Annotated in this window: 107 protein-coding genes and 1 pseudogene (2 of these 108 only partly in view); 60 read left to right on the top strand and 48 right to left on the bottom strand. The window is 57.4% G+C overall.

Annotated features, from left to right (window positions below):
* A protein-coding gene (locus A1WC_RS01950; protein WP_008806893.1) for an N-acetyltransferase crosses the window boundary here: on the top strand, positions 1-207 show its 3' end. The gene continues 234 nt to the left of window position 1, outside the view; 207 of the gene's 441 nt are visible here — the last part of the coding sequence; its start codon lies beyond the left edge, outside the window; the stop codon is at positions 205-207.
* On the opposite strand, the gene A1WC_RS01945 is transcribed toward A1WC_RS01950, so the two are convergent.
* Entirely contained in the window at positions 176-2,506 is a 2,331-nt protein-coding gene (locus A1WC_RS01945; protein ID WP_008806892.1) for a molybdopterin guanine dinucleotide-containing S/N-oxide reductase, read from the bottom strand. The genes A1WC_RS01950 and A1WC_RS01945 overlap by 32 nt on opposite strands.
* A gap of 167 nt (positions 2,507-2,673) precedes the next feature.
* On the opposite strand from A1WC_RS01945, the gene A1WC_RS01940 reads away from it, so the two are divergent.
* From A1WC_RS01940 to ghrB, 6 genes are all read left to right on the top strand, one after another.
* Positions 2,674-3,336 carry an OmpA family lipoprotein gene (locus tag A1WC_RS01940; protein ID WP_002921917.1) on the top strand — a complete coding sequence of 221 codons (663 nt, stop codon included), beginning with the start codon at positions 2,674-2,676 and terminating at the stop codon, positions 3,334-3,336.
* Positions 3,337-3,439: 103 nt separating this feature from the next.
* Complete coding sequence (locus A1WC_RS01935) at positions 3,440-4,456, top strand: LacI family DNA-binding transcriptional regulator (RefSeq protein ID WP_008806891.1); 1,017 nt, start codon at positions 3,440-3,442, stop codon at positions 4,454-4,456.
* 111 nt (positions 4,457-4,567) lie between these two features.
* Positions 4,568-5,317, top strand: coding sequence for a sugar phosphate isomerase/epimerase family protein (locus A1WC_RS01930; protein WP_008806890.1), 750 nt, complete (start codon positions 4,568-4,570; stop codon positions 5,315-5,317).
* Positions 5,318-5,320: 3 nt separating this feature from the next.
* A complete protein-coding gene (locus A1WC_RS01925) occupies positions 5,321-6,256 on the top strand; it encodes a sugar kinase (protein WP_012540339.1) in 936 nt (311 codons plus the stop codon).
* Positions 6,257-6,360: 104 nt separating this feature from the next.
* The gene (locus tag A1WC_RS01920; RefSeq protein WP_008806888.1) at positions 6,361-7,641 is read left to right on the top strand and encodes an MFS transporter; all 1,281 of its coding nucleotides are present in this window, start codon (positions 6,361-6,363) and stop codon (positions 7,639-7,641) included.
* A gap of 24 nt (positions 7,642-7,665) precedes the next feature.
* Positions 7,666-8,637 (top strand): glyoxylate/hydroxypyruvate reductase GhrB, encoded by a 972-nt coding sequence (gene ghrB, locus A1WC_RS01915; RefSeq protein WP_012540338.1) that lies wholly within the window; start codon positions 7,666-7,668, stop codon positions 8,635-8,637.
* Positions 8,638-8,745: 108 nt separating this feature from the next.
* On the opposite strand, the gene A1WC_RS01910 is transcribed toward ghrB, so the two are convergent.
* On the bottom strand, positions 8,746-9,456 hold the full coding sequence (locus A1WC_RS01910) for a DUF3053 domain-containing protein (protein ID WP_012540337.1): 711 nt from the start codon (positions 9,454-9,456) through the stop codon (positions 8,746-8,748).
* A gap of 441 nt (positions 9,457-9,897) precedes the next feature.
* Between A1WC_RS01910 and A1WC_RS01905 the strand changes: the two genes are divergently transcribed.
* The 3 genes from A1WC_RS01905 (at position 9,898) to cspA (ending at position 12,254) form a co-directional block, all read left to right on the top strand.
* Complete coding sequence (locus A1WC_RS01905; protein WP_008806885.1) at positions 9,898-11,253, top strand: MFS transporter; 1,356 nt, start codon at positions 9,898-9,900, stop codon at positions 11,251-11,253.
* 245 nt (positions 11,254-11,498) lie between these two features.
* Positions 11,499-11,789, top strand: a complete 291-nt coding sequence (locus A1WC_RS01900; RefSeq protein ID WP_002921931.1) for an HTH-type transcriptional regulator — start codon at positions 11,499-11,501, stop codon at positions 11,787-11,789.
* A 252-nt stretch (positions 11,790-12,041) separates the two neighbouring features.
* Positions 12,042-12,254 carry an RNA chaperone/antiterminator CspA gene (gene cspA, locus A1WC_RS01895; RefSeq protein ID WP_000014594.1) on the top strand — a complete coding sequence of 71 codons (213 nt, stop codon included), beginning with the start codon at positions 12,042-12,044 and terminating at the stop codon, positions 12,252-12,254.
* Between the two features lie 98 nt (positions 12,255-12,352).
* On the opposite strand, the gene A1WC_RS01890 is transcribed toward cspA, so the two are convergent.
* From A1WC_RS01890 to A1WC_RS01875, 5 genes are all read right to left on the bottom strand, one after another.
* Positions 12,353-13,972, bottom strand: a complete 1,620-nt coding sequence (locus A1WC_RS01890; RefSeq protein WP_016161942.1) for an ATP-binding cassette domain-containing protein — start codon at positions 13,970-13,972, stop codon at positions 12,353-12,355.
* A gap of 301 nt (positions 13,973-14,273) precedes the next feature.
* Positions 14,274-14,426 (bottom strand): type I toxin-antitoxin system toxin HokA, encoded by a 153-nt coding sequence (gene hokA / locus A1WC_RS0125405; RefSeq protein ID WP_012967075.1) that lies wholly within the window; start codon positions 14,424-14,426, stop codon positions 14,274-14,276.
* A gap of 326 nt (positions 14,427-14,752) precedes the next feature.
* A complete protein-coding gene (gene glyS / locus A1WC_RS01885) occupies positions 14,753-16,822 on the bottom strand; it encodes a glycine--tRNA ligase subunit beta (RefSeq protein ID WP_012967074.1) in 2,070 nt (689 codons plus the stop codon).
* 9 nt (positions 16,823-16,831) lie between these two features.
* Positions 16,832-17,743 (bottom strand): glycine--tRNA ligase subunit alpha, encoded by a 912-nt coding sequence (glyQ, locus tag A1WC_RS01880; RefSeq protein WP_004205014.1) that lies wholly within the window; start codon positions 17,741-17,743, stop codon positions 16,832-16,834.
* Positions 17,744-17,870: 127 nt separating this feature from the next.
* A complete protein-coding gene (locus A1WC_RS01875; protein ID WP_077598881.1) occupies positions 17,871-18,170 on the bottom strand; it encodes a YsaB family lipoprotein in 300 nt (99 codons plus the stop codon).
* Positions 18,171-18,349: 179 nt separating this feature from the next.
* On the opposite strand from A1WC_RS01875, the gene A1WC_RS01870 reads away from it, so the two are divergent.
* Positions 18,350-19,345: an acyltransferase gene (locus A1WC_RS01870; RefSeq protein ID WP_012540332.1), complete on the top strand. Its 996-nt coding sequence runs from the start codon at positions 18,350-18,352 to the stop codon at positions 19,343-19,345.
* Positions 19,346-19,371: 26 nt separating this feature from the next.
* Here A1WC_RS01870 and yiaA read toward each other — a convergent pair whose 3' ends face one another.
* The 4 genes from yiaA to xylA all read right to left on the bottom strand — a co-directional run bounded on the left by yiaA (position 19,372) and on the right by xylA (position 23,259).
* The gene (gene yiaA, locus A1WC_RS01865) at positions 19,372-19,818 is read right to left on the bottom strand and encodes an inner membrane protein YiaA (RefSeq protein ID WP_008806879.1); all 447 of its coding nucleotides are present in this window, start codon (positions 19,816-19,818) and stop codon (positions 19,372-19,374) included.
* 31 nt (positions 19,819-19,849) lie between these two features.
* On the bottom strand, positions 19,850-20,221 hold the full coding sequence (gene yiaB, locus A1WC_RS01860; RefSeq protein ID WP_008806878.1) for an inner membrane protein YiaB: 372 nt from the start codon (positions 20,219-20,221) through the stop codon (positions 19,850-19,852).
* A gap of 168 nt (positions 20,222-20,389) precedes the next feature.
* The gene (gene xylB / locus A1WC_RS01855) at positions 20,390-21,844 is read right to left on the bottom strand and encodes a xylulokinase (protein ID WP_012967071.1); all 1,455 of its coding nucleotides are present in this window, start codon (positions 21,842-21,844) and stop codon (positions 20,390-20,392) included.
* Positions 21,845-21,936: 92 nt separating this feature from the next.
* Positions 21,937-23,259: a xylose isomerase gene (gene xylA, locus A1WC_RS01850; RefSeq protein WP_008806876.1), complete on the bottom strand. Its 1,323-nt coding sequence runs from the start codon at positions 23,257-23,259 to the stop codon at positions 21,937-21,939.
* Positions 23,260-23,765: 506 nt separating this feature from the next.
* Between xylA and xylF the strand changes: the two genes are divergently transcribed.
* The 4 genes from xylF (at position 23,766) to xylR (ending at position 28,939) form a co-directional block, all read left to right on the top strand.
* Complete coding sequence (gene xylF / locus A1WC_RS01845; RefSeq protein WP_004210164.1) at positions 23,766-24,761, top strand: D-xylose ABC transporter substrate-binding protein; 996 nt, start codon at positions 23,766-23,768, stop codon at positions 24,759-24,761.
* A 64-nt stretch (positions 24,762-24,825) separates the two neighbouring features.
* Positions 24,826-26,367: a xylose ABC transporter ATP-binding protein gene (locus tag A1WC_RS01840; RefSeq protein ID WP_012540329.1), complete on the top strand. Its 1,542-nt coding sequence runs from the start codon at positions 24,826-24,828 to the stop codon at positions 26,365-26,367.
* A complete protein-coding gene (xylH, locus tag A1WC_RS01835; protein ID WP_008806873.1) occupies positions 26,345-27,526 on the top strand; it encodes a xylose ABC transporter permease XylH in 1,182 nt (393 codons plus the stop codon). Before A1WC_RS01840 ends, xylH begins: the two co-directional genes overlap by 23 nt.
* 234 nt (positions 27,527-27,760) lie before the next feature.
* Positions 27,761-28,939, top strand: coding sequence for a D-xylose utilization transcriptional activator XylR (gene xylR / locus A1WC_RS01830; RefSeq protein ID WP_008806872.1), 1,179 nt, complete (start codon positions 27,761-27,763; stop codon positions 28,937-28,939).
* A 38-nt stretch (positions 28,940-28,977) separates the two neighbouring features.
* On the opposite strand, the gene A1WC_RS01825 is transcribed toward xylR, so the two are convergent.
* Positions 28,978-29,796, bottom strand: coding sequence for a protein bax (locus A1WC_RS01825; protein ID WP_008806871.1), 819 nt, complete (start codon positions 29,794-29,796; stop codon positions 28,978-28,980).
* Positions 29,797-30,109: 313 nt separating this feature from the next.
* Between A1WC_RS01825 and A1WC_RS01820 the strand changes: the two genes are divergently transcribed.
* Positions 30,110-32,143 carry an alpha-amylase gene (locus A1WC_RS01820; RefSeq protein ID WP_016161945.1) on the top strand — a complete coding sequence of 678 codons (2,034 nt, stop codon included), beginning with the start codon at positions 30,110-30,112 and terminating at the stop codon, positions 32,141-32,143.
* Between the two features lie 168 nt (positions 32,144-32,311).
* Entirely contained in the window at positions 32,312-33,568 is a 1,257-nt protein-coding gene (avtA, locus tag A1WC_RS01815; RefSeq protein ID WP_008806869.1) for a valine--pyruvate transaminase, read from the top strand.
* Between the two features lie 42 nt (positions 33,569-33,610).
* On the opposite strand, the gene A1WC_RS01810 is transcribed toward avtA, so the two are convergent.
* The 7 genes and pseudogenes from A1WC_RS01810 to A1WC_RS01785 form a co-directional block, all read right to left on the bottom strand.
* Entirely contained in the window at positions 33,611-34,096 is a 486-nt protein-coding gene (locus A1WC_RS01810) for a 4Fe-4S dicluster domain-containing protein (protein ID WP_016161946.1), read from the bottom strand.
* 109 nt (positions 34,097-34,205) lie between these two features.
* A pseudogene (locus A1WC_RS27330) lies at positions 34,206-34,298 on the bottom strand (IclR family transcriptional regulator); the annotation flags it as partial.
* A 42-nt stretch (positions 34,299-34,340) separates the two neighbouring features.
* On the bottom strand, positions 34,341-36,182 hold the full coding sequence (gene selB, locus A1WC_RS01805) for a selenocysteine-specific translation elongation factor (RefSeq protein ID WP_016161947.1): 1,842 nt from the start codon (positions 36,180-36,182) through the stop codon (positions 34,341-34,343).
* A complete protein-coding gene (gene selA / locus A1WC_RS01800; RefSeq protein WP_016161948.1) occupies positions 36,179-37,567 on the bottom strand; it encodes an L-seryl-tRNA(Sec) selenium transferase in 1,389 nt (462 codons plus the stop codon). Before selA ends, selB begins: the two co-directional genes overlap by 4 nt.
* A 105-nt stretch (positions 37,568-37,672) precedes the next feature.
* Positions 37,673-38,281, bottom strand: a complete 609-nt coding sequence (locus tag A1WC_RS01795) for a glutathione S-transferase (protein ID WP_016161949.1) — start codon at positions 38,279-38,281, stop codon at positions 37,673-37,675.
* Positions 38,282-38,387: 106 nt separating this feature from the next.
* Entirely contained in the window at positions 38,388-39,524 is a 1,137-nt protein-coding gene (locus tag A1WC_RS01790; RefSeq protein ID WP_009484617.1) for an HlyD family secretion protein, read from the bottom strand.
* A gap of 3 nt (positions 39,525-39,527) precedes the next feature.
* Positions 39,528-39,896 carry a DUF3302 domain-containing protein gene (locus A1WC_RS01785; protein ID WP_004152044.1) on the bottom strand — a complete coding sequence of 123 codons (369 nt, stop codon included), beginning with the start codon at positions 39,894-39,896 and terminating at the stop codon, positions 39,528-39,530.
* Between the two features lie 538 nt (positions 39,897-40,434).
* Between A1WC_RS01785 and mtlA the strand changes: the two genes are divergently transcribed.
* The 3 genes from mtlA to mtlR all read left to right on the top strand — a co-directional run bounded on the left by mtlA (position 40,435) and on the right by mtlR (position 44,189).
* The gene (mtlA, locus tag A1WC_RS01780; protein WP_004173919.1) at positions 40,435-42,342 is read left to right on the top strand and encodes a PTS mannitol transporter subunit IICBA; all 1,908 of its coding nucleotides are present in this window, start codon (positions 40,435-40,437) and stop codon (positions 42,340-42,342) included.
* 102 nt (positions 42,343-42,444) lie between these two features.
* Positions 42,445-43,593, top strand: a complete 1,149-nt coding sequence (mtlD, locus tag A1WC_RS01775) for a mannitol-1-phosphate 5-dehydrogenase (RefSeq protein WP_008806863.1) — start codon at positions 42,445-42,447, stop codon at positions 43,591-43,593.
* Positions 43,593-44,189, top strand: coding sequence for a mannitol operon repressor MtlR (gene mtlR / locus A1WC_RS01770; protein WP_002922401.1), 597 nt, complete (start codon positions 43,593-43,595; stop codon positions 44,187-44,189). The genes mtlD and mtlR overlap by 1 nt, the downstream gene beginning before the upstream one ends.
* On the opposite strand, the gene A1WC_RS01765 is transcribed toward mtlR, so the two are convergent.
* Positions 44,178-44,402, bottom strand: a complete 225-nt coding sequence (locus tag A1WC_RS01765; protein ID WP_012540317.1) for a hypothetical protein — start codon at positions 44,400-44,402, stop codon at positions 44,178-44,180. The two genes, mtlR and A1WC_RS01765, sit on opposite strands and share 12 nt — an antisense overlap.
* 272 nt (positions 44,403-44,674) lie before the next feature.
* Here A1WC_RS01765 and A1WC_RS01760 point away from each other — a divergent pair, with 272 nt between their 5' ends.
* From A1WC_RS01760 to trmL, 5 genes are all read left to right on the top strand, one after another.
* Positions 44,675-45,037, top strand: coding sequence for a YibL family ribosome-associated protein (locus tag A1WC_RS01760; RefSeq protein ID WP_008806861.1), 363 nt, complete (start codon positions 44,675-44,677; stop codon positions 45,035-45,037).
* A 284-nt stretch (positions 45,038-45,321) separates the two neighbouring features.
* Positions 45,322-46,977: an L-lactate permease gene (gene lldP, locus A1WC_RS01755; protein ID WP_008806860.1), complete on the top strand. Its 1,656-nt coding sequence runs from the start codon at positions 45,322-45,324 to the stop codon at positions 46,975-46,977.
* Positions 46,974-47,747, top strand: a complete 774-nt coding sequence (lldR, locus tag A1WC_RS01750) for a transcriptional regulator LldR (RefSeq protein ID WP_008806859.1) — start codon at positions 46,974-46,976, stop codon at positions 47,745-47,747. Before lldP ends, lldR begins: the two co-directional genes overlap by 4 nt.
* Positions 47,747-48,931 carry an FMN-dependent L-lactate dehydrogenase LldD gene (gene lldD / locus A1WC_RS01745; RefSeq protein WP_016161950.1) on the top strand — a complete coding sequence of 395 codons (1,185 nt, stop codon included), beginning with the start codon at positions 47,747-47,749 and terminating at the stop codon, positions 48,929-48,931. Before lldR ends, lldD begins: the two co-directional genes overlap by 1 nt.
* Positions 48,932-49,179: 248 nt before the next feature.
* On the top strand, positions 49,180-49,653 hold the full coding sequence (gene trmL / locus A1WC_RS01740) for a tRNA (uridine(34)/cytosine(34)/5-carboxymethylaminomethyluridine(34)-2'-O)-methyltransferase TrmL (RefSeq protein ID WP_016161951.1): 474 nt from the start codon (positions 49,180-49,182) through the stop codon (positions 49,651-49,653).
* 81 nt (positions 49,654-49,734) lie between these two features.
* On the opposite strand, the gene cysE is transcribed toward trmL, so the two are convergent.
* The 5 genes from cysE to A1WC_RS01715 all read right to left on the bottom strand — a co-directional run bounded on the left by cysE (position 49,735) and on the right by A1WC_RS01715 (position 52,964).
* Positions 49,735-50,556, bottom strand: a complete 822-nt coding sequence (gene cysE / locus A1WC_RS01735) for a serine O-acetyltransferase (RefSeq protein WP_002922426.1) — start codon at positions 50,554-50,556, stop codon at positions 49,735-49,737.
* A 73-nt stretch (positions 50,557-50,629) separates the two neighbouring features.
* Positions 50,630-51,649: an NAD(P)H-dependent glycerol-3-phosphate dehydrogenase gene (gpsA, locus tag A1WC_RS01730; protein ID WP_008806857.1), complete on the bottom strand. Its 1,020-nt coding sequence runs from the start codon at positions 51,647-51,649 to the stop codon at positions 50,630-50,632.
* Complete coding sequence (gene secB / locus A1WC_RS01725; RefSeq protein WP_002922428.1) at positions 51,649-52,116, bottom strand: protein-export chaperone SecB; 468 nt, start codon at positions 52,114-52,116, stop codon at positions 51,649-51,651. Before secB ends, gpsA begins: the two co-directional genes overlap by 1 nt.
* 60 nt (positions 52,117-52,176) lie before the next feature.
* Positions 52,177-52,428: a glutaredoxin 3 gene (gene grxC, locus A1WC_RS01720; protein WP_008806856.1), complete on the bottom strand. Its 252-nt coding sequence runs from the start codon at positions 52,426-52,428 to the stop codon at positions 52,177-52,179.
* 104 nt (positions 52,429-52,532) lie between these two features.
* Positions 52,533-52,964 carry a rhodanese-like domain-containing protein gene (locus A1WC_RS01715; RefSeq protein WP_008806855.1) on the bottom strand — a complete coding sequence of 144 codons (432 nt, stop codon included), beginning with the start codon at positions 52,962-52,964 and terminating at the stop codon, positions 52,533-52,535.
* Between the two features lie 245 nt (positions 52,965-53,209).
* On the opposite strand from A1WC_RS01715, the gene gpmM reads away from it, so the two are divergent.
* Genes gpmM through A1WC_RS01700 form a run of 3 tightly spaced genes read left to right on the top strand, consistent with a single transcriptional unit; the run spans position 53,210 to position 56,995 of the window.
* Positions 53,210-54,754: a 2,3-bisphosphoglycerate-independent phosphoglycerate mutase gene (gene gpmM, locus A1WC_RS01710; RefSeq protein ID WP_008806854.1), complete on the top strand. Its 1,545-nt coding sequence runs from the start codon at positions 53,210-53,212 to the stop codon at positions 54,752-54,754.
* Positions 54,755-54,763: 9 nt separating this feature from the next.
* On the top strand, positions 54,764-56,035 hold the full coding sequence (envC, locus tag A1WC_RS01705; protein ID WP_008806853.1) for a murein hydrolase activator EnvC: 1,272 nt from the start codon (positions 54,764-54,766) through the stop codon (positions 56,033-56,035).
* Positions 56,036-56,038: 3 nt separating this feature from the next.
* Complete coding sequence (locus A1WC_RS01700; RefSeq protein WP_016161952.1) at positions 56,039-56,995, top strand: divergent polysaccharide deacetylase family protein; 957 nt, start codon at positions 56,039-56,041, stop codon at positions 56,993-56,995.
* 5 nt (positions 56,996-57,000) lie between these two features.
* Here A1WC_RS01700 and A1WC_RS01695 read toward each other — a convergent pair whose 3' ends face one another.
* From A1WC_RS01695 to kbl, 3 genes are all read right to left on the bottom strand, one after another.
* Complete coding sequence (locus tag A1WC_RS01695) at positions 57,001-57,789, bottom strand: glycosyltransferase family 2 protein (protein ID WP_012540315.1); 789 nt, start codon at positions 57,787-57,789, stop codon at positions 57,001-57,003.
* Between the two features lie 169 nt (positions 57,790-57,958).
* Positions 57,959-58,984, bottom strand: coding sequence for an L-threonine 3-dehydrogenase (gene tdh, locus A1WC_RS01690; RefSeq protein ID WP_004205051.1), 1,026 nt, complete (start codon positions 58,982-58,984; stop codon positions 57,959-57,961).
* Between the two features lie 12 nt (positions 58,985-58,996).
* Complete coding sequence (gene kbl, locus A1WC_RS01685) at positions 58,997-60,190, bottom strand: glycine C-acetyltransferase (protein WP_012967063.1); 1,194 nt, start codon at positions 60,188-60,190, stop codon at positions 58,997-58,999.
* A gap of 213 nt (positions 60,191-60,403) precedes the next feature.
* Here kbl and rfaD point away from each other — a divergent pair, with 213 nt between their 5' ends.
* The 5 genes from rfaD to A1WC_RS01660 are packed head-to-tail and all read left to right on the top strand — an operon-like array spanning position 60,404 to position 65,433.
* The gene (rfaD, locus tag A1WC_RS01680; protein WP_008806849.1) at positions 60,404-61,336 is read left to right on the top strand and encodes an ADP-glyceromanno-heptose 6-epimerase; all 933 of its coding nucleotides are present in this window, start codon (positions 60,404-60,406) and stop codon (positions 61,334-61,336) included.
* 8 nt (positions 61,337-61,344) lie between these two features.
* The gene (rfaF, locus tag A1WC_RS01675; protein WP_008806848.1) at positions 61,345-62,403 is read left to right on the top strand and encodes an ADP-heptose--LPS heptosyltransferase RfaF; all 1,059 of its coding nucleotides are present in this window, start codon (positions 61,345-61,347) and stop codon (positions 62,401-62,403) included.
* Positions 62,404-62,406: 3 nt separating this feature from the next.
* Entirely contained in the window at positions 62,407-63,378 is a 972-nt protein-coding gene (gene rfaC, locus A1WC_RS01670; protein WP_016161953.1) for a lipopolysaccharide heptosyltransferase RfaC, read from the top strand.
* Entirely contained in the window at positions 63,378-64,286 is a 909-nt protein-coding gene (locus A1WC_RS01665) for a sugar glycosyltransferase (RefSeq protein WP_012540313.1), read from the top strand. The genes rfaC and A1WC_RS01665 overlap by 1 nt, the downstream gene beginning before the upstream one ends.
* The gene (locus tag A1WC_RS01660; RefSeq protein WP_016161954.1) at positions 64,264-65,433 is read left to right on the top strand and encodes an O-antigen ligase family protein; all 1,170 of its coding nucleotides are present in this window, start codon (positions 64,264-64,266) and stop codon (positions 65,431-65,433) included. Before A1WC_RS01665 ends, A1WC_RS01660 begins: the two co-directional genes overlap by 23 nt.
* Before the next feature lie 43 nt (positions 65,434-65,476).
* On the opposite strand, the gene A1WC_RS01655 is transcribed toward A1WC_RS01660, so the two are convergent.
* Together A1WC_RS01655 and A1WC_RS01650 are read right to left on the bottom strand one after the other, a co-directional pair.
* Complete coding sequence (locus tag A1WC_RS01655) at positions 65,477-66,556, bottom strand: glycosyltransferase family 9 protein (protein ID WP_008806844.1); 1,080 nt, start codon at positions 66,554-66,556, stop codon at positions 65,477-65,479.
* A gap of 18 nt (positions 66,557-66,574) precedes the next feature.
* Complete coding sequence (locus A1WC_RS01650; RefSeq protein ID WP_012540311.1) at positions 66,575-67,537, bottom strand: polysaccharide deacetylase family protein; 963 nt, start codon at positions 67,535-67,537, stop codon at positions 66,575-66,577.
* A gap of 111 nt (positions 67,538-67,648) precedes the next feature.
* Here A1WC_RS01650 and rfaQ point away from each other — a divergent pair, with 111 nt between their 5' ends.
* The 7 genes from rfaQ (at position 67,649) to coaD (ending at position 74,583) form a co-directional block, all read left to right on the top strand.
* Entirely contained in the window at positions 67,649-68,725 is a 1,077-nt protein-coding gene (rfaQ, locus tag A1WC_RS01645) for a putative lipopolysaccharide heptosyltransferase III (protein ID WP_016161955.1), read from the top strand.
* On the top strand, positions 68,722-69,849 hold the full coding sequence (locus A1WC_RS01640) for a glycosyltransferase family 4 protein (protein WP_016161956.1): 1,128 nt from the start codon (positions 68,722-68,724) through the stop codon (positions 69,847-69,849). Before rfaQ ends, A1WC_RS01640 begins: the two co-directional genes overlap by 4 nt.
* Positions 69,850-69,851: 2 nt before the next feature.
* Positions 69,852-70,946 carry a glycosyltransferase gene (locus tag A1WC_RS01635; RefSeq protein WP_008806840.1) on the top strand — a complete coding sequence of 365 codons (1,095 nt, stop codon included), beginning with the start codon at positions 69,852-69,854 and terminating at the stop codon, positions 70,944-70,946.
* Positions 70,947-70,975: 29 nt separating this feature from the next.
* Positions 70,976-71,965, top strand: a complete 990-nt coding sequence (locus A1WC_RS01630; protein ID WP_016161957.1) for a glycosyltransferase — start codon at positions 70,976-70,978, stop codon at positions 71,963-71,965.
* Between the two features lie 91 nt (positions 71,966-72,056).
* The gene (gene waaA / locus A1WC_RS01625; RefSeq protein ID WP_008806838.1) at positions 72,057-73,331 is read left to right on the top strand and encodes a lipid IV(A) 3-deoxy-D-manno-octulosonic acid transferase; all 1,275 of its coding nucleotides are present in this window, start codon (positions 72,057-72,059) and stop codon (positions 73,329-73,331) included.
* The gene (locus A1WC_RS01620) at positions 73,331-74,101 is read left to right on the top strand and encodes a glycosyltransferase family 2 protein (RefSeq protein WP_008806837.1); all 771 of its coding nucleotides are present in this window, start codon (positions 73,331-73,333) and stop codon (positions 74,099-74,101) included. Before waaA ends, A1WC_RS01620 begins: the two co-directional genes overlap by 1 nt.
* A 2-nt stretch (positions 74,102-74,103) precedes the next feature.
* Positions 74,104-74,583: a pantetheine-phosphate adenylyltransferase gene (coaD, locus tag A1WC_RS01615; protein ID WP_008806836.1), complete on the top strand. Its 480-nt coding sequence runs from the start codon at positions 74,104-74,106 to the stop codon at positions 74,581-74,583.
* A gap of 131 nt (positions 74,584-74,714) precedes the next feature.
* Here the strand turns inward: coaD and mutM are convergent, their stop codons facing one another.
* From mutM to radC, 4 genes are all read right to left on the bottom strand, one after another.
* Positions 74,715-75,524, bottom strand: a complete 810-nt coding sequence (gene mutM / locus A1WC_RS01610) for a bifunctional DNA-formamidopyrimidine glycosylase/DNA-(apurinic or apyrimidinic site) lyase (protein ID WP_016161958.1) — start codon at positions 75,522-75,524, stop codon at positions 74,715-74,717.
* Between the two features lie 135 nt (positions 75,525-75,659).
* Positions 75,660-75,827: a 50S ribosomal protein L33 gene (rpmG, locus tag A1WC_RS01605; protein ID WP_002922510.1), complete on the bottom strand. Its 168-nt coding sequence runs from the start codon at positions 75,825-75,827 to the stop codon at positions 75,660-75,662.
* A 20-nt stretch (positions 75,828-75,847) separates the two neighbouring features.
* Entirely contained in the window at positions 75,848-76,084 is a 237-nt protein-coding gene (gene rpmB / locus A1WC_RS01600; RefSeq protein ID WP_002436699.1) for a 50S ribosomal protein L28, read from the bottom strand.
* 216 nt (positions 76,085-76,300) lie between these two features.
* Positions 76,301-76,966 (bottom strand): RadC family protein, encoded by a 666-nt coding sequence (gene radC / locus A1WC_RS01595; protein ID WP_012540307.1) that lies wholly within the window; start codon positions 76,964-76,966, stop codon positions 76,301-76,303.
* A 172-nt stretch (positions 76,967-77,138) separates the two neighbouring features.
* Here radC and coaBC point away from each other — a divergent pair, with 172 nt between their 5' ends.
* From coaBC to A1WC_RS01575, 4 genes are all read left to right on the top strand, one after another.
* Positions 77,139-78,353 carry a bifunctional phosphopantothenoylcysteine decarboxylase/phosphopantothenate--cysteine ligase CoaBC gene (coaBC, locus tag A1WC_RS01590; protein WP_032691473.1) on the top strand — a complete coding sequence of 405 codons (1,215 nt, stop codon included), beginning with the start codon at positions 77,139-77,141 and terminating at the stop codon, positions 78,351-78,353.
* A complete protein-coding gene (dut, locus tag A1WC_RS01585) occupies positions 78,331-78,789 on the top strand; it encodes a dUTP diphosphatase (RefSeq protein WP_012540306.1) in 459 nt (152 codons plus the stop codon). The genes coaBC and dut overlap by 23 nt, the downstream gene beginning before the upstream one ends.
* Positions 78,790-78,913: 124 nt before the next feature.
* Positions 78,914-79,510: a nucleoid occlusion factor SlmA gene (gene slmA / locus A1WC_RS01580; protein WP_008806831.1), complete on the top strand. Its 597-nt coding sequence runs from the start codon at positions 78,914-78,916 to the stop codon at positions 79,508-79,510.
* A 175-nt stretch (positions 79,511-79,685) separates the two neighbouring features.
* Entirely contained in the window at positions 79,686-80,702 is a 1,017-nt protein-coding gene (locus A1WC_RS01575) for an SMP-30/gluconolactonase/LRE family protein (protein WP_016161960.1), read from the top strand.
* 37 nt (positions 80,703-80,739) lie between these two features.
* Here the strand turns inward: A1WC_RS01575 and pyrE are convergent, their stop codons facing one another.
* The 6 genes from pyrE to A1WC_RS01545 form a co-directional block, all read right to left on the bottom strand.
* Positions 80,740-81,381, bottom strand: coding sequence for an orotate phosphoribosyltransferase (gene pyrE / locus A1WC_RS01570; protein ID WP_008806829.1), 642 nt, complete (start codon positions 81,379-81,381; stop codon positions 80,740-80,742).
* A gap of 111 nt (positions 81,382-81,492) precedes the next feature.
* Positions 81,493-82,209, bottom strand: coding sequence for a ribonuclease PH (gene rph / locus A1WC_RS01565; RefSeq protein WP_002922602.1), 717 nt, complete (start codon positions 82,207-82,209; stop codon positions 81,493-81,495).
* Positions 82,210-82,304: 95 nt separating this feature from the next.
* Positions 82,305-83,444, bottom strand: coding sequence for an ABC transporter permease (locus tag A1WC_RS01560; protein WP_016161961.1), 1,140 nt, complete (start codon positions 83,442-83,444; stop codon positions 82,305-82,307).
* Positions 83,431-84,348: an ABC transporter ATP-binding protein gene (locus A1WC_RS01555; protein ID WP_016161962.1), complete on the bottom strand. Its 918-nt coding sequence runs from the start codon at positions 84,346-84,348 to the stop codon at positions 83,431-83,433. Before A1WC_RS01555 ends, A1WC_RS01560 begins: the two co-directional genes overlap by 14 nt.
* A complete protein-coding gene (locus A1WC_RS01550; protein ID WP_012967055.1) occupies positions 84,341-85,306 on the bottom strand; it encodes an HlyD family secretion protein in 966 nt (321 codons plus the stop codon). The genes A1WC_RS01555 and A1WC_RS01550 overlap by 8 nt, the downstream gene beginning before the upstream one ends.
* A gap of 85 nt (positions 85,307-85,391) precedes the next feature.
* Entirely contained in the window at positions 85,392-87,092 is a 1,701-nt protein-coding gene (locus A1WC_RS01545) for a lysophospholipid acyltransferase family protein (protein ID WP_016161963.1), read from the bottom strand.
* A gap of 642 nt (positions 87,093-87,734) precedes the next feature.
* On the opposite strand from A1WC_RS01545, the gene A1WC_RS01540 reads away from it, so the two are divergent.
* The 3 genes from A1WC_RS01540 to A1WC_RS01530 all read left to right on the top strand — a co-directional run bounded on the left by A1WC_RS01540 (position 87,735) and on the right by A1WC_RS01530 (position 90,588).
* Positions 87,735-88,598 (top strand): YicC/YloC family endoribonuclease, encoded by an 864-nt coding sequence (locus A1WC_RS01540; protein WP_008806823.1) that lies wholly within the window; start codon positions 87,735-87,737, stop codon positions 88,596-88,598.
* Positions 88,599-88,780: 182 nt separating this feature from the next.
* Positions 88,781-89,527, top strand: coding sequence for an isocitrate lyase/PEP mutase family protein (locus A1WC_RS01535; protein WP_016161964.1), 747 nt, complete (start codon positions 88,781-88,783; stop codon positions 89,525-89,527).
* A gap of 2 nt (positions 89,528-89,529) precedes the next feature.
* Entirely contained in the window at positions 89,530-90,588 is a 1,059-nt protein-coding gene (locus A1WC_RS01530; protein ID WP_016161965.1) for a bifunctional transcriptional activator/DNA repair enzyme AdaA, read from the top strand.
* A 57-nt stretch (positions 90,589-90,645) separates the two neighbouring features.
* On the opposite strand, the gene A1WC_RS01525 is transcribed toward A1WC_RS01530, so the two are convergent.
* The gene (locus A1WC_RS01525) at positions 90,646-91,896 is read right to left on the bottom strand and encodes a chloride channel protein (protein WP_016161966.1); all 1,251 of its coding nucleotides are present in this window, start codon (positions 91,894-91,896) and stop codon (positions 90,646-90,648) included.
* Positions 91,897-92,171: 275 nt separating this feature from the next.
* Here A1WC_RS01525 and A1WC_RS01520 point away from each other — a divergent pair, with 275 nt between their 5' ends.
* Complete coding sequence (locus A1WC_RS01520) at positions 92,172-92,789, top strand: trimeric intracellular cation channel family protein (protein WP_012540300.1); 618 nt, start codon at positions 92,172-92,174, stop codon at positions 92,787-92,789.
* A 5-nt stretch (positions 92,790-92,794) separates the two neighbouring features.
* Here the strand turns inward: A1WC_RS01520 and ligB are convergent, their stop codons facing one another.
* Positions 92,795-94,474, bottom strand: coding sequence for an NAD-dependent DNA ligase LigB (ligB, locus tag A1WC_RS01515; protein WP_016161967.1), 1,680 nt, complete (start codon positions 94,472-94,474; stop codon positions 92,795-92,797).
* 258 nt (positions 94,475-94,732) lie between these two features.
* Between ligB and gmk the strand changes: the two genes are divergently transcribed.
* The 7 genes from gmk (at position 94,733) to fpr (ending at position 102,564) form a co-directional block, all read left to right on the top strand.
* Complete coding sequence (gene gmk, locus A1WC_RS01510) at positions 94,733-95,356, top strand: guanylate kinase (protein ID WP_002922664.1); 624 nt, start codon at positions 94,733-94,735, stop codon at positions 95,354-95,356.
* Positions 95,357-95,410: 54 nt separating this feature from the next.
* A complete protein-coding gene (gene rpoZ, locus A1WC_RS01505) occupies positions 95,411-95,686 on the top strand; it encodes a DNA-directed RNA polymerase subunit omega (protein WP_000135058.1) in 276 nt (91 codons plus the stop codon).
* A gap of 18 nt (positions 95,687-95,704) precedes the next feature.
* Positions 95,705-97,825, top strand: coding sequence for a bifunctional GTP diphosphokinase/guanosine-3',5'-bis pyrophosphate 3'-pyrophosphohydrolase (gene spoT, locus A1WC_RS01500; RefSeq protein ID WP_008806818.1), 2,121 nt, complete (start codon positions 95,705-95,707; stop codon positions 97,823-97,825).
* Between the two features lie 4 nt (positions 97,826-97,829).
* Positions 97,830-98,519: a tRNA (guanosine(18)-2'-O)-methyltransferase TrmH gene (gene trmH, locus A1WC_RS01495; RefSeq protein ID WP_008806817.1), complete on the top strand. Its 690-nt coding sequence runs from the start codon at positions 97,830-97,832 to the stop codon at positions 98,517-98,519.
* Positions 98,520-98,524: 5 nt separating this feature from the next.
* Entirely contained in the window at positions 98,525-100,606 is a 2,082-nt protein-coding gene (gene recG / locus A1WC_RS01490) for an ATP-dependent DNA helicase RecG (protein WP_016161969.1), read from the top strand.
* Between the two features lie 50 nt (positions 100,607-100,656).
* The gene (gene glpX, locus A1WC_RS01485) at positions 100,657-101,667 is read left to right on the top strand and encodes a class II fructose-bisphosphatase (RefSeq protein WP_016161970.1); all 1,011 of its coding nucleotides are present in this window, start codon (positions 100,657-100,659) and stop codon (positions 101,665-101,667) included.
* A 150-nt stretch (positions 101,668-101,817) separates the two neighbouring features.
* Entirely contained in the window at positions 101,818-102,564 is a 747-nt protein-coding gene (gene fpr, locus A1WC_RS01480) for a ferredoxin--NADP(+) reductase (RefSeq protein WP_012540295.1), read from the top strand.
* Here fpr and A1WC_RS01475 read toward each other — a convergent pair whose 3' ends face one another.
* Entirely contained in the window at positions 102,565-102,993 is a 429-nt protein-coding gene (locus tag A1WC_RS01475; protein ID WP_004173894.1) for a DUF805 domain-containing protein, read from the bottom strand. It abuts the gene before it with no gap.
* A 112-nt stretch (positions 102,994-103,105) separates the two neighbouring features.
* Between A1WC_RS01475 and A1WC_RS01470 the strand changes: the two genes are divergently transcribed.
* Both A1WC_RS01470 and tpiA read left to right on the top strand, forming a co-directional pair.
* Positions 103,106-103,705, top strand: coding sequence for a YiiQ family protein (locus A1WC_RS01470; RefSeq protein WP_008806815.1), 600 nt, complete (start codon positions 103,106-103,108; stop codon positions 103,703-103,705).
* A 109-nt stretch (positions 103,706-103,814) separates the two neighbouring features.
* Positions 103,815-104,582 carry a triose-phosphate isomerase gene (tpiA, locus tag A1WC_RS01465; protein WP_002922909.1) on the top strand — a complete coding sequence of 256 codons (768 nt, stop codon included), beginning with the start codon at positions 103,815-103,817 and terminating at the stop codon, positions 104,580-104,582.
* 92 nt (positions 104,583-104,674) lie between these two features.
* Here the strand turns inward: tpiA and A1WC_RS01460 are convergent, their stop codons facing one another.
* The 4 genes from A1WC_RS01460 to zapB form a co-directional block, all read right to left on the bottom strand.
* A complete protein-coding gene (locus tag A1WC_RS01460) occupies positions 104,675-105,979 on the bottom strand; it encodes an SLC13 family permease (RefSeq protein ID WP_016161971.1) in 1,305 nt (434 codons plus the stop codon).
* 64 nt (positions 105,980-106,043) lie between these two features.
* Complete coding sequence (locus tag A1WC_RS01455) at positions 106,044-106,814, bottom strand: CDP-diacylglycerol diphosphatase (protein WP_162542824.1); 771 nt, start codon at positions 106,812-106,814, stop codon at positions 106,044-106,046.
* 246 nt (positions 106,815-107,060) lie between these two features.
* Complete coding sequence (locus tag A1WC_RS01450; protein ID WP_002922936.1) at positions 107,061-108,050, bottom strand: sulfate ABC transporter substrate-binding protein; 990 nt, start codon at positions 108,048-108,050, stop codon at positions 107,061-107,063.
* A 151-nt stretch (positions 108,051-108,201) separates the two neighbouring features.
* Positions 108,202-108,447, bottom strand: a complete 246-nt coding sequence (zapB, locus tag A1WC_RS01445) for a septal ring assembly protein ZapB (RefSeq protein WP_008806812.1) — start codon at positions 108,445-108,447, stop codon at positions 108,202-108,204.
* Positions 108,448-108,889: 442 nt separating this feature from the next.
* On the opposite strand from zapB, the gene A1WC_RS01440 reads away from it, so the two are divergent.
* Positions 108,890-109,741: an MIP/aquaporin family protein gene (locus tag A1WC_RS01440; protein WP_012540293.1), complete on the top strand. Its 852-nt coding sequence runs from the start codon at positions 108,890-108,892 to the stop codon at positions 109,739-109,741.
* 21 nt (positions 109,742-109,762) lie between these two features.
* On the top strand, positions 109,763-111,274 hold the full coding sequence (gene glpK, locus A1WC_RS01435) for a glycerol kinase GlpK (RefSeq protein WP_008806810.1): 1,512 nt from the start codon (positions 109,763-109,765) through the stop codon (positions 111,272-111,274).
* 114 nt (positions 111,275-111,388) lie between these two features.
* Here the strand turns inward: glpK and gltS are convergent, their stop codons facing one another.
* Positions 111,389-112,591: a sodium/glutamate symporter gene (gene gltS, locus A1WC_RS01430; protein ID WP_012967046.1), complete on the bottom strand. Its 1,203-nt coding sequence runs from the start codon at positions 112,589-112,591 to the stop codon at positions 111,389-111,391.
* Between the two features lie 284 nt (positions 112,592-112,875).
* Here gltS and A1WC_RS01425 point away from each other — a divergent pair, with 284 nt between their 5' ends.
* Positions 112,876-113,848 carry the 5' portion of a nucleobase:cation symporter-2 family protein gene (locus A1WC_RS01425; RefSeq protein ID WP_008806808.1) on the top strand. Its footprint extends 419 nt past the window's final position, so only the first 973 of its 1,392 coding nucleotides appear in the window; the start codon lies at positions 112,876-112,878; the stop codon falls past the right edge of the window.

A 113,848-nucleotide genomic window follows, 5' to 3' on the forward strand; every position in this document is an offset into this window, starting at 1 on the left:
GACGCCATCCGCCAGGGCATTGGCCGGGCGCTGCTGGATGAAGTCAAACAGCACTACGCCTGGCTGAGTCTCGAGGTTTACCAGAAGAACGAATCGGCGGTCAGTTTCTACCATGCGCAGGGCTTCCGGATTGAAGACTGCGCATGGCAGGACGACACTCAGCACCCGACGTGGATTATGCGTTGGCCGGCGGATCAAATGCTGTAAGCGGCAGCGTCGGGCCGGTATATTTCTCCAGCCACGCCAGGGCGGTGTTCCCGGCACAGCCGTTGCCCAGCCGGGATGTCGGGATATCTTTGGTTAAGACATTCACCGCCCCGTTTTTGCAGATGCCCACCCGCGGATCCAGGTCGGGCCATGCCCCTTCATGCAGGCAAATCACCCCCGGGCGGATCCCCTCCGTCACCACCGCGCCGGCCAGCACCTGACCGCGGGCGTTCCACACCCGCACCAGATCGCCATCGGCAATCCCCCGGGCCCGGGCATCCTGCGGATGAATAGTCACCGGTTCGCGTCCGGCGACAGCATAGCGTTCGCGCAGCGTGGTGTGGTTCAGTTGACTGTGCAGACGGTGGGCCGGATGGGCCGACAGCAGCTGCAGCTGCCCCGCCTCAGCGTTGCCATGCCACTCGTCGGGCTCCAGCCACATCGGGTGCGGCGGGCAATCGGCGTAGCCAAAGGCGGCGATGGTCGGCGAGTGGATCTCAATTTTACCGCTCGCCGTTTTCAGCGGATTAGCCTGCGGATCGGCGCGGAAGGCGGCGAAGCGCGCAAAACGGGCATTCTCCGGCTCCTCTGGCATCTCAATCAGCTGGTTAGCCTGCCAGAATTCGGCAAACGGCGGCAGCGTCACCTGCTGGTGAGCCCCGCGCTGGGCGGCGATCTGATAGAAGGTCTCCAGCCACTGCAAATCACTCTTCCCTTCGGTGAAGCGCTCGCGGCCGCCCACCTCCCAGCGTTCGCTGAGGTCGGCAAAGACCGCGAAATCGTCGCGCGCTTCATCTCGCGGGGCGACCACCTGCTTCATCGGCACCAGATGCTGATTGCTGTAATCTCCAGTCATGGTCAGATCGTTGCGCTCAAACGAGGTGGTCGCCGGCAGGACGATATCGGCATGGCGCGCGGCGGCGGTCCAGAAGCATTCGGAGATGACGATCAGCTCCGGCTTCTGCCAGGCCTGAATCAGGCGGTTGGTGTCCTGATGATGAGTAAAGTTGGCCCCGCCGGCCCACCAGATAAAGCGAATATCGGGGAAGCGACGCGCCATGCCGTTGTGCTGATACTCTGCCCCCGGATTCTCCAGCGCCTCGACGATCCGCGCGACCGGGATCTTCTCCACCGCGTCCACGCCCCCGGCGACGCTTCCCTGCATCGAGCCCAGTACCGCCGCGCGGCGCGTCGGGTTGCCGCCGTTGGCGAAATGATAGGAAAGACCAAACCCGCCTCCCGGGGTGCCAATCTGCCCCAGCATGGCGGCCAGGGTGACCAGCATCCAGTGCTTCTGCTCGCCATACTGCTGGCGCTGCATGCCCCAGCCAGACATCAGCATGGTGGTATTTTCATGGAAAATTTTCGCCAGTTCACGGATCTTATCCGCTTTCACGCCGCAGATCGCCGCCGCCCAGTCAGCGGTTTTCGCTACGCCGTCGCTTTCGCCGGTCAGATAGCGGGCAAAAATATCGTAGCCGCTGGTGCAGCGGGTAAGAAACGCATCATCCTGCCAGCTATTCTCCACCAGCGTATGGGCGATCCCCAGCATCAGCGCGACATCGGTGCCCATATGCGGCGCGATCCATTCCATCGAATCGCCAAAGAAATCGACGGTTTCCGATCGCATCGGATCGATGCAGATCAGGCGCTTACCGCTCTGGCGCAGCCGGTCGAACCACGGGATCCCCTGCTCGTCGGAGGCGTTCCAGGCAATTTTCAGGGTGTTCAGCGGGTTGGCGCTCCACAGCACCACCACTTCGCTGTGCTCGAGCACCAGCGGCCAGCTGGTCTGCTGCTGATACACCTCATTCCCGCCCACGACGTAAGGCATGATCGCCTGCGCCGCGCCAGTGGAGTAATCGCCAAGATGGCCGGTATAGCCGCCCGCCAGGCTCATGTAGCGCTGCAGCAGGGTGGCCGCCTTATGCAGGACGCCGTTAGAGCGCCAGCCGTAGGAGCCGGCGAAAATCGACTGCGGACCGTAGCTTTCGCGGATCCGCCGATGCTGGGCGTCAATTAAATCCAGCGCCTGATCCCAGCTCACCCGCACGAATTCATCCTGACCGCGGACCCCCTGGGGCTTGTCCGGTGAAGCAAGGAAGCCTTTGCGCACCATCGGATAGCGCACGCGGGTTTTGCTGTGGACCTGATCGCGCACCGCCGTTTGCAGCGAGTTGGCAAACGGTGTCGCCAGCGCGCCGCGGGAAGAGAGGACGTTTTCACCGTCCGTTTCCACCAGCATCGGTCCCCAGTGGGCGGCGGTTAAGATGGTTTTGGTTGCAGATGAGGTTGGCAAGGGCGGCTCCTGGTCAGCGAATGCAGGTGTCATGACGGCGTGATGGGCAACCGTTCAATGTTATTTACAAAATGAGATGGTATCCGGGGAATTTTCTACGTAATCACGCGTCATAATCAACCGTCACGTTCGCTGTGACAAAGAATAAAAAGGATTAAGGACATTAAATGAAAAAACGCGTACTTATGATTGCGGCGCTGGTCAGCGGCACTCTGGCCATTTCTGGCTGCACCACCAACCCCTATACCGGTGAACGTGAAGCAGGTAAATCCGGTATTGGCGCAGGTATTGGCTCCTTAGTGGGCGCTGGCGTCGGCGCGCTCTCCTCTTCCAAACATGACCGCGGCAAAGGCGCGCTGATTGGCGCAGCGGCCGGCGCGGCGCTCGGCGGCGGCATTGGTTACTACATGGACGTGCAGGAAGCGAAGCTGCGCGACAAAATGCAGGGAACCGGGGTCAGCGTGACGCGAAATGGCGACAATATCGTGCTGAACATGCCGAATAACGTCACCTTCGACAGCAATAGCGCCAACCTGAAGCCGGCCGGCGCCAACACCCTGACCGGCGTGGCCATGGTGCTGAAAGAGTACGAGAAAACCGCTGTTAACGTCGTCGGCTACACCGACAGCACCGGCAGCAAGGATCTGAATATGCGTCTGTCGCAACAGCGTGCAGACAGCGTCGCCAGCGCGCTGATCACTCAGGGCGTGGCGGCCAATCGCATTCGCACCACCGGCATGGGGCCGGCGAATCCTATCGCCAGCAACAGCACGGCGGAAGGCAAAGCGCAGAACCGTCGCGTGGAAATTACCCTCAGCCCGCTGCAATAAGCGCATCCTCATGTCGCCCGGCAGCCGCTCTGCCGGGCAAAATGCTTGATATCGCTATTTTTCGCGCTAAGGTGTTGGCAGATTTTCAGCAAAGGAAGCCACCATGGCGAAAGCGGCGCGTGCAACTATCAGCGATGTGGCGAAAGCCGCAAAGACCGGCAAAACCAGCATTTCACGTTATCTTAACGGCGAGAAGCATCTGCTTTCCGACGATCTGTTATCACGTATTGAAAAAGCCATTGCCGAACTCGACTACCGCCCCAGCCTGATGGCCCGCGGCCTCAAGCACGGCCGAACCCGCCTTATTGGCCTGATCATCGCCGATATCACCAACCCCTACTCGGTCAATGTCATGAGCGGCATTGAAGCGGCCTGCCGGGAAAAAGGCTTCACCCTGCTGGTGTGTAATACCAATAACGAGCTGGATCAGGAACTGCACTACCTGGACCTGCTGCGCAGCTACCAGGTGGAAGGCATCGTGGTCAACGCAGTCGGTATGCGGGAGGATGGCCTGAACCGCCTGCAGCAGTCGGCCCTGCCGATGGTGCTGATTGACCGTAAAATCCCCGACTTCGCCTGCGATGTGGTCGGGCTTGATAACGCCCAGGCCGCCACCACCGCCACCGAACACCTGGTGGAGAAAGGGTTTGAGGCCATCCTGTTTCTCAGCGAACCGCTGGGCTCGGTGAATACCCGCCGCGAGCGTCTGAGCGCTTTTCGCGCTACCCTCACTCGTCACCACGGCGTGGTGGCTGAAAACGCCGAAGTGCAGCTCAACGACGGCGCGATGATGGACAACGTCCTGCGCCAGTTCCACGCCCGTCACCGCGGGATGCGCAAAGCGGTCATCTCCGCCAACGGCGCCCTGACGCTGCAGGTGGCCCGCGCTCTGAAGCGCGTCGGCCTGATCTGGGGGAGCGATATCGGCCTGCTGGGCTTCGACGAACTGGAGTGGGCGGAGCTGGCTGGCGTCGGTATTACCACCCTCAAACAGCCGACGTGGCAGATCGGCTACGCCGCGGTCGAACAGGTGATTCGGCGCATTGCCGGCACTAACGACCCCATCCGCGAGCGGGTCTTCTCCGGCGAGCTTATCGTCCGCGGATCAACCTCTCGTTAACGATCCTTCGTGATGCCGATCATAAATTAAACATCTCGCCCTTTCTTATGGAACCGATACCATCTAGCGTATTAAGGAGATTAAGCAACAAACGCCGGGAGTAAGAGCGCGATGGCCAGAAAAATTATTGTCGTTACCGCTGCGTATGGTAATGACCATGTTAAATCCTTAGGCGGCCAGGCCGCTGTCCTGCCGTTCATCGCCGACGCCGGTGCGGACGGTGTCGAAATCCGCCGCGAGCTGTGCAGCGCGGAAGAGCTCAACGCTCTGCCGTCGCTGGCGGCCACCATTGAGCGCCACGGCCTGCTGGCCTGCTACTCCGCGCCGCAGGCGCTGTTCGCCGATAACGGCGAGCTCAACCCGGAACTCCCGGCGCTGCTCGCGGAAGCGCAAACCCTTAACGCCCTGTGGCTAAAGCTCTCCCTTGGCCATTTCCTTCACAATCAGCAGTTGGATGAGCTGCGCGAGATCCTCCGCGACAGCGGCATGGCGTTGGTGGTAGAGAATGACCAGACCGACTGCGGCCAGCTGGCGCCGATGCAGCGCTTCAAAGCCGCCTGCAGGGTCCATCAGTTGCCGGTCACCTTAACGTTTGATATGGGCAACTGGCTGTGGGTCGGCGACTCGCCGGAAGAGGCGGCACGCCACCTTGCGCCGGCGGTCAGCTATATTCATGTGAAAGCGGCGGAGCCTCATCATGAGAAATTCCGCGCGGTACCGCCGGATCAGGCCGCCGATCGCTGGCTGGCCCTGCTCGATAATCTTCCTGCCGACGCGCCGCGTGGAATCGAGTTCCCGCTGACTGGCCATGACCTGACGGCCGTGACCCGCCGCTACGTCAACCTGTTACGCGAGGATTAAGCCGTGGAAAATTTAGATGTCATCACCATCGGCGAAGCCATGGCCATGTTTGTCGCCACCGAAACCGGCGATCTGGCCGAGGTGGAGCATTTCATGAAGCGTGTCGCCGGCGCCGAACTGAACGTCGCCACCGGCCTGTCGCGCCTGGGTCTGAAGGTCGGCTGGGTCAGCCGCGTCGGCAACGACAGCTTTGGCCGCTTCGTACTGCAATCGCTGGCGAAAGAGGGGATCGATAGCCACGCTGTCGCCATCGACAACCGCTTCGCTACCGGTTTCCAGATGAAATCGAAAGTCGAAAATGGAACCGATCCCATTGTGGAGTATTTCCGCAAAGGCTCTGCCGCCAGCCATCTGTCGCCGGACGATTTTCGCGCCGACTACTTCACCAGCGCCCGCCATCTGCACCTGAGCGGCGTGGCCGCCGCGCTCTCTGAAAGCTCATATGCGCTGCTGGAGCATGCGGCGAAGGTGATGAAAGCCGAGGGAAAAACCCTCTCTTTCGACCCTAATCTGCGCCCGGTGCTGTGGAAAAGCGAAGCCGAGATGGTGGAGAAACTCAACCGTCTCGCCTTCCAGGCTGACTGGGTTTTGCCAGGCTTAAAAGAGGGCGTGATTCTCACCGGCCAGCAGACCCCGGAAGGGATCGCCGATTTTTATCTCTCCCGCGGCGTCAAGGCGGTAGTCATTAAAACCGGCTGCGACGGCGCCTGGTTCAAGAGCGCCAGCGGCGAACAGGGAACGGTTGATGCCATTAAAGTCGAAAACGTCGTCGATACCGTCGGCGCCGGCGACGGCTTTGCCGTCGGGGTGATTAGCGCCCTGCTGGAAGGCAAAACCCTGCTTCAGGCGGTGAACCGTGGCAATAAAATCGGTTCGCTGGCGATTCAGGTCCAGGGCGACAGCGAGGGGCTCCCCACCCGCGATGCGCTGGGCGAATAACATTTATACGCAACAATAACAGCCGTCCTGTACCCTACCTGCAGCGCGGCACAGCAGCGTCCGTTTCGACGGACGGATGTCACCTCATTGACAGAGGCAAGCCTATGAATAGCTCAACAAATGCAACGAAACGCTGGTGGTACATCATGCCTATCGTGTTTATCACGTATAGCCTGGCGTACCTCGACCGTGCCAACTTCAGCTTCGCCTCCGCGGCAGGCATTACCGAAGACCTGGGCATCACCAAGGGGATCTCCTCCCTGCTGGGGGCCCTGTTCTTCCTCGGCTACTTCTTCTTCCAGATCCCCGGCGCTATCTATGCGGAGCGCCGCAGCGTTCGCAAACTGATCTTTATCTGCCTGATCCTCTGGGGCGGCTGCGCCTCGCTGACCGGTGTTGTGCATAATATCCCGGCGCTGGCGGCCATTCGCTTTATCCTCGGCGTCGTCGAAGCGGCGGTGATGCCGGCGATGCTGATCTATATCAGCAACTGGTTCACCAAATCAGAGCGCTCTCGCGCCAACACCTTCCTGATCCTCGGTAACCCGGTGACGGTCCTGTGGATGTCGGTGGTCTCCGGCTACCTGATTCAGGCCTTCGGCTGGCGGGAAATGTTCATCATCGAAGGGGTGCCGGCAGTAATCTGGGCCTTCTGCTGGTGGGTGCTGGTAAAAGACAAACCGTCGCAGGTTAACTGGTTGGCGGAGAGTGAAAAAGCCGCGCTGCAGGAACAACTGGATCGTGAACAGCAGGGCATCAAAGCGGTACGTAACTATGGCGAAGCCTTCCGCTCCCGCAACGTGATCCTGCTCTGCGCGCAGTACTTTGCCTGGAGTATCGGCGTGTACGGTTTTGTACTGTGGCTGCCGTCGATTATCCGCAGCGGCGGCGAAAATATGGGGATGGTGGAAGTGGGCTGGCTCTCTTCGGTTCCGTACCTGGCGGCGACTATCGCCATGATCGTAGTCTCCTGGGCCTCCGATAAAATGCAGAACCGTAAGCTGTTCGTCTGGCCGCTGCTGCTGATTGGCGGACTGGCCTTCATCGGCTCCTGGGCGGTCGGCGCCAACCACTTCTGGGTGTCTTATACCCTGCTGGTGGTGGCCGGTGCGGCAATGTATGCGCCTTACGGCCCCTTCTTCGCCATTATTCCGGAAATGCTGCCGCGCAACGTCGCCGGGGGCGCCATGGCGCTGATCAACAGTATGGGCGCCCTGGGCTCCTTCTGCGGCTCGTGGTTTGTCGGCTACCTGAACGGTGCCACCGGCAGCCCCGCAGCCTCCTATATTTTTATGGGGGTGGCGCTTTTCGCCTCAGTATTGCTGACTTTGATTGTTAAGCCTGCTAATAATCAAAACATTCCGCTTGGCGCTCACCACGCCTGAACTATTTCTACTACGGAGATTCGCATGAAGCCGTCTGTCATTCTCTATAAAACGCTTCCCGACGACCTGCTACAGCGCCTGGAGGAGCACTTTTCCGTCACTCAGGTAAAAAACCTGCGGCCGGAGACCGTTTCGCAGCATGCAGAGGCCTTCGCCCAGGCTGAAGGCCTCCTGGGCTCCAGCGAAAAGGTTGACGCCGCGCTGCTGGAGAAGATGCCGAAGCTGCGTGCGACCTCTACCGTTTCCGTTGGCTATGACAACTTTGACGTCGAGGCGCTGAACGCTCGCCGGGTGCTGCTGATGCATACCCCGACCGTACTGACCGAGACCGTCGCCGATACGGTCATGGCGCTGGTGCTGAGCACCGCGCGCCGGGTAGTGGAAGTGGCGGAGCGCGTCAAAGCGGGCGAGTGGACGAAGAGCATTGGCCCGGACTGGTTCGGCAGCGACGTGCACCATAAAACCTTAGGTATCGTCGGCATGGGCCGCATCGGTATGGCGCTGGCGCAGCGCGCCCACTTCGGGTTCGGCATGCCGATCCTGTATAACGCGCGCCGCCAGCATCCGCAGGCGGAAGAGCGCTTCAATGCCCGCTATTGCGATCTCGATACCCTGCTGCAGGAAGCCGATTTCGTCTGCCTGATCCTGCCCCTGAGCGAAGAGACCCACCATCTGTTCGGTCAGGCGCAGTTTGCCAAAATGAAATCTTCCGCCATCTTCATTAACGCCGGACGTGGCCCAGTGGTGGACGAGCAGGCGCTGATCGCTGCTCTGCAGGCGGGTGAAATTCATGCTGCCGGCCTTGATGTCTTCGAACACGAACCGCTGGCAAAAGACTCGCCGCTGTTAACCCTACCAAACGTTGTCGCGCTGCCGCATATCGGCTCTGCCACCCATGAGACGCGCTACAACATGGCGGCCTGCGCGGTGGACAACCTGATCGATGCCCTGAACGGTAATGTAGAGAAAAACTGCGTTAACCCGCAGGTCAAATAAGCCATAAAAAAACCCGGGTAGCGGCGGCAATCGCCCTCCCCGGGTTCTTTTTGCATCTTATCCATCATCCTGTTCGTTCGCCGCAGCCAACGTCAGTCAGATGAGACATTAACGGGTGGCGTTCACCGCTGCCGTCCATGCCTGATTAAACGCCTGATGCTGCGCCGCCAGCGGCCCAATCAGCGCATTGTACTGGCTGGCCTGCTGCGAGGTGGGGAACTGAATGCCGTTGGCCACAAAGCTCACCTGGGTCCCCTGCTGAGCGACAAAATCCCCCACCTGAACCAGCTGCTGGGTAAAGATTTGCGCGGCCGGGATCAGCGGCTGCAGCGCGTCAGCTGGCGCGGTCACCACCTTGGCGTAAACCTGATCGAAGACCGGCTTAAGATCGTCAGCCTGCTTCAGAGCGCTATGCGCGGCATCGGCCTGCATTTTCGCATTCTGCAGCTGCTGGCTGAGCACGCCCAGCGCGCCGTTCGCCTGACGCAGCGGCTCACGCTGGGTCATATAGTCCTGCGGGACGCGGATAGCATTGACGCTGTCCACCACCGGGCGCAGACCAGCGTCCATCGCCTGGCTCACCTGCTGCGAGTAACCGTAGATCACCGCGTAGTCAGAGACAAAAGGCCCAAACTGTTTTTTCTGATCGGCGGTCAGCGTCGGCAGACGTTCACCGCTACGCATCGCCGTATTCTGCAGGAAGTCGATAAACGCTTTGCGCTGATCGCCTTCTTTATCAAAACACCCACTCAGGCTAACCACCATCAATAAGGCCGCCATAGCCGCAAACCAGCGAGAGCAGGACTTTCCTGTCGCCATTTTTTTACTCCTTTCAGCCAAAAAAAGCGCACAACGACACACACGTGCCAGACGCTGACAAGGATAGTCCAGCTCGGCCTCGCAGGATACCCTTTACTGCTAATCTTACGCAGGAAAAACGCCATTTCGCACGCCATCGTCGCGGTGTAGAACGTCTGTTATGCACATCACAAATATAGTCATCACATTCTGCGAGCGAAGTTTATATAACCATCTGATTTTTATGGCACTAAAAAAGTTTCCGTACGACGTGGCGTCCTAAAACGGACGATAATCGCACGCTTTGGCGCGCGCCTGCATTGCCTGCTCCCCACTTCAATGATTTGATGAATGAGCGATTAACGGCGATACGTTCGATTATCGCACAAATCAAACTCAATGACGCGAGGACGACGATAAAAACAGACCTCTGTCCCTCGCTCAGTCTGCCAGGAAAGCCGTATGACTAAGACAACCATCGACATTCAGGCCTTTATCAACGAGCACCCCTTCACCCGCTACCAGTGGATGATCCTTGCGCTCTGCTTTATCACCGTCGCGATGGACGGATTCGACACCGCGATCATCGGATTTATCGCCTCCGACCTGGTACAGGAATGGGGCGTGGAAAAATCGGCGCTCGGCCCGGTGATGAGCGCCGCGCTGGTGGGCCTGGCGGTCGGCGCCTTAACCGCGGGGCCGCTGGCTGACCGCATCGGCCGCAAAAAAGTGCTGATTATGTCGATCGTGGTGTTCGGCGGATTCAGCCTGCTTACCGCCTTCGCCACCAGCCTTAATCAGCTGACGCTGCTGCGTTTCCTGACCGGTCTCGGGCTCGGCGCGGCGATGCCGAATGCGGCCACCCTGATGAGCGAATATGCGCCGGAGCGCCGTCGGGCGCTGCTGGTGAACCTGATGTTCGTCGGCTTTCCGATGGGATCATCGCTGGGTGGCTTTTTATCCGCCTGGATGATCCCGCACTATGGCTGGCAGAGTGTGCTGGTGCTGGGCGGCGTGATGCCCCTCCTGCTGGCCGTAGCGTTAATTTTTCTGCTGCCGGAGTCTGCCCGCTATCTGGTGGTGAAGCAGCAGCCGGCGCAGCGCATTGCCGCCATCCTGAAACGCATCGCGCCGCTGCCGGAGGCGGTGGAATTTGAGCTGCGCGAAGCAGGCCAGGTGAAAGAGAAATCGGCCATCGGCGTCATTTTCTCCCCACGCTACGCGGTGGGTACCGTGATGTTGTGCCTGACCTACTTTATGGGCCTGCTGATTTTCTACCTCCTGACCAGCTGGCTGCCGCTGCTGATCCGCGAAACCGGCGCCTCGATGAGTCAGGCCTCCATCATCACCGCCCTGTTCCCGCTGGGCGGCGGGATTGGCGTACTGATCCTTGGCGCCCTGATGGACAAGATCAATCCCAACAAGGTGGTGGCCGTCGGCTGGTTGCTGACCGGCGTTTGCGTCTGCCTGGTGGGTTTCTCCACCAGCAGCCTGGTGCTGATGGGGGTGATGGTGTTTATCGCCGGTAGTATTATGAATGGCGCGCAGTCGTCGATGCCCGCGCTGGCGGCAGGCTTCTACCCGACGCAGGGGCGCGCCACCGGCGTCGCCTGGATGCTGGGTATCGGCCGCTTCGGCGGGATCCTCGGCGCGTTCAGCGGCGCCTTCCTGATGCAGGCGCAGCTCTCCTTTGAAACCATCTTCACTCTGCTGGCCATCCCGGCGTTCCTGTCAGCCCTCGCGCTGCTGATCAAATACCGGGTCAGTAAATCCGCGCCGGCGACGAAAGACGACGCGAGAGGTCTGCAGAAAGCCTGATTGTTAAGCCGGCGGCCCGCGCCGGCTTTGCCGCTTTTTTCTTATCCGTTTACAAAAATTTTCGAAGCCATCTCATCGCGTTAGTAATCATTCTCTTAGGCTCCACTGCCGTTTGGCTGCCGGGGCCGATTCGATAGCCTGTTGGCAAATAATCACGGACGTTACCATCCGCTGCACGATTTTCTGACTATTCTTAAAGAGCTTTATAAAAAATCTCTTCCGCTGTGTGATAAAAGGAGTTCTCAATGGAATATAAAGATCCCGTGTTTGAACTGCTGAGCAGCCTGGAACACATCGTATTTAAGGATGATAATCAGAAACTTACCTCAAACCGTAAGTCCACTGTGTTTAGTGAATTTGAGCAGCTGCGTAAAGGCACTGGACTTAAGATTGACGACTTTGCCAACGTCATGGGCGTGAGCGTCGCCATGGTAAGAGAGTGGGAGTCGAGACGGGTTAGACCGTCTCCCACCGAGCTGAAATTGATGCGCCTGATTCAGGCCAATCCACAGCTTTCACGACAGTTACTCGATTAATCCAGCGCGCAGCGGCATGGGTCAGTAAGGGGGCTTTTGCCGCTGCACCGTAAAAAAAAGTTTGCTATCAGGTGCTGAACGTGCGTTAATGCTCGCAGGTTTGATGTACAGACCACAGAGCAGTCGAATAGAGCAGTCCTTCTAAGGTTATCCAAAGATACCCCCGTAGTGAACTTTCCCTTTATCGCTTTAAATCTGTAGTCCAGACCGCTACGCCGCAAGGCTCACTTATTTTTTTAAAGGTAATTCACTATGTCCGGTAAAATGACTGGTATCGTAAAATGGTTCAACGCTGACAAAGGTTTCGGCTTCATCACTCCTGACGATGGCTCTAAAGACGTGTTCGTACACTTCTCTGCTATCCAGAACGATGGCTACAAATCCCTGGACGAAGGTCAGAAAGTTTCCTTCACCATCGAAAGCGGCGCTAAAGGCCCGGCAGCTGGCAACGTAACTTCTCTGTAAGTTCAAGCCGCTAAGAATCGAGAATCCCTGCCTGATGGCGGGGATTTTTTTTATCTGTCGCCAACAGCCGCCAGCATACGATGGCGGCTGTTGGGCATTCAGAGCAGGGAAAAGTGCCAGCCCGTCTCCCGCCACGCCAGGCTATGGGTCAGCTTCAGACCGTGTAAAAAAGCCTCATCATGTGACACCACCAGCATCGCGCCTGGAAACGCCGCCAGCGCGCTTTCAATAGCCTGTGTCGATGCTAAATCGAGATGGTTGGTCGGCTCATCCAGCAAAAGCAGCTGAGCGGGATCGCGTCGCCAGAGCACGCACGCCAGGGCCGCTTTCAGACGCTCGCCGCCGCTGAGCGTCGCCAACGGCAGAGTGACCTTATCCGCGCCAAGCTGGAGCTGCGCCAGACGGGTGCGCAGAAGGCCCTCATCCAGCGGGGTATCGTCCAGGCTCAGGTGCGCCATGACCGATAACGACAGATCCAGCTGTGTCAGATGTTGATCCAGATAAGCCGCGCTCACCGACAGCCGGACATCGCCTGAGACGGCCTGCTCCAGCCCCAGCAGCGTTTTCAGCAAAGTGGTTTTGCCACAGCCGTTCGGTCCCTTTAGCGCAATACGCATCGGACCATCCATACGCCAGTCCAGCGGCGCAGCGGGTGAATGGGCGAGCTGCAATGCTTCCACCACCAGAACCTGCTTGCCGGCGGCCACTTCGCTACCCGGCAGGGTGAACATCACCGGATTGTCGTCTTCTACCCGCTCCCGTGCCTGCTGCACGGCGGCATTCAGACTGCTGTTCTGTTCACGATGCTGACGGCGCAGCGTTCCCGGGCGCTCTTTTGCCGCACCTTTGTACTTCACACGTTCAAACGAGGCGATATTTAGCGTATCAACGGTCCGCAGCGTCTGAGCCGAGCGCCGCTGGGCGGCGTCATGCTCCTTTTGCATTCGCGCGCGGGTGCGCCGTCGCTCGGTCACAGCATGTTCCAGCGCCGCGCGCGCAGCCTGCTGCTCCGCCATACGCTGGCGCTGATATTCATCATAGTTGCCGCCGTAGCTGCGCAGCGCCGTCGGCGTCAGCTCAATAATCCTCGGCATCCGCGCCAGTAACTCGCGGTCGTGGCTGGCGATCAGAGCCCCACCCTGCCAGCTTTCCAGTTGGTGATAGAGCCACTCCCGTCCCTGGCGGTCCAGATGGTTGGTGGGCTCATCCAGCAGCAGATAATCGGCGCCGGAGACAAAGGCGCCGCACAGCAGAGCCTTCATCCGCTCGCCGCCGCTGAGTGAAAAAGCGGGACGATCCGCAGAGAACGGCGGGAGAGCGGCTTCATGGAAAGCTAAACTCAGGCGATCGGGGAGATCCCAGTGTCCATCCAATAGATCGAAATCGGCAGCCAGCACTTGACCCTGTTCAAGGCGAGACAAGGCATCAAATATCGGCGCATAGCCCAGCAGCGCCGCGAGGGTCATCTCTGGCGTGACGTTCGGCTGCTGCGCCACCCAGGCAATAGAAGCCCCGCGCTCGATATAGCCGTCGGCGGGGGAATCCAGACCGGCCAGCAGACGTAGCAGACGCGTCTTACCAACGCCGTTACGGCCGACCAGGCCGCAAAGCGACGATTCCAGCGATAAATTCAGCGGACCAAATAGCGTATCTCCCGTCGCAAACTGACAGGTGACCTGATGTAAAACAAAAGCGGGGATATGGGCGCAATGAGCCATAAGCACTCCTGAATGAAATCAATACTCCCCTACCCGCAACATCTGCGAGGTAAGGCGTGAAATTCATCAGTCGTGTTTGTTCATTTGTGGGGCGCGCTCCGGTGAGACGAGGAATTCGTCGGGACATAGGATAGCCACACTCCGGTATGCGTTGCAAGCCTGTTTTATTCAACGATCGTGTAAAAATAAAAAGGCCTCCTGATATCAGGAGGCAAATGATTTATTTGGTGAACAATGAAAGGGTGCATTGAGAATGCCTGACACTGCAAGCATGGTGGGGATAGATCCCCACCAGATGCTCTTACTGTTTAATATCACAGGCTAAGAATGCCACCAGCTCAATATTTCCCTGCCTGAGCTGTAATTCACATAGCGAATCACGAACCATCCAGGTCAATAATAAAATAGTGAAGCAAATCACTACTAAGCCAAACAACAGATACTTTTGCGGCATTCCTCGCCTCCAGTGTTGATTTTCAACAAGTAAGAGGCTACTCTTATGGTGTTCATGCATAGGGGAGCCTCACTTTGATTACTATCAGGTGGGGCTTTTCTCTGTCTGTCTCCCGCTGAATACCTGAGACACACAGTCTCAAGCACCCGCCGCCATTCTAGCGTAAATACCTCACGGAATTATGTTTATATATTCCTAAAACATTTCTTATCGATGAATGTAAATAATGGAGATATCAATGACAGAATTATTAACGGTTCATCTATTTATATTTCCCGTATAAAAAAACCTGCCCTGAGGCAGGTCTTTTATTATTACCGATACGCTTACTGCAGCAGAGAAATATCCGCGACCTGCAGGAACAGTTCACGCAGTTTGGACAGCAGCGTCAGACGGTTGATGCGAACATCTTTGTCTTCAGCGTTAACCATCACGTTCTCGAAGAATTCATCCACCGGCTCGCGCAGCGCAGCCAGCTCAATCAGCGCATCCTGATAACGGCCTGCGGCGAAATACGGCTGCAGTTTGTCGCGCAGCACCACCAGATTGCCCGCCAGCTTGATTTCCGCCGCTTCTTTCAGCACTGAAGCGTGAACGATGTCGTTCAGCGTCTCGTCGGATTTCGCGAGGATGTTGGAGACACGTTTGTTTGCCGCCGCCAGCGCGGAGGACTCTTCCAGGGTACGGAAGTGCGATACGGCTTTCATGCGCGCATCAAAATCCGCCGGGCGGGTTGGACGACGCGCCAGTACCGCCTGGATCGTGTCGACGCCGTAACCTTCGTCCTGATACCAGGCGCGGAAGCGGCCCAGCATAAAGTCGATCACATCATCAACCACGTTGGCGTTGGTCAGCTTCTCACCGTACAGACGCACCGCTTCTTCGGTCAGCGTTTGCAGATCGAGATTCAGGTTCTTCTCAACGATGATACGCAGCACGCCCAGCGCGGCGCGGCGCAGCGCAAACGGGTCTTTATCGCCTTTCGGATGCTGCCCGATACCAAAGATACCCGCCAGGGTGTCCATCTTATCGGCAATCGCCACCGCGCAGGCCACCGGGTTAGACGGCAGCGCGTCGCCGGCAAAGCGCGGCTGATACTGCTCGTTCAGCGCCACGGCCACGTCTTCCGCTTCGCCGTCATGGCGCGCGTAGTGCATCCCCATCACGCCCTGGGTGTCGGTGAACTCGAAGACCATGTTGGTCATCAGGTCGCACTTGGACAGCAGGCCCGCGCGGGTCGCATGGTTCACATCAGCGCCAATCTGCCCGGCAATCCAGCCCGCCAGCGCCTGGATGCGATCGGTCTTGTCGCGCAGGGTCCCAAGTTGCTGTTGGAACAGCACGGTTTCCAGACGCGGCAGGTTATCTTCCAGACGTTTTTTACGGTCGGTGTTGAAGAAGAATTCAGCATCGGCCAGACGCGGACGAACCACCTTCTCGTTACCGGAGATGATCTGCTGCGGATCTTTGGACTCGATGTTGGCTACGAAGATAAAGTTCGGCAGCAGTTTGCCGGCATTGTCGTAGACCGGGAAGTACTTCTGGTCGCCCTTCATGGTGTAAACCAGCGCTTCGGACGGCACCGCGAGGAATTTTTCTTCGAACTTCGCCGTCAGCACCACCGGCCATTCCACCAGCGAGGTGACTTCTTCCAGCAGGCTTTCGCTCAGATCGGCTTGACCGCCAATCTTACGCGCCGCTTCTTCCGCATCGGCTTTGATTTTGGCTTTACGCTGTTCGTAATCGGCGATGACTTTACCGCGCTCCAGCAGGATCTGCGGGTACTGGTCGGCATGATCGATAGTGAACTCCGGCTCACCCATAAAGCGATGCCCGCGAATCACGCGATCGGACGGAATACCGAGGATAGTGGCCGGGATCACTTTGTCACCCAGCAGCAAAGTCACCGTGTGAACCGGACGCACGAAGTGGACGTCAGACGCGCCCCAGCGCATCAGTTTCGGGATCGGCAGCTTCGCCAGCGAGCTGGCAATCATGTTCGGCAGCAGCGCTTCAGTGCTTTCGCCCTTTACATGGGCGCGATACAGCAGCCACTCGCCTTTGTCGGTGGTCAGACGTTCGGCCTGATCGACGGTGATACCGCAGCCGCGCGCCCAGCCTTCGGCCGCTTTGCTTGGCTTGCCTTCGGCATCGAACGCCTGGGCAATAGCCGGGCCGCGTTTTTCCACTTCGCGATCGGCTTGCGCCGCCGCGAGGTTGGCTACCTTCAGCGCCAGACGACGCGGGGCGGCAAACCATTCCACTTTACCGTGTGCGAGGCCGGCATTATCCAGCTCCGCGGTCACGTTCGCAGCAAAAGATTCCGCCAGGCTGCGCAGCGCTTTTGGTGGCAGCTCTTCAGTGCCGATTTCCACCAGAAAAGTATTCTCAGACATGGCCGCCTCTTATTTATTCTTGTTGCACATCGGGAAGCCGAGCGCTTCACGGGAAGCGTAGTACGCTTCCGCCACTGCTTTAGTCAGGGTGCGAATGCGCAGAATATAGCGCTGACGCTCGGTGACGGAGATGGCTTTACGCGCATCCAGCAGGTTAAAGCTGTGAGCCGCTTTCAAAATACGTTCATAGGCCGGCAGCGGCAGCGGGGTCTCCAGCGCCAGCAGCTGCTGGGCCTCTTTCTCATACTGCTCAAAGCAGGAGAACAGGAAGTCGACGTCGGCGTATTCGAAGTTATAGGTGGACTGCTCCACTTCATTCTGGTGGAACACGTCGCCGTAAGTGGTTTTACCCAGCGGGCCATCGCTCCAGACCAGGTCATAAACGCTGTCCACGCCCTGGATGTACATCGCCAGACGCTCCAGACCGTAGGTGATCTCGCCGGTCACCGGCTTACACTCGAGGCCGCCCACCTGCTGGAAGTAGGTGAACTGCGTCACTTCCATGCCGTTGAGCCACACTTCCCAGCCCAGACCCCAGGCGCCCAGCGTCGGGTTTTCCCAGTTGTCTTCGACAAAACGAATATCGTGAATGGTCGGGTCCATACCCAGCTCTTTCAGCGATCCGAGGTACAGCTCCTGAATGTTGTCCGGCGAGGGCTTAATCACCACCTGGAACTGATAGTAGTGCTGTAAACGGTTCGGGTTTTCGCCATAGCGGCCATCGGTTGGACGACGGGAAGGCTGCACGTAGGCGGTCGCCATTGGCTCCGGCCCTAACGCGCGCAGGCAGGTCATCGGGTGAGAGGTGCCGGCGCCGACTTCCATGTCCAGTGGTTGAACAATGGTGCAGCCCTGACGAGCCCAGTAATCCTGTAAGGTCAGGATCAGGCCCTGGAAGGTCCTGGTATCAAACTTTTGCATATGATTTCGTGCTGGATACGTGTGGATTTAAAGGAAGGAGTCAGTATACCCGCTGGCTGCGAGATATACAGTACGAAACGGCGTTGTTTCAGGAAAACGGACGAAATTTACGCCAGCCGGGGTCGATTCAGCGCATCGAAAGATGCATAAACTGGCCGTCCGGGTCAAAGGAACAGATGAAACGCTCATTCTTGCCGGTCCGCCCCGAAAGCTCATAGCTCGCCTGGAATTGTTCAAAATGGTTCACGTCAACGAGCTGCGTTTGCGTGTTGTAGCGAATAGCGGCCTGATCCTTGCAAAGCTGGGCCATATTGAGCGTCGTTTGCGGAGTAATGCGTGCGCGCTGCGCTTTTTGCGCCGGGGGAGAAATGGTCTCGCTGCAGCCCGCGAGGAGCAGCACCAGCATAATGGAAACAACACCTTTCACCACGTACTCCTCCACCGCCTTGTTAGCAAGTTGTTATCGTAAAGATTCAGTATTACAGGTATTTTGCGAATATCATAAAACCGCGACAAGTCTGTGACCGAAAACTCAGACTAATCTATTGCGACACCGGGACATAAGGCGGGTCAGACCTTATTTCGCCAGCAGACTTTGAGGGACTGATGCAAGAAAAGATACACTGGATCACCAACCTGCGCGGTATCGCCTGCATGATGGTGGTGATGATCCACAGTACCAGTTGGTATATCACTCATCCGCATGCCATCACCCTTATGGAATGGGACATCGCCAATCTGCTCAATTCCGCCTCCCGCGTCAGCGTGCCGCTGTTTTTTATGATCTCGGGATACCTGTTTTTTGGCGAGCGCAGCGCCCAGCCGCGCCATTTCTGGCGAATTGGTTTGTGCATTGCGTTCTATAGCGCGCTGTCTCTGCTGTATATCGCGCTGTTTACCCATATCAACGTCGAGCTATCGTTAAAGAATTTGCTGCAGAAGCCCGTCTTCTACCACCTGTGGTTTTTCTTTGCTATCGCCGTCATCTACCTGCTCTCACCGCTGATTCAGGTTAAGTCCGTCAGTGGCAAAATGCTGCTGGTGCTGATGGCGATCCTCGGTATTCTGGCCAACCCCAATATGGTCAGCGTCAAAGCCGCCGGGATTGAGTGGCTGCCAGTCAACCTCTATATCAACGGTGATACCTTCTACTACGTGCTCTACGGCGTGCTGGGCAGAGCCATTGGCACCCTGGACACCAATAAAAAATGGCTGACCCCGTTCTGCGCCGCGCTGTTCATCGCCGCCGTGTGGGTTATCTCCCGCGGCACGCTGCATGAGCTGCGCTGGCGCGGAGACTTTGGCGACACCTGGTATCTCTACTGCGGGCCGGCGGTGTTCGTTTGCGCGGTCGCCCTGCTGACGCTGGCCAAAAACTGGCTTAACGCGCGTCCCCTGCCCGGTATCGCCTGCATTGCGCGACATTCACTGGGGATCTACGGTTTCCATGCCCTGATAGTGCATGCGCTGCGCGCCAGCCATCTGGAGCTGTCCCGCTGGCCGCTGCTGGACATTGTGTGGATATTTAGCGCCGCCCTGCTCGGCAGCCTGCTGCTGTCAGGCCTGGTGCAGCGGATTGATAGCCGCCGGCTGGTCAGCTAACGGTCCGCCACCCGGAGGGGCCCGACTTACGACTCAGGCCCCTCTTCCGTCACGCTGAGAGGTTCCCGTAAGCGCGTCGGGTCCCAGGCATCACGCACGTTTTTCTGCACCGCAACAGCGCCAAACAGGCTCAAAAAGTACGCCAGCCCATAGAACCCTTTCTCGCTGAGCAGCAGAGTGGCATTCCACAGTCCGATAACCAGCAAGCCAACAGCGATAACGAAGACCACCAGACAGGTGGTGTAGTACAGCGCGGTGGTCGGAATGGCTTCATACTTATCGCGCACCGTCTTTTGATAAGATGCCGCGGCAAACAGCCCCAGTACCAGGACAGCAAAATAATAGCCTTTCTCATTCAACTGCATATCGGCATTCCACAGCCCCACCAGATAGGTGACGATGCCGCCGATCAGGGCAATCCAGGAGATCAAATGAAACGCCGGAGAATACGTCGCGTGCTTGTTTTCCATCACTTTTTACCTTTTACGCGCCTCGGGGCGGCGCTTATTCCGTTTTTTGCATCGCCCGGGCGACGCGGGTCCGTTCGGGGGTTGCCGATGCGCCATATAAGCAGACAAACCACGCCGCGATATAGACGGCTTTTTCATGCCAGTCTGCCGGCACATACCAGGCGCCAACCAGCAGCAGGCCGACCGATAGCAGCAGCACCAGCCGACATAAGGCAATAAAACCGTCGTCCTGTTCCTGCCACTGGCTGGCGCGCTGATGGGCGAGGACGGCAAACATCCCCATCACCAGTACGCCGAGAAAATAACCTTTACCGCTAAACAACGGGCAGGTTCGCCAGATACCGAGCAGATAAACCAGCGATCCTGCTGCCATCATCACCCTGGCAATGTTGCGTTTTGTGTTCATCTCACCTCCCTGGTCGACAGGGGCTGATTATGACCGACTCTCCCGGCGATGCCGCAGGTTACGCACCGGAAAGCAGAGATTTCGGAATAAACAAATACGCTTTTTTGGATGGATGTAGCCGGGACATTCAGGGAGGGAATCCGCCCGGCGCTGCCGGACGGACTGAGGCTAAGACATCAGCGATTTCAGCTGCTGATAAATCTGGCGGAAGGTTTCCCGCTGTGGCGCATAGTGGGCCACACGGCGATCGTCCGGGCGATGGGCTTGTTCAAGCGGCAGCGGCTTCAGCAGCCCGGCGCGGTCTGCCTCGTCGTGCACCGCCAGCTGCGCCAGCCGGGCCGCCCCCAGCGCCGGGCCGACATCGCCCCCGGTACGGTAATCGAGCTGCAGGCCGCTAATATCCGCCAGCATTTGCCGCCAGTAAGCGCTGCGCGCCCCGCCGCCGATAAGCGTGATGCTCTGCGGCTTGATGCCGCAGGCGTGTACCACGTCCATGCCATCCGCCAGCGCATAGCCCACTCCCTCCAGCACCGCCCGCGCCAGCTCTGCCGGCCCATGCTGATGCGTCAGGCCAAAAAAGACGCCCTTGGCCTGCGGGTTGTTGTGCGGCGTGCGTTCGCCCGACAGATAGGGCAGGAACCACACCGGACCGGCGCTTTCATCCGCCGTCTGCGCCGCCGCGATCAGCGCCGGCACGCTGGCCAGGCCGGTTAATTTCGCCGCCCAGTCCAGGCAGGAGGCCGCGCTGAGCATCACCGACATCAGATGCCAACGGCCCGGCAGCGCATGGCAGAAGCTGTGCACCGCGCTTTCGGGTTTGCTGAGGAACCCTTCGCTGACGGCGAAGTAGACGCCTGAGGTGCCCAGCGACAGCATTGCCTGCCCGGCGTCGGCCATTCCGACCCCGACCGCGCCTGCGGCGTTGTCGCCGCCGCCGCCCACCACCAGCGCCTGCGGCATATTCCACGCCTGCGCCACCTCAGGTCGCAGTTGTCCGGTGACGTCGCTGCCTTCAAACAGCGCCGGCATCGCATCCCGACTGAGATCGCAGGCGGCGAGCATCTCATCGCTCCAGTCACGCCGGGCGACGTCCAGCCACATCGTACCGGCGGCGTCAGACATGTCGCTGGCAAGCTCGCCGGTCATGCGCAGGCGCAGATAGTCCTTCGGCAGCAGCACTTTATCGACCTGGTTGAACACCGCCGCCTCGTGGCGCTGCACCCAGAGTAACTTCGGCGCCGTAAAGCCCGGCATCATCAGGTTGCCGGTGATCTGCCGGGAAGCGCTGACTTTTTCCTCCAGCAGCTGGCACTCTTCGGCGCAGCGGCCGTCATTCCATAAAATGGCCGGACGCAGCACCTGTAACGATTTATCCAGCAACGTGGCGCCGTGCATCTGACCAGCGATGCCCAGCGCCTTCACGTCGCGCAGGCTATACTGCGCGCCCAGGGCTTTCATCGCCGTGTCTGTCGCCAGCCACCACTGTTCGGGATCTTGTTCCGACCACAGCGGATGAGGACGCGAGACGGTGAGTTTTTCGGTATGCGATGCCACTACCTCACCCTGCTCATTCAGCAGAATGGCTTTGACGCCCGATGTTCCCAGATCGATGCCGATATACATACTACCTCTCCTTAAACGCGCGCCACGGCTAAGCGTGGCGCGAACAGAGCATCCTGGTTGCGACGCCGGTCACGCCGGGCGCCGCCGCATGATTACTTATCAAACAGATAATGGTTGACCAGGTTTTCCAGTTGTTCCTGCTGGCCGCTGCGATGCTGCGGCGCCAGCTGATGCTGAGTGGCATACTGGGCTATGTCGCTGAGGGTCATCTGCCCGTTAAGGATCTGCTGCCCCAGCTCACCGTTCCAGCCGGCGTAGCGTCTGGCCACACGTTTATCCAGCTCACCGTCCTCAATCATCCGCGCCGCAACTTTCAGCGACAGCGCCATGGTATCCATCGCGCCAATATGACCATAGAACAGGTCGTATTTGTCGGTACTCTGCCGGCGCACTTTCGCATCAAAGTTGAGGCCGCCGGTGGTGAAGCCGCCCGCTTTAAGAATTTCATACATCACCAGCGCATTCTCTTCGACGCTGTTCGGGAACTGGTCGGTATCCCAGCCCAGCTGCGGATCGCCGCGATTGGCGTCGACGGAGCCGAACAGCCCCAGCGCGATGGCCGTCGCGATTTCATGATGGAACGAATGGCCGGCGAGCGTGGCATGGTTAGCTTCAATATTCAGTTTAATCTCTTTTTCCAGACCAAACTGTTTGAGGAAGCCGTAAACGGTAGAGGCATCATAGTCATACTGATGCTTGGTCGGTTCCTGCGGTTTGGGCTCAATCAGCAGCGTGCCTTTAAAGCCAATTTTATGCTTATGCTCCACCACCAGTTGCATGAAGCGGCCAATCTGTTCACGCTCCTGGCGCAGGTCGGTATTCAGCAGGGTTTCATAGCCCTCGCGACCGCCCCACAGCACATAGTTTTCGCCTCCCAGCTGATGAGTGGCATTCATGGCGGTGACCACCTGGGTAGCCGCCCAGCTAAACACTTCCGGATCCGGGTTGGTGGCCGCGCCGGCGCCGTAGCGCGGGTTGGTAAAGCAGTTTGCGGTCCCCCACAGAAGCTTCACGCCGCTCTGCTGCTGTTTCTCTGCCAGCACCTCGACCATGCGGGCGAAGTTATTGCTGTACTCCTGCAGCGAGGCGCCTTCCGGCGAGACATCGACATCGTGGAAGCAGTAGTAAGGCACATTGAGTTTGTGGAAGAATTCAAACGCCACATCGGCTTTACGTTTGGCCATCTCCAGGGCGTCGCCAGGCTGCTGCCATGGACGGTCGAAGGAGCCCACGCCAAACATATCGGCGCCATTCCAGCAGAAGGTATGCCAGTAACAGGCCGCAAAACGCAGATGATCTTCCATCCGTTTGCCCAGCACCAGTTCATCCGGGTTGTAGTGACGGAAAGCCAGCGGGTTAGTGGATTTCGGGCCTTCGTAACGAACGCGATCGAGTTGATCGAAATAGGTCTGCATAGAGAACTCCATATTCAGAGATGCGGCGAATAACCAATCAGATACCCTAAATAATTCGAGTTGCAGGAAGGCGGCAAGAGCGTGAACCTCCAGGCGCTGGTACCAGCAAGAGGTCGGAGCAACGAATGTCACCAACCCACCTACAACTTGAAGTATGACGGGTTTAAGCCAATATAGAATTTCACTTTCCATCTCCTCAATTACGTTATTTCACACCGCCATTGAGAGAATCCACAAACGTGCGCCAGCTCGCAAAAAATAATATACTTCCGCCTTCTCCGTGCCTTGTCGGACAAGTCCAGTGCAATAATAAGAGTGTGCATGAATAAAATACGATCGCCGTCATAATTTGCACATTAAACGAAATTTCATAACGGCAAAATAAGAACCGGTAATTGCCAGCCCTGCTTTCCGCGTTAAGAATCTGTAACGTATCCGCAACCTCATGTATCAAACATTATTTTTCCGTTCGTCTTATCTACCCTTACAAAAAAGGTATCATTATTATGAAGATAAAGAACCTTTGCCTTACACTTTGCGCCAGCTCCCTCCTGCTCGCCAGCATGGCGGGGATGGCGAAAGAAGTGAAGATTGGCATGGCCATCGACGATCTGCGTCTGGAGCGCTGGCAGAAAGACCGTGATATTTTCGTCAATAAAGCGGAATCCTTAGGCGCCAAAGTTTTTGTCCAGTCCGCCAACGGCAATGAAGAAACGCAGATGTCGCAAATTGAAAATATGATCAACCGCGGCGTCGATGTGTTAGTCATTATTCCTTATAACGGTCAGGTACTCAGCAACGTGATTAAAGAAGCCAAGCAGGAAGGTATTAAAGTCCTGGCCTATGACCGTATGATTAATAATGCTGACATTGATTTTTATATTTCTTTCGACAATGAAAAAGTTGGTGAAATGCAGGCGCAAAGTCTGGTCGACAAAGTGCCGCAGGGTAATTATTTCCTGATGGGCGGCTCGCCGGTGGATAATAACGCCAAACTGTTCCGCGCCGGGCAGATGAAGGTCCTCAAACCGTATGTGGATGAAGGCAAAATTAAGATTGTCGGCGATCAGTGGGTTGACGGCTGGCTGCCGGAGAACGCGCTGAAAATAATGGAAAACGCGCTGACGGCGAATAATAACAAGATCGATGCCGTGGTCGCCTCCAATGACGCCACCGCCGGCGGCGCCATCCAGGCCTTAACCGCCCAGGGGCTGGCCGGTAAAGTGGCGATCTCCGGTCAGGATGCTGACCTGGCGGGTGTGAAGCGCATTATTTCCGGTACTCAGACGATGACCGTCTATAAACCGATTACCACCCTGGCCACCAACGCCGCTGAAATCGCCGTTGAGCTGGGTAACGATAAGCAGCCGAAGGCCGATACCACGCTGAATAACGGCTTAAAAGATGTCCCTTCGCGCCTGTTAACGCCCATTGAGGTGAATAAAGAGAATATCGACGCCACGGTGATTAAAGACGGTTTCCATAAAAAGAGTGAATTGTAATGGCTGACGCCCCGCTCCGGGGCGTCATTTTCATCCCGCCGGATATCACTTTTGCGGAGTCTTTATGGCCTGGCTACTCGAAATGAAGAACATCACCAAAACCTTCGGCGCCGTTAAAGCCGTGGATAACGTCAGCCTGCGTCTTAACGCGGGTGAGGTGGTCTCGTTATGCGGTGAAAATGGGTCGGGGAAATCGACGCTGATGAAGGTGTTGTGCGGTATCTATCCGCACGGAAGCTATGAGGGCGAGATTATTTTTGCCGGCGAAACGCTGCAGGCAAACCATATTCGCGATACCGAACGCAAAGGCATCGCCATTATTCACCAGGAGCTGGCGCTGGTGAAACATCTCACCGTGCTGGAGAATATTTTCCTCGGTGCCGAGATCTCCCGCCACGGTCTGCTGGATTATGAAACCATGACGCTGCGCTGTCAGAAGCTGTTGGCGCAGGTCAATCTGCCCATTTCGCCCGACACCCGCGTCGGCGACCTCGGCCTTGGCCAGCAGCAGCTGGTGGAGATCGCCAAGGCGCTGAATAAACAGGTTCGTCTGCTGATCCTCGACGAACCGACCGCTTCCTTAACCGAACAAGAGACCGCGACGCTGCTGACGATCATTCGCGATCTGCAAAACCACGGTATCGCCTGCATTTATATTTCTCACAAGCTCAATGAGGTCAAAGCGATCTCCGACACGATCTGTGTGATCCGCGATGGCCAGCACATCGGCACCCGCGACGCCAGCGGCATGAGCGAAGACGATATCATCACCATGATGGTCGGCCGCGAGCTCACCGCGCTCTATCCCAGCGAGCCGCACGCCCACGGCGAGGAGATCCTGCGGGTCGAACATTTAACCGCCTGGCACCCGGTAAACCGCCATATTAAACGCGTCAATGACGTCTCGTTTTCCCTGCGTCGCGGGGAAATCCTCGGCATCGCCGGGTTGGTCGGCGCCGGACGTACCGAGGCGGTACAGTGCCTGTTCGGCGTCTGGCCGGGGCGCTGGCAAGGGGAGATCTTTATTGATGGCCAGCCGGTGAGCATTTCTAACTGCCAGCAGGCCATTGCCCACGGCATCGCCATGGTGCCGGAAGACCGCAAAAAAGACGGTATCGTGCCGGTGATGGCGGTGGGCAAAAACATTACCCTGGCGGCGCTCAACCAGTTCACCGGCGCGATGAGCAGCCTGGACGACGCCGCCGAGCAGCACTGCATTCAGCAGTCCATTCAGCGTTTGAAAATTAAAACCTCTTCGCCGGAACTGGCGATTGGCCGCCTGAGCGGCGGCAACCAGCAAAAGGCGATACTCGCGCGCTGTCTGCTGCTCAATCCGCGCATTCTGATCCTCGACGAACCCACCCGTGGCATCGATATCGGGGCAAAGTATGAAATTTATAAACTGATTAACCAGCTGGTGCAGCAGGGCATCGCGGTCATTGTCATTTCATCAGAACTGCCCGAGGTGCTCGGTCTCAGCGATCGGGTGCTGGTTATGCACGAAGGCAGACTAAAAGCCAATTTGGTTAATCAACATCTGACCCAGGAGCAGGTGATGGAAGCCGCGCTGAGGAGCGAACGCCATGTCGAAGAACACGTCGTCTGAAATCAAACTCACCCCAACCGCCCCCGCCGCCTTGCCGGCGCTGAAGGGGCTGAATCTCCAGGTCTTTGTGATGATCGCCGCCATCGTCGTCATTATGCTGTTTTTCACCTGGGTTACCGATGGCGCCTACCTGAGCGCACGCAATATCTCCAACCTGCTGCGCCAGACGGCCATCACCGGCATCCTCGCCGTTGGCATGGTGTTTGTGATTATTTCGGCAGAAATCGACCTGTCCGTCGGCTCGATGATGGGGCTGCTGGGCGGCGCCGCGGCAATCTTTGACGTCTGGCTCGGCTGGCCGCTGCCGCTCACCATCCTGGTGACCCTGGTGATGGGCCTGCTGCTCGGGGCGTGGAACGGATGGTGGGTGGCCTATCGCAAGGTTCCCTCGTTTATCGTCACCCTCGCCGGGATGCTGGCGTTTCGCGGCATTCTGATCGGCATCACCAACGGGACCACCGTCTCGCCCACCAGCCCGGCGATGGCGCAGATCGGCCAAAGCTATCTGCCAGACGGTATTGGGTTTGGCATCGGCGTTGTCGGCATGGCGGCGTTTATCGTCTGGCAGTGGCGCGGGCGGATGCGCCGTCAGGCGTTAGGTCTGGCGACCTCGTCCTCCACCGCCGCCGTTGGCCGTCAGGCCATTACCGCGGTGATTGTGCTGGGCGCAATCTGGCTGCTCAATGACTATCGCGGCGTGCCCACCCCGGTGCTGATCCTCGCTGCCCTGCTGCTGGCAGGTCTGTTTATGGCCACCCGCACCGCCTTTGGTCGTCGCATCTATGCCATCGGCGGCAACCTGGAGGCGGCCCGCCTCTCAGGGATCAACGTCGAGCGAACCAAGCTGGCGGTGTTTGCCATTAACGGCCTGATGGTCGCCATTGCCGGGCTGATCCTCAGCTCGCGCCTCGGCGCCGGGTCGCCCTCGGCGGGCAATATCGCCGAACTGGACGCCATCGCCGCCTGCGTCATCGGCGGCACCAGCCTGGCGGGCGGCATCGGCAGCGTCGCCGGAGCGGTAATGGGGGCGTTTATTATGTCAGCCCTGGATAACGGCATGAGCATGATGGACGTCGCCACCTTCTGGCAATATATCGTTAAAGGCGCCATTTTGCTGCTGGCGGTGTGGATGGACTCCGCCACCAAGCGGCGCGCGTGAGGAGAGACTCTCTGGAGAATGTCTGAATTCTTTGCGCTACCGCCAAACTTCGCCACAAGGCGCTTGAAATATCTCGGGCATTAGCCGGTAGTGTATACCCAACAGCATTCGGGTTGCAGACGGCGCCCCCGGGCTGCGTACCGGCGTACGTGGCCCGGGTGAGTGAGGAAGCCAGGCCATCGGCAACATCATGAATGAAGGGGTATGACCGGGGTTAGAGCAGGAACATTATCTATGTTTGAAAAGCGTCACCGTATTACGCTGTTATTCAATGCCAACAAAGCTTATGACCGCCAGGTGGTTGAGGGCGTCGGCGAGTATCTGCAAGCCTCCCAGCTGGAGTGGGATATCTTTATTGAAGAGGATTTTCGGGCACGAATCGAAAACATCAAAGAGTGGTTGGGCGATGGCGTTATCGCCGACTATGACGATCCCGAAATTGAAAAGCTGCTGGCCGATGTCCACGTGCCCATCGTCGGCGTCGGCGGCTCTTATCATCAGCCAGAGCAGTACCCGCCGGTCCACTATATTGCCACGGACAACGCCGCGCTGGTGGAAAGCGCCTTTCTTCATTTGAAGGAAAAAGGGGTGCACCGCTTCGCGTTTTACGGACTCCCCACCTCCAGCGGTAAACGCTGGGCGGTAGAGCGCGAGTATGCCTTCTGCCAGCTGGTCGCGAAGGAGAAGTATCGCGGCGTGGTCTACCAGGGGCTGGAGACGGCGCCGGAAAACTGGCAGCACGCGCAAAACCGGCTCGCCGACTGGCTGCAAACCCTGCCGCCGCAAACCGGCATCATCGCCGTCACCGACGCCCGCGCCCGCCACGTCCTGCAGGCCTGCGAGCTGCTGCATATCCCGGTGCCAGAGAAACTCTGCGTTATTGGCATCGATAACGAGGAGCTGACCCGCTATCTCTCTCGCGTCGCCCTCTCCTCCGTCGCCCAGGGCACCCGCCAGATGGGTTATCAGGCGGCAAAATTACTCCACCGGCTGCTGAATAACGAGGTGCTCCCGCTGCAGCGCCAGCTGATCCCGCCGATGCGTGTCGTTGAGCGACGCTCCACCGACTACCGGTCATTGAACGATCCCTCCGTGATTCAGGCGATGCATTACATTCGCAACAATGCCTGCAAAGGCATCAAGGTGGAACAGGTGCTCGACGCCGTGGGCATCTCTCGCTCCAATCTGGAGAAACGCTTCAAAGAGGAAGTCGGGGAGACCATCCACACGGTGATCCACAGCGAGAAACTGGAAAAGGCGCGCAGCCTGCTGGTGTCCACCAGCCTGTCGATCAATGAGATTTCACAGATGTGCGGCTACCCATCGCTGCAATATTTTTATTCGGTGTTTAAGAAGGAGTACGACGTGACGCCGAAGGAGTACCGTGACCGGCACAGCGAGGTGATGCTGTAGGGCAAAAAAATGCCCGGCGACAAGGCCGGGCATCCGGATTACAGATGGGCGGCGATGAGCCGCTGATTGTCCTGATACATCGCGAAGAGATAGTTGTTGTAGCTCGACCCTTTGGTCGAATAACCCTTCAGCTTATGAATCATCGTACTGGCCGTCACTTCCTGATCCGCCTTGCGCAGCTGCAGGCGCGATTTGCGGAATGAAGAATAAGCCGGGTGGGTGTTCAGGTTGGTGACATAAGCCTGCACCGACTGCTCCACTGATTCGAACTGCGAGTAGCCTTTCATCGCCCCGCGGCAGCGACCGGCGCCGCACTTCATGCCAAACAGGTTGTTGTTCTCACGCGCCAGCTTGGAGGTACCCCAGCCACTTTCCGCCGCCGCCATGGTTGCTACCATGCTGTTCGGAATAATGTCGACACGCTCAAGCAGCGCGTTCCAGGGCACATGACGCGTATTGCCTGACCACTTCACCTTATAACGGGCAGCGATATCTTTCAGGCGCGCCTTCTCAGTCGGCGACCAGCGAGCATCGTACTGCTTGGAAACAAGCCAGTTACGATCCGCAGTAATCGCCTGATTCTGCTTGGTAATATAAGGCATGACCGTCCGGAGAAACGCTTTTTTCCTTGGTGTTCCGGAAGGGTATTTTCGCAAGTCAGGAAGTGAACTGCTCTTTACACTATTGCGAGAATACTCTTGTTTACTGCTTACCTTAGTACTACTGATCTTCTTAACCGTTGGGGCTTTATGACTCTTTGTTGCTGTGTGCGTTGTTGCCAACACACTACCTGAAAATACACAGGTTAGTAACATAAGTATGGCGGCCCCATATCGTCGTATGGGATTCGATATCATCAGGTCTCCTGGTCGGATATATGCATTCCAACACCTTGTTTTTCACAAAAAAACGATAGCTGAATCGCTAATAGTATCAAAAATACGCAATGAGAGCATCAACAGAAATAGTCCAATTCCGAATTGGTGTCATCTGAAATCGGTTTCTGCGCCGCATCGCCAGTGCGAAAATGCTAGCTTCGTCTCATTTTTAGCCTATTTTTTGAGCGGTGTCACTCACCCCTTTTCATCCTCCTGGTAAAACGCCGGCCAGGAGGAGTTCACCCGTGCGGCAACAAGGCACACTAGATAAAAACCGCTCAAGGATCCCGCAATGAAACTCGCTGCGCTTGCCACGTTATTCGTGCCTGGGATGGCCTTTGCCGCCTGGACTACCACCGACTTCCCTGCCTTTACCGAAGAGGGGACGGGCCGATTCATCAGCCAGAAAGTGGTTGAGAAGGGTACACGTCCTCTGCAGCTAAATTTTGACCAGCAGTGCTGGCAGCCTTCCGGCGGCATTAAGCTCAACCAGATGCTGTCCATGGAGCCCTGCCGTGGCACCCCGCCGCAATGGCGCATCTTCCGCCAGGGGTTATATACCCTGGAGGTGGATACCCGCTCCGGCACACCGACAATGATGATTTCGCTGGAGGAAAAAGAGGCCAGCGCCGCGGCGCCGCAGATCCGTCAGTGTCCGAAGTGGGATGGAAAACCGCTGACCATCGACGTCAGCAAAACCTTCGCCGAGGGCAGCAAGGTCCGCGATTTCTACAGCGGCAATGTCGCAACCGTCAGCGGCGGCAAAATCACCCTGCAGCCCGCCTTCGGCAGCAATGGCCTGCTGCTGCTCGAGCGCGCCGAGACCGCCGCCCCGGCGCCGTTTGACTGGCACAATGCCACTGTCTACTTCGTCCTGACCGATCGCTTTGTAAACGGCAACCCGGCCAACGACAACAGCTATGGCCGTCATAAAGACGGCATGCAGGAGATCGGCACCTTCCACGGCGGCGACCTGCAGGGATTAACCAGCAAGCTGGATTATCTGCAGCAGATGGGGGTTAACGCCCTGTGGATCAGCTCCCCGCTTGAGCAGATCCACGGCTGGGTCGGCGGCGGCACGAAGGGCGATTTTCCTCACTACGCCTACCACGGCTATTACACCCAGGACTGGTCGAAACTGGACGCCAACATGGGGACCGAAGCGGATCTCCGCCGGCTGGTGGATGAAGCGCATAAGCGCGGCATACGCATCCTGTTTGACGTGGTGATGAACCATACCGGTTACGCTACCCTGGCCGACATGCAGGAGTTCCAGTTCGGCGCCCTGTATCTGCAAGGCGATGAGCTGAAAAAAACCCTCGGCGAGCGCTGGACGGACTGGAAACCGGGCGCGGGCCAGACCTGGCATAGCTTTAACGACTATATCAACTTCAGCGACAAAGCCGGCTGGGAGAAATGGTGGGGCAAGAAGTGGATCCGCACCGATATCGGCGATTATGACAACCCAGGCTATGACGATCTCACCATGTCGCTGGCCTTCCTGCCGGACCTGAAAACCGAATCGAAGGAAGCCTCAGGCCTGCCGAACTTCTATAGCCATAAACCAGACACCGCAGCGAAAGCGATCCCGGGCTATACGCCGCGCGACTACCTGACCCACTGGCTGAGCCAGTGGGTGCGCGACTACGGCATCGACGGCTTCCGTGTCGATACCGCTAAACATGTGGAGATGGACGCCTGGCAGCAGTTAAAAACCCAGGCCACCGCCGCGATGGCGGAGTGGAAGAAAGCCAATCCGGATAAAGCGCTGGATGCTTCGCCGTTCTGGATGACCGGCGAAGCCTGGGGACATGGGGTGATGCAGAGCGATTATTATCGCCACGGTTTTGATGCGATGATCAATTTCGACTATCAGGATCAGGCGGCGAAAGCGGCGACCTGTATGGCTAATATTGACCTCACCTGGCAGCAAATGGCGGACAAGCTGCAGAGCTTTAACGTCCTGAGTTACCTCTCCTCGCACGATACGCGCCTGTTCCGCGAAGGCGGCACCACTGCGGCGGAGCTGTTGCTGCTGGCCCCTGGCGCCGTGCAGATTTTCTATGGTGACGAATCATCACGTCCGTTCGGCCCCACCGGCTCGGACCCGCTACAGGGCACCCGTTCGCAGATGAACTGGCAGGATGTTAACGGCAAGGCGGCCCGCAGCGTCACTCACTGGCAGAAGATCGGTCAGTTCCGCGCTCGCCATCCGGCAATCGGCATGGGCAAACAGACAACGCTGTCGATGCCGCGTGGTTACGGGTTCGTGCGTGAGAGCGGTGAAGACAAAGTGATGGTCATCTGGGCCGGACAACAGCAGTAATCCACAGGTGGCTCTCCGCCCTGGCGGGGAGCCATTCAGAACAAAACGCTAACAAAATAGCAATTTACAGGATAAAGATAAAAAGCCGTCTCCTCCCGCCGATTTGCACCACGCTAGCGCTGGCGTTATGGTTAGCCACTTTCCAGAACCACCGATAGACTATTCGCGATGACATTTTCCCTTTTCGGCGACAAATTCACCCGTCATTCAGGCATCACCCGCTTGATGGAAGACCTTAATGACGGTCTGCGCACGCCGGGCGCTATTATGCTGGGCGGCGGCAACCCCGCTCAGATCCCGGAAATGAATGACTACTTCCAGCAGCTGCTGTCCGACATGCTGGATAATGGCAAAGCCCTTGATGCGCTTTGTAATTATGATGGTCCGCAGGGCAAAAGCGAGCTGCTGAGCCTGCTGGCGAACATGCTGCGCGACGAGCTGGGCTGGGAGATCGAACCACAGAATATTGCGCTAACAAACGGCAGTCAGAGCGCATTTTTCTACTTATTTAATCTGTTTGCAGGCCGTCGGGCAGATGGCACCACGCGTAAGGTACTGTTCCCACTGACGCCGGAATATATTGGTTACGCCGATGCCGGTCTGGAAGAGGATCTGTTCGTTGCCACCCGGCCGAACATCGAACTGCTGCCGGAAGGCCAGTTCAAATACCACGTTGATTTTGAACATCTGCAGGTGACGGAAGAGACCGGGATGATCTGCGTCTCGCGCCCCACCAACCCGACCGGCAACGTCATCACTGATGAAGAGCTGATCAAACTGGATGCGCTGGCGAATCAGCACGGGGTCCCGCTGGTGATTGATAATGCCTACGGCGTGCCGTTCCCGGGCATTATCTTTAGCGATGCCCGACCGCTGTGGAATCCAAACATCGTGCTGTGTATGAGCCTGTCCAAACTGGGCCTGCCGGGCAGCCGCTGCGGGATTATCATCGCCAACGAGAAAATCATCACCGCCATCAGCAACATGAACGGCATTATCAGCCTCGCCCCTGGCGGCATTGGGCCGGCAATGATGTGCGAAATGATTAAACGACAGGATCTGCTGCGCCTGTCAGAGACGGTGATCAAGCCCTTCTATTACCAGCGGGTGCAGGAAACCATCGCCATTATTCGCCGTTATTTACCGGAGGAGCGCTGCCTGATCCACAAACCGGAGGGAGCCATTTTCCTCTGGCTATGGTTTAAGGACCTGCCGGTCTCCACCGAGCTGCTGTATCAGCGGCTGAAAAAGCGCGGCGTGCTGATGGTGCCGGGGGATTACTTCTTCCCGGGTCTGGATAAGCCGTGGCCGCACACTCACCAGTGTATGCGCATGAACTATGTGCCAGACCCGCAAAAAATTGAGGCCGGGGTGAAAATTCTCGCCGAAGAGATTGAATTCGCCTGGCGCGAACAGGAAGCATAGCCTCTGACGCCACGGGCGGTTAACGCCCGTCAGCGCCCCCACTCACGCCAGCGCCAGCCGCTGGCGTTTTTGCGCACATAGCGCCTCCAGCTCCGCGGGAACCATCACCCGCAGCGCCTGCGTCGGGCAGGCGGCCACGCAGGCTGGTCCTTCAGCGCGGTGATGGCATAAATCGCATTTCAGCGCCTGCGCCTGCTCCTTCACTACCGTAACGGTCATCGCGCCGTACGGGCAGGCCACCATGCAACTTTTGCAGCCGATGCAGCGCCGCTGGTCGACCCACCAGACGTCATTGTCGCGCTGAATCGCCCCTTGCGGGCAAACGCTGGCGCAGGGCGCATCCTCGCATTGCCGGCACGCCGTCGCCGTCGATATGTCACCGCTTTTCACCACCCGGATACGCGGCGCGAAATGGTTCGTCGACAGGGCGGCGACATCCTGCGCCTGCTGGTGCGCCACCGCACAAGCCACTTCACAGGTACGACAGCCAATACACCGCTGGGCATTGGCAATAAGAAACTGGTTCATCCTCTGCTCCCTGGGGATAAAACCGCAGGGTGCCAGAATAGTCCCTGCCCGCGCTTTGATCCTGAATGGAATCAGCGCTGTTTTTTGTCAGATGGCCTGCAGGATGTGGTCATTTGCCTGACGCTTCACGCACCGTGAAACCCAGCTCACGCGAAATTGCTTCGGCGGTCTCACGCAGCGGTTTTAACAAGTTCTTTTCGCCAGCTCCCCTGCACGAAGTCCGCCGGGGAGCTGGCGTGAATGATTACAGAAACAACGCCTTATCGCGCAGGATATGATCGTTACCGCGACGGCGGGTGAAGCCAATCCGATCGAAATACTCCAGGATCTGAATCGCCAGCTTACGCCCGACGTTTAAGGTGTCGCGGAAATCCGCGGCGCAGGTTGATCCGCGCAGCTGATCCAGCTCGCGCACCCGTTGGGCGAACTGCACAATGCGATCGTTGCGGTAGTAACGATCCTTGACGATCGCAGTAATCATCCCCTGCTGCGCCGCCTGGCGCAGCACCGCGCGCATCAGGGACTCTTCAACATGGACTTCGCGCGCGAGATCGCGCACCCACCAGGGGTCATCGCCGAACAGGGTTTCCACCTTCTGCCAGACCGCCTGCTGCTCGTCGGTAAACCCGGCTTTATGCTCCGGCAAATGCAGCCAGCCGTGATGGCTGTGGACTATGCCGCTCTCACGCATCTGCTCAATCAGCAGCAGCACCAGCGCTTCATCTTCCATCGGCAGCGCGATGCGGCGCAGGCGCTCCCGGCCCGGCCCGGGCTCATCGCGATGCTGCTCATGGTAACGCGCCAGAGCATCCAGCAATTTTCGCTGCCAGCGGGCGGCAAGCGGGGCACTGAGCAGGCGCTGTCCGGCCTGCAGATAGTCCGGTCGCTGGATCAGGGCCGCCATTCCGGCTTCGCTGAGCTGCCGTGCCCAGGCGAAGTGCTCAAGCCGGACGGCATCCCGCTGCAGATGCAGCTCAAGCGCCTGCGCATCGTCAGCGCCAACTGCCGCCAGGGCGTGCAGCCACTGCAGATATTCCGGTTTACGTTTGCCGCGGCGCGGGGGATCCAGCGTCACCACCCGTGCGCCGGCCAGCGTCATACGCGCAGAGATATCGCGGAGCACCAGCCGGTCGTTATCCGCCAGCCACAGCGGGGTATCCAGCACCAGCTCCGCCAGGTTGTCCTCGAGGAGCGACACCCGGCCGGTAATGTGGCTGGCAGCATGGTGAATATGCAGCGGTTGCCACTGGCTGAGCGGCGTATGGCACTGCAGCTCGACAATCACCCGTTCCGCAGGCTCCGGCGGCGGTGAGGACAACAGCCAGTCGCCGCGGTGCACTGCCTCTTTCTGTGCATCGCCGACAATATTCAGCGCGATGCGCTGCCCGGCGTGCGCCTGCTCAACCGCTTGATTCTGGGCATGCAGGCCGCGGACGCGCATCGGCGTGTTGACGCCGGTGAGCCACAGAGTATCCCCGACCCGGACTTCGCCGGAGAGCGCCGTCCCGGTGACCACCAGCCCCGCGCCTTTGACGGTAAAAGCACGGTCCAGCGCCAGGCGAAACCGCTGCTGCTGCGGGTGGGGGCGCTCCGCAAGCTGCAGCAGATGGCTGCGCAGTTCGGCAATACCGATGTTTTCCGCCGCCGCGGTGGGAAAGAAAGCGACGGCGTCAAAGCCCAGCTCGCGCAGGGTCTGCTCGACCTCCGCCTGCACCTCCTCCACCCTGGCGGCCGTCACACGGTCCGTTTTGGTGAGCGCCACGGTCAGCGTCGGCTTTCCGGTCAACAGCAGGATCGCCAGGTGTTCGCGGGTTTGCGCCATCACCCCGTCATCGCAGGCCACCACCAGCAGCGCATGGTCAATACCCCCCACCCCCGCCAGCATGTTGGACAAAAACTTTTCGTGCCCGGGAACGTCAATAAATCCCAGCACCCGCCCGTCCGGCTGCGGCCAGTAGGCATAGCCGAGATCGATCGTCATTCCCCGCGCTTTCTCTTCCGGCAGACGATCGGCATTTACGCCGGTTATCGCCTGCAGCAGCGTCGTTTTGCCGTGGTCAACATGTCCAGCGGTGGCAATAATCATCGTAACAACATCTCCATAAACCGGGTTTCATCTTCCAGACAGCGCAGGTCCAGCCAGAGCCGACCATCATCAATGCGGCCAATCACCGGACACGGCAGCGCGCGCCAGCGGGCAGCCAGCGCCTCCAGCCGGCTGCCGCGGCCGTCATGCGGGGTAAAGGTCAACGCCGCGCTGGGCAGGCGGTCAACGGGTAACGAACCGCTGCCAATCTGCGACTGGCAGGCTGCCACGCTGACGGCAAAGTCAGCATAGTGTGCCGCCAGGTCAGGCAGCAGGCGTTCAGCCAGCCGGCGGATCTCTTCCGCCGGACGGGTGAGCAAGCGCAGCGTCGGTAATCTCTCCGTCAGCACCTCCGGGTGCTGATAGAGGCGCAGCGTGGCTTCCAGCGCCGCGAGGGTCATTTTATCCGCGCGCAGGGCCCGCTTCAGCGGATGGCTTTGCAGCCGGGCAATCAGCGCGCGTTTGCCGACGATAATTCCGGCCTGCGGGCCGCCGAGCAGCTTGTCGCCAGAGAAACTGACCAGGCTCACCCCGGCGGCGATCATCTCCTGCGGCATCGGCTCCTTCGGCAGGCCATACTGGCTGAGATCCACCAGCGACCCGCTGCCCAGGTCGGCCACCACCGGGATGTCCAGTTCGCGGCCAATGGCCGCCAGCTCCGCTTCGTCGACGGCTTTAGTAAAGCCTTCAATGCTGTAGTTGCTGGTGTGAACCTTCATCAGCAGCGCGGTATTTTCATTCACCGCCTGACGATAGTCTTTGGCATGGGTGCGGTTGGTGGTACCCACTTCGTACAGCTGACAACCCGCCTGACGCATCACATCAGGAATGCGAAATGCGCCGCCGATTTCCACCAGTTCGCCGCGGGAAACCACCACTTCGCGGCCGCTGGCGGTGGCCGCCAGCATCAGCAGAACGGCCGCCGCGTTGTTGTTCACGATACAGGCATCTTCCGCGCCGGTGATCTGGCACAGCAGATCGGCAATGGCGCGATCGCGATGGCCGCGCCCGGCGTCGTCGAGATCATATTCGAGCGTCACCGGCGCGCGCATCGCGCTGGCAACCGCCTCCACGGCCGACTCCGCCTGGATGGCACGCCCCAGATTGGTATGCAATACCGTACCGGTGAGATTAAACACCGGACGCAGGGCGCTCCGCTGGCCGGCGGTGAGCCGCTGCTCACAGGCGTGCAGCCAGTCATGGCTCCAGTCAGGGAGCGTCTGCCGTTGGCTAATCTGTTCCCGCGCCTCATCCAGCATCTGGCGCAGCTGCGCCACCACCTGCGAATGGCCGTGCTGTGCCAGCAGGGGAGAAAAAGCGGGGTCGCGTAGTAAGCGGTCAATGGCCGGAAGCCGGGTATAAAGCGCACGAATATCGGTAGTCATGAATGGGCCTGGCGGTAAGTTATTTTCCCCCCTCCCGACGGGAGAGGGAGTCAACAATCAGCGGCGATTGTAACGCCTCCTTGCGCAAACTGTTACCTGCCTGGGTCAAGTCCGCGGCGGTTCGGTACGCGCAAAGCTGGCGCGCTGGAACAACGCATCCACCAGCTTCACCAGTTGCGGCCGGGTGGCGCACCAGCCGGGCGCGACCCGGCGAAAGTTCAGATAAGCAATGGCGCAGGCCGTTGAAATGGTCGCCAGATTAACCTCGTCGCCGCGCAGCGTTCCGTCTGCCGCGCAGGCTTCCAGCCGGTCGAGGCCGCGAGCCACTTTCTCCCGCTGGCGGAGCAGCTCTTGCTCTGACTGTTGCGCGCCCGGGCGAGCCTTTTCACGCACCAGCGCCTGGGCGGCCTCCATCACCCCATCCGCCAGTGCTTCAAGCTGGCGCATCCTGAGAGCGGCTCTGGGGTCGGAGGGGATCATCGGCGGCGCCACGCCCAGTAGCTCCAGATACTGGGCGATGACCGGGGAGTCAAACCAGCACTCACCGTCGTCTGTCACCAGCGCCGGTACCTTGCCCAGCGGGTTATAGCGCGCCACACCGTTGCTTTCGCTGTAGGGGGATTCGTTGACAAACTCAAAAGGGATGCGCTTTTCCAGCAGGATCACGGAGATTTTGCGCACAAAGGGACTGGTGTAGCTGCCGATCAGTTTCATAGCCTGCTCCTTATCGCCAACAAATTATCGCCAACAAAGATATGAGTATGGCTCAGGGCAGGACAAAAGGCAGGTGAGCGTCCCGCTCAACCTGCCGCCGATCGCATTAATGATCGAGATAGAGGTAGTGCATCCAGCTGGTCATCCGCAGCAGCACTTTACGCATCACCGAGACGTGGGCGAAATGGTCGGAGTAGACCGCCACCTGCGCGTAGATGCCATCGGGCAGCGCATCAATTTCGGCATTGGGGTCGAGCTCGATGGTCGCCAGCACGCCATCGCTGCCCGGCGTCACGGTCAGCGACTGTAACGCCCCTTGCGCCTGATAACTTCCTCCCGGCACCACCGGTAAAATACTCACCAGTTTGCCGTGGAACACCTGCCCGGGCAGAGCGTTAAACACCGCTTCCGCATCGTCTCCTTTCTCCAGCCTTAACAGGGAGTTTTGCCGAAACTGGGCGACGATCAGCCGTTTTTGCTCCGGGATAAACACCATCACCGGACGCAGCGGCAGCGAGGCGGCATAGGTCCCCGGACGGATCAGCACCTGGGTGATATACCCATCGCTTGGCGCCCGCACGGTGGTCTGGTCGAGATTATATTTCGCCTCCGCCAGCTGGGCGCGCAGGCTGGCCACTTGCGACTGCTCGCCGTTGATCATGCTGTCCAGCTGGCTCTGGATCTGCGCCTGCTCCGCCACCGACGCCTTGACCAGCGCGTCCTGGGCAAGGTAATTCTGCCTGGCGTTATCGATGTCACTTTCCGAGAACGGGTTCACCCGCGCCTGGCTCCCTTTCAGGTAGCGCTGATAGTCCTTGTATAAGCGATCGCGCTCCGCCGACACGCGGGTGGTGTTGGCCTGGGCTTCAGAGAGCTGCGCCTTGAGGGTGTTAATACTGTGCAGCGCCGTCACCAGGTCGGCCTGCAGACGGTCGACCCGCGCCTGATAGCGTGCCGGGTCAATGGTAAAAAGCACCTCACCCTTTTTGACGCGCTGATTCGCTTTGTCGGTGACGCTGTTAACCACTCCGGTAACCTGCGGCGTAATAGGAATAGATATCACCGCCTTTTGCGCCAGAAAGGTGTAAGGGTGGTTATAGTTCATTAATAAAATAAGCGCGCTAACAATAAATACGCCCCCCAGCGCCGCGGTAGGTACCGTCCATTTATTTACGGGTATTTTGAAGATTTTAAATATCGACCAGGCGATGGCCACATAGGTCAAAATTATCAACAGATCCATAGATTATTTCTCCGCCGCAGAGGTGGACTGCGGCCGCTGAATGGCCGCCACCTGGTGTTCAAGGTCGCTCAGTCGTTGGCGAAGCTGTTGTATATCGGTCTCTTTTTCAGGTTCGTCAGGGGCCGTATTCGCCTTATGCTGCATGCCCCAGCCGCGCTCAGGCTGGTACAACGTGGCCCAAATCCATAAAAACGGCCAGATGACGTGGAGAGTAAAAAGACTGACCCATCCGGCGACATGAATAGCATCGGAATGAGGGTGGTTGCGTTTTTTGGCGATCAAATAAGGAATATCGTGAATAATGATAATCCCATAAAAAATGACCAGAAAAACGAAGATCAGAACGCCCAGCGCAAAATAATTGAGAAACATAATTCCCTCGGCTTTACGCTAATAATTTATATGAATTTTATTCACGACCCACTGACATCCGGGCCGCTATTTTGAGCATAATTCACGCCTTTCATTTTTGCCATCCGGCGTAAAAAAGTTATTCGGCAGTTAAGGTTGCTTAGTTACAGAGCCATCCCGACGTGGAAGCAAAACCGGGCCGAGATCACAGCGGCAAAAATCCACCGTGAAATTCTTTGTGATCAAAATCACAAACAAACAACAAAACCACGAAACAAAATTGTGACAAATATCACACAAAAAGGCAGATCAGCGGCTAAAAAGGCGCTGTGTTGTTTTTTTACACAGGAATTATGTGATCAGCATCACTACAAAAAGCGCTTTGCCCCCTATATTCATGTGATCCGTGTCACACAAAAGGGCGCTGGCTGGACAGCTAAACGATTCAGTGCCAGATTTCGCACTATCAATCAGGGCCCGGCTACCTCTGCCGCCACATTAACAACAAACCTCGGGCTTTAAGCCTGCGCGATACGCAAAACAGAAGAAGGGGTGTTTTATGTCATCCGATATCAAGATCAAGGTGCAAAGCTTTGGTCGTTTCCTCAGCAATATGGTGATGCCGAATATCGGCGCGTTTATCGCGTGGGGTATCATCACCGCGCTTTTCATTCCGACAGGGTGGTTGCCAAACGAAACGCTGGCGAAGCTGGTCGGTCCGATGATCACCTACCTGCTGCCGCTGCTGATCGGTTACACCGGCGGTAAATTAGTCGGCGGCGAACGTGGTGGCGTGGTCGGGGCGATCACCACCATGGGCGTTATCGTCGGCGCGGATATGCCGATGTTCCTCGGCTCAATGATTGCCGGTCCGCTGGGCGGCTACTGCATCAAGAAGTTCGATAACTGGGTAGACGGTAAGATCAAATCCGGTTTTGAAATGCTGGTGAATAACTTCTCCGCTGGCATCATCGGGATGATCCTTGCCATCCTGGCCTTCCTCGGCATTGGCCCGGCGGTTGAAGTTCTGTCAAAAATTCTGGCGGCTGGCGTTAACTTTATGGTGGCGCACGACATGCTGCCGCTGGCGTCTATCTTCGTCGAACCGGCAAAAATCCTGTTCCTCAATAACGCCATCAACCACGGTATCTTCTCACCGCTGGGTATTCAGCAGTCCCACGAGCTGGGTAAATCTATCTTCTTCCTGATTGAAGCTAACCCGGGTCCGGGGATGGGCGTTCTGCTGGCGTACATGTTCTTTGGTCGCGGCAGCGCAAAACAGTCAGCAGGCGGGGCGGCTATCATCCACTTCCTGGGGGGTATCCATGAAATCTACTTCCCGTACGTGCTGATGAACCCACGTCTGATCCTGGCCGTTATCCTCGGCGGGATGACCGGTGTCTTCACCCTGACCATCCTCAATGGCGGTCTGGTCTCTCCGGCTTCCCCAGGCTCTATCCTGGCGGTGCTGGCGATGACGCCGAAAGGCGCCTACTTCGCTAACATCGCCGCGATTATCGCAGCGATGGCGGTCTCCTTCGTGGTCTCTGCGGTTCTGCTGAAGACCAGCAAGGTAAAAGAAGAAGACGATATCGAAGCCGCGACGCGTCGTATGCATGACATGAAAGCGGAATCCAAAGGCGCCAGCCCGCTGGCGGCCGGTAATGTCACCAACGACCTGAGCCATGTGCGTAAAATCATCGTCGCCTGCGACGCCGGGATGGGTTCCAGCGCCATGGGCGCCGGGGTACTGCGCAAGAAAGTGCAGGATGCCGGACTGAGTAACATCTCGGTTACCAACAGCGCGATCAATAACCTGCCGCCGGATGTTGACCTGGTTATCACTCACCGTGACCTGACCGAGCGGGCGATGCGCCAGGTACCACAGGCGCAGCATATTTCGCTGACCAACTTCCTCGACAGCGGTCTGTACACCAGCCTGACCGAGCGTCTGGTCGCGGCCCAGCGCCACATCGAGAATGAAGTGAAAGTTACCGATAGCCTGAAAGACAGCTTTGATGATGGTGACAAAAACCTGTTCCAGTTGGGTGCGGATAACATCTTCCTCGGGCGCAAAGCAGCCACCAAAGAAGAAGCCATTCGCTTCGCCGGCGAGCAGCTGGTGAAAGGCGGCTACGTCGAGCCGGAATATGTGCAGGCGATGCTGGACCGCGAAAAACTGACCTCGACCTATCTCGGCGAGTCCATCGCGGTACCGCACGGCACCATCGAAGCGAAAGACCGTGTGCTGAAAACCGGCGTCGTCTTCTGCCAGTACCCGGAAGGCGTGCGCTTTGGGGAAGATGAAGACGATGTCGCCCGTCTGGTCATCGGCATCGCGGCCCGCAACAACGAGCATATTCAGGTTATCACCAGCCTGACTAACGCCCTGGATGACGAAACCGTGATTGAGCGCCTGGCGAAAACCACCAGCGTCGACGAAGTTCTGGCACTGTTGAATAAATAACCAAAACGGTCCATTCCCTCTCCCTTTGGGAGAGGGTTTGGGTGAGGGGAAAAGCCTCACCCCAGCCCTCTCAGGTAAAAACATTAATTGAAGGTTAATACTATGAAAGCATTACATTTTGGCGCAGGTAATATCGGACGTGGCTTTATCGGTAAATTGCTGGCCGACGCGGGCATTGAACTGACGTTCGCCGATGTCAATCAGACCGTACTTGATGCCCTGAATGCCCGTCATAGCTATCAGGTTCACGTCGTCGGTGAGAATGAGCAGGTGGATACTGTCTCCGGCGTCAATGCCGTCAGCAGCATCGGCGATGAGGTTGTGGACCTGATCGCTGAGGTGGATCTGGTCACCACCGCCGTCGGTCCCGTCGTACTCGAGCGCATCGCCCCGGCCATCGCCAAAGGGCTGGCGAAGCGCAAAGCGCAGGGCAGCGAACGTCCGCTGAACATTATCGCCTGCGAAAATATGGTGCGCGGCACCACGCAGTTAAAAGGCCACGTGTTTAACGCGCTGGCGGAAGAAGATAAAGCGTGGGTTGAAGCCCATATCGGCTTTGTCGACTCAGCCGTTGACCGTATTGTGCCGCCATCGGCTTCCGCCACCCATGACCCGCTGGAAGTCACCGTGGAAACCTTCAGCGAGTGGATTGTCGATAAGACGCAGTTCAAGGGCGCGCTGCCGACTATCCCGGGAATGGAATTAACTGATAACCTGATGGCATTTGTCGAACGCAAGCTCTTCACCTTGAACACCGGGCATGCTATAACCGCCTACCTCGGAAAACTGGCGGGCCACCAGACGATTCGCGACGCGATCCTCGACGAGAAAATTCGTGCCGTCGTGCAGGGCGCGATGGAAGAGAGCGGCGCGGTGCTGATCAAACGTTACGCCTTTGACCCGCAGAAACACGCGGCTTATATCCAGAAAATTCTTGGACGTTTCGAGAACCCGTACCTGAAAGACGATGTTGAGCGCGTTGGCCGTCAGCCGCTGCGCAAACTGAGCGCTGGCGACCGTTTAATTAAGCCGCTGCTGGGTACCCTGGAATACGGTCTGCCGCACCGCAACCTGGTGAAAGGGATTGCAGCGGCGATGCATTTCCGTAGCGAAGACGATCCGCAGGCGCAGGAGCTGGCGGCACTGATCGCCGACAAGGGGCCGCAGGCCGCGCTGGCGCAGATTTCCGGCCTGGATGCCGCAAGTGATGTCGTCGCGGAGGCCGTTAACGACTACAACGCGGAAAAATGATGCACAACCTGGCGCGACCAACGTCGCGCCCATTACGACTCCTGTCAGATATGCAGGCAATGATGGAAGAAACACAAGCATTTGAAAACCGTGTGCTTGAGCGTCTGAATGCTGGCAAAACCGTACGAAGCTTCCTGATCGCCACCGTCGAACTGTTAACGGAAGCGGTCAATATTCTGGTGCTTCAGGTGTTCCGTAAAGACGACTACGCGGTGAAATACGCCGTCGAGCCCTTGCTGGAGGGCAGCGGGCCGCTCGGCGATCTCTCTGTACGCCTGAAGCTGATTTATGGCCTTGGGGTGATAAGTCGTGCCGAATATGAAGACGCCGAACTGCTGATGGCCCTGCGCGAAGAGCTTAACCACGACGGCAATGAGTACAGCTTTACCGACGACGAAATTATCGGGCCGTTCGGCGAGCTGCACTGCGTCGCCGCCCTGCCGCCAACGCCGCAGTTTGATGACAGCGATGCCGAACTGCTGGCAATGCAGAAGCTGCGTTACCAGCAGATGGTGCGCTCAACAATGGTGTTGTCCCTGACTGAGCTGATTTCGCGAATCAGCTTAAAAAAAGCCTTCCAGAAATCAACGCTCTGACTCCGGCTCCGTCTGGTCGCAGGTCGGCCGGTAAAGCTGACGATAATATTCCAGACGCTGCAGAAACAACGCTTCCTTATCCTGGGGAATATCTCGCGGTATATGCTGCAGACGCGGAGATTTTTTCAAATACTCCATAAACGCCTGACTGGAAGCCATAAAATCAACCGCTTTATCGATTAAACGTGGTACGCCGTCGCCGATCTTTGCCATCACGTCCTCCTTTTGGGAATAATCTGATTAAGCATTAGCCAAATCACCGGCGCGGGTTAAGGAAAACGTGCTTATCTGCCGACGGGCTTCACAGAAATGAAATTAGAACGGGTATTAGGCGGAATATTAATAAAATTCAAATTATTAGCGAGCGCTGGTATAGCATTCTGCGGGCGATAAACGGCGAATTTTTGATAAATAACTATCAACAATGGCGGTCACGGCACATACTATAGGCGAATGAAGCCCCTTTATTAACAGATTAAGTCACCATGAAAGAAGTCGAAAAAAATGAAATCAAGCGCCTGAGCGACCGTCTCGACGCCATCCGCCATCAGCAGGCCGAGCTGTCGCTGGTGGAAGCCGCCGACAAATACGCCGAGCTGGAAAAAGAAAAAGCCACCCTGGAAGCGGAGATTGAACGTCTGCGTTCCGTCCAGAGCCAGAAGCTGAGCAAAGAGGCGCAGAAACTAATGAGCCTGCCGTTCCGCCGCGCGATCACCAAAAAAGAGCAGGCCGATATGGGCAAGCTGAAGAAAAGCGTTCGCGGTCTGGTGGTCGTCCATCCGATGACCGCCCTGGGCCGGGAAATGGGTCTGAAAGAGATGACCGGTTTCGCCCGCAGCGAATTCTGATCCCCTGCCCTCTCCGCCCGGAGAGGGTCATTCTGTCTTCACTTCCCACATTTTTCCCCTCAGCCAGGTCGATTGGTCCAACCAATAATTTCATCTACCCCCCAGCAGTTCACAAATCCATCAAAATACATCACAAACACGTTGCTTAAGAGCAACATCTGATTAACCATTCGTTGTCATCAACCCTGATACCCTTAATTGGCCGGGCCAATTTTACCTACGATGGGATCGGCAATGAGCGCAGACTCAGCCCTCCTCTCCTGGCGGCCCGATGGAGACCCTGCATGAATCTCTGGCAACAAAACTACGATCCCGCCGGTAATATCTGGTTATCCAGTCTTATCGCATCGCTACCGATTCTGTTTTTCTTTTTTGCGCTGATTAAGCTCAAACTGAAAGGCTACCTCGCAGCCACCTGGACCGTCGCTATTGCGCTGGCCGTCGCCTTGCTGTTCTATAAAATGCCGGTGGACCGCGCCTTAGCCTCGGTGGTCTACGGCTTCTTCTACGGCCTGTGGCCTATCGCGTGGATTATTATCGCCGCGGTCTTCGTCTATAAAATCTCGGTGAAGACCGGGCAGTTCGACATCATCCGCTCATCGATTCTGTCGATTACGCCGGACCAGCGCCTGCAGATGCTGATCGTCGGCTTCTCGTTCGGCGCCTTTCTCGAAGGGGCGGCGGGTTTCGGCGCGCCGGTGGCGATTACCGCCGCGCTGCTGGTCGGCCTTGGGTTTAACCCGCTGTATGCGGCTGGCCTGTGCCTGATCGTCAACACCGCGCCGGTGGCCTTCGGCGCGATGGGCATCCCGATCCTGGTCGCCGGCCAGGTGACCGGTATCGACAGCTTTGCTATCGGCCAGATGGTGGGCCGCCAGTTGCCGTTCCTGACCATTATCGTCCTGTTCTGGATCATGGCCATCATGGATGGCTGGCGCGGCATCAAAGAGACCTGGCCGGCGGTGATGGTGGCAGGCGGTTCGTTCGCTATTGCCCAGTACCTCAGCTCTAACTTCCTTGGCCCGGAGCTGCCGGACATCATCTCGTCGCTGGTCTCCCTGGTCTGTCTGACCCTGTTCCTCAAACGCTGGCAGCCGGTACGCATCTTCCGCTTCGGCGATATCGGCGCCTCGCAGGTGGATATGACGCTGGCCCGCACCCGCTACACGGCGGGACAAGTGATCCGCGCCTGGTCGCCGTTCCTGTTCCTGACCGCCACCGTGACCCTGTGGAGCGTACCGCCGTTTAAAGCGCTGTTCGCACCGGGCGGCGCAATGTATGACTTCGTCATCAATATTTCGGTGCCGTTCCTCGACAAAATGGTTGCCCGTATGCCGCCGGTAGTTAGCGCCGCGACGCCATACGCCGCGGTGTATAAATTCGACTGGCTGTCGGCAACCGGCACCGCCATTCTGTTCGCCGCCCTGCTGTCCATCGTCTGGCTGCGCATGAAGCCAAAAGACGCGCTGACCACCTTCGCCGGGACGCTGAAGGATCTGGCGCTGCCGATCTACTCTATCGGCATGGTGCTGGCGTTCGCCTTTATCTCCAACTACTCCGGGCTGTCGTCGACCCTGGCCCTGGCGCTGGCGCATACCGGCCACGCGTTTACCTTCTTCTCGCCGTTCCTTGGCTGGCTGGGGGTATTCCTGACCGGTTCGGACACCTCGTCTAACGCCCTGTTCGCCGCACTGCAGGCAACGGCCGCGCAGCAGATTGGCGTCTCCGATATTCTGCTGGTCGCGGCCAACACCACCGGCGGCGTCACTGGCAAGATGATTTCCCCTCAGTCGATCGCCATCGCCTGCGCCGCGGTAGGCTTGGTGGGTAAAGAGTCGGATCTGTTCCGCTTTACCGTCAAACACAGCCTGATCTTCACCTGCATGGTGGGCCTGATCACCACGCTGCAGGCCTACGTTTTAACCTGGATGATCCCGTGATAGTGATGCCTAAACGCCTGGCCGACGACGTGGCGCGTCGCGTCCGGGCGCTGATTGAAGAACAACAGCTGGAGGCGGGCATGCGACTGCCCGCTGAACGCCAGCTCGCCGCCCAGCTCGGCGTCTCGCGCAATTCCCTGCGCGAAGCGCTGGCGATGCTGGTCAATGAAGGCGTGCTGCTGAGCCGTCGCGGCGGCGGCACCTTCGTCCGCTGGCAGCATGAACCGTGGTCAGAGCAAAACATCGTCCAGCCGCTGAAGACGCTGCTGGCCGATGACCCGGACTACAGCTTCGACATCCTCGAAGCCCGCCACGCCATCGAGGCCAGCACCGCGTGGCACGCAGCGATGCGGGCCACCGACGCCGATAAAGAAAAAATTCGTCTGTGCTTTGAAGCGACCCAGAGTGAAGACCCGGATATCGCCTCACAGGCGGATGTCCGCTTCCATCTGGCCATCGCCGAAGCCTCGCATAACGTGGTGCTCCTGCAAACCATGCGCGGTTTTTTCGACCTGCTGCACTCCTCCGTTAAGCAGAGCCGCCAGCGCATGTATCTGGTGCCGCCGGTGTTTGCCCGCCTGACTGAACAGCACCAGGCCGTTATGGAGGCTATTGTTGCCGGTGACGCCGAGGCGGCGCGCCAGGCGATGATGGGCCACTTAGGTTTTGTCCACGCCACGATTAAACGTTTTGATGAAGACCAGGCCCGCCAGGCGCGAATTACCCGCCTGCCCGGTGACCACAATGAAAATTCCAGGGAGAACTCGTGATGATTATTTCCGCCGCCAGCGACTATCGCGCCGCCGCACAGCGTATCCTGCCGCCGTTTCTGTTCCACTATATCGACGGCGGCGCCTACGCCGAACATACCCTGCGCCGTAACGTCGAGGACCTGTCCGATGTGGCCTTGCGCCAGCGTATTTTGCGCAATATGTCGGATCTGAGTCTCGAGACCACTCTGTTCAATGAGAAGCTGGCGATGCCGACGGCGCTGGCGCCGGTCGGGCTGTGCGGCATGTACGCTCGCCGCGGCGAAGTGCAGGCCGCCGGCGCGGCGGACGACAAAGGCATTCCGTTCACCCTCTCTACCGTTTCCGTTTGCCCGATTGAAGAGGTCGCCCCGACCATCAAACGCCCGATGTGGTTCCAGCTGTACGTCCTGCGCGACCGCGGCTTTATGCGCAATGCGCTGGAGCGCGCCAAGGCCGCCGGCTGCTCGACGCTGGTCTTTACCGTCGATATGCCGACCCCTGGCGCCCGCTACCGCGACGCCCATTCCGGCATGAGCGGCCCGAACGCCGCCCTGCGCCGCTACTGGCAGGCGGTGACTCATCCGCAGTGGGCGTGGGACGTCGGCCTTAACGGTCGCCCGCACGATCTGGGCAATATCTCCGCCTATCTCGGCCAACCGACCGGTCTGGAGGATTACATCGGCTGGCTGGCGAATAACTTCGATCCGTCGATTTCATGGAAAGACCTCGAGTGGATCCGCGATTTCTGGGACGGTCCGATGGTGATCAAAGGGATCCTCGATCCGGAGGACGCCCGCGACGCGGTGCGCTTCGGCGCTGACGGCATTGTGGTCTCTAACCACGGCGGCCGCCAGCTCGATGGCGTGCTCTCCTCGGCCCGCGCCCTGCCGGCCATTGCCGACGCGGTGAAAGGCGACATCACTATTCTCGCCGACAGCGGCATCCGCAACGGTCTCGACGTGGTGCGGATGATCGCCCTGGGCGCCGACAGCGTGCTACTGGGCCGCGCTTACCTGTACGCCCTGGCGACCCACGGTAAGCAGGGCGTGGCGAATCTGCTGAACCTGATCGAAAAAGAAATGAAAGTGGCGATGACCCTGACCGGGGCGAAAACCATCCGTGAAATCAGCCGTGATTCGCTGGTGCAGAACGCCGAAGCGCTGCAGACCTTCGATGCGCTGAAGCAGGGCAACGCCGCGTAGGCGGCGTCATTCTCTCCCCTCACCCTAACCCTCTCCCAAAGGGAGATGGGACTGTCCGGCAGACAGGTTAGCGGCGGCGTTTCCCTGAGCCTCTGTCCACGAGAAGTATCGACTGATGGGTGAGTCCTTTACCCGCGCCCTCCGGTCCACCGACCGGCGCCGGTTTTCCCCCTCTCCCTCAGGGAGAGGGCCGGGGTGAGGGTTCGCCAAATATCTGCTATTCTGCCCCCCGCAATTAAGGGGGCAGTATGCTTAACATCGTGTTATTCGAACCAGAGATCCCGCCGAACACCGGCAATATTATTCGCCTGTGCGCCAACACCGGCTTCAATTTACATATCATTGAGCCGATGGGCTTTACCTGGGACGATAAACGCCTGAGACGCGCCGGACTGGACTATCACGAGTTCACTGCCGTGCAGCGCCATGCGGATTACGCGGCGTTTCTCGCCAGCGCGCAGCCGCAGCGGTTGTTCGCCCTGACCACCAAAGGCACGCCGGCGCACAGCGCAGTGAGCTATCAGGATGGCGATTTCTTAATGTTTGGCCCGGAAACCCGCGGTCTGCCGGCCAGCATCCTCGATGCCCTGCCGCCAGAGCAGAAAATCCGTATTCCGATGATGCCGGACAGCCGCAGCATGAACCTGTCCAACGCGGTGTCGGTGGTGGTGTATGAAGCCTGGCGCCAGCTGGGGTATCCGGGCGCCGTGTTGCGCAGCTAACCTGAGCCATTCCCGGATGGCGGCGCACCGCGCCTTATCCGGGCTACATATCTGAGCTTAACAGCGGCAAATGGCAATACATCAAATCCCGTCGCCGTACTCGAAGGTGTGGTGGATGCCGTTGAAATGCTGATCCATGTCCATCGCCGGCTTGTCGCTCTCCGGCTTGCCAACGATGCGCGCCGGTACGCCCGCCGCGGTGGTGTGCGGCGGAACCGGCTGCAATACCACCGAACCGGCGCCAATCTTCGCCCCGCGTCCCACTTCGATATTACCGAGGATCTTCGCCCCGGCGCCAATCATCACGCCTTCGCGAATTTTCGGGTGACGGTCGCCGCTGGTTTTACCGGTACCGCCGAGGGTGACCGACTGCAGGATAGAGACGTCATCTTCAATCACCGCCGTTTCGCCGACCACAATGCCGGTGGCGTGGTCGAGCATGATCCCGCGGCCGATTTTCGCCGCCGGGTGGATATCCACCTGGAAGGAGACGGAGACCTGATTTTGCAGGAAAATCGCCAGCGCACGTCGGCCCTGAGTCCACAGCCAGTGGCCGATACGGTAGGCCTGCAGCGCATGAAAACCCTTCAGGTAGAGCAGCGGCGTGGAGTATTTATCCACCGCCGGGTCGCGCGTGCGCACCGCCTGAATATCGCAGGCGGCGGAGGCGATCATTTCCGGATCGGCGGCATAGGCCTCTTCCACCACTTCGCGAATGGCGATCGCTGGCATAATCGGCGAGGCCAGCTTGTTGGCCAGCATATAGCTCAGCGCACTGCCCAGATTTTCATGCTTGAGTAGCGTAGCGTGGTAAAAACTGGCGAGCATCGGCTCACAGTCAGCCAGAGCCCGGGCTTCGGCTTTAATATTATTCCAGACGATATCCAGTTCTTCACACGGCATTGCATACTCCAGACGATATGATAATGACCTGCCAGTTCTGCGCTGGCAGGGTCATTCAGGTGACAAAGGAAAGCTAATTGCTGCTGCGCTCGTCCTTGCGGGCGCGACCCAATAAGGTCAATGCTGCCTCGCGCGCAATTTTTCCGCAATACAATACCTGATAAATTTCCTCGGTTATTGGCATTTCGACACCTAAACGCTGTGCCAAAACGCGAACTTCCTTGGTATTGCGGTAGCCTTCGACCACCTGGCCAATCTTGTCCTGGGCGCTCTGCACGTCCATACCCTGGCCGAGCATCATGCCGAAGCGACGGTTACGGGACTGGTTGTCGGTGCAGGTGAGCACCAGGTCACCGAGACCGGCCATGCCCATAAAGGTTTCCGGATCGGCGCCCAGCGCCGCGCCGAGACGGGACATTTCCACCAGCCCACGGGTAATCAGCGCCGTACGCGCATTGGCGCCGAAGCCGATGCCATCCGACATACCGGCCCCGATGGCAATGACGTTTTTCACCGCGCCGCCGAGCTGCACGCCGATAAAGTCCGGATTGATGTAGACGCGGAAACTTTTGCCGCAGTGCAGCAGGTGCTGCAGATCCTCGGCAAACTGCGGATCCGTCGCTGCCAGCGAAATCGCCGTCGGCAGACCGGCGGCCAGCTCTTTGGCGAAGGTTGGCCCCGAGATCACCGCCAGCGGGATATCATCGCCCAGCGCTTCACGCGCCACGTCCTGCAGCAGGCGGCCGGTTTCAGCCTCGAGGCCTTTGGTCGCCCACACCAGACGTGCGTCGGGACGCATCAGCGGTTTAATCTGACGTAATACCTGGCCGAACACATGGCTTGGCACCACGACAAGGATGTCTCGGCTGGCGGCCAGCGCGGTGGCCAGGTCGCTCTCAAGATGCAGCGTATCCGGGAAAGGCACATCGGGAAGGAACGCGGCGTTGCAGCGATCGTGTTGCAGCGTCGCGATATGTTTCGGGTCATGGCCCCAGAGCACAACGTGGTGGCCATTTCTTGCCAGGGTGATGGCAAGAGCGGTGCCGTAAGAGCCGGCACCGATCACAGTCATTGCAGCATTAAGTGCGTTCATCAGGCATCCTGATGTTGTTCAGCACCTTCGCCAGCCTGCTGCTGCAGATAGTTCATAAACAGCGCGTCGAAGTTCACTGGCGCAAGGTTAAGTTGCGGGAAGGTGCCGCGGGAAACCAGGCTGGTGATGCACTCACGCGCGTACGGGAACAGAATGTTCGGGCAGTATGCGCCGAGGCAGTGCGCCATCTGGGTGCCTTCGATGCCGTCGATGGAGAAAATACCGCCCTGCTGTACTTCACAGAGGAACGCGGTTTCTTCGCCCAGCGCGGCGGTCACGGTCACACGCAGCACCACTTCATAAACGCCTTCAGCCAGCTGGGTGGAGGCGGTATCCAGATCAAGTTTAACTTCCGGCTGCCAGTCTTTCTGGAAAACTTGCGGCGCGTTCGGCGCTTCAAAAGAGATATCTTTGGTATAGATACGCTGGATCTGGAAGGTCATTTCGGTGCTGTTTTGTTCTGACATAGTAAAACCCTTTCGTGTTGTCCTTAAATACGCGCTTCCGCCAGGGAAAGCGCGCAAAAATTAGCGCAAGAGGGGATCAAGTCCACCACGTGAATCAAGCGCATACAAGTCGTCACAGCCGCCAATGTGCTGCGCATCAATAAAAATCTGCGGAACCGTCGTCCGTCCGCTGCGCTGGATCATCTCCTCACGCTTCGCGGCATCGCCATCGATCGGCAACTCATGGAACGTTACGCCTTTGCTGTTCAACAGCGCTTTCGCGCGTACGCAGAACGGGCAGGTCGCTTTGGTGTAGATCTCAATATTGGCCATGACTTTACTCCTGTTTTTACCCTGGGGTTTTACGCCGCAGCCTGAGCTTCCCCTCACGTCAGGCATGAAGGGGAAAGCGCGGCGGCATTACCACGCGAGGTAAGTTATTTGCCGCGTACCAGAGGAAGGTTTTCGCCGCTCCAGCCTGCGATGCCCTCTTTCAGTACAAAGACTTTTTCAAACCCGGCTTTGTTCAGCGCGCTGGCTGGCTCTTGCGCCTGCATGCCGGAACCGTCTACCACAATAATGGGTTGCGATTTGTGTTTTTCCAACTCGCCGACGTTATTGGCTTTGATATCGGCAGGCAGCAGGTTGATGGCGCCGGCAATATGGCCTTTACGGAAATCGTCACGCTGACGCAGGTCGACCACCACCGCATCTTCTTTATTGATAAGACGCGTCGCTTCACCACGGGTGATGACTTTAACTTTCGACATCAACCCTTTAAAGGTGGTGAAGAGTACCGCACCCAGCAGCGCGATCCACGCGATGCTCAGGACCGGGTGACGGCCGATGAATTGCATAATTTCTTGCATGGGGGGTTACAACTCCCGACTAAGTGATAAAAAACCAGGGAAGGAGTATACCTGTGCATTGCGGCAAATACAGCCAGTGAGCGCGATGTAATGTATTTTCTGCGGGCGGTCACGAAAAAAAAGCCGCCTTCATCATCGCCTCTGACGCCGCCCCTTCCCTTTCTTTGATCTTTCACGGGGATTTAAACGATTCAGCTGTAGTAAAATTACGCAAAATTTCTGTCTTTGAGCATGAGGTTGTCGCAATGTCGGTTTCTAAAAAACCTATGGTACTGGTGATTCTGGATGGCTACGGCTATCGCGAAGACCAACAGGATAACGCCATTTACAGCGCTAAAACGCCGGTAATGGACGCCCTGTGGGCCAAACGTCCGCATACCCTGATCGATGCATCTGGCCTGGAAGTCGGCCTGCCGGACCGTCAGATGGGGAACTCCGAAGTAGGCCACGTCAACCTGGGCGCCGGTCGTATCGTCTACCAGGACCTGACCCGTCTCGATGTTGAAATTAAAGAACGCACCTTCTTCGCCAACCCGGTACTCACCGCCGCGGTCGACAAAGCGGTTGCCGCCGGTAAAGCGGTCCACATCATGGGCCTGATGTCTCCGGGCGGCGTCCACAGCCACGAAGATCACATCATGGCGATGGTGGAGCTGGCAGCAGAGCGCGGCGCTGAGAAAATCTATCTGCACGCCTTCCTTGATGGCCGTGATACGCCGCCGCGCAGCGCGGAAAAAACGCTGGCGACATTCGAAGCCAAATTTGCCGCGCTGGGCAAAGGCCGCATCGCGTCTATTATTGGCCGCTACTATGCCATGGATCGCGATAACCGCTGGGATCGCGTGGAACAAGCTTATGATCTGATGACCCTGGCGAAAGGCGAATTCCAGGCCGATACCGCCGTCGCGGGTCTGCAGGCCGCCTACGCCCGTGACGAAAACGACGAATTCGTCAAAGCCACCGTTATCCGCGCCGCCGGCCAGGCCGATGCCGCGATGGAAGACGGCGACGCGCTGATCTTCATGAACTTCCGTGCTGACCGCGCGCGTGAAATCACCCGCGCCTTCGTCAACGCCGACTTCGACGGCTTCGCGCGTAAGAAAGTGGTTAACCTCGACTTCGTGATGCTCACCGAATACGCCGCCGACATCAAAGTCGCCTGCGCTTATCCGCCCGCCTCACTGGCTAACACCTTCGGCGAGTGGATGGCGAAGCACGATAAAACCCAGCTGCGCATCTCCGAAACCGAGAAATACGCTCACGTCACCTTCTTCTTCAACGGCGGCGTAGAAGAGCCGTTTAAAGGCGAAGAGCGTATTCTGATTAACTCACCAAAAGTGGCAACCTACGATCTGCAGCCAGAAATGAGCTCCGCCGAGCTGACCGAGAAACTGGTCGCCGCCATCAAAGGTGGCAAATACGACACCATCATCTGTAACTACCCGAACGGCGATATGGTTGGCCATACCGGGGTGATGGAAGCGGCAGTGAAGGCGGTTGAAGCGCTGGATCACTGCATCGACCAGGTGACTCAGGCGGTGGAATCCGTTGGCGGCCAGTTGCTGATCACCGCCGACCACGGCAACGCCGAGCAGATGCGCGACCCGGCCACCGGTCAGGCGCACACCGCCCATACCAACCTGCCGGTTCCGCTGATCTACGTCGGTAACAAAGCGGTCAAAGCGGTCAATGGCGGTAAACTTTCCGACATCGCCCCGACCATGCTGTCGCTGATGGGAATGGAAATCCCGCAAGAGATGACTGGCAAGCCGCTGTTCATCGTGGAATAATCCTTCCCCATGAGGGGAAAGGCGACGTATTCAACTACATGGATCGCAACGGCAGTTCGATCCGTCCTTTACGCCAGCGCGCTCAGCGCTGGCGTATTGCTGTGCGCGTCATCTGCGCACGCCGACGATCGCGATCAGCTAAAGTCCATCCAGGCCGACATCGCCGCCAGGCAGCGGGCGATTAAGCAACAGCAGCAGCAGCGCGCAAGCCTGCTCGCCCAGCTCAAAGCGCAGGAAGAGGCGATCGCCGCCGCGGCCCGCAAACTGCGTGAAACCCAGGACAGCCTGAACCAGCTCAATAAGCAGATTGACGAGATGAACGCTTCTCTCGCGAAGCTGGAGCGTCAGCGCGCGTCTCAGGAACGTAACCTCGCCGCGCAGCTTGACGCCGCGTTCCGCCAGGGGCCGCATACCGGCATCCAGATGGTGCTGAGCGGTGAAGAGGGCCAGCGCAATCAGCGGATGCAGGTCTACTTCAGCTATTTCAACCAGGCCCGTCAGGAGACTATTGCGGAGCTGAAGAAAACGCGCGAAGAGATGGCGGTGCAAAAGTCGATGCTCGAAGAGAAGCAGAGCCAGCAGCAGACGCTGGTCTACGAACAAAAAGCCCAGCAGGCGAAGCTGGAGCAGGCGCGTAACGAACGGAAAAAGACCCTTTCCGGTCTGGAGTCCGCCATTCAGCAGGGTCAGCAACAGTTAAGTGAATTGCGGGCTAACGAATCGCGCCTACGCGGTCGTATCGCCCAGGCGGAGGCTGCCGCCAAAGCCCGAGCCGATCGGGAAGCTCGCGATGCGCAGGCGGTGCGCGACCGCCAGCAGGAAGCATCGCGCAAAGGCACCACCTATAAACCAACGGAAAGCGAGCGTTCGCTGATGTCACGCACCGGCGGGCTGGGCTCGCCGCGCGGCCAGGCGTTCTGGCCGGTTCGCGGTCCGCTCCTTCATCGATATGGCGAACAGCTGCAAGGTGAACTACGTTGGAAAGGGATGGTTATCGCCGCGTCTGAAGGCACCGAAGTCAGAGCCATTGCCGATGGTCGGGTCATTCTGGCCGACTGGCTGCAGGGCTATGGTCTGGTGGTGGTGGTCGAACATGGCAAAGGCGACATGAGCCTGTATGGCTATAACCAAAGCGCGCTGGTCAGCGTCGGTACGCAGGTTCGTGCCGGTCAGCCTATCGCGCTCGTAGGCAGCAGCGGCGGTCAGGGCCGTCCGTCGCTCTATTTCGAAATTCGCCGCCAGGGTCAGGCGGTCAATCCACAGCCGTGGTTGGGAAGATAAGTTTTGCTTCAATTTCGCGCAATTGCTCTTGCCGTAGCCGGTTCGCTGGCTCTGGCGGCGCCAGCGTTCGCTGGCAAACTCTCCATCGTTATTGACGATTTTGGCTACCGCCCGCAGACCGAGAATCAGGTGCTGGCGCTGCCGTCAACTATCTCCGTCGCCGTGCTGCCGAACGCGCCGCACGCCCGGGAAATGGCCACGAAAGCGCATAATCTGGGCCATGAAGTGCTCATCCACCTGCCGATGGCGCCGCTCAGCAAACAGCCGCTGGAAAAAGACACCCTGCGTCCCGAAATGAGCAGCGAGGAGATCGAGCGCATCATTCGCGAGGCTTACGGCAAAGTTCCCTACGCCATCGGGCTGAATAACCATATGGGCAGCGCGATGACCTCCAACCTGTTTGGCATGCAGAAGGTGATGCAGGCCCTGGAGCGCTACAATCTCTATTTTCTCGACAGCGTCACCATCGGCAACACCCAGGCCATGCGCGCCGCGCAGGGCACCGGGGTGAAGGTGATTAAGCGCAAGGTGTTTCTTGACGATACGCAGAATGAAGCCGATATCCGCACCCAGTTCAATCGCGCCATCGCCCTGGCGCGGCGCAACGGTTCGGCAATAGCCATTGGCCATCCGCATCCAACGACGGTGCGGGTGCTGCAGCAGATGGTCTATAACCTGCCGCCGGATATCACGCTGGTGCGCCCGAGCAGCCTGCTCAACGAGCCGCAGGTCGACAACTCGACGCCAAACTACGCTCAGCCGCCCGCGCAACAAACGCCGCCGCAGCAGCAGAAGCCGCGTAATCCGTTCCACGGCGTGAAGTATTGCAAGCCGAAGCGCCCGCTGGAGCCCGTGAACGCCAGCCGCTTCTTCACTATCCTCAGCGACAGCATCAGCCAGAGCGCGCTGGTCCAGTACTATCGCCTCAAATGGCAGGGCTGGGACAATCCCGGCAACTAGACCACTCAGGGGTCCGTTCGCTTTTGCGCGACGGGCGCCTGGTTATCTTCGTGGGCGTACCACGCCTTAAAATATTTGAGAAAGCTGTAAAACGTGGCGTACAGGCCGGTGACCACGCCGACTTTGCCATAGCGCCACGCTCCGCTAAAGAGATACCACTTAAAGAAAGCGCCAATGGCGCTGACGATCCCCCGCGTCAGCGAAGGTTTGATCTGCTGGTACTTCACCAGCCGGGTGGTATAGCTGTTTAGCTTATTAAACACTTCATGCAGCGAATAAAAGGTGTCATGGCGTACAAAGCCCGGCAGCCTGACGGAGCGTGCGTGTCCGACCACCTGGTCATCCACCGGCCGGTCGTTAAACCGCGCCTGCTGGCGGTTAAAGAGACGCACCGGGTAATCCGGCGAAGAAATAGGGTAGATCGTTCGCACCTGCGTGCCGAGCACAAACCAGTAGCGCGGCAGACGCCAGGCGCAGGTTGGGTCCGGCTCCTCCCCCGCTTTTAGCGCCTGAATGGCCGCCACTACGTCATTATCAAGAATCTCATCGCTATCCATACACAGCACCCAGTCATGGCTGGCCAGCCCGATGGCGTAGTTCATCTGGGCGCCGTGGGCTTTATAGGCATGATGATGGACGGTGAGGCCAAACTGCTGACAAATAGAGACCGTTTCGTCGGTGCTGCCGGAGTCGACGACGATACATTCATCGGCCACCTTCAGCAGCGGCGGCAGCACCTCCATCAGCAGGCGCGCAGAGTTACAGGTCAGTAAGCATACGGAGAGTTTAAGCATGATAGTTACAAAGTTAAACCGCGACTAAACACACTGTATAAGCGAATAACCGTAAAATCGATGTAGAAATTGTGCGCTTAATATTAAGCAGGCTAAAAATGTTATCCAAATCTAAATTAAGGCGCCCGCAGGCGCCTTTTTTGCTGATTTTTACAACAGCCCGGAGGCGTTATTCCCAGCTCAGAACCACTTTACCGGACTGGCCGGAGCGCATCGCGTCAAAACCTTTCTGGAAATCATCAATGCCGAAGCGGTGGGTGATGATCGGTGAAAGGTCCAGACCAGACTGGATCAGCGCCGCCATTTTGTACCAGGTTTCGAACATTTCGCGACCATAGATCCCTTTAATAAACAGCCCTTTGAAGATGACCTTGGTCCAGTCGATGGACATATCCGACGGCGGGATACCCAGCATCGCGATACGGCCGCCGTGGTTCATGGTATCGAGCATGCTGCGAAACGCCGGCGGCGCGCCGGACATCTCCAGGCCCACGTCGAAACCTTCGGTCATGCCCAGCTCGGCCATCACGTCGTTGAGGTTCTCTTTCGCCACGTTCACCGCGCGGGTGACGCCCATTTTGCGCGCCAGCTCCAGACGGTACTCGTTGACGTCGGTGATCACCACGTTACGCGCGCCGACGTGTTTCGCCACCGCCGCCGCCATCACGCCGATCGGACCGGCGCCGGAAACCAGTACATCTTCCCCGACCAGATCGAAGGAGAGCGCGGTGTGCACCGCGTTGCCGAACGGGTCGAAGATAGACGCCAGGTCATCAGAGATATTGTCGGGGATTTTAAAGGCGTTAAAAGCCGGGATCACCAGATACTCGGCAAAGCAGCCCGGGCGGTTAACGCCCACGCCGATGGTGTTGCGGCACAAATGGGTGCGGCCCGCGCGGCAGTTGCGGCAGTGGCCGCAGGTGATATGCCCTTCGCCGGAGACGCGGTCGCCAATCTTAAAGCCGCGCACTTCCTGACCAATCCCCACTACTTCGCCGACGTATTCGTGACCGACCACCATCGGCACCGGAATGGTCTTCTGCGACCACTCATCCCAGTTGTAGATGTGCACGTCGGTTCCGCAAATAGCGGTCTTGCGGATTTTAATCAGCAGATCGTTATGGCCGACTTCCGGTTCCGGTACGTCGGTCATCCAGATGCCTTCTTCCGCTTTCAGTTTGGATAACGCTTTCATCTCACACCCTTATTAGGCGATGACGCCCAGTTGTTTGCCGATGCGGGTAAAGGCTTCCACCGCACGCTCAATTTGTTCAGGGGTATGCGCCGCCGACATCTGGGTGCGAATACGCGCCTGGCCTTTCGGTACCACCGGATAGAAGAAGCCGGTGACATAGATCCCTTCTTTCTGCAGCTCGCGGGCAAAGTTCTGCGCCACCACCGCTTCACCCAGCATCACCGGAATGATGGCGTGGTCGGCGCCCGCCAGCGTGAAGCCTGCCGCGGTCATTTTTTCGCGGAACAGACGCGCGTTAGCCCACAGCCGATCGCGCAGGTCTGCACCCTCTTCAACCATCTCCAGCACTTTGATGGAGGCGGCCACAATGGCCGGCGCCAGAGAGTTGGAGAACAGATACGGACGGGAACGCTGGCGCAGCCACTCAACCACCTCTTTGCGTGCGGCGGTGTAGCCCCCGGAGGCGCCGCCCAGCGCTTTACCCAGCGTGCCGGTGATGATGTCGACGCGACCCATCACGTCGCAATATTCATGAGAGCCGCGGCCGTTTTCGCCGACGAAGCCGACGGCGTGGGAGTCATCGACCATCACCAGCGCATCGTATTTATCCGCCAGGTCGCAAACGCCTTTCAGGTTGGCGATCACGCCATCCATCGAGAAGACGCCATCGGTGGCGATCAGCACGTGACGCGCGCCGGCCTCGCGCGCTTCTTTCAGACGCGCTTCCAGCTCCTGCATGTCGTTGTTGGCATAGCGGAAGCGCTTCGCTTTACACAGGCGCACGCCGTCGATGATCGAGGCATGGTTCAGGGCGTCGGAGATAATGGCGTCTTCCGGCCCGAGCAGCGTTTCAAACAGGCCGCCGTTGGCGTCAAAGCAGGAGGAGTAGAGGATCGCGTCTTCCATACCGAGGAAATCGGCCAGCTTCTTCTCCAGCTGCTTATGCGTGTCCTGGGTACCGCAGATGAAGCGCACCGAGGCCATCCCGAAGCCGTGGCTGTCCATGCCGGATTTCGCCGCGGCAATCAGTTCCGGGTGGTTCGCCAGACCCAGATAGTTATTGGCGCAGAAGTTAATCACATGGCTGTCGCCGACGGTAATGTCCGCCTGCTGCGCCGAGGTGATGATCCGCTCTTCTTTGAACAAGCCTTCGGCCCGAGCGGTTTCCAGATTACTCGTTAACTGTTTGTAGAAATCACCACGCATTGCAACTCTCCAGATTCGGCAAAATTTGGCACATATTACCCAAAGCTATACGCTGATACGAGATGATGCAGGCCTGAATGAATTATTTGCAGCATAAATCACGTCAGCCCAGCACCTTATTCTGCGAATGGCTGTAGGCTTGCTCATGTGGTGATATGATATGAGCATTCATGCCCGGATTGTCTTCGGGCTCCCAACTTCAAAGGTACAGTTATGATCATCGTTACCGGCGGCGCAGGCTTTATCGGCAGCAACATCGTTAAAGCGCTGAATGACAAAGGCATCACCGACATTCTGGTTGTCGACAATCTGAAAGACGGCACCAAGTTTGTGAATCTGGTTGACCTGAACATCGCTGACTACATGGATAAAGAAGACTTTCTGATCCAGATAATGGCGGGTGAAGAGTTCGGTGAAATCGAAGCGATCTTCCACGAAGGCGCGTGCTCTTCCACCACCGAGTGGGATGGCAAGTACATGATGGATAACAACTATCAGTACTCTAAAGAGCTGCTGCACTACTGCCTGGAGCGCGAAATCCCGTTCCTGTACGCCTCTTCCGCCGCCACCTACGGCGGGCGCACCAGCGACTTCATCGAGTCCCGTGAGTACGAACAGCCGCTGAACGTCTACGGCTACTCCAAATTCCTGTTCGACGAATACGTCCGCCAGATCCTGCCGGAAGCCAATTCGCAGATCGTCGGCTTCCGCTACTTCAACGTCTACGGGCCGCGCGAAGGCCACAAAGGCAGCATGGCGAGCGTCGCTTTCCACCTCAACACCCAGCTGAATAATGGCGAAAGTCCGAAACTGTTCGAAGGCAGCGACGGCTTCAAGCGCGACTTCGTCTACGTGGGCGACGTGGCAGACGTCAACCTGTGGTTCTGGGAAAACGGCGTGTCCGGGATCTTCAACCTTGGCACCGGCCGCGCGGAATCCTTCCAGGCGGTTGCCGATGCGACCCTGGCTTTCCATAAAAAAGGCAGCATTGAGTACATCCCGTTCCCGGACAAACTGAAAGGCCGCTACCAGGCATTCACCCAGGCCGATCTGACTAACCTGCGCAAAGCGGGCTATGACAAACCGTTCAAAACCGTTGCCGAAGGCGTAACGGAATATATGGCCTGGCTGAATCGGGATGCGTAAGAGATAACATGAAAATTCTGGTGGTAGGCCCGTCTTGGGTGGGCGACATGATGATGTCGCAAAGTCTTTATCGTACGCTCAGGGCGCGCTATCCCCAGGCGATTATCGACGTGATGGCGCCAGCCTGGTGCCGTCCGTTGCTATCGCGCATGCCGGAAGTGAATGAAGCGATCCCGATGCCGCTGGGCCACGGCGCGCTGGCTATCGGCGAACGCCGCAAGCTCGGCCACAGCCTGCGCGAGCGTCGCTACGATCGCGCTTACGTGCTGCCGAACTCGTTTAAATCGGCATTAGTCCCCTTCTTTGCCAACATCCCGCTGCGCACCGGCTGGCGCGGCGAGATGCGCTACGGCCTGCTCAACGACGCCCGGGTGCTGGACAAAGACGCCTGGCCGCTGATGGTGGAACGCTACGTGGCGCTGGCCTACGACAACGGCGTGATGCGCTGCGCCAAAGATCTGCCGCAGCCGCTGCTGTGGCCGCAGCTGCAGGTCAACGATGGCGAAAAATCACAGGCCTGCAACGCCTTTAATCTCTCAAACGAGCGGCCGATCATCGGCTTCTGCCCCGGCGCGGAATTCGGTCCGGCCAAACGCTGGCCGCACTATCACTATGCTGCGCTGGCGAAAAAGCTTATCGACGATGGCTATCAGATTGCGTTATTCGGCTCGGCGAAAGATAACGAGGCCGGCAAAGAGATCATCGCCGCCCTCAGCAGCGAGCAGCAGGCCTGGTGTCGTAATCTGGCGGGTGAAACCCAGCTGGAGCAGGCGGTCATTCTGATCGCCGCCTGTAAAGCTGTAGTGACTAACGATTCGGGGCTGATGCACGTCGCCGCCGCGCTGGACCGCCCGCTGGTGGCGCTGTATGGCCCGAGCAGCCCGGACTTCACCCCGCCGCTGTCGCATAAAGCGCGGGTTATCCGCCTGATTAGCGGCTACCACAAGGTGCGCAAAGGCGATGCCGCGGAAGGCTATCATCAGAGCCTGATCGACATCACCCCAGAACGCGTCCTGCAAGAGCTGAACGAACTGTTAGCGGAAAAAACCGAGCACGAGGAAGCGTAACGGATGCGGGTATTGATCGTAAAAACCTCGTCCATGGGCGACGTGCTACACACGCTGCCCGCGCTAACCGACGCTGCGCAGGCCATCCCCGGCATTCGCTTCGACTGGGTGGTTGAAGAGGGTTTCGCGCAGATCCCCTCCTGGCATGAAAGCGTCGAGCGGGTGATCCCGGTGGCGATCCGCCGCTGGCGTAAAGCCTGGTTTTCCGCGCCGATTAAAGCGGAGCGTCAAGCCTTCCGCGAGGCCGTGCAGGCGGTAAAGTATGACGCCATCATCGACGCCCAGGGGCTGGTGAAAAGCGCCGCGCTGGTTACTCGCCTGGCGCACGGCGTCAAGCACGGTATGGACTGGCAAACGGCCCGCGAGCCGCTGGCGAGCCTGTTTTACAACCGCCGCCACCATATCGCGAAACAGCAGCACGCGGTGGAGCGTACCCGCGAGCTGTTCGCCAAAAGCCTTGGCTACACGAAACCCCAGACCCAGGGGGATTACGCCATTGCGCGCCATTTCCTGCAGCACGAGGCTAGCGCTGCCGCGCCCTATCTGGTGTTTCTGCACGCCACCACCCGCGATGATAAGCACTGGCCGGAAACCCGCTGGCAGGAGCTTCTCGATCTGCTGGCCGACAGCGGCGTCCGCATTAAGCTGCCGTGGGGCGCCCCGCACGAAGAGGCGCGGGCAAAACGACTGGCGGAAGGCCGAGAGTATGTTGAAGTGCTGCCGCGCATGAGCCTTGAGCAGGTGGCGCAGGTTCTGGCCAGCGCCCGGGCTGTCGTCTCGGTCGATACCGGACTGAGTCATTTGACCGCCGCGCTGGATAAACCGAACTTCACGCTCTACGGCCCGACCGATCCGGGGCTGATTGGCGGATACGGTAAAAACCAGCATATCGTCAGGCCGGAAAACAGCACCAGCACCAGCGATATTCCGGCCAGCCGGGTTCATCTTCTCCTGCAAAATCAGGGGCTGCTCTGATGGGATCCCTGTTTAAACAGATCTACCGCTATACGCGCCCTCGCGCTTATCGCCACAATGAAAATCTGTGGCCTTTTACCCGTATTACGCGCGCGCCAAGCGGCGAAATCAGCGCGTTACGCTATAAAGGGAAAACGGTGCCGCTGGTCAGCCTGAGCGCGCTGAAAAACAGCATGCAGGGCGAAGTCCTGCTGACCGCCACCGGCCCCTCAACCCGCAATATCGATTTTTCCCTGTTGTCGAAAACGATCCCGGTGATGGGCGTCAATGGCGCCTGGCATCTTGCCGACCGGCTACACTTTTCGCTCTATACCATCGTCGACATGGAATTTTTCGATAAGAAGCCTGATATTATCCGCGCCATTGTCAGCCAGCCGGAGATTCTGCTGTTCACCACCATGCACGGGATCGCCAAAATCCTCGATCGCTATGGGGACGCACTACGCTGCCGTTTGGCGTTGATTGAGGACGGTTGCTATAAGATTTACCAGCCGAAAGTCGCCAGCGAAGCGATAAAGCGCACTTACCAGCAGAATGCGGCGATGTGCTTTCATCCTCAGCGCCCGGATATCTGTTTTAGCACCGATATTCGCCAGGGCATCTTTGATGCCGGCACGGTGGTCTACTGGGCGCTGCAAATTCTCGCCTGGCTGGGCTTCAATACTATCCTGGTGAGCGGCCTGGATATGACCAACTTTAACCAGCCGCGATTCTACGAAACACAACAAGAAAAATTGCCTTCTTACCTGGCAACAAAAGTGGATACCCTCGTCATGCCCTCCTTTGCGCATGCCGCGCAGGTACTGCAGCAACGTCAGATTCGGGTGATTAATTTTTCCCCAGAAAGCGCTGTGCCGGATACTATCTTCGAAAAGGTTGCGTTTAATGAGTACTTTAAAAGTGAGTAGCTTCGCCAGACAGGGTTACTCGATTGTCTTTCCTTTGTTTTTATTTTTCAGCGCGATTTTTTGCATGTCCACCCGGACCAATAATCTGCTGCATTTATCGATCCTGCTGCTATTGCTGTCGCTGGTACGCCAGGAAAACCGCCAGGCGCTGGCCGGGGTGTTACGCGAGCAGTGGCAGACCTGGACGCTGCTGGCGGCTTTCTTTATCTATTACGCCCTCAGTAACCTGTGGGGACATACGCCGCAGCATATTGACTCGCCGATCACCCACGGCGTGTATCTGACGGGGTATCTGTTGCTGATGACGATGCTGCTCAGCGACGAACGGACCCGCCGCCTGGCCATGCTGGCGGTGGTTGGCGGGATCACCGTGCTCTCCCTGTGGACGCTGATTATCGACCACACGCTGGTCCTCACTGCACGAGCGGTCTCCCCCGAGAACCCCGGGCCAACGAACGTTATCGATCTTGCCGGTTACTGCGGCATCGGCATTTTAATCTGCGGCATGCTACTGAAAGAAAAAGCCAGCCACTGGCTCTATCTGCCGGTGGTCATCATGCTGGTGATGCTGCTGCTCACCCAAAGCCGTGGGCCGATCATCGCCCTGGTGCTGGCGGTCGGCTGCACGTTGCACCTGCACGTCTTCACCCGCCGCAACCTGCTGATCGCCGCGGCGCTGGCTGTGCTGGTAGCGCTGCTTTTGGTCATGACGCCGGTGGGCGACATGCTGCTCGCCCGTTTCGAAGAGCTTGGCACCCAAAGCGGGCTGCGCCTGAGCATCTGGCATCATACGCTGTCGGAGATGGCCAGCCAGCCGTGGCTGGGGCGCGGCTTCAGCTATGAACTGGATTTCATCAACTACAGCGGCGAGCACATCACCACCACCCACAGCGTGTATATGGGCGCCCTGCTGAAAGGCGGCATCCTGGGGTTACTGCTGCTGCTGGCGGTCATTGCCTGCGGGCTATGGCAGGCGTGGCGCAAGCGCCACACCGACAGCCGCTACAGTCTGGCGATCCTGTTTTACGCGCTGGTGTTTATGGCCTCGCAGGGGATGTTTATCATCAGCAACCCCCGGGAAACCTGGGTGCTGTTCTGGCTGCCGCTGGGCATCGCGCTCAGCAAAGGGCTGGCGGAAAAACGCTAACAAAAAGGGCCGTCAGCGGCCCTTTTTTATATTCACTTTTAAATCAACTGCGGGCGGCGACCAGCCGGTCGGCCTGCTCTTTAATCACGGGCCACACCGACTCAATCGCCACATCGGCGACATTCGCTTCTTCACAGACAATCTGTTTCGCCTTGTCATAGCCCGGCGCCCAGATGTGATAGCCGGGCAGCCCGGTATCCTTGAGTTTGCGCTTGTTATAGACCGCCACCATCGGTTTATCGAAGGCCCGGGCGATATGCACGATCGAGGTGTCTGGCGTAATGACTAAATCACAGCTGCGGATCACTTCGACGGCGGAGTTGATGGTGCTGTCGGCGATATACAGCGCCATATCCAGCCCCAGCTGGCGGATTTTCTCACTACGCCCCACCATCACGATACAGACCCGGTAAGGTAGGGCGCGTAACCGCTCGACAAGGGTCGCCACCTGGTGACGACAGAAGTCTTTATCCTCAGACGCGGTAAAAGGGTTAATGGCGATACGCAGTTCGACCTCTCCGGCCTGGGAAAGCAAGCGAGCCACTTTCTCCCGCTCATGGCGGCAGCCGGGGAGATGATAGTGATACGGGTGGTCGTCAACGATGCCAAACAGTTTCACCACCTGTTTATAGCGCTGGGAAATATGGCTGTTGCTGTCAAAAAAAGCGATCGAATGATCGTAAAGTTTATATTGATCTTTATTAAAACCAATCACGCTGGCCGCCCGTAAATCGGCGAGTAATTTAAAGCGTTCATAGCTGGTGACGTCATCAAAATCGATAACTGCATCAAAACCTACCGCCCGCAACGTATTTAAGGACATGCGCGGCCGATATAAATATACTTGCTGAATGAATTCTGAGCCTGCTAATATTTCGCAGCATATTGGTCCGGTTAACACCGAAACCTGATATCCCCGTTCGGCCAGTATTCTGGCGCAGCCGGTCGTGACCACCATATCCCCGACTTTATCGTCCAGGCGCAATAGCAGTACGCGGCGGACAGCCGCTGGGTCGAAGGCTTTACGCGCCGGCTTATTTCTGTATCGATAGTTAATTAAATTAAATTTAATGCCGCGGAAAAAAGCATTCTTTTTCCGCGTTAATTGTTTAAGGATACGCATACGGTACCTTGAGCTGTGTTAGCGCTGTGTGATTTTCCGCTGGTAATATTCTGCCAACGTCATGCCCTTCACCTGCGGCGCCAGCCAGCTAAAAAAGGCTTCAAGGTCAGCGTATAAACGCTCAATATCCCGTTCATTCTGGAACGTGGGGCTGCCGCCGGGCATATACTCTGAAGAGTGGAGCATATATTCCACGTAGTCATTGCCCTGCGTCAACGTTTGTTCGACGACTTTTTTCATCGTCTCCACGTTGCCGCCCATCGGACGCAGCCAGTGTACGGAGGGGGAACGCACTTTACCCCGCAGGCGATCGTAGCCCTGCTTCACGCTGTTCATCCACGCTGAGTGCTTGTACTGAATGCTCATCGGCACTTCCAGCAGCGGAGAGTGGCCTTCGCGGCTGATATCATTTTCATCGAGAAAATAGGCATGCTGCGGGAAGCGGCGATAATCGGTCCCGCCATCGCCCTGCGGCGCTCCCTTGGCGGTCTTCCAGTTCACCCGCGGGGTCACCGAGCAATCCACCTGATAACCGTGCTCCACCAGCAGACGCGCATAGCGCTCGTCAAAGGCCCAGCGCCCGGCGCGATGGCTGACCATTTTAGTCTGGAAAGTATCCTCCAGCAGATGCGTCATATAGTCGACCTTCTCACGCATCATGGCATCGCTGTATTCAATGAGATAAGGCTTATGCCGCCAGTCATCGGCGGTCAGCGGCTCGGTCGGCGGGCTGTTCCACGCATGCAGATGCATGCCGACTTCCGCGGTGCCGCGGGCAATCACGTCTCTGGCGAATTCGATATAAAAGGGGTCGATGGCCATTTCATAGTTGGTCAAATAGACCGGTTTAAAGCCATACTTTTCGCAAAGCTGCTGAAAACGCGGGAGATAACGCGCATTCTCGGTGGTGATGCTGTCATGTTTTTGCCAGAGGTTATCGCCCTCTGTATCAATCGTGATGAGAAATGCGGGATTGTGCACGAAAACGTCCTCAGGCCATACGTATCGGGTCATGGTAGAGCAATACAACGCTTCTCTCAATCTGTCTGATCCCCTAGAATCGGAACCCTTATCCTGGATGAAGAACAGAGTATGACGCCTGAAACCCTCTCCCGCGGCCCGTTGAACCCGGCGCGGATCCTGGTCATTAAGCTGCGCCATCATGGCGACATGCTGCTGATCACGCCGCTTATTCACGCGCTGAAACAGCAGTATCCCGCCGCCAGCGTGGATGTGCTGCTGTATGAAGAGACCCGGGATATGCTCGCCGCCAACCCCGATATCCATCATATTTATGGTCTCGATCGCCGCTGGAAAAAGCAGGGAAAAAGGCATCAGTTGAAGATGCAATGGCAGCTCATTCAGACGCTGCGTCAGCAGCGATACGATATGGTGCTTAACCTTGCTGACCAGTGGCCGAGCGCGATTATCAGCAAACTGACCGGCGCCGCGACGCGGATTGGTTTTGATTTTCCGAAGCGCCGCCACCCGGTCTGGCGCTATTGCCACACCGCGCTGGCCTCCACCCAACAGCACAACCAGCTGCATACGGTACAGCAGAATCTCTCTATTCTCGCTCCGCTCGGTCTCCCGTTGAACGACGCGCCGGCGCGGATGGGCTACAGCGAAGCAGACTGGGCCACCAGCCGCGCCCTGCTGCCGGAGGAGTTCCGGGAAAACTACATCGTCATCCAGCCAACGTCGCGCTGGTTTTTTAAATGCTGGCGCGAAGATCGTATGAGCGCCCTGATCAACGCGCTGTCCGCCGAGGGGTACGCGGTGGTGCTCACCTCCGGCCCCGACGATCGAGAGAAGAAGATGGTGGACACCATCATCGCCGGCTGCCCGCAGGCGCGTCTGCACTCTTTAGCCGGCCAGTTAACGCTGCGCCAGCTGGCGGCGGTGATCGATCACGCCCGCCTGTTTATCGGCGTCGACTCGGTGCCGATGCATATGGCTGCGGCGCTCGGCACTCCGCTGGTCGCCCTGTTCGGCCCCTCGAAGCTGACCTTCTGGCGTCCGTGGCAGGCGAAAGGCGAGGTGATCTGGGCCGGCGACTTCGGTCCACTGCCCGATCCGGACGCCATCAACACCAACACCGAAGAACGTTATCTCGATTTAATTCCTACCGACGCCGTGATCGCAGCGGCGAAAAAGGTACTGGCATGAGTAAATTCAGGCTGGCTCTGGTGCGGCAGAAGTACCGCCCGGACGGCGGCGCAGAACGGTTTGTCTCCCGCGCGCTGGAAGCCCTCGACAGCAGTCATCTGCAGCTGAACGTCATCACCCGCGAATGGCAGGGGCCGGTGAAACCGGACTGGCAGATCCATATCTGTAACCCACGTAAATGGGGGCGCATCAGCCGCGAGCGCGGCTTTGCCAACGCCGCGCGTGCGCTCTGGCAGCGTGAGTCTTTTGACCTGGTGCAGAGCCATGAACGTATTCCCGGCTGCGATCTCTACCGCGCTGGCGATGGCGTTCATCGCCGCTGGCTGCAGCAGCGCTCGCGCATTTTACCGGCCTGGAAAAGCCGCCTGCTGTTCGCCGACCGTTACCACCGCTACGTCATGCAGGCGGAGCGCGAGATGTATGAAGACTCACACCTGCGCGGGGTGATCTGCAACGCCGAGATGATCAAGCGCGAGATCATCGAAGACTTTGGCCTGCCGGCGGAGAAGATCCACGTTATTTACAACGCCATTGATAACCAGCGCTTCCTGCCGCCGGACGAAGAGACCTTTGCCGCCTTACGCGCCAAATGGCAGCTACCGCTGCAGGCGACCTGCCTGATCTACGTCGGCTCCGGCTTTGAGCGCAAGGGACTGGCGGCGGCAATCCGCGCCATCGCCCCCACCAATCGCTATCTGCTGGTGGTTGGCAAAGATAAGGATCAGCCGCGCTATCAGGCGCTGGCGAAGAGTCTCGGCTGCGAAGCGCGGGTGCGCTTCTTCGGCATGCAGTCGGAGACGCTGCCCTTCTATCAGATGGCCGATGGTCTGCTGCTGCCCACCCTCTACGATCCGTTCCCCAACGTCATTCTCGAGGCAATGGCCTGCGGTCTGCCGGTGATCACCACCACCGGCTGCGGCGGGGCGGAGTTTATCGTCGACGGCCACAACGGTTACGTCTGCGACGCCCTGGATATCCCGGCGCTGCAGCAGGCGGTGATGGCCCTGCCTGCCCGCGCGCTGGGCTCCGCGCAAGGTGGTCGCGCCCGCGAGCGCATCATGGCCTGCACCAGCGAGCGACTCTCAACCCAGCTGCTTTCTCTTTATCAGGATCTGGTGAAATAACGATGCGCATCTTATTTGTGATTGACGGTTTACCCGGCGGCGGCGCGGAAAAAGTGGTCCTGACCCTGGCAGCACAGTTCCTGCGCGACGGCGATCGGGTGTCGCTCATTTCGCTGCGCGATGTCTGCGAGTATCCGTTGCCCGAGGGTCTCGACTATCAGGTGGTGGCCGATCGCTGCCGTAAACCGTGGCGCAAGCTGACCGAGCTGTCCCGCCGCGCCCGCCAGCTGGACGCCGCGGTCATCCGGGCCGAACAGCAGGGGCAATTTGACCTCGTGCTTTCCAACCTGCACAAAACCGACCGCATCGTCGCCCGCAGCCGGGCGCTGCGCGAGCGTAACGTCTGGTTCTGCCTGCACGGCGTATTCTCTGCCTCCTATCTCGGGCACCGCACCGGCTTTGACCGCTGGATGAAGCAGCAGAAAATTAAGCGAATTTACCAGGGTCGCAACGTGGTGGCGGTTTCCGACGCCGTGGGACGCGATCTGGTGGAAGCCTTCGCCCTGCGTCCGGCACAGCTGAAAACCATCTACAACCCCTTCGATATCGCCACTCTGCGCGCCGAGGCGGAAGCCGAGAGCGAGCGACCGGCCGGTGACTATCTGATTCACGTCGGCCGCTTCCATCCAGGCAAACGCCACGACCGCCTGCTTGAAGCCTATGCGCAAAGCGGCATTGACGCGCCGCTGGTGCTGTTAGGCCAGGGAAAACCGGAGCAAGAGCAGCGCCTGCGCCAGCTGGCCAAAACGCTGCAGGTTGACGATCGGGTGTGGTTCAAGGGTTTTCAGAAAAACCCCTTACCGTGGATCAAAGGCGCACGGATGCTGGTTTTAAGCTCCGATAGCGAAGGATTCGGCAATGTGGTGGTGGAAGCGCTGCTGTTGCATACGCCGGTTGCCAGCACCCGCTGCCCCGGCGGCGTCACCGAGATCCTCACCGGCGAACTTGCCCGCGGTCTGGCGGATCTGACCAGTCCGGCGCTGGCTCAGACGATGCAAAGCATTTACCATAACCCGCCGACTATCGACGACGCCGCGCTGGAAAAATTCAGCGTCGTGTCCATTTGTCAGCAGTACCGTCAGCTGCAGCGCACCTGACGCCGTTAGTTAACCAGGATCGAAGATTTATGAGTCAAACGCCTTTATTGAGCATCGTGGCTGCCGTCTACAACGGTGAGAAATTTCTTGCGCAGTTCTTTGAGTGCCTTGAACAGCAGCAGCTGGAAAGCTATGAACTGATCCTGGTGAACGATGGTTCGACAGACAACAGCCTGGCGGTGATCGCCGAATGGCGGGATCGGCTGCAGAACGTCCAGGTACTGGAGCAAGAAAACCAGGGCGTCTCGGTCGCGCGCAATACCGGCCTCGCCGCCGCCAGCGGCAAATATCTGGCGTTTCCGGATATCGACGACAAACTCTATCCGGACATGTATCGCACGCTGCTGGAGATGGCCGAGAAAGAACATCTCGATATCGCGACCTGCAACGGCACCTACGTGTATGAAAAGCGCCGCGAGAGCCACCCGATCTTCCCGCTGGATCGCCTGCCCTCGACCGGCGTGCTGCCGGGTCATGTCTGGCTCAAGCAGGCCTTGGACTCGCGGAAGTTTCTACACGTCACCTGGCTCAACATCTATCGCCACGACTTTATCCGCCAGCATCACTTCCATTTCGAGCCCGGCCTGCGCCATCAGGATATCCCGTGGACGACAGAGGCGCTGCTGGCCGCGGAGCGCGTGCAGTACACCAGCCAGCAGTTCTATGATTACTACATCCACTCTGAGTCGGTGTCGCATAAGCCGGACAACGACGACACGCTGATGCGTTCGGCGCGCCACTATATGAAGATTCTGGAGATGCTGGAGGCGATCAACCAGCGCTACCCGGATAAAGTGCGCCATATCACCGCCTGTCGCTGGCAGATCGCCAAAGAAGGCCTGGGGATCATCCACACCTTCGACAGCATGAAAGATGAGTCGAAAAAGCATGTTATTATTAAAGAATTCTTCGACCGCGGTATCTGGCGGTTAATCTGGAAAAACGCCTGTACTTTCCGTTTACGCTGGCGACTGGGACGCCGTTATCTGCGTATTAAGCGTTATCGCCACGCGGTATAGACCAAAAACCCGCTGTTTCCGCCAAAGAGATAGCTTTACGCGGGCTAAATGCTTAGAATTTGCCCGCCAAAACAGAGAACGGATAAATAGTTTGGAATTGCTTTATACCACCCTACTTTACCTTATTCAGCCGCTGGTGTGGCTGCGGCTGCTGCTGCGCAGTCGTAAGGCTCCTGCCTATCGTAAACGCTGGGCGGAACGCTATGGCTTCTGTCAGAACAAGGTAGAGCCGGATGGCATTCTGCTGCACTCCGTTTCCGTCGGAGAAACCCTGGCCGCCATTCCGCTGGTTCGCGCTCTGCGCCACCGCTACCCTTCGATGCCGATCACCGTCACCACCATGACGCCGACCGGCTCCGAGCGCGCCATGTCGGCGTTCGGCAAAGATGTCCATCACGTCTATCTGCCCTACGATCTGCCCGGCGCCATGAACCGCTTCCTGAATACCGTTCAGCCGAAGCTGGTTATCGTGATGGAAACCGAGCTATGGCCGAATATGGTGGCCGCGCTGCATAAGCGTAAGATCCCGCTGGTGATCGCCAACGCCCGCCTTTCTGAACGTTCCGCCAAAGGCTATGCCAAACTGGGCGGTTTTATGCGCCGCCTGTTAAGCCGTATTACGCTTATCGCCGCGCAGAATGAAGAGGATGGCAACCGCTTCCTTGCTCTCGGACTGAAGCGCAACCAGCTGGCGGTCACCGGAAGTCTGAAATTCGATATCTCCGTCACCCCGGAGCTGGCGGCCCGCGCGATTACGTTGCGCCGCCAATGGGCGCCACACCGCAAGGTCTGGATTGCCACCAGCACTCACGACGGCGAAGAACAAATCATCCTGCAGGCGCATAAAAAACTGCTGGAGACCTTCCCGAACCTGCTGCTGATCCTCGTTCCTCGGCATCCGGAGCGCTTCCCCGACGCGCGTGAGATGGTGCAAAAGGCCGGAATGAGCTTTACTCTGCGCAGCACCGGCGAGATCCCCTCCTCCAGTACCCAGGTGGTGATTGGCGATACCATGGGTGAACTGATGCTGCTCTACGGCATTGCCGACCTCGCCTTCGTTGGCGGCAGCCTGGTGGAGCGCGGCGGCCATAACCCGCTCGAGCCGGCGGCGCATGCCATTCCGGTGCTGATGGGGCCGCATACCTTCAACTTCAAAGATATCTGCGCCAAGCTGCAGCAGGATGATGGCCTGATCACGGTCACCGACGCCGACTCGCTGGTCAGGGAAGTGTCCACGCTCCTGACCGATGAAGACTACCGCCTGTGGTATGGCCGTCACGCGGTGGAAGTGCTGCACCAGAACCAGGGCGCGCTGTCGCGTCTGCTCAAGTTACTGCAACCTTACATGCCGCAACGGAGTCATTAATGTCGAACCGGCTTTCCGTGGTGATGATCGCCAAAGATGCAGCGGACCTGCTGCCGGATTGTCTGGACTCCGTTAGCTGGGCAGATGAAATCATCGTCCTCGACTCTGGCAGTACCGACAACACCGTCGAGCTGGCCCGCCGCCTCGGCGCCCAGGTCTATACCCATACCGACTGGCGAGGCTATGGCATTCAGCGCCAGCGCGCGCAGGACTATGCCACCGGCGACTGGGTGTTGATGATCGATACCGATGAGCGCGTCACGCCAGAACTCAGGCAGGCTATTCTTAAGGTGCTGGCAGCGCCGCAGCGCGGCGCCATCTACAGTATTGCTCGTCGCAACTACTTTCTCGGACGCTTTATGCGCCACAGCGGTTGGTATCCCGATCGCGTGCTGCGCCTGTACGAACGCGCCCGTTACCGCTATAACGATAATCTGGTCCATGAATCGCTGGATAGCCTGGGCGCAGAGGTCATTCCGCTAACCGGCGATCTCCTGCATCTGACCTGCCGCGACTTCGCTGGCTTCCAGCAAAAACAGCTGGCGTATGCTGCCGCGTGGGCGCTTGAGCGCCACCGCAAGGGCAAGAAGACCTCGATGGCGGGCATTTTCAGCCATACCCTGGGCGCGTTCCTGAAAACGCTGCTGCTGCGCGGTGGGGTGCTGGACGGTAAGCAGGGCTGGTTACTGGCGATGGTCAACGCGCAGTATACGTTTACGAAATATACCGAGCTGTGGGCGCTGAGCCACGGCTACTCGGAGAAAGGGTAATCATGAGCACAAAAGCGATCTATCCGGGTACCTTTGATCCCATCACCAACGGTCATATCGACATTGTCACCCGCGCGGCGAGCATGTTCGATAAAGTGGTGCTGGCTATCGCCGCGAGCCCGAGCAAAAAGCCGATGTTTACCCTCGACGAGCGTATCGCGCTGGCCACTCAGGCAACAGCGCATCTGGTTAACGTGGAGGTTATCGGCTTTAGCGACCTGATGGCCAGTTTCGCCCGCGCGCAGCAGGCCAATATTTTAATTCGCGGCCTGCGGGCGGTGGCGGATTTCGAGTATGAGATGCAGCTGGCCCACATGAACCGCCACCTGATGCCAACGCTGGAGAGCGTGTTCCTGATGCCGTGCAAAGAGTGGTCGTTTATCTCTTCCTCACTGGTGAAGGAAGTGGCGCGTCACCAGGGCGACGTTTCTCATTTCCTGCCAGCTAACGTCCACCAGGCGCTGTTGAATAAGCTGAAGTAACGCATCAGCTGGGGCATGAGCCACGCAGGCTGGCGCTGCACTGCGCCGCCCATCCACACCGGCTCTGTCCCGGTCTTTGTGCCAGGTGGCGCTACGCTGACCTGGCCTACAAACCTTCCTGTTCCTGAGAACTACTTCTGGCACTGACGGCAATAAAAGGTCGCCCGCTGGGCATGTTTGGTCCCGACAACCGGCGTGCCGCAGAGCCGGCACGGTTCGCCCTTGCGGCCATAGACCTGCAGCTCCTGGGCAAAATAGCCCGGCTTGCCATCGCTTTGCAGGAAATCCTTCAGCGTGGTGCCGCCCTGCTCTATCGAACGCAGCAGGACCAGCTTAATCACTTTCACCAGCTGCTCACACTCTTCCCGCGACAGTGAAGAAGCCAACCTGTCGGGATGGATCCCGGCCGAGAACAGCGACTCGCTGGCGTAGATATTGCCGACCCCTACCACCAGCTTGTTATCCATCAGCCAGGGTTTGATCGCAGTTTTTTTCTTCGCGCATTTCTGCTGAAGATAGTCGGCGTTAAATTCATCGCTGAGCGGCTCCGGGCCAAGGTGGGCCAGTACCGGATGGTCTTCCAGCGTTTTGGTCCACAGCCAGGCGCCAAAGCGGCGCGGATCGGTATAGCGCAGCACCTTGCCATTACTCATGACCAGGTCAACGTGATCGTGTTTTTCGGCCGGTAGCTCTTCGCTCAGGATACGCAGGCTTCCCGACATCCCGAGATGAACGATGATCCAGCCGTCCGGCAGTTCCAGAAGCAGGTATTTGGCACGACGCCGCACGCTGAGTACCGGAACGTCGCTCAGGCGATAAATCTCTTCGGAAACCGGCCAGCGCAGCCGTCCATTGCGCACAATGGCGTGCAGAATAGTTGCGCCAACCAGGTGCGGCTCGATGCCGCGGCGGCTGGTTTCAACCTCTGGTAATTCAGGCATGATTTTCCTCCATTTACCCGACGTATTGTGCTTCACGGACAGGTGACTGAAAAGGGAGTATGTGAAAGCAATATGGGGGAGTTTTAAAAACAAAAAACCCCGCCGAAGCGGGGTTTTTATACAAGGAGGCTAAAATTATTTGATTTTAGCTTCTTTGTAGATAACGTGCTGACGTACAACCGGATCGTACTTTTTCAGTTCCATTTTTTCCGGTTTGGTACGCTTGTTCTTCGTGGTGGTATAGAAATGACCAGTACCAGCGGAAGAAACCAGCTTGATTTTCTCACGAATACCTTTAGCCATGATTTATTTCCTCTAAGTACTTAGTACTTTTCGCCACGGGCACGCAGTTCAGACAGAACTGTATCGATGCCTTTCTTATCGATTACACGCATACCTTTAGCAGATACGCGCAGGGTGACAAAACGCTTCTCGCTCTCAACCCAGAAACGGTGAGAGTGCAGGTTCGGCAGGAAACGGCGTTTAGTCGCGTTCAGTGCGTGGGAACGGTTGTTACCGGTCACCGGACGCTTGCCAGTAACTTGGCAGACTCGGGACATGTCTATTCTCCAAAAATCAAATTAGCTCGAGCTTCGTATGGGGTATTGGCGCCTCGTCAGGCTTTACAGCCTGGTCATCGCAGTTCAATGTGAACTCTCGACTGCCAGGCCCAAATGCCAAACCCGAGATTCTCAAAGGTGGCGTAGTATACGCTGACTCGGCGATGTGCTCAAGTCCCGAACAGACAAAGATCCCGAAGGATCGCCAGTTCGGGGCTAAATCCAGCCACGCTCGGCAAAAGATACATACGCACCGCGGCCGATAACCAGATGGTCAAGCACGCGTATCTCCATGAATCGACAACATTTTACCACCCTTTCGGTAATCAGCCTGTCTGCCTGGCTCGGCTCCGGACTACCGGAGGGATGATTATGCGCAAGGATCACGGCGGCAGCGTTCACTTTGATGGCTTCGCGTACAATTTCTCGCGGATGCACCTCAACGTGGCTAAGAGTACCAGAAAAAAGGCGACTATGTTTCAACACCCGATTCTGATTATCTAAAAAGATCACCATAAAGATCTCGCGCTCCTCTTCCGTGAGCTGGCTTTGTAAAAATTCCCGCGTCGTCGAGGGGCTGACCAGCGCAGCCTCCTCGACCAGCTGTGAGCTAAAATAGCGTCGCGCCAGCTCGGCAATACCCTTCAGTTGCGCATATTTCGCCAGCCCCAGTCCATCCACGGCAATCAACTGCGCTTTATCCGCGGAAAGCAGAGCGTAGAGCGAGCCAAAACGCTGCAGTAACGCCTGCGCATAGCTGAGCACATCCTGACGACGCGTGCCGACGCGCAGAAACAGCGCCAGCAGCTCAACATCCGTTAGCGCTTCGATGCCGTACTGCAACATCTTCTCTCGTGGCATCAGATTTTCCGTTTCGTCCATGCGCCCTCCTGGGTGAATTTGCCTATCCTGGCACAGCCTGACGGCGCTGCCGACCCGCTGCTTTTCACCCTGCGTAGCCGCTCGCAAAGTGAATGCCCACCAGAGGCACGACGACGACAGGATTGTGATAAGATGCGCGGATTCTGGTCTACGGCAACAGGAAGACATCATGATGACTCTGGCGGGTAAAAAAATCGTCCTGGGCGTCAGCGGCGGTATCGCGGCGTATAAAACCCCGGAACTGGTGCGCCGACTGCGCGAACGCGGCGCGGAGGTGCGTGTCGCGATGACGGAGGCGGCAAAAGCGTTCATCACCCCACTCAGCCTGCAGGCGGTATCCGGCTATCCGGTTTCCGACAGCCTGCTCGATCCGGCGGCGGAAGCGGCCATGGGCCATATTGAGCTCGGGAAATGGGCCGATCTGGTGATCCTCGCCCCGGCAACCGCTGATTTAATCGCCCGCGTGGCGGCCGGCATGGCCAACGACCTGGTGTCGACGATCTGTCTTGCCACCCCTTCCCCGGTTGCCGTGGTGCCCGCCATGAACCAGCAGATGTATCGCGCGCAGGCCACCCAGCAGAATCTGCAGACGCTGGCTTCCCGCGGCCTGCTGCTGTGGGGACCGGACAGCGGCAGCCAGGCCTGCGGCGACGTCGGCCCGGGGAGAATGCTCGATCCGTTAACCATCGTGGAGATGGCCGCGCAGCATTTCGCCTCCCCTGTCAAAGATTTGCAACATCTCAACCTCATGATTACCGCGGGCCCGACCCGTGAGCCGTTGGATCCGGTGCGTTACATCAGCAACCACAGCTCAGGCAAAATGGGCTTCGCGATTGCCGCCGCCGCCGCGCAGCGGGGCGCGAACGTGACCCTGGTCAGCGGCCCGGTATCACTACCGACACCGCCGTTTGTGCAGCGCATTGATGTCACTACCGCACTGGAAATGGAAGCCGCCGTCCAGGCCGGCGCTCAGCAGCAGCATATTTTTATTGGCTGCGCCGCGGTGGCGGATTACCGCGCCGCCGTCATCGCCGAAGATAAAATTAAAAAACAAGGTGATGAATTAACAATAAAAATGATTAAAAACCCGGATATCGTGGCCGGGGTTGCGGCGCTAAAAGCCCATCGCCCTTACGTCGTTGGGTTTGCCGCCGAAACGAATAATGTGGAAGAATATGCGCGGCAAAAACGTGCCCGCAAAAACCTCGACCTGATTTGCGCTAACGATGTTTCTCAGCCTGATCAGGGCTTTAATAGCGATAACAACGCATTACACCTTTTCTGGCAGGATGGGGAAAAGCGCTTACCACTTGAGCGCAAGGAACTCCTGGGCCAATTATTACTCGACGAGATCGTGACCCGTTATGATGAAAAAAATCGACGTTAAGATTCTGGACCCGCGTGTCGGCCAGCAATTTCCGCTGCCGACCTATGCCACCTCCGGCTCCGCCGGACTTGACCTGCGAGCCTGTCTCGACGACGCCGTAGAGCTGGCGCCGGGTGCAACCACGCTGTTGCCGACGGGCCTTGCGATTCATATCGCCGATCCCTCTCTGGCGGCGGTAATTCTGCCACGCTCCGGCCTGGGCCATAAGCATGGCGTAGTACTGGGCAATCTGGTGGGCCTCATCGACTCCGATTACCAGGGGCAACTGATGGTGTCCGTCTGGAACCGCGGTCAGCAGAGCTTTATTATCGAGCCGGGCGAACGTATCGCGCAGATGGTCTTTGTGCCGGTCGTGCAGGCGGAATTTAACCTGGTGGAAGAGTTTGACGCCACCGACCGCGGCGAAGGCGGCTTCGGTCACTCAGGGCGTAAATAAGCCCAGCAACACGGAACCTGCATCCCAACGCGCATAACGCAATAACATCACCGCAAACTCCGGTTTGCGGTCGCGTTGTGGATGTCTGCCTGACAAGTGCTTATTTTCAGGGGTATTTTAAAACATGGCAGAAAAACAAACTGCGAAACGGAATCGTCGCGAAGAAATACTTCAATCTCTAGCGCTCATGCTGGAATCCAGCGATGGTAGTCAACGTATTACCACCGCGAAACTGGCGGCTTCCGTCGGCGTCTCCGAAGCCGCGCTGTATCGCCATTTTCCCAGCAAAACCCGCATGTTTGACAGCCTGATCGAGTTCATTGAAGACAGTCTGATTACGCGCATCAATTTGATTTTGAAAGATGAAAAGGACACCACCGCGCGCCTGCGCCTGATCGTTCTGTTGATTCTTGGGTTTGGCGAGCGTAATCCTGGGCTGACGCGTATCCTCACCGGGCACGCGCTGATGTTCGAACAGGACCGGCTACAGGGCCGCATCAACCAGCTTTTTGAGCGCATCGAAGTGCAGCTGCGTCAGGTGATGCGCGAGAAAAAAATGCGTGAAGGCGAAGGCTACACCCTCGACGAAACCCTGCTGGCCAGCCAGCTGCTGGCCTTCTGCGAGGGTATGCTGTCGCGCTTTGTGCGCAGCGAGTTCAAATATCGTCCGACGGATGATTTCGAGGCCCGCTGGCCGCTGGTCGCCGCACAGCTGCAGTAAATCCTCACATGCAGCCGCCAGGCTGCATGATTCTCCTCGCAATCTGCGTAAGTTTGTTGCAAATCCCAGGGCCATTGGTTGAATTGCCCAATGCGCGTTTCCGCTTTCCTTTCCTACTATCCAGCTTGCTGATCGTTTCACCCTCCCCCAACACCACCCGACAAGGAGAGATTTGATGGCGACGTCACGGCGGGATTTATTGAAGATAGGCGGGTTGGCAACCGCATCGCTACTAGTCAGTCAAAAAAGCTTCGCAGCATGGGCCCCTTCTGAACGCTATCCTGACCCACGCATCGTGGCCGTCGATGACAGCTTTCGTCGCTATATGCTTGCCAGCGCAAAGGTTGAACGCATCGCCAGCGGCTTCCGTTGGGCGGAAGGCCCGGTCTGGTTCGGCGACATGCGAATGCTGCTGTGGAGCGACATTCCGAATAACGCCATCATGCGCTGGGATGAAATCAGTGGAGAAACCAGCGTCTTTCGCTACCCGGCCAATTATAGCAATGGCCACGCCCGCGACAGACAGGGGCGCTTAATCAGTTGCGAGCACGACACCCGCCGCATTACGCGTACCGAATACGATGGATCTGTCACCGTACTGGCCGATAGCTACCAAGGTAAGCGCCTCAATTCCCCAAACGATATCGTTGTGAAGTCAGACGGTACCATCTGGTTTACCGACCCGCCATTTGGCATCAGCGGCTTTTACGAAGGCCACAAAGCAACGCCAGAATTGCTGCAAAACGTCTATTGCCTGGAGCCGGAAAGCCGCAAACTAAGCGTGGTATTGGGCGACATAAAAGGGCCAAATGGTTTGTGTTTCTCGCCGGACGAAAAGACCCTGTACGTGGTGGAAAGCCGGGCGACACCGAACCGCTTAATTCTGGCGTGGGACGTGGAAGGCAATACGCTGAAAAATAAACGGGTGTATCTCGACTGTGGCAACGGTACCGCCGATGGGATCGCCTGCGACGCAGACGGCAATCTGTGGTGCGGATGGGGAAGCGGAAACGAAGAACTCGACGGCGTGCGGATCTTTAACCCTCAGGGTAAGCATATCGGCACCATTCAACTGCCGGAGCGCTGCGCGAACTTGTGTTTTGGCGGCGAACAGCGCAATCGGCTGTTTATGGCGTCCAGTACGTCAATCTATTCGCTGTACGTCAATGCGCAGGGCGCTAAGCTGGTATAGAGGAAATATCCGGCAGCCGAGGCTGCCGGATGCATCATCAGATGCCGTAGGCTTCACGATAGGCACGAACTGACGCCAGATATTCCGCCATCTCGGGTTTCTCTTCCAGATAAGCAATCAGCTCTTTCAGAGTGATGATTGAGATAACCTGGCAGCCGTAATCCCGCTCCACTTCCTGAATAGCGGAGATCTCGCCGCGGCCGCGCTCCTGACGATCCAGGGAGATCAGTACGCCCGCCAGCTGGGCGCCCTGGGCCTGGATAATCTCCATGGATTCGCGGATCGCCGTACCGGCGGTGATCACGTCATCCACCAGCATCACACGCCCCTGCAGCGGGCTACCGACCAGGTTGCCGCCTTCGCCGTGGGTTTTTGCCTCTTTGCGGTTAAAGCAGTAAGGCAGATCGCGGTCATGATGCTCGGCTAACGCCACCGCGGTGGTGGTGGCGATCGGAATACCTTTATAGGCCGGGCCAAACAGCAGGTCGAACTCAATCCCGGAATCCACCAGCGCCTCGGCATAAAAACGGCCCAGCAGTGCCAGATCGCGCCCGGTGTTAAACAGGCCGGCGTTGAAGAAATAGGGGCTCTTGCGCCCGGATTTCAGCGTGAACTCGCCAAACTTAAGAACCTGCTTGCTAAGCGCAAACTCAATAAACTGGCGCTGATAAGGCTTCATGGATTCGCTCCTTTTGGTACTTTCATCATTGTCAGACTACGCGCTCATCCTTCGCAGGTGTAATGAAGGATGAAGCGCAAAAAAAAGGCGACTTCTCAGTCGCCTTAATCATTAATTTTCTAACGCCGCCTTCTGCGTCGTGATAATGGATTCGATCCCCCCTCGGGCTAACGCCAGGAGAGTGAGGAGCTCTTCATGGGTGAACGGCTCGCCTTCTGCCGTCCCCTGCACCTCAATAATGCGGCCATCTTCGGTCATCACCACGTTCATGTCGGTTTCCGCTGCGGAATCTTCGATGTACTCCAGATCGCAAATGGCTTCGCCGTTAACGATACCAACGGACACCGCGGCAACCATCCCCTTCATTGGGTTGGTTTTCAGCTTGCCGGCTGCCACCAGTTTGTTCAGCGCATCGGCCAGCGCCACGCAGGCTCCGGTAATCGACGCCGTACGGGTGCCGCCATCGGCCTGCAGCACATCGCAGTCGAGGGTGATGGTGAATTCACCCAGCGCTTTCAGGTCAACCGCCGCGCGCAGCGCGCGAGCGATCAGACGCTGGATTTCCATCGTCCGGCCGCCCTGCTTGCCTTTTGCTGCTTCACGCGCGTTACGCGTGTGCGTTGAGCGCGGCAGCATGCCATATTCAGCGGTGATCCAGCCCTGTCCCTGTCCTTTCAGGAAACGCGGAACGCCTTCGTCAATGGAAGCGGTGCACAACACTTTGGTATCACCGAATTCGACCAGCACGGAGCCTTCAGCGTGTTTTGTGTAATTACGGGTCAGGGTGACGGGACGCACCTGATTAGCGCTACGGCCTGCTGGACGCATGATAGAAATCTCCGGCTTGAAACGAATGTGGGGCGCATTATACGAATTTCATGGCGAAAAGCCTATGCCAACACGTGCCGGGCATGCACATAATGTCAGTCCAGTGTTTTACGATAAGATTTCAACCCCACGCCAATCACTATCACCGCCAGGCCGATCAGTGGCAAAAGGTCGGGTAATAATGCCATCGCAGAATAGCCTTTCAGCATGATGCCCTTAACCAGTCGGATGAAATAGGTCAGCGGTAAACAGGAGCCAATGGCTTTCGCCCAGTCAGGCATACTAATAAAGGGGCTGATAAAGCCGGAAAGCATAATGGAAGGAATAAAGTAAAATGACGACATTTGCAGCGCCTGCAGTTGGTTTTGTGCCAGGCCAGAAATACCAATGCCAATTGACAGGCAGAGGAAAACATATATTAACAGCACCAAAAAAAGCAGAAAAACGCTACCATGAAGGGGAATATCGAACAATAGCACAGCGGCAATCAGAATTAACGTCGCCTGGAACAAACCGATGACAACAAAAGGCGTTATCTTCCCGACAATGACCTCAAACCCGGTCAAAGGAGAGACCAGTAAATTTTCTAACGCCCCGTTTTCTCGCTCACGGGTAATAGACAGGGCGGTCATCAGGATCAAGGTGGTACTGAGTATCGATCCCATAATACCTGGAATAGTATTAAACTGGGTAATCCCCTCAGGGTTAAACATCCGATGGATAATAAGCTCGAAATCATCCTCTTTTTGCGAGACACGCATGTCGCCCGGCAAATCGTGTTGAAACATCGATTTCGCCACCTGTACAAGGGCACTTAGCGCATTCCCCGTGGTTATCGGATCGATGGCATCCCCCTGAATTAACAGCTGAGGCTTTTCTCCACGCAGCATCTTGCGCGTAAACCCCTCAGGAATTGTCACGATAAAAGTGACATCTCCCCGAACGAACGCTTTCTGCGCCGCCTCTTCTGAATCGACAGGAATCATTGAAAAATACCCTGTATTTTGCGCTTCCGTCACAAAAATATGACTCATGCGTTCGGTATCGTAATTTAATAACGCGGTAGGAAGATTATGGGGATCCATATTGATCGCATAGCCAAGAATGATCAGCTGAAAAATAGGTGTCAGGAGCACCATACTAATGCTGACTTTATCACGACGTAATTCGTGGATTTCCTTAATAACCACGCCGATCCAACGGGTAAAGGAGAAGCTTAAATTAATTTTTTTCACAATCGTTTTTCATCAAGTAGGTAAATGCATCTTCCAGATTGGTAGCCACCTGACAGAACTCATAGCCCTGTTGTGTAAATGCAAAAAGCGTGGACTTTAATTTGGCTTCATCTCTGGAAGTAATATAAAGCTGATTGCCAAAAATGACCGTTTGCTCAATATCCGGCAAGCGTTGTAGCTGGTTTTCAAGCAGCGTCAGACCGGTGCCACTGGTTCGCATGGTGATCAGATTCTGGGACGCGATAATCGACGAAATAGTGCCATTCGCCAACAGACGGCCATAAGACAGATAGGCAACCTTATGGCAGCGCTCGGCCTCATCCATATAATGCGTGCTCACCAGGATTGAGATCCCTCTGTCCGATAACTGATGCAGCATTTGCCAGAACTCTCGCCGCGCTTTCGGATCCACGCCAGCGGTTGGTTCATCGAGAAACAACAAAACGGGTTCATGCAACATGCAAGCGGCGAGGGCCATTCTTTGCTTCCAGCCGCCAGAAAGCTCCCTGGCCTGCTGATGCTGTCGGGTAGTGAGGCCTAACTCTGAAAGCGCGCGTTCAACCCGGGCTTTACGTTGGTCGAGGCTATACAACCGCGCGATAAAAAGTAAGTTTTCCCGGATGGTTAAATTTCCCCACATTGAGAAATACTGGGTCATATAACCTATCTTTTTTTTTATTTTTTCCCGCTGCGTAAAGATGTCCATGCCCAGACAAGAGCCTTCACCTGAATCCGGGGTAATCAAACCACACATCATCCGAATCGATGTTGTTTTCCCGCTACCGTTCGGCCCAAGAAAACCATAAATTTCGCCTTTTGCCACCTGCAAAGAGAAATCCTTTACGACGTGATGCTCACCAAAATACTTATTGAGATTTTTTACATCAATACAAAGATTATTCATTACCAATAACCTCCACATCAAACGGCTGGCCGATTTTCATCCGCTCAGCCTGCTTCCGGGCAGGAACAGCCTCAGCCATAAAAATGAGTTTCTCCCGGCGTTTCGTACTATAAATAACCGGAGGCGTAAATTCCGCTTCAGGACTGATGTAGTTAATCACGCCAGCAATGGGCTCAGCGCAACCATCGCATATCAGTTTTACCTTAGTTCCGATTTTAAATTTACCAAGCATCGCCTCGGGTATAAAAAAGCGTACTTTTATATTCTCAGGAGGTAACAGACTAATTATTGGTCTGCCGGCAGTGGGCCGTTCCCCGGCACGATAAATAATATCGAAGACTTTAGCATTGACCGGAGAAACAATCGTCGTTTGCTGGACATCCCAAAGCGCCTTGTCACGTTCGAGTTTTGCCGCGGCCACCATCGAGAGCTGTTTGCTAATCTCATCCTGACGGGCAGGCAGTTGCCGCGCTTTGAGTTGATTAATTAACTCTTCAACCTGCGCGCCTTTTTGCGTTAACTCATCCCGGATATCCTCCCATTCTGCGAGCGAGATGGCGCGACTGGCGTAAAGATTACGATACCGCTCAAGCTGACGCTTTACCTGGGATTCCGCCGATCGTGCTTTTTTAATCTGGGCACGAATAATATCCAGCTCTTCAGGCCGCTCTCCCGACTCCAGATTTCGCAATAATGCGCTCTCTGCAGAAAGTTTTTCCTCAGCTCGCAGGAAAATATTTTGCGCATCAAAGGACTCAATCTTCACTAACTCTTGCCCAGGCGTGACATTATCTCCTTTCTTAATGAATAGCTGTTCAATTTTTGCAGTGGAAGAATAAGAAAGATAGACAAATTCGCCATGTGAATAACCAGATAACCTGTTCTCCGGTTTGTTATCACACCCCGTTATCATCAGCATCGCTATCACAACAATAAATATATTTACTGGCTTTTGCATTAAAACGCATCCGTACGCATAGAGTTTTCATTACTGATGTCTGGATTGAATTATTCTCATTCCAAACCCTAACGTTATCGTCAGTTTAATCCTTTAAATAATGCTTAAAGTATATTTCATTCAATTTATCGAGAGCACTCAGGTTTAAACCAGCGATCGAGTGAAAAGCATCATCTTTTGTGAATGCAAGAATCGACGATCCGCCTGGAGAAAACCATTTAGCGCTCTGTTTAAAAGGCCATGGTAGTTCATAACCTTTTTCTCTCAGTAAATCGTTAAGCACACGCCAGTCGTCTCTAAAATCATTTCCGGAAAATGGGCTATCACTTTGTGCACCTTCTGCAGTGAATAATTGAATTGGCGTACAAAAGTTAACCGAACTGGGAAAGTACATATTATAAAAGCTTACAATGAGTTTCTGCACCTCTTCAGGAAAAGAGCCGGGGATCGTCAACACACCTAACAAATATTTATAGTCTGGATATCTTTTTATAAAATCAAATATCCCGCGCCATAAATAATCAAGAACATTACTTTTTTGATAAGGCTTCTGGATAAATCCACGGCCGATTTCCACACACTGGCTTAAACAGGAATAGGCATTATTATGGTACTTGAACAGGCTGTTGCTATAGAGGCCTGTTATTCCATGTTGCGCTAACTGCTCACCAACGGGTATTAGACGATAGGCACCCAGTATTTCTTCATCAGAAGGATCCCATAAAATGATATGGTAATAGGTTTCATCAAAAACATCATTATCTCTGTCTTTACCGGATCCAGCGCCAATATCGCGATAACAGCGCTCGCGTAAGCGCCCTAGCTCATCAAGAATGGGTGAGTCCCCGAGGGTATTGCAGCGAAATATCAATAATTTTCTACCATCATCAAATTGTCTTAATACTTCGCACTCTTCTATTGCGTTTATTAAACTCTCTCGACTACCTGTTAATTTTTGCGGAGAAACCGTATCTACCAGCGCCGGACCATTCTCTCCGATGCTCTGGAGATGCATCAAGCATACACTTGACGCGGCGGACAGATCTTTATTAAATCGATTAAACGAAGATAAGGCTATTTGCTGCCCTACTTTGATTTTCATGGTCTTACCACGATGGCGTAGCGCTTCACGAATAATCATTATATTTGACAGTTGCCGCCAGACCGTCGCAGCTAAATAATAAGTTTTGCTGTTTGATCCCGTAATATGGACAGGTACCAGCGCCGCGTTGTTTCTCATCGCCAGTTGTAAAAAACCGGGATTCCATTGATGTTCCTGTAAACCTGAAAGAGACCAGCTAGCCAACTTACCTGCAGGACAAATAATCAACACACCACCGTTCTTCAGGTGATCGTTCATTTCCCTGAATTTCTTATGGCTCATCTTACCAGCCATATTCTCAATACCAATGGTAAGTTCTGCCACCTGTGGGAATATCATTGGCAAAATATGGTTAGCCACTATTTTTATATCTTTCCTGACCTGAGCGATAGTATGTATTAAAGCAATACCATCCATTACCGTCGGATGATTTGAAATAACAACTGTAGCACCCTGTCGGGGTATATTATTAAAGTCAGAGTATTCCGTTTCACATCGGACGTTAAAAAAATCAATGACCGAACTAACCCAATGCACACCATTTTTATCAATTAACCGTTCGTCGTTTATTAAACGAGAGAATATCTTATTGCCAAATGCGGCTCTGAAAACCCATTTTTTCCAGTGTGGAATATGGGTATCTGGGAAAAACTCTCGAATGACTCTGTCAAAGATAGCGTTCATATTAAAATCCTTTTTATAGAACTAATCTAAAACGACTATACTCGTGATCCTTCTGTCGGACAATACCGCCCAAAATGAAAACCCACTAATACAAAATTAATGAATATAGTTGAAGTGATAATATTCATGAAGACAATATAAACAATAGCAGGTTTAATATATTCGCCGCAATAAATTCAAAAAATCATACATAATACTTAAAGATAATACACCGCAGTATTTCCTGTGGTTATATTTGGCACGAAAGCATCACTCTGATAAGATTTTCCGACAAGAAACTAGCTCGTATAGCATCATCTGTATTTGATGTTCACGCCAAATAACATAAAACCATTAACTACAGCAAAAAGTAATATCTCCCCGCGGTCAACAAAGCGCAGAAAAACCATTTCTTCAGTAAGCCCAAATAATTAACCACATATAACTTAACAGCGTCATTGACGTAAAATCGCTAATACAAAACGTCTTATTTTTACCCACAACAGAAGCATACCGCTCGCTTAACTTAGTAATTGCATGAAATAGATTGTGGCTATGCCCCTCAAAACAATCGCCATCCAGGTATTTCATCACTATTCCTGTTAAGTCACCGCCCGCATAGCTATAATCCTTGCATTCATTATTACGAAAACAGGAACGTCTATGATCCGCAGTATGACCGCCTATGCCCGCCGTGAAATCAAGGGTGACTGGGGTAGCGCCGCATGGGAGCTGCGCTCGGTAAACCAGCGCTATCTGGAAACGTACTTCCGCCTGCCGGAGCAGTTCCGTAGTCTGGAGCCCGTGGTACGCGAGCGCATTCGCGCCCGCCTGACTCGCGGTAAAGTCGAATGCACCCTGCGTTTTGAACAAGATCCCAGCGCTCAGGGTGAACTTATCCTCAACGAAAAGCTGGCTAAACAGCTGGTCAACGCTGCCAACTGGGTGAAAATGCAGAGCGATGAAGGGGAAATCAACCCGGTTGATATCCTGCGCTGGCCGGGCGTGATGGCCGCCAAAGAGCAGGATCTCGACGCCATCGCCGCCGACATTCTGGCCGCTCTTGATGGCGCGCTGGACGACTTCATCGTCGCCCGCGAAACGGAAGGCCAGGCCCTGAAAGCGCTTATCGAGCAGCGGCTTGAAGGGGTGAGCGGCGAAGTGACCAAAGTTCGCGCCCATATGCCGGAAATCCTCCAGTGGCAGCGCGAGCGTCTGGTTGCCAAACTGGAAGACGCGGAAGTGCAGCTGGAAAATAACCGTCTTGAGCAAGAGCTGGTGCTGATGGCGCAGCGTATCGACGTTGCCGAAGAGCTGGACCGCCTCGAAGCGCACGTTAAAGAGACCTACAACATTCTGAAAAAGAAAGAGGCTGTGGGTCGCCGTCTCGACTTTATGATGCAGGAGTTCAACCGTGAGTCGAACACCCTGGCGTCAAAATCGATTAACGCCGAGGTCACCAACTCCGCGATTGAGCTGAAGGTACTGATCGAGCAAATGCGCGAACAGATACAGAATATCGAGTAACGCTTTCTCACCCATCCAGGCACTACAGTATAAAAGGTCATGATCAATCATGGCCTTTTTATTTATCTCTCCCGCCGGCTGACGATAAGAATCTACGTATAAAAATAGTCGTCCAGTTTTCGGTTGTGGCAAATGAGCCCAACGCGGCACAGTCTGGGGACACACTACCGCGGGAGAAAAGAATGAACTTCAACGCGCTTCACCAGCAAAACCAACCGTTGTTGCTTGCCAACGTCTGGGATGCCAGCAGCGCTCAGGCCGCTCAGCAGGCCGGTTATCAGGCGCTGGGCTCCTCCAGCGCTGCTATCGCCGCAATGTTAGGGTATGAAGATGGCGAAGAGATGAGTTTTGACGAGCTGTTATATATCGTCTCACGCATCAAAGCTGTTAGCGAACTGCCGTTAAGCGTCGATTTAGAGGCGGGCTACAGCGCCACAACCAGCCACATCATTGACAATATCCGGCGTCTGGCGCATCTCGGCGTGAGCGGAATAAACCTCGAGGATAGTCATGTGGTGAATAATACGCGTCGTCTTGACGATGCCGTGGTCTTTGCCGCCAAAATCCAGGAAATCACCCACGCTTGTCCCGATATGTTTGTTAATGTCCGCACCGATACCTTTCTTCTCAACGTACCAAATGCACTGGATGAGACGCTCTATCGCGGTCAGTTATACGCTAACCATGGCGGATGCGGTTTTTTTGTGCCTTGCGTCACCCGCGCGGAAGATATTACCGCCATTGTCCGCCACGTGCCTTTACCCTTAAACGTAATGTGCATGCCTGAGCTGGCGGACTTCAGTACCTTATCGGCACTGGGCGTAAAACGAATTTCGATGGGCAATTTTATTCATGCTGCCACACAGGCCAGACTGAAAGACTTATTATGTCAGGTGCAAGCTAACTACTCTTTCTCGGGTGTTTTTTGACCATGAAAATTACCGACAGCATCCAGTGCGATATCTGGTATCAGGCGCTGCTTGAACGCGCTGTGGAGTTTACCGGCGTCTTTTTCGTTGGCGTGAAAACCACCGGCGTATTTTGTATCTCGGTCTGTCGGGCGCGAAAACCCAGGCGGGAAAACGTCGAATTCTATAATGACGTTAAATCCGCGCTGGATGCCGGGTTCCGGCCATGCAAAGTCTATCGCCCGACGGAGAATGCCCGGACAGCCCCCGCCTTTGTTGAGCAAGCGCTCCGCCTGCTGCGAGAAGACCCGAAGGTTCGCCTCAGTGATAGCGAACTACGTCAGCACGATATTAGCCCGGAACGCGTTCGCCGCTGGTTCCTGCAAAACCACGGGATCACCTTTCAGGCTTTTCAACGGATGCAGCGCGTTAATATGGCGCTTCAGGAGCTGAAAGCAGGCCGATCAACCACCGATGTCGCTTTCGATAGCGGCTATGAGTCCTTAAGCGGTTTCGGCTATACCTGCAAAAAATTGACCGGTTCCGCACCCAGCGCGCAACGCCAGGTTGTTTTAATTCATCGTTTTACCACCCCATTAGGGCCAATGTTTGTTTGTGCAACGCAGCGGGGGATTTGTCTGCTGGAGTTTGTCGACAGACGAGCGCTGGAGACAGAATTCAGCGACCTGCAGCGACGGTTCGACGCCAGCATCATCGCTGGTGAAAACGCCCACACCCGGCAGGCGCAACAGGAAATAACGGAGTATTTTGCCGGGCGGCGTCAATCGTTCGAGGTGGCGCTTGATACCCCAGGCAGCGAATTCCAGCGAGCGGTCTGGCGCCATTTACAGTACGTTAGCTTCGGTGAGACGACGCATTATCAATCGATTGCGATGGATATAGGTAAACCAACGGCCACGCGCGCGGTGGCTGCAGCAAACGGCGCTAACCGCGTCGCGATTATCATCCCCTGCCATCGAATTATCGGCAAAGATGGTTCGATGACCGGTTACGGCGGCGGCGTTGCACGTAAAAAATGGCTTATTAACCATGAGGCAACCATCAGGGAAAAATGCGGCTGATTTTACTTCCCGGATGAAGGGCCCCTCCCTGTTCACTTTCACTGCGGTTCGGTAAACCTATTTTTTGTCCAGCGCCCGGCAGGTTAAAAACGCCCCTGCCGCGCACAGCAGCGCCGGAGCCAGATAGCTGTGATCCATGTGGGTGAACTCCATCACCAGCACCACCGCAGTCAGCGGCATCTGCATGGAGGCGGCGAGAAACGCGGCCGCCCCCACCAGAGCGAAGCTGCTTTTATCTCCGCCAGGGAAGCCGAGCTGCCAGAGTGCGCAGAGCAGCAGACTGACCAGTCCGCCTACCGCCAGCCCCGGGGTTAACAATCCACCCTCCGCGCCGCCGCGCAGCACCGCCAGGATCACCACCATCTTCAACACTAACAGGATAGCGACCATAGAGAGAGGCAGCCCGTCGCTGAGCGCCAACTGCATTGGTCCCTTGCCATTGCCCGGAAGTTCCGGGAAATAAAGGCTCAGGATGGCAAGAAGGGAAAACCCCAGCAGACAGAACACCGGCATCTGCCAGTTACTTCGGACGCGTGAACGCGCTGCGCTGGTCGCTTTACGAAAGAGCCAGGCGCCGGTGCCAAGAATCGGGCCCGCCAGAATCGCCCACCAGAGAAAGGAATGCGGAAGCGTGCTGGAAACAAAATGGTATTGCGATTCATCCCCTAACCCCAGGGTAGCCGTCCACGCGGCAATCGCCGAGGTCATTATCGCCGCCAGCGTTTTTTCCCAGCTAAACGACAGCAGCATGACCTCAAGGCTGAACAACGCCCCTGCCAGCGGGACGTTATAGACCGCCGCCAGACCGGCGCCCGCCCCACAGGCGATCAGGGTGCGGGTTTCATCTTCCAGCAGGCCCAGCTTACGCGCCACCATCCCCGCCCCCAGCGCGCCCATTTCCCGGGGCGCCACTTCGCGGCCAAGCGGGGAACCCAGCGCTACGGTGACGATCTGCAGCAGGGCGTGGATCGTCGTGGTGCCTGCTGGCATGGGTACGGAAGGGTTGGCCACCGCCGCCGCAATGGAAACCCGCTTCTGCCCATAGCGACCAAGCAGCCACCAGCCAAATCCGGCGACGACGCCGCCGGCCACGATTGCCGCGATGCGGCGTGGCCAGGACGACTCCGTGACGCCCTGTAAAAATGACACCGAACCGACGATCTGCCCGGCACTGTAGCCAAAAGCCAGGTGCTGTATCGCGTGTAAAATCAGTGCCAGCACCATACCGGACAAACCGGCCAGAATCCCGGTTAATACCACGGCTATCAGGCGAGTCAGATTGTTTTTATTCCCGGCGGCGACGCTCATTTTCTCAGGCCTTGAAAAGGAAAAATAAAAGAATAAAGGACGAGACTTAAACATTGCGTAATCATAGTGTTTTCGATAGTGATACCCGTCGCTTCACTTAGCATTACTTTTTCTAATCAATAAAAATACCTAAAAAATCAATAAACCTTTAAATCAAGCCATCACAGATACTACTTCCATTAATTTTTCCTGGCGTAAATGATTCGCTTTAGAAAATCTCAATCGTGATCCTGCGCACAAATCGTTAACCTGCCCGCCATTATCTGGGGGGATCTATGCTGCTTCATGTTCTGTATTTAATCGGTATCACCGCGGAAGCCATGACCGGCGCGCTGGCTGCCGGGCGCCGGCGGATGGACACGTTTGGCGTCATCATTATCGCCACCGCGACCGCGCTGGGCGGGGGTTCCGTTCGCGATATCCTGCTGGGACATTATCCTCTCGGCTGGGTGAAACATCCGGAATATGTCATTATTGTCGCTGTCGCCGCCGTCCTCACCACCATTGCCGCTCCAGTGATGCCTCACCTTCGCCGGCTGTTTCTGGTGCTGGACGCGCTGGGGCTGATCGTGTTTTCCATCATCGGCGCGCAGATCGCCCTGGATATGGGCGAAGGTCCGATCATCGCCTCTATCGCCGCGGTCATCACCGGCGTTTTTGGCGGCGTACTGCGAGATATGTTCTGCAAACGCATTCCGCTGGTCTTCCAGAAAGAGCTGTATGCCGGGATCTCGTTTGCCGCAGCCGTACTCTATATTGCCCTGCAACATTACGTCAGCAGCCACGATGTGGTGGTGCTGGCTACGCTGCTGTTCGGCTTTACCGCCCGCATGCTGGCACTGCGCTGGAAACTGGGGCTACCGGTCTTCCACTACACCCATGATAGCCACTAACCGCCTCAAAATCCGGGGATGCGCTGCCCACTGAGCCATTGCGCCAGCGCCACCACATCCGGATGGTGCAGGAAGGCCACCAGCTGGCGGGCTCTGATCTCCCCCACGCCCGGCAGCGCGCGCCATTGCGCTTCACTTTTTGCCGCCAGCAGATGCCAGTTCTCGCTTTCGAGCTGCGTCAGCGCCCCCTGAGGCACCGGGAGCCCCATCGCCAGCACCCAGCGGATAAAAGGCCGTTTGCGAACGAGATCAAATTGATGCCAGAGGTGCTGCCCGCGGGCGGCGGAGATCCCTGGCACCGCCTGCAGCTGCTCCACCGTAAGCGCCAGCCAGGAAAAAATATGCGTCATCGGGTTTTGCTGCTGAATGGCGCGCCATAAATGTTCCCCCACGCCATCGACATCCAGCGCGGACTTTGATGACAGCCAGATCAGCCGGGAAAGAAACTGTTCGCTGCACTCAGGGGTGGCGAAATAGCAGGTTAGCGCATTGAATTTCGCCGCCGGCGGCGTCGGTTTATGGCGCTCGGCCGTCCGCCAGACGACGGCGTCGATCCGAGGAATACCCTGCCCTGCCAGACTGATCTGCAGCTGATCGCCAACCCCAATATCCAGCGCCTGCCAGCGGGCCACAGAGCCAACATTAACCCGCTGCACGCGTTTATCATCCAGCCGCTGGGGCTCAAGCTGGGCCACGACGTTGAGCCTGCCGCTGCGGCCAGTGCTGAAATGGATCGCCCGTACCTCCATCACTTGCGAGGCCGGAGGATACTTCCAGGCCGCCAGCCACTCTCCCTTTCCGGGAGACCAGACACGTCCCGGCGGTTCGCGCCCTTCGCGCACAATCACGCCATCGCTGACGAAGGGGAGCGGCGAGCGATACCAGCGCTGGCGCCACTCCGCCACCTGCTCAACGCGCGTTACCGAATGGGTGTATTGTCCGCTGTAGCCAAACCCCGCCTGCGCCAGCAGCTGCTGTCGACGGCGCATATCCGAGGGACCGTCTGGCCAGGCCCAGATAAAAACGTCCAGCTGGCTGAGCGGCGCCGCCGCCGCGTCGGCTCGCATCATCAACCCGGCGACTTTCGCCCGCGCGTTCATCCCCCCAGCCTGCTGCTGTACATGGCCGTCCCGGCGCAGAAACAGCTCCCCCTGCAGCACGCTGTTGGCCAGTTCACCGGTCGTCACTTTCGCCAGCGCCGGGATCTGCCGCGCTCGGGCGGTCCATGCCTCACCGCGCAGACCATCGCCGCGGCTAATGGCCTGAACCAAACTCCCCTGGCGATAGACCAGGGTCACCGCCACGCCGTCCACTTTAGGCTGTATCCACAGGTCGGTTTTATTTTTCATCCAGTGGGCCACGCTGGCGCCATCGGCCAGTTTGCGCACGCCGGTATGCGCCACCGGATGACGCGTATCGCCCGTCGGCGGAGGCAGATCGTCATCCTCAGGCGTCTCGTCCGGAAAACATTGCCGCCACTGCGCCAGCCGCAGAGTGAGCTGGTCATAAACGTCATCGCTTACCTCACTGGTGCCTTGTCGCCAGTAGGCCTCTTTCCAGGCGACAATTTGCTGATGAAGGCGTGAAATCTCCTGCCTTCCTTTGGCCGGCGGCCAGTCCGGACACGTCGCCAGCGCGCTGGCAGAGAACATCCCCATCGCCAGCCACCACCCTCCTTTTCGCATAGCATTCCTCTCCTTCGTCACCTGGCGGAGAGTCTGCTGTAGAACACCGCGAACCGCGATGGGTACTTTTTCGCCTTGCGAAGCGCCTTCCAGGATTTACGCCTCATTGCAGCAACGGCTGGCGAATTCAGGAAAACGGCAGGCAAAATGAAAGAAACCGCGGCAAAAAGTGTGACAATGACTGCGTCACGCCGCGGCGACGTGTATAATAGGCTCGTATGTAGGACCTCTTTCGATAACCACATACAAAAGACACTCATGGCTCAAGGCACGCTTTATATTGTTTCCGCCCCTAGCGGCGCGGGTAAATCCAGCCTGATTCAGGCTTTATTAAAAACCCAACCGTTGTATGACACCCAGGTATCGGTCTCCCATACCACGCGGGCGCCGCGTCCGGGTGAAGTGCACGGCGAACACTATTTCTTCGTGAATCACGACGAATTCCGCTCGATGATTGGCGAAAACGCGTTTCTGGAACATGCAGAGGTCTTTGGCAACTATTACGGCACGTCGCGTAAAGCGATCGAGCAGGTGCTGGCGACTGGCGTCGATGTCTTCCTCGATATCGACTGGCAAGGTGCGCAGCAGATCCGTAAAAGCATGCCCGGCGCACGCAGCATTTTTATTCTGCCGCCGTCAAAAGATGAACTGGACCGTCGCCTGCGCGGCCGCGGCCAGGACAGCGAAGAGGTGATCGCGAAACGGATGGCCCAGGCCGTTGCGGAAATGAGCCATTACGCGGAATATGATTACCTGATTGTGAACGATGATTTTGACACCGCCCTGAGCGACCTGAAAAATATCATCCGCGCTGAACGTCTGCGCATGAGCCGCCAAAAGCAGCGACATGGCGCTTTAATCACCAAACTATTGGCAGACTGAACCCACATTCAGTATCATGCCCAGTCATTTCTTCACCTGTGGAGCATTTTAAGTATGGCACGCGTAACTGTTCAGGACGCTGTAGAGAAAATTGGTAACCGTTTTGACCTGGTACTGGTCGCCGCGCGTCGCGCTCGTCAGATGCAGGTAGGCGGAAAGGATCCGCTGGTACCGGAAGAAAACGATAAAACCACCGTTATCGCACTGCGCGAAATCGAAGAAGGTCTGATCAACAACCAGATCCTCGACGTACGTGAGCGCCAGGAACAGCAAGAGCAGGAAGCCGCTGAATTACAAGCCGTTACCGCGATTGCTGAAGGTCGTCGTTAATCACACAGCGGGTCGCCCTTGTATCTGTTTGAAAGCCTGAATCAGCTGATTCAAAACTACCTGCCGGAAGAGCAAATCAAGCGCCTTCGGCAGGCGTATCTCGTTGCACGTGACGCTCACGAGGGTCAGACACGTTCAAGCGGTGAACCCTATATCACGCACCCGGTCGCGGTAGCCTGCATTCTGGCCGAGATGAAGCTCGACTATGAAACGCTGATGGCCGCGCTGCTGCATGATGTGATTGAAGATACCCCCGCCACCTACCAGGACATGGAACAGCTTTTTGGTAAAAGCGTTGCCGAACTGGTAGAGGGGGTGTCGAAACTTGATAAGCTCAAGTTTCGCGATAAGAAAGAGGCGCAGGCCGAAAACTTTCGCAAAATGATCATGGCGATGGTGCAGGACATCCGCGTCATCCTCATCAAGCTTGCCGACCGCACCCACAACATGCGTACTCTGGGCTCGTTACGCCCGGATAAACGCCGCCGCATCGCCCGCGAAACGCTGGAAATTTACAGCCCGCTGGCGCACCGTTTAGGTATCCATCACATCAAGACCGAGCTCGAAGAGCTGGGCTTTGAAGCGCTGTACCCTAACCGCTACCGCGTCATTAAAGAGGTGGTCAAAGCGGCGCGCGGCAACCGTAAAGAGATGATCCAAAAAATCCTCTCCGAAATCGAAGGACGGTTGCAGGAAGCGGGGATCCCCTGCCGCGTCAGCGGTCGCGAAAAGCATCTGTACTCCATCTACTGCAAAATGGTGCTTAAAGAGCAGCGTTTTCACTCGATCATGGATATCTACGCCTTCCGCGTTATCGTCCATGATGCCGATATCTGCTATCGCGTGCTCGGCCAGATGCACAGCCTCTACAAACCGCGTCCAGGTCGTTTCAAAGATTACATCGCCATTCCGAAAGCGAACGGCTATCAGTCTTTGCATACCTCGATGATCGGCCCCCACGGCGTCCCGGTCGAGGTACAAATTCGTACCGAAGACATGGACCAGATGGCGGAGATGGGGGTTGCGGCGCACTGGGCTTATAAAGAGCACGGCGGCGAAAGCAGCACCACCGCGCAAATCCGCGCTCAGCGCTGGATGCAAAGCCTGCTGGAGCTGCAGCAGAGCGCCGGCAGCTCGTTTGAATTTATCGAGAGCGTAAAATCCGATCTGTTCCCGGATGAGATTTACGTTTTCACCCCGGAAGGTCGCATTGTCGAACTGCCCGCTGGCGCCACGCCGGTGGACTTCGCCTACGCGGTGCATACCGATATCGGCCATGCCTGCGTTGGCGCGCGCGTCGATCGCCAGCCTTATCCGCTGTCGCAGCCGCTCTCCAGCGGCCAGACTGTCGAAATTATCACCGCGCCGGGCGCACGCCCGAATGCCGCCTGGCTGAACTTTGTCGTCAGCTCGAAAGCGCGCGCCAAGATCCGTCAGCTGCTGAAAAACCTTAAGCGCGACGATTCGGTCAGCCTTGGCCGTCGTCTGCTCAATCACGCGCTGGGCGGAAGCCGCAAACTCGCCGAGATCCCGCCGGAGAATATCCAGCGCGAACTTGATCGCATGAAGCTGGCCACGCTTGACGATCTGCTGGCGGAAATCGGTCTGGGCAACGCCATGAGCGTCGTGGTGGCGAAAAACCTGCAGCAGGGCGAAGCCGCTGCGGCGCCGGTACCGGCTAACGCGTCGAACCACGGCCATCTGCCGATCAAAGGCGCCGATGGCGTGTTGATCACCTTCGCCAAGTGCTGTCGCCCGATCCCAGGTGACCCGATTATCGCCCACGTCAGTCCGGGTAAAGGGCTGGTTATCCACCATGAATCCTGTCGTAACATTCGCGGCTACCAGAAAGAGCCGGAGAAATTTATGGCGGTTGAGTGGGATAAAGAGACCGCTCAGGAGTTCATCACCGAAATCAAGGTGGACATGTTTAACCACCAGGGCGCGCTGGCTAACCTGACGGCGGCGATCAACACCGCGTCTTCCAATATCCAGAGCCTGAATACGGAAGAGAAAGATGGCCGCGTATACAGCGCCTTTATCCGCCTGACCGCGCGTGACCGCGTGCATCTGGCGAATATCATGCGCAAAATCCGCGTCATGCCGGACGTGATTAAAGTCACCCGTAACCGAAACTAGCTTTATGAACTCAAAGCGCTACGAGCGTATCTGCGAGATGCTCGCCAGGCGTCAGCCTGACCTGACGGTCTGCATGGAGCAGGTCCATAAGCCTCATAACGTCTCTGCGGTCATTCGGACCGCAGATGCCGTTGGCGTACACGAAGTGCATGCCGTCTGGCCAAGCAGCCGGATGCGTACCATGGCCTCCGCCGCCGCGGGCAGCAACAGCTGGGTGCAGGTGAAAACCCACCGCACCATCGCAGATGCCGTCGGCCACCTGAAAGGCCAGGGTATGCAAATCCTCGCCACTCACCTTTCCGACAAAGCCATCGATTTTCGTGAAATCGACTATACGCGTCCAACCTGCATCCTGATGGGCCAGGAGAAAACCGGCATCACCCAGGAAGCGCTGGCGCTGGCCGATCAGGACATCATTATCCCGATGATCGGCATGGTGCAGTCGCTGAACGTCTCCGTCGCCTCGGCGCTGATCCTTTACGAGGCGCAGCGCCAGCGGCAGAACGCCGGGATGTACCAACGCGCCAACAGCATGCTGCCGCCGGAAGAGCAGCAGCGCCTGCTGTTCGAAGGCGGTTATCCGGTGCTGGCCCGCGTCGCCCGACAAAAAGGTCTGCCTTACCCCCACGTCAACGAGCAGGGCGAAGTGGAAGCCGATGACGCATGGTGGGCTACCATGCAGGCAACGAGGTAAACCTGATGTCAGGCCGCCTGCTCGATGCCGTTCCGCTCAGCTCACTCACCGGAGTGGGCGCTACGCAAAGCAGTAAACTGGCGAAGATCGGCCTGCATACGGTTCAGGACCTGCTGCTGCACCTGCCGCTGCGTTACGAAGATCGCACCCATCTTTACCCGATAGCCGAGCTGCTTCCCGGGGTTTATGCCACCGTGGAAGGCGAAGTGCTCAACAGCAATATCACCTTCGGCGGCCGGCGGATGATGACCTGCCAGATCAGCGACGGCACCGGCATCCTCACCATGCGCTTTTTCAACTTTAACGCGGCGATGAAAAACAGCCTCGCGACTGGTCGTCGGGTGCTGGCCTACGGTGAAGCCAAACGCGGGAAGTACGGCGCCGAGATGATCCACCCGGAATACCGCGTCCAGGGCGATATGAGCACCCCGGAGCTGCAGGAAACGTTAACTCCGGTCTATCCGACCACCGAAGGCATCAAGCAGGCGACCCTGCGCAAGCTCACCGACCAGGCGCTTGAGCTCCTGGAAACCTGCGCGATTAGCGAACTCCTCCCACCGGAGCTGGCGCAGGGGATGATGAGCCTGCCGGAAGCGCTGCGTACGCTGCACCGTCCGCCTCCTTCCTTGCAACTTAGCGAGCTGGAAAGCGGCAAGCACCCGGCGCAGCAGCGTCTGATTCTGGAAGAGCTGCTGGCGCATAACCTCAGCATGCTGGCGCTGAGGGCAGGCGCCCAGCGCTACCACGCCCTGCCGCTCGGCGCCAACGATACCCTGAAAAACCAGCTGCTGGCCTCCCTGCCCTTTAAGCCCACCGGCGCGCAGGCGCGGGTTACCGCCGAGATCGAACACGATATGGCGCTGGACGTGCCGATGATGCGCCTGGTGCAGGGCGATGTTGGCTCCGGTAAAACGCTGGTCGCCGCGCTGGCCGCCGTGCGCGCTATCGCCCACGGCAAACAGGTGGCGCTGATGGCGCCCACCGAACTACTTGCCGAACAGCACGCCAATAACTTCCGCAGCTGGTTTGAACCGCTGGGCATAGAAGTCGGCTGGCTGGCGGGCAAACAGAAAGGCAAAGCCCGTCAGGCGCAGCAGGAGGCTATCGCCAGCGGCGAAGTGCAGATGATTGTCGGCACTCACGCCATCTTCCAGGAGCAGGTGCAGTTTAACGGCCTGGCGCTGGTGATTATCGACGAACAGCACCGCTTCGGCGTGCATCAGCGGCTGGCGCTGTGGGAAAAAGGTCAGCAGCAGAGGTTCCACCCGCATCAGCTGATCATGACCGCCACGCCTATCCCCCGCACCCTGGCAATGACCGCCTACGCCGATCTGGACACCTCGATTATCGACGAGCTGCCGCCGGGCCGAACCCCGGTGACTACCGTCGCCATCCCGGACACCCGGCGCAGCGATATTATCGACCGCGTACGCAACGCCTGCACCCACGAAGGGCGCCAGGCCTATTGGGTTTGTACGCTAATTGAAGAGTCCGATCTGCTGGAAGCCCAGGCGGCGGAAGCGACCTGGGAAGAGCTCAAACTGGCGCTGCCGGAACTGAATATCGGCCTCGTCCACGGGCGGATGAAACCGGCCGAGAAGCAGGCGGTAATGCAGGCCTTCAAGCAGGGCGAAATGCACCTGCTGGTGGCCACCACGGTGATTGAAGTCGGCGTCGACGTGCCTAACTCAAGCCTGATGATTATCGAAAACCCGGAACGTCTGGGTCTGGCGCAGCTGCACCAGCTCAGAGGGCGCGTCGGGCGCGGCGCGGTCGCTTCCCACTGCGTGCTACTCTATAAATCGCCGCTCTCCAAAACGGCGCAGAAACGCCTGCAGGTCCTGCGCGACAGCAACGACGGTTTCGTCATCGCCCAGAAAGACCTCGAAATCCGCGGTCCCGGCGAGCTGCTCGGCACCCGCCAGACTGGCAACGCCGAATTTAAAGTAGCGGACTTGCTGCGCGATCAGGCGATGATCCCCGACGTTCAACGCATTGCTCGCCATATTCATGAACGCTATCCGCTGCAGGCCCAGGCGCTTATCGAGCGCTGGATGCCGGAAACCGAACGCTATTCCAACGCGTAGCGCGCGCTTTTGCCGCGCTGCGGGCAATTTTTCTACACAACGAGTGGATTATGAAACGAGAACTGGCCATCGAATTTTCGCGTGTCACCGAAGCCGCCGCGCTGGCGGGCTATAAATGGCTGGGCCGCGGCGATAAGAATACCGCCGACGGCGCAGCGGTTAACGCCATGCGCATTATGCTTAACCTCGTCAATATCGACGGCACCATCGTCATCGGCGAGGGCGAAATCGATGAAGCGCCGATGCTCTATATCGGCGAAAAAGTGGGTACCGGCAAGGGCGATGCGGTAGATATCGCCGTCGATCCCATCGAAGGCACCCGCATGACGGCGATGGGCCAGGCCAACGCCCTGGCGGTGATGGCGGTCGGCGATAAGGGCTGCTTCCTCAACGCGCCGGATATGTATATGGAAAAGCTGATTGTCGGCCCCGGCGCCAAAGGCGCCATCGATCTCAATCTGCCGCTGGAAGATAACCTGCACAATATCGCCCGCGCCCTGAACAAGCCGCTGGGCGAGCTGACCGTCACCGTGCTGGCGAAACCGCGCCACGACGCGGTCATTGCCCAGCTGCAGCAGCTGGGCGTGCGTGTATTCGCGATTCCCGATGGCGACGTCGCGGCCTCTATTCTCACCTGCATGCCGGATAGCGAAGTCGACGTACTGTACGGCATCGGCGGCGCGCCGGAAGGGGTGGTTTCCGCCGCGGTGATCCGCGCCCTCGACGGTGATATGCAGGGGCGTCTGCTGGCTCGCCACCACGTGAAGGGCGATAACGAAGAGAACCGCCGCATCGGTGAAAACGAGCTGGCGCGCTGCAAAACCATGGGCATTGAAGCAGGCAAAGTGCTGCGTCTGGATGAAATGGCGCGCAGCGATAACGTCGTCTTCTCCGCCACCGGGATCACCAAAGGCGATCTGCTGGACGGCATCACCCGCAAGGGCAACATGGCCACCACCGAGACGCTGCTGATCCGTGGCAAGTCGCGCACTATCCGTCGTATTCAGTCGATTCATTACCTCGACCGTAAAGATCCGGACATCCAGCAGCACATCCTGTAATACCGCTTTTTCTCTCCCAGGCAACCGTCCGCAGGCGGTTGCCCTGTTCTTCGTTTATATTTGATCAATAGAGCTTTCTTGTACCTTCGGGGTGGAAATCTTGCTCGTCTGGACCGAAGATAAGGCATCGCTTGGCAACAGGAGAAGACGATGGCGGACTGGGTTAGCGGCAAAGTGACAAAAGTGGAGTACTGGACGGATGCCTTGTTCAGTTTATACGTGCGGGCGCCTGTTCATCCGTTTACCGCCGGGCAGTTTACCAAGCTCGGACTGGAAATCGACGGAGAACGCGTGCAGCGCGCCTACTCCTACGTCAATGCCCCCGGCAATCCCGATCTCGAGTTCTATCTGGTCACCGTCCCGGAAGGCAAGCTGAGCCCGCGTCTGGCGGCGCTGAAGCCGGGCGATGAAGTCCTGGTGGTGAGTGAAGCGGCAGGTTTCTTCGTCCTCGAGGAGGTACCGGATTGCGATACCCTGTGGATGCTGGCGACCGGCACGGCCCTCGGGCCGTACCTGTCAATTTTGCAGGAAGGCAAAGATCTTGAACGCTTTAACAACCTGGTACTGGTCCACGCCGTCCGCTACGCCGCGGACCTGAGCTATCTGCCGCTGATGCGCGAACTCGAGCAGCGCTATGCCGGTAAACTACGCATCCAGACCGTGGTCAGTCGCGAAACAGTGGAAGGCTCGCTGACCGGCCGGGTACCGTTCCTGATTGAAACCGGCGCGCTGGAAGAGGCGGTCGGGCTGGCGATGAACACCGACACCAGCCACGTCATGCTGTGCGGCAACCCGCAAATGGTGCGCGATACCCAACAGCTGTTAAAAGAGACCCGGCAGATGACCAAACATCTGCGTCGCCGGCCGGGCCATATGACAGCGGAGCACTACTGGTAATCAGGCGTCCGCTTTCCAGCGCACGTCCTGGGTCTCCTTGCCGAACTTATTCTCGCCCTGGGTGCCGACAAACGCCCCCAGGTCGATCAACATCATGACGATAATCAACGTCGGCACAAAGCGCCCGACGCCCCACTGCCAGACCTGCGGCAGCATCGCCCAGTTCCCCGCCAGCAGCATCCACGCCAGAATCATCAGCAGCGCCCACAGTCCGGATTTGCCGCGATCGTGCAGCCGCTTGACCACCACCGCCGCCGTCGGCCACAGCAGGCAGACGATAATAAACGCCGCCGTCTGCAGGTTGAGAAGATTGCTGCCTGCCAGGGTAAACAGGGCGCTCATGGTCACCAGCCAAATGGCAATCCAGATCCAGAAATCGCGGCGGCCAATGCGCCCTTTAATTGAGAATAACCACTGCTGTAGGGTCATGCGTTTTTCCTTATCATCATCGTCTGCGTAGTTTACCCTGGCGTCGTGACTTTTTGACAAGCGCCGCGCTTCCCGATTTAATCGTCAGCAGGCAAAAAAAGGAACGACGGGCATGAAGAAGTGGACAATCTTGTGTTTAAGTGGGCTGATGGGCCTGACCGTCGGCCCGCACGCGTTGTCCGCAGAAAGCGAATCGGCGACAGCGGCGCCCTATCTGCTCTCTGGCGCCCCGAGTTTTGACCTGTCGATCAGCCAGTTCCGGGAAAAATTTAACGCCGATAACCCGAAGCTGCCCCTGAACGAATTCCGTTCCATCGCCACCAGCCGGGATCAGGCTAATCTGACCCGCGCCGCCAGCAAAATTAATGAAAATCTCTATGCCTCGACCGCGCTGGAGCGCGGCACGCTGAAGATCAAATCCATGCAGATCACCTGGCTGCCGATCCAGGGGCCGGAGCAAAAGGCGGCGAAAGCCAAAGCGCTGGAGTATATGAGCGCCATGATCCGCGCCTTTGTCCCCACCCTTAGCCCGGCGCAAAGCCAGCAAAAGCTGCAGAAACTGCTGACCGCCGGCAAGGGCAAACGCTACTTTGCCGATACCGAAGGCGCTGTACGCTATGTGGTGGCAGATCATGGCGAAAAGGGTCTGACCTTCGCCATTGAACCGATTAAGCTGGCGTTATCTGAAACGCTGGAAGGCAACAATAAATGACAAAAAGCAAAGCCTTTCCAGTGACGAGTCTCTATACTGTTTCACAGACCATGCTGCCCTCTGGGGCGGCTATATTCCTTAATTCGCTTAAGTAGCGTGGAGAATTAAAATGCGACATCCTTTAGTGATGGGTAACTGGAAACTGAACGGCAGCCGCCACATGGTAAACGAACTGGTTGCGAACCTGCGTACCGAGCTGGCTGGCGTAAGCGGCTGTGCAGTTGCCATCGCCCCGCCGGAAATGTATCTGGACCTGGCTAAACGTGCGGCAGAAGGCAGCCACATTCACCTGGGCGCGCAGAACGTTGACGTGAACCTGTCCGGCGCATTCACCGGTGAAACCTCCGCCGAAATGCTGAAAGATATCGGCGCACAGTACATCATCATCGGCCACTCCGAGCGTCGTACCTACCACAAAGAATCCGACGAGCTGATCGCGAAGAAATTCGCTGTGCTGAAAGAGCAGGGTCTGACCCCGGTACTGTGCATCGGTGAAACCGAAGCCGAAAACGAAGCGGGCAAAACCGAAGAAGTTTGCGCACGTCAGATCGACGCCGTGCTGAAAACGCAGGGCGCTGCCGCTTTCGAAGGCGTGGTTATCGCTTACGAACCGGTATGGGCTATCGGTACCGGCAAATCCGCGACCCCGGCTCAGGCTCAGGCGGTGCACAAATTCATCCGTGACCACATTGCTAAAGCTGACGCGAAAATCGCTGAGCAAGTGATCATCCAGTACGGTGGTTCCGTTAACGCTGGCAACGCAGCAGAGCTGTTCACCCAGCCGGACATCGACGGCGCGCTGGTTGGCGGCGCCTCCCTGAAAGCTGACGCTTTCGCGGTGATCGTTAAAGCAGCAGAAGCAGCGAAAAAAGCGTAATTCGCTTTTCCCGGTGGCGAAACGCGACCGGGGTGACTGACAAAACTCGGGAGCCCGGCTTAGCACAGCGCAAGCCGGGCTTTCTTTTGCCGTTACAGTTTCCCCAACAGCTGATACCACGCGTAGTCCAGCGGCAGTAAAATCAGATAACTCACCGCCGCCAGCACCAGACACAGTTGCATCCCCGCCCTCGCCGGGACCTTGCCTAACCCCATCGCCACCACGATCGGCGACGCCTGATAGGGCAGCAGCGGCGTGGAATACCCCAGCACCTGAATCATGATCACGCTGAGCAGCGGAAAGCCGGTCGCGTCGGCAAAGCTCTGCGCAAAAGTGGTATACAGCGCCGGCACGCCGTTGGCGGTCATAATAAAGTTCAGCGCGCTGGTTATCCCGGTCAGGGCGAGGAAGCTGGTGAACGGATTGTCTTTATCCAGCGGCATCACCTGCAGCAGCGCATTGCCCACCGCACCGCCAATTCCGGTTTGGGTAACGGCGATCGCCAGTCCCAGAATCCCGGCAACATAAATGCAGGTGCGCATATTCACCCCGCTGGCAAACTCCTCACCGTTGATAAAGCCCACCCGCGGCAGCAGCGTGACCACTGCCGCCGCCAGGCCGGTCCACGCCGGGCCGACGCCGTGCCAGCTCTCGGTCACCCATAGCGTAAGGACTACCGCCAGCAGCCACGCCAGACGTTTCTCGTCGCGGCTCATCGGCGGCAGCGGCGCCAGGTCACGAGGTGGATGCGGCTTGCCGGGAAACAGCCAGCAAATCAGCGCCACCAGCACCGCCCCTTTCAGCCAGCCAAGCACCGGCGTATGCAGCAGCAAATAGGGAACATAATTCAGATGGATACCGTACGAGCCTTCCGCCGCGCCGCTCATCACCAGATTTGGCACGTTAGCGGGCAAAATCGTCGCCGAAAGCTGAAAGGTGCCGAACCCCACCGCCAGCGCCAGGCCGAACCAGCCGCGGCTGCCATCGACAATGCCCGCGCGGCGGGCCATCGCCGCCACGATCGGCATCAGCAGCGCGATACGTCCCATGTTGGAAGGCATCACAAACGCCAGCGCGTAGCTCAGCAACACCACGCTGCCGACCATCCGCGGCCAGGAGTCAGTGAGCCGCGCAGACAGCGCCTGCGCCGCCCGGTCTGCCAGCCCGGTTTTACGGATCGCGATACCGAGCACAAAGCCGCTGAACACCAGCCAGAACGCCGAGGAGGCAAAGCCGCCGAAGATCACCTCCGGCGGAGCGATTTTGGCCATCATCGCCGCCGCGAAGAACAGCAGCGCGGTGATAAATTCCGGCAGCAGCGACGTCGCCCAGAGCACAATGGTGACGCCGACAATCAATGAAGGAAGGAACAGCGGGTGGGTAAGCCAGAGCGACATGCCTGTCTCCTGTCGTTTTTTTCAGCAAGAATACGACGACAGGTAAGACAGGTAAACGCCAGAACTAGTGGTTTGCGTTAAGGATGGCGCAACGATGATCCTGAATTTCTTCCGCTGAAGCCCGGTTCAGGGTCAGCAGGTTACGCTCCGTCGCCAGCAGCACCAGCGAGCCGTCGCTCTGCTGCGCCATCGCCAGCGCGAAGCGTCCCATATGTTCACGCGCCTCCGGCACCTCTTCCGCCAGCATCAGGAACGGGCTGCGCTGGGCCAGTTCGGCCTCCGTCACCCGGCGCGCCAGGTATTCATGGCCCTGAAGCCCGCCCGGCAGCGGCAGCCAGCGGCTGCTGACCGCGCCCGCATCCTTATCTAACTGCGCGCGCACATCGGGGCGCAGGCAGGAGATATGAATATGGAAATGGTTTTGCGTGCGTCCGCTGCGCGAGTTAATCGCCAGTGATATCGCGTTATCAGGAACCGGCGCGCCGTGACGCTGACTCATGATTTCACGTCCCTGCCAGGCCTGCCAGAAGAAGTTCGGCGTCAACGGGTCCAGCAGCAGCGGGCTTTCGGTGCCGTTAATGCGGTAGGTCGGCATCAGCAAATACTGCAGCGGGCCGTTACGGTCTTTAAACAGCACATAGCCGCCCTTGAGGTTCACTTCCGCGCACGGCGACGGGTTTTGCTGCTGTTGCTGATGGGGTACGCACTGCTGCAGGACAATCTTGCGTAATGCGTCCGGGTTGCCGGAGTGCAGCCAGTAGTAGCCGCCCGCCAGCGCCGCGAGGATCGCCACCAGCAGCGCCAGCAAAAAGTATCTTACTCTTCTCATTTTCATTCCCTGTTAAGCCTGAAGCGGAAGAGTAACGTAATTTGATGACTAAATGAAAACAGATGGCGGGCGGGGAGTTATCCCGGGTAGCGGCTGACGCCTTACCCGGGCTACGGACGGTGCAAATAGTAGCCCGGCTAAGCGCAGAGAAAGCCGGGGATTCCCCGGGTCGCGGCGTTCCGCCTTACCCGGGCTACCAGACGAAGCAGAACTGTAGCCCTGCTAAGCGTAGCGCAAGCAGGGACAAGAGGATTAACGCTGGCTAATCTGGTCGAAGGTGCCGCCGTTGGAGAAGTGCTCTTTCTGCGCTTTCGTCCAGCCGCCGAACTCCTGATCGATAGTAAACAGCTTCAGTTTCGGGAACTCGTTAGCATATTTCTTCGCCACATTCGGATCGCGCGGGCGGTAGAAGTTCTTCGCCGCAATCTCCTGGCCTTCCGGCGAGTAGAGATACTTCAGGTACGCTTCCGCCACCTGGCGCGTGCCTTTTTTATCCACCACTTTGTCGACCACAGAGACGGTCGGCTCAGCCAGAATCGACTCACTCGGGGTCACGATTTCAAACTTGTCTTTGCCCAGTTCGTTGGTCGCCAGCAGCGCTTCGTTTTCCCAGGCAATCAGCACATCGCCGATGCCGCGTTCTACGAAGGTATTGGTCGAACCACGCGCGCCGGAGTCCAGCACTTCCACGTTTTTATACAGCGCCTTGACGAATTCCTGGGCTTTGGCCTGGTCGCCGTGATTCTGATGCAGAGCATAGCCCCAGGCTGCCAGATAGTTCCAACGGGCGCCGCCGGAGCTTTTCGGGTTCGGGGTAATGACCGACACGCCCGGTTTGATCAGGTCGTTCCAGTCATGGATCTGTTTCGGGTTGCCCTTGCGGACGAGGAACACGATGGTTGAGGTATACGGTGCGGAGTTATCCGGCAGGCGTTTCAGCCAGTTTTTATCGATACGGCCGCGTTCAGCAATGGCGTCTACGTCGTAGGCCAGCGCCAGTGTGACCACATCCGCTTCAATACCGTTAATCACTGAGGTCGCCTGTTTGCCAGAACCACCGTGCGACTGGCGGATCACCACGTTGTCGCCGGTCTCCTGCTTCCAGTGCGCGCTAAACGCTTTGTTGTACTGTTCGTACAGCTCGCGCGTTGGATCATAAGAAACGTTTAAAAGCTGAATGTCTTTTGCCAGAACGCTGGCGGATGCCAGCAACAGAGTTAACCCTACGCCCCACTTATTCATCGCACCGCTCTCTTTATGTGTGTTGTGATGGGCTAAGCGTGCCAGAAAGCGATTCAATGATTAAAGAATAAAAAAAGATTGGCTATAACTTGTGGATATAAAGAGGTGAATAAGGATTGCCCCCTCCCGGGCGGGAGAGGGCGCGAAGCGATTAGACTTCTTCCATACGGCCCAGCAGCGCCTGCAGGCGATCCTGCCAGCCCTGCTGTTGCTCTTTCAGCTGGCTGTTTTCGCGCTCCAGCTCTTCACGACCATGCTGCGCGCTCTGAACTTCCTGAACCAGGGTGTTGTTCTTTTCTTTCAGCTCTTCGATTTCCATCTGCAACAGAGTGATGGTATCAATCGCCTGCTGAACTTTAGATTCTAATTTCTCAAACACTTCTAATGACATCGTCATACCTCTCCTGAACTTGCAAGGCGTTGATAGAAACTCGTGTTTCGTATACGCGGTCCCGCCTTAACGAAAATTAGCGCACATAGCGGTGTTATCGTCGATTGTATGAATCCCCGCCGCCCCTGTCCAGCGGCAAGCCGCGCAGATTGCGGTTTGCAACACTTTTCAGTCTTTACCTGGTGCTTTCAGCGCAGTTCGCTCGTACTTCATGGGTCATTGTTAATTTTATGGTTAACAAAATGCGAGGTGAAACGCTCCGGCACCGGTCTCAATGCGCGCGGATGGCGCGAAAACGCTCATTTTCTTGACGCGGTACACACATTTGAAGTTCGATATTTCTCGTTTTTGCTCGTTAACGATAAATTAACACTATGCCTACATGGCAATATGGTCGTCTGTGACCACCCTACATACAATAATCATCACCACGCTTCAGGATTCGATTATGAGCCAAACATCAACCTTAAAAGGCCAGTGCATCGCAGAGTTCCTCGGTACCGGGTTGTTGATCTTTTTCGGCGTTGGGTGCGTGGCTGCGCTCAAGGTCGCGGGAGCCAGCTTCGGGCAATGGGAAATCAGCATCATCTGGGGTCTGGGCGTCGCCATGGCGATCTACCTGACCGCTGGGGTCTCCGGTGCGCACCTTAACCCTGCGGTAACTATCGCACTCTGGCTGTTCGCCTGCTTCGATGGCCGCAAAGTGGTCCCTTTTATCATTTCGCAATTCGCTGGCGCCTTTTGCGCTGCGGCATTAGTTTACGGGCTTTACTACAATCTTTTCCTCGATTATGAAACCACCCACCATATGGTCCGCGGCAGCGTAGAAAGCCTCGATCTGGCCGGCATCTTCTCCACCTATCCGAACCCGCATATCAATTTTGTGCAGGCCTTCGCGGTAGAGATGGTGATTACCGCTATCCTGATGGGCGTCATCCTGGCGCTGACCGACGATGGCAACGGCGTGCCGCGCGGTCCGCTTGCTCCGCTGCTGATCGGCCTGCTGATTGCGGTGATTGGCGCCTCCATGGGACCGCTGACCGGCTTCGCCATGAACCCGGCGCGTGATATCGGCCCGAAAGCTTTCGCCTGGCTGGCCGGCTGGGGCGACGTCGCCTTCACCGGCGGCAAAGATATTCCTTATTTTCTGGTGCCGCTGTGCGCACCGGTGGTCGGCGCGGCGCTGGGCGCATTCAGCTATCGTAAGCTGATTGGCCGTCACCTGCCTTGCGACACCTGCGTGGAGGAAGAGCAACAGAGCCCCTCCTCTTCCACCACTCAACATAAAGCTTCGCTGTAATCTGACTACGGGACACCGACTATGACCGACAAAAAATATATCGTTGCGCTTGACCAGGGCACTACCAGCTCCCGGGCCGTTGTGATGGATCATGATGCCAATATCGTCAGCGTCTCCCAGCGAGAATTTGAACAAATTTATCCTAAGCCAGGCTGGGTCGAACATGACCCGATGGAAATCTGGGCTTCCCAAAGCTCGACGCTGGTCGAAGCGCTGGCCAAAGCGGATATCAACTCCGATCAGATCGCGGCCATCGGCATCACCAACCAGCGTGAGACCGTGGTGGTGTGGGAGCGTGAGACCGGTAAACCCATCTACAACGCCATCGTCTGGCAGTGCCGCCGTACCGCGGAGATCTGCGAGCAGCTCAAGCGTGACGGAATGGAAGAGTATATCCGCAAGGCCACAGGCCTGGTGGTGGACCCCTACTTCTCCGGCACCAAGGTAAAATGGATCCTCGACCATGTCGAAGGTTCCCGTGAACGTGCGAAACGCGGCGAGCTGCTGTTCGGCACCGTTGACACCTGGCTTATCTGGAAGATGACCCAGGGCCGCGTGCACGTTACCGACTACACCAACGCCTCACGTACCATGCTATTCAACATCCACGAGCTGGACTGGGACGACAAAATGCTCGACGCGCTGGACATTCCGCGCGCCATGCTGCCGGAAGTGCGCAAGTCTTCCGAAGTGTACGGCCAGACCAACATCGGTGGTAAAGGCGGGACCCGTATTCCTATCGCCGGGATCGCCGGTGACCAGCAGGCGGCCCTGTTCGGCCAGCTGTGCGTCAAAGAAGGGATGGCGAAAAACACCTACGGCACCGGCTGCTTTATGCTGATGAATACCGGCGAAAAAGCGGTCACCTCCACCCACGGTCTGCTGACCACCATCGCCTGCGGCCCGCGCGGCGAGGTGAACTACGCGCTGGAAGGGGCGGTGTTTATGGCCGGCGCGTCTATTCAGTGGCTGCGCGACGAGATGAAGCTCATCAGCGATGCCTTCGATTCCGAGTACTTCGCCACCAAAGTGAAGGATACCAACGGCGTATACGTGGTACCCGCGTTCACTGGTCTTGGCGCACCATACTGGGACCCGTATGCCCGCGGCGCGATTTTCGGCCTCACCCGCGGCGTGAACTCCAACCACATTATCCGTGCGACGCTGGAGTCCATCGCCTATCAGACCCGCGATGTGCTGGAGGCGATGCAGGCAGACTCTGGCATTCGTCTGCACGCCCTGCGCGTGGACGGCGGCGCGGTGGCTAACAACTTCCTGATGCAGTTCCAGTCCGATATCCTCGGCACCCGTGTCGAGCGTCCGGAAGTACGCGAAGTGACGGCGCTGGGCGCAGCCTATCTGGCGGGTCTGGCGGTCGGTTTCTGGCAGAATCTGGACGAGCTGCAGGAGAAAGCGGTGATTGAGCGCGAATTCCGCCCGGGGATTGAAACCACTGAGCGTAACTATCGTTACAGCGGCTGGAAGAAAGCGGTGAAACGCGCGTTAGCGTGGGAAGAGCACGACGAAGCGTAAGATTGTGGAGGTATTCCCGGCTTGCGGCGTAAACGCCTTAGCCGGGCTACAAAACCCCAAACAGCACGATCTTGTAGCCCGGACAGGTGCGCAGCACCGCCTCCGGGTTTTTTATCAGCCAAATATTGGCAGCAGCAGGTATAGCTTAATCACCAGTGCGTTAACGATGTCGATAAAGAACGCTCCCACCATCGGCACCACCAGGAAGGCCATATGTGACGGGCCAAAGCGGTCGGTAATCGCCTGCATATTAGCAATCGCCGTCGGCGTTGCGCCCAGACCAAACCCGCAGTGGCCCGCCGCCAGCACCGCGGCATCGTAATTCTTGCCCATCATCCGGTAGGTAACGAATACCGCATACAGCGCCATCGCCAGCGCCTGCACCGCCAGGATAATAATCATCGGCAGCGCCAGCGAGGCCAGCTCCCACAGCTTGAGGCTCATCAGCGCCATGGCGAGGAACAGCGACAGGCTGACGTTGCCCAGCACCGATACCGCGCGATCGAACACCCGGTACAACCCCGCCAGCGCCAGGCTGTTGCTAAGGATCACGCCGATAAACAGCACGCAGACGAAGGTCGGCAGCTCGAAGACGCTGCCCGCCAGCAGTTGCGCAACCACCTTGCCCACCGTCAGACAGATAGCGATCAGGGCGATACTTTCGATCAGCACCAGCGAGGTGATCACCCGCCCCACGTCCGGTTTTTCAAAGGCGGTTGGCGCCACCTGATCGTCCGGTGTGCCGTCCGGAGAGGAAGAGTGCTTCACCAGGTAGCGAGCCACCGGACCGCCGATCAGGCCGCCCAGCACCAGGCCGAAAGTCGCGCAGGCCATCGCCACTTCGGTGGCGTTGGCAAAACCGTAGCGTTCAACGAACAGCTTGCTCCACGCCGCCCCGGTGCCGTGGCCGCCGGATAAGGTAATCGACCCGGCCAGCAGGCCCATCAGCGGATCCAGCCCCAGCAGCGTCGCCATGCCGATACCGAGGGCATTCTGCAGCAGCAGCAGGCCAACCACCACGATCAGGAAAGTGCCCAGCACCTTGCCGCCGGCCCGCAGGCTGGCGAGGTTGGCGTTAAGACCGATGGTGGCGAAGAACGCCAGCATCAGCGGGTCTTTCAGACTCATATCGAAATCAATTTCGATATCCATGCTTTTCTTCAGCACCAGCAGCGCCAGCGCTACCAGCAAACCGCCGGCAACAGGTTCAGGAATGGTGTATTTCTTGAGGAAGGGAACGGTTTGCACGAGTTTTCTGCCGAGCAATAGCACAAGCGTTGCGGCAACGAGCGTCGATAAGGTATCGAGGTGAAACATAAAAAGCTCCTTATGGGCGCATGATCCATTCACACGCGACGTAATTCCTGGTGTCTTTAGCTTCTCATCATGAGGAGTCAGAAGGGGATTTTACGCAGAACGGCGGAAAAAATGACAGAAAAAGATATTTTGTATCCTTAATGATGCGATTTAGCATACAAAATGTTAATAACCTCGTTGCGCATATTCACGGCATAAATTTTTATGACCAAATGCTGGCAAACGTTTGCTTTTGGTCTACAGTCCGATAAAATTCCCGCTTTGCCACCTTGGGATTGCTTGTGATGTCCGTTAACACCGCAGAGTCAGAAAATGCGCAACCGGTTGCGCATAAATCAGCTAGCGAATTAATCTACCGCCTCGAAGATCGCCCACCGCTACCGCAAACCCTGTTCGCCGCCTTCCAGCACCTGCTGGCGATGTTTGTCGCGGTGATCACTCCAGCGCTGTTAATCTGCCAGGCTCTCGGTCTCCCGGCGCAAGATACCCAACATATCATCAGCATGTCGCTGTTCGCTTCCGGTGTCGCCTCTATTATTCAGATCAAAGCCTGGGGCCCGGTCGGCTCCGGATTGCTCTCCATCCAGGGCACCAGCTTTAACTTTGTCGCCCCGCTGATCATGGGCGGTACCGCATTGAAAACCGGCGGCGCCGACGTCCCCACCATGATGGCCGCCCTGTTCGGCACCCTGATGCTGGCCAGCTGCACGGAAATGGTGCTCTCCCGCGTCCTGCACCTGGCGCGCCGCATCATTACCCCGCTGGTCTCCGGCGTGGTGGTGATGATTATCGGCCTGTCGCTGATTCAGGTCGGACTGACTTCCATCGGCGGCGGCTACGCGGCGATGGCCGACCACACCTTCGGCGCGCCGAAGAACCTGCTGTTGGCGGGCATCGTGCTGGCGCTGATCATTATTCTCAACCGCCAGCGTAATCCCTATTTGCGCATTGCTTCGCTGGTGATTGCCATGGCGGCGGGCTATCTGGCGGCATGGTTCCTCGATATGCTGCCAGCCAATACCGCCCCGACCAACAGCAGCCTCATCACCGTGCCAACGCCGCTCTACTATGGTCTCGGCATCGACTGGAGCCTGCTGCTGCCGCTGATGCTGGTGTTTATGATCACCTCTCTGGAAACCATCGGCGATATCACCGCCACCTCGGACGTCTCCGAACAGCCGGTTTCCGGTCCGCTGTATATGAAGCGCCTGAAAGGCGGCGTGCTGGCTAACGGCCTGAACTCCTTTGTTTCCGCGG

The sequence above is a fragment of the Klebsiella sp. KTE92 genome (genome assembly GCF_000398905.1).
Classification (GTDB): domain Bacteria; phylum Pseudomonadota; class Gammaproteobacteria; order Enterobacterales; family Enterobacteriaceae; genus Klebsiella; species Klebsiella variicola.

Excerpts from the sequence above, each read along its gene's own strand:
- ghrB (WP_012540338.1), top strand. The coding sequence starts at position 7,666 with ATGAAGCCGTCTGTCATTCTCTATAAAACGCTTCCCGACGACCTGCTA.
- A1WC_RS01905 (WP_008806885.1), top strand. The coding sequence starts at position 9,898 with ATGACTAAGACAACCATCGACATTCAGGCCTTTATCAACGAGCACCCC.
- A1WC_RS01450 (WP_002922936.1), bottom strand. The coding sequence starts at position 108,050 with ATGAATAAGTGGGGCGTAGGGTTAACTCTGTTGCTGGCATCCGCCAGC.
- A1WC_RS01660 (WP_016161954.1), top strand. The coding sequence starts at position 64,264 with ATGAGTACTTTAAAAGTGAGTAGCTTCGCCAGACAGGGTTACTCGATT.
- recG (WP_016161969.1), top strand. The coding sequence starts at position 98,525 with ATGTCAGGCCGCCTGCTCGATGCCGTTCCGCTCAGCTCACTCACCGGA.
- fpr (WP_012540295.1), top strand. The coding sequence starts at position 101,818 with ATGGCGGACTGGGTTAGCGGCAAAGTGACAAAAGTGGAGTACTGGACG.
- A1WC_RS01715 (WP_008806855.1), bottom strand. The coding sequence starts at position 52,964 with ATGCAAGAAATTATGCAATTCATCGGCCGTCACCCGGTCCTGAGCATC.
- A1WC_RS01635 (WP_008806840.1), top strand. The coding sequence starts at position 69,852 with ATGCGCATCTTATTTGTGATTGACGGTTTACCCGGCGGCGGCGCGGAA.
- A1WC_RS01575 (WP_016161960.1), top strand. The coding sequence starts at position 79,686 with ATGGCGACGTCACGGCGGGATTTATTGAAGATAGGCGGGTTGGCAACC.
- A1WC_RS01545 (WP_016161963.1), bottom strand. The coding sequence starts at position 87,092 with ATGAACGCTATCTTTGACAGAGTCATTCGAGAGTTTTTCCCAGATACC.
- gpsA (WP_008806857.1), bottom strand. The coding sequence starts at position 51,649 with ATGAACGCACTTAATGCTGCAATGACTGTGATCGGTGCCGGCTCTTAC.
- glpK (WP_008806810.1), top strand. The coding sequence starts at position 109,763 with ATGACCGACAAAAAATATATCGTTGCGCTTGACCAGGGCACTACCAGC.
- mutM (WP_016161958.1), bottom strand. The coding sequence starts at position 75,524 with ATGCCTGAATTACCAGAGGTTGAAACCAGCCGCCGCGGCATCGAGCCG.
- xylF (WP_004210164.1), top strand. The coding sequence starts at position 23,766 with ATGAAGATAAAGAACCTTTGCCTTACACTTTGCGCCAGCTCCCTCCTG.
- rpoZ (WP_000135058.1), top strand. The coding sequence starts at position 95,411 with ATGGCACGCGTAACTGTTCAGGACGCTGTAGAGAAAATTGGTAACCGT.
- rfaD (WP_008806849.1), top strand. The coding sequence starts at position 60,404 with ATGATCATCGTTACCGGCGGCGCAGGCTTTATCGGCAGCAACATCGTT.
- A1WC_RS01765 (WP_012540317.1), bottom strand. The coding sequence starts at position 44,402 with ATGGCAAAGATCGGCGACGGCGTACCACGTTTAATCGATAAAGCGGTT.
- cysE (WP_002922426.1), bottom strand. The coding sequence starts at position 50,556 with ATGCCGTGTGAAGAACTGGATATCGTCTGGAATAATATTAAAGCCGAA.
- yiaB (WP_008806878.1), bottom strand. The coding sequence starts at position 20,221 with ATGAACACAAAACGCAACATTGCCAGGGTGATGATGGCAGCAGGATCG.
- A1WC_RS01530 (WP_016161965.1), top strand. The coding sequence starts at position 89,530 with ATGAAAATTACCGACAGCATCCAGTGCGATATCTGGTATCAGGCGCTG.
- A1WC_RS01695 (WP_012540315.1), bottom strand. The coding sequence starts at position 57,789 with ATGCTTAAACTCTCCGTATGCTTACTGACCTGTAACTCTGCGCGCCTG.
- selA (WP_016161948.1), bottom strand. The coding sequence starts at position 37,567 with ATGACTACCGATATTCGTGCGCTTTATACCCGGCTTCCGGCCATTGAC.
- rfaQ (WP_016161955.1), top strand. The coding sequence starts at position 67,649 with ATGACGCCTGAAACCCTCTCCCGCGGCCCGTTGAACCCGGCGCGGATC.
- A1WC_RS01760 (WP_008806861.1), top strand. The coding sequence starts at position 44,675 with ATGAAAGAAGTCGAAAAAAATGAAATCAAGCGCCTGAGCGACCGTCTC.
- ligB (WP_016161967.1), bottom strand. The coding sequence starts at position 94,474 with ATGCGAAAAGGAGGGTGGTGGCTGGCGATGGGGATGTTCTCTGCCAGC.
- A1WC_RS01475 (WP_004173894.1), bottom strand. The coding sequence starts at position 102,993 with ATGACCCTACAGCAGTGGTTATTCTCAATTAAAGGGCGCATTGGCCGC.
- secB (WP_002922428.1), bottom strand. The coding sequence starts at position 52,116 with ATGTCAGAACAAAACAGCACCGAAATGACCTTCCAGATCCAGCGTATC.
- A1WC_RS01890 (WP_016161942.1), bottom strand. The coding sequence starts at position 13,972 with ATGGCTCATTGCGCCCATATCCCCGCTTTTGTTTTACATCAGGTCACC.
- kbl (WP_012967063.1), bottom strand. The coding sequence starts at position 60,190 with ATGCGTGGTGATTTCTACAAACAGTTAACGAGTAATCTGGAAACCGCT.
- mtlD (WP_008806863.1), top strand. The coding sequence starts at position 42,445 with ATGAAAGCATTACATTTTGGCGCAGGTAATATCGGACGTGGCTTTATC.
- A1WC_RS01920 (WP_008806888.1), top strand. The coding sequence starts at position 6,361 with ATGAATAGCTCAACAAATGCAACGAAACGCTGGTGGTACATCATGCCT.
- A1WC_RS01930 (WP_008806890.1), top strand. The coding sequence starts at position 4,568 with ATGGCCAGAAAAATTATTGTCGTTACCGCTGCGTATGGTAATGACCAT.
- gltS (WP_012967046.1), bottom strand. The coding sequence starts at position 112,591 with ATGTTTCACCTCGATACCTTATCGACGCTCGTTGCCGCAACGCTTGTG.
- A1WC_RS01470 (WP_008806815.1), top strand. The coding sequence starts at position 103,106 with ATGAAGAAGTGGACAATCTTGTGTTTAAGTGGGCTGATGGGCCTGACC.
- rfaC (WP_016161953.1), top strand. The coding sequence starts at position 62,407 with ATGCGGGTATTGATCGTAAAAACCTCGTCCATGGGCGACGTGCTACAC.
- A1WC_RS01555 (WP_016161962.1), bottom strand. The coding sequence starts at position 84,348 with ATGAATAATCTTTGTATTGATGTAAAAAATCTCAATAAGTATTTTGGT.
- A1WC_RS01535 (WP_016161964.1), top strand. The coding sequence starts at position 88,781 with ATGAACTTCAACGCGCTTCACCAGCAAAACCAACCGTTGTTGCTTGCC.
- mtlA (WP_004173919.1), top strand. The coding sequence starts at position 40,435 with ATGTCATCCGATATCAAGATCAAGGTGCAAAGCTTTGGTCGTTTCCTC.
- glyS (WP_012967074.1), bottom strand. The coding sequence starts at position 16,822 with ATGTCTGAGAATACTTTTCTGGTGGAAATCGGCACTGAAGAGCTGCCA.
- envC (WP_008806853.1), top strand. The coding sequence starts at position 54,764 with ATGAGGGGAAAGGCGACGTATTCAACTACATGGATCGCAACGGCAGTT.
- lldD (WP_016161950.1), top strand. The coding sequence starts at position 47,747 with ATGATTATTTCCGCCGCCAGCGACTATCGCGCCGCCGCACAGCGTATC.
- trmL (WP_016161951.1), top strand. The coding sequence starts at position 49,180 with ATGCTTAACATCGTGTTATTCGAACCAGAGATCCCGCCGAACACCGGC.
- rpmG (WP_002922510.1), bottom strand. The coding sequence starts at position 75,827 with ATGGCTAAAGGTATTCGTGAGAAAATCAAGCTGGTTTCTTCCGCTGGT.
- coaD (WP_008806836.1), top strand. The coding sequence starts at position 74,104 with ATGAGCACAAAAGCGATCTATCCGGGTACCTTTGATCCCATCACCAAC.
- pyrE (WP_008806829.1), bottom strand. The coding sequence starts at position 81,381 with ATGAAGCCTTATCAGCGCCAGTTTATTGAGTTTGCGCTTAGCAAGCAG.
- zapB (WP_008806812.1), bottom strand. The coding sequence starts at position 108,447 with ATGACGATGTCATTAGAAGTGTTTGAGAAATTAGAATCTAAAGTTCAG.
- A1WC_RS01810 (WP_016161946.1), bottom strand. The coding sequence starts at position 34,096 with ATGAACCAGTTTCTTATTGCCAATGCCCAGCGGTGTATTGGCTGTCGT.
- A1WC_RS01620 (WP_008806837.1), top strand. The coding sequence starts at position 73,331 with ATGTCGAACCGGCTTTCCGTGGTGATGATCGCCAAAGATGCAGCGGAC.
- A1WC_RS01790 (WP_009484617.1), bottom strand. The coding sequence starts at position 39,524 with ATGGATCTGTTGATAATTTTGACCTATGTGGCCATCGCCTGGTCGATA.
- A1WC_RS01655 (WP_008806844.1), bottom strand. The coding sequence starts at position 66,556 with ATGCGTATCCTTAAACAATTAACGCGGAAAAAGAATGCTTTTTTCCGC.
- gpmM (WP_008806854.1), top strand. The coding sequence starts at position 53,210 with ATGTCGGTTTCTAAAAAACCTATGGTACTGGTGATTCTGGATGGCTAC.
- A1WC_RS01440 (WP_012540293.1), top strand. The coding sequence starts at position 108,890 with ATGAGCCAAACATCAACCTTAAAAGGCCAGTGCATCGCAGAGTTCCTC.
- A1WC_RS01460 (WP_016161971.1), bottom strand. The coding sequence starts at position 105,979 with ATGTCGCTCTGGCTTACCCACCCGCTGTTCCTTCCTTCATTGATTGTC.
- A1WC_RS01665 (WP_012540313.1), top strand. The coding sequence starts at position 63,378 with ATGGGATCCCTGTTTAAACAGATCTACCGCTATACGCGCCCTCGCGCT.
- A1WC_RS01820 (WP_016161945.1), top strand. The coding sequence starts at position 30,110 with ATGAAACTCGCTGCGCTTGCCACGTTATTCGTGCCTGGGATGGCCTTT.
- A1WC_RS01540 (WP_008806823.1), top strand. The coding sequence starts at position 87,735 with ATGATCCGCAGTATGACCGCCTATGCCCGCCGTGAAATCAAGGGTGAC.
- grxC (WP_008806856.1), bottom strand. The coding sequence starts at position 52,428 with ATGGCCAATATTGAGATCTACACCAAAGCGACCTGCCCGTTCTGCGTA.
- glpX (WP_016161970.1), top strand. The coding sequence starts at position 100,657 with ATGAAACGAGAACTGGCCATCGAATTTTCGCGTGTCACCGAAGCCGCC.
- A1WC_RS01940 (WP_002921917.1), top strand. The coding sequence starts at position 2,674 with ATGAAAAAACGCGTACTTATGATTGCGGCGCTGGTCAGCGGCACTCTG.
- A1WC_RS01870 (WP_012540332.1), top strand. The coding sequence starts at position 18,350 with ATGCAAGAAAAGATACACTGGATCACCAACCTGCGCGGTATCGCCTGC.
- gmk (WP_002922664.1), top strand. The coding sequence starts at position 94,733 with ATGGCTCAAGGCACGCTTTATATTGTTTCCGCCCCTAGCGGCGCGGGT.
- coaBC (WP_032691473.1), top strand. The coding sequence starts at position 77,139 with ATGACTCTGGCGGGTAAAAAAATCGTCCTGGGCGTCAGCGGCGGTATC.
- A1WC_RS01520 (WP_012540300.1), top strand. The coding sequence starts at position 92,172 with ATGCTGCTTCATGTTCTGTATTTAATCGGTATCACCGCGGAAGCCATG.
- xylA (WP_008806876.1), bottom strand. The coding sequence starts at position 23,259 with ATGCAGACCTATTTCGATCAACTCGATCGCGTTCGTTACGAAGGCCCG.
- A1WC_RS01825 (WP_008806871.1), bottom strand. The coding sequence starts at position 29,796 with ATGATATCGAATCCCATACGACGATATGGGGCCGCCATACTTATGTTA.
- A1WC_RS01935 (WP_008806891.1), top strand. The coding sequence starts at position 3,440 with ATGGCGAAAGCGGCGCGTGCAACTATCAGCGATGTGGCGAAAGCCGCA.
- A1WC_RS01550 (WP_012967055.1), bottom strand. The coding sequence starts at position 85,306 with ATGCAAAAGCCAGTAAATATATTTATTGTTGTGATAGCGATGCTGATG.
- A1WC_RS01840 (WP_012540329.1), top strand. The coding sequence starts at position 24,826 with ATGGCCTGGCTACTCGAAATGAAGAACATCACCAAAACCTTCGGCGCC.
- hokA (WP_012967075.1), bottom strand. The coding sequence starts at position 14,426 with ATGCCGCAAAAGTATCTGTTGTTTGGCTTAGTAGTGATTTGCTTCACT.
- lldP (WP_008806860.1), top strand. The coding sequence starts at position 45,322 with ATGAATCTCTGGCAACAAAACTACGATCCCGCCGGTAATATCTGGTTA.
- slmA (WP_008806831.1), top strand. The coding sequence starts at position 78,914 with ATGGCAGAAAAACAAACTGCGAAACGGAATCGTCGCGAAGAAATACTT.
- dut (WP_012540306.1), top strand. The coding sequence starts at position 78,331 with ATGATGAAAAAAATCGACGTTAAGATTCTGGACCCGCGTGTCGGCCAG.
- tpiA (WP_002922909.1), top strand. The coding sequence starts at position 103,815 with ATGCGACATCCTTTAGTGATGGGTAACTGGAAACTGAACGGCAGCCGC.
- tdh (WP_004205051.1), bottom strand. The coding sequence starts at position 58,984 with ATGAAAGCGTTATCCAAACTGAAAGCGGAAGAAGGCATCTGGATGACC.
- avtA (WP_008806869.1), top strand. The coding sequence starts at position 32,312 with ATGACATTTTCCCTTTTCGGCGACAAATTCACCCGTCATTCAGGCATC.
- selB (WP_016161947.1), bottom strand. The coding sequence starts at position 36,182 with ATGATTATTGCCACCGCTGGACATGTTGACCACGGCAAAACGACGCTG.
- A1WC_RS01910 (WP_012540337.1), bottom strand. The coding sequence starts at position 9,456 with ATGGCGACAGGAAAGTCCTGCTCTCGCTGGTTTGCGGCTATGGCGGCC.
- A1WC_RS01640 (WP_016161956.1), top strand. The coding sequence starts at position 68,722 with ATGAGTAAATTCAGGCTGGCTCTGGTGCGGCAGAAGTACCGCCCGGAC.
- A1WC_RS01525 (WP_016161966.1), bottom strand. The coding sequence starts at position 91,896 with ATGAGCGTCGCCGCCGGGAATAAAAACAATCTGACTCGCCTGATAGCC.
- rpmB (WP_002436699.1), bottom strand. The coding sequence starts at position 76,084 with ATGTCCCGAGTCTGCCAAGTTACTGGCAAGCGTCCGGTGACCGGTAAC.
- glyQ (WP_004205014.1), bottom strand. The coding sequence starts at position 17,743 with ATGCAAAAGTTTGATACCAGGACCTTCCAGGGCCTGATCCTGACCTTA.
- A1WC_RS01900 (WP_002921931.1), top strand. The coding sequence starts at position 11,499 with ATGGAATATAAAGATCCCGTGTTTGAACTGCTGAGCAGCCTGGAACAC.
- A1WC_RS01785 (WP_004152044.1), bottom strand. The coding sequence starts at position 39,896 with ATGTTTCTCAATTATTTTGCGCTGGGCGTTCTGATCTTCGTTTTTCTG.
- A1WC_RS01795 (WP_016161949.1), bottom strand. The coding sequence starts at position 38,281 with ATGAAACTGATCGGCAGCTACACCAGTCCCTTTGTGCGCAAAATCTCC.
- xylR (WP_008806872.1), top strand. The coding sequence starts at position 27,761 with ATGTTTGAAAAGCGTCACCGTATTACGCTGTTATTCAATGCCAACAAA.
- trmH (WP_008806817.1), top strand. The coding sequence starts at position 97,830 with ATGAACTCAAAGCGCTACGAGCGTATCTGCGAGATGCTCGCCAGGCGT.
- cspA (WP_000014594.1), top strand. The coding sequence starts at position 12,042 with ATGTCCGGTAAAATGACTGGTATCGTAAAATGGTTCAACGCTGACAAA.
- A1WC_RS01455 (WP_162542824.1), bottom strand. The coding sequence starts at position 106,814 with ATGAAAATGAGAAGAGTAAGATACTTTTTGCTGGCGCTGCTGGTGGCG.
- xylH (WP_008806873.1), top strand. The coding sequence starts at position 26,345 with ATGTCGAAGAACACGTCGTCTGAAATCAAACTCACCCCAACCGCCCCC.
- radC (WP_012540307.1), bottom strand. The coding sequence starts at position 76,966 with ATGGACGAAACGGAAAATCTGATGCCACGAGAGAAGATGTTGCAGTAC.
- rph (WP_002922602.1), bottom strand. The coding sequence starts at position 82,209 with ATGCGTCCAGCAGGCCGTAGCGCTAATCAGGTGCGTCCCGTCACCCTG.
- mtlR (WP_002922401.1), top strand. The coding sequence starts at position 43,593 with ATGCACAACCTGGCGCGACCAACGTCGCGCCCATTACGACTCCTGTCA.
- A1WC_RS01630 (WP_016161957.1), top strand. The coding sequence starts at position 70,976 with ATGAGTCAAACGCCTTTATTGAGCATCGTGGCTGCCGTCTACAACGGT.
- rfaF (WP_008806848.1), top strand. The coding sequence starts at position 61,345 with ATGAAAATTCTGGTGGTAGGCCCGTCTTGGGTGGGCGACATGATGATG.
- xylB (WP_012967071.1), bottom strand. The coding sequence starts at position 21,844 with ATGTATATCGGCATCGATCTGGGAACATCGGGCGTCAAAGCCATTCTG.